Below are 113,214 nucleotides of genomic sequence, written 5' to 3' on the forward strand. Positions count from 1 at the left end.
CATTTCGCCAGCCAGCAGGACAATCGCGGCGGCAGCACGCTGGCCATGATCGACGAGCGGCTGGACGAGATCTCCCGCGCCATCGTCGCCTCGACCGTCGCGGCACAGGCCAATACGCTCGACCATGAAGCCTTCGAGCGCATCGAGAAACGGATCGATTCGCTCGCCCGGCAGATCGAGGAAGTGGCGCAGGACCACCCCGGCAACGCCGTCGTCGACCGGCTGAACACGCTGTCGAGCCGGGTCGACGAACTCGCCGGCCGCGCCGCCCTGCCCGAGCAGGCAATGGAACGGCTGGCCAAGCAGATCGCGCTCATCGCCGACAAGATCGACGAGGCGCCGGCCATGCCAGACGCCGACTATATCTTCCACGGGCTGGAGCAACGCTTCGACGTGCTGTCGTCGATGATGGAACGGCGCCAGGGCGACGCCATCGAACAGGGCAACATGCTGTTCCGCGATCTTGAGCGCCGACTGGACGAGGTTGCCGACCGGCTCGACCGGCGCATGCCGCAAGTCGACGGCGCCGGCATCATGGAAGCCATCGATGCCCGCTTCACGGCGCTCGCCAAGCGCATGGAAACACGCATTCCCGACCCCGCCGGCGAAGCCGCGATCCGTGGCCTGGAAAGCCGGCTCGAAGACATTTCGAGCCGCCTGGACTCGTCCGCCGCGCAAGTCGCCGGCATCGATCCGGCGCTGATCCGCAGCCTGGAGGCGCAAGTCGCCAGCCTGTCCGCCCACCTGTCCAGGCCCAGCGCACCGCTGCCGGAGTTCGAGGACATCAGCCCACGCCTCAATGAAATCGAGAAGGCGCTGGCGGGAACGCGCGACTCCATCCTTGGCGCGGCGCGCGAGGCGGCCGAGAACGCGGTGCGCTCGCTGGCCGGCTCGGGCGCCGACACGTCGGCGGTTTCCGGCCTTGCCCAGGACCTGAAGACGCTCGAGACGCTGACACGCCGTTCCGACGAGCGTAACTCGAGAACGTTCGAGGCCATCCACGACACGCTGCTCAAGATCGTCGACAGGCTGGGTTCGCTGGAACCAGGCGAACCGTCCGAGGCGATGAGCGAGCTCCTGGACGCACGCCCGGATGAAGCGATCGGCAAGCGCCGTGGGCGAGCCGGCAAGATGGCCGTGGACGCTCCGTCGATGGATATCGACGAGCCCATGCCGCTGACAGGGGACATGGCCGATCTCGACGGCCGCGCCGCCGCGATCATGCGCAGCCAGCCCGCTTCGCCACGCGGGCCGGGTGCGCGCTCGCCCGCGGAGGCGGCGGCCGCCGCCGCCATGGCCGCGCTTGGTTCCGATCCGATCGCCGGGAAGGGCGAGCCGGCAAGCCGCCGCAAATCGATGTTGGGCGGCCTGGCGCGCGCCTTCAAGGGCAAGAAGGAAGCAGACGTTCCGCCGCTGGCGAGCTCGATGCCGGGTCCGGAAATCCCGAGCGTCGACCTCGACGAGCCGCTCGACCCGAAAATGGCCAATCGGCCACTGGAGCCCGGCTCCGGCGCGCCCGACCTCAACGCTATCATGAAGCGCGTGCGCGACGAGCGCGGGCAACCGGCAAAGCTCAGCGACAGCGATGCCGCAAAATCGGACTTCATCGCGGCTGCCCGCCGCGCGGCGCAGGCCGCCGCCGCCGAGGCCGACGCCTTGAAGCGCCAGTCGACGATGAAGGGACCGGTGAAGGCGCTCAGGATCGGCGACCTGCTCAAGGCGCGGCGCAAGCCGATTCTGATGGCGGCCGCTGCGATCATGCTGGCGCTTGCCGGCCTGCAGCTTGGCAAGGCGTTCCTCGCCGATCCCGCCCAGGTGGCAAGCAATGATGCGCCGGCCGTTGCCTCGCAACCGCTGGAAACCGCATTCGTCGACGCCGCGAGCCCGCCCAGGCCGAAAACCCAGTTGGCGGCAGCGAACAGCGAACCGGCCCGTGAGGTCAGGCAGGCCGAGCCCTCCGCTCCGGCGGTCAAGGACGACATGGTGGCGCAGACCGCGCTCGCCATGCCGTCGGACGGCGATGGGCCGACGAACGCCGGCCCGACGGCGGAGCGGGCTCCGACGGCGATGGCTCCCGTCATGCCTGCCGGCGCGGGTGCGGCAGGCTCCGACGCGATGGCTTCGGCAGAACCCATTTCCGCCGGTCCAGCGGCTCCTTCTTCTCCGGCACCTTCCGCTGCTGCCGGCGGAACGCAAACGACGGATGCGGACAGCGGTATCCAACCGACAGTGGCTGCACCGGCCATGGCCAATGACAGCACCGGCGCCGTCGTGCCCGCCGGCGCTCCCGCGGCCCCGGCCAAATTCGACATTCCCGCCGATGCAGGCCCGGTCGCCCTGCGCGACGCCGCAGCCACCGGCGACGCCAAGGCGCTGTTCGAGATCGGCTCGCGCTATTCCGAGGCGCGCGGCGTCAAGGAAGACATGGCGGCCGCGGCCAAATGGTATGAAAAGTCCGCGGAACTCGGCTTCGCTCCGGCCGAGTATCGCATCGGCAATTTCTACGAGAAGGGCATCGGCGTCCCGCGCGACATCAAGAAGTCGAAGACCTGGTACCAGCTCGCCGCCGAGCAGGGCAACGCCAGCGCAATGCACAATCTGGCAGTGCTGTTCGCCATGGCCGCGGACGGCGTGACCGACAATGAATCGGCCGCGCACTGGTTCCAGGAGGCCGCCGATCTCGGCGTGAAGGACAGCCAGTTCAATCTCGGCATCCTCGCCGCCAAGGGCGTCGGCATGAAGCAGAACCTGGAGGAGTCCTACAAATGGTTCGCGCTCGTCGCCAAGACCGGCGACAAGGACGCTGCCGCCAAGCGCGACGAGATCGCCAACGCGCTGCGTCCCGAGCAACTCGAGCGCGCCCGCGCCGCCACCGAATTGTGGAAGGCCAAGCCGCTCGATCAGGCCGCCAATTCGGCCGACATTCCCGAATCCTGGCAAGATGGCACACCGCAGACCACGGCCAGCATCGATATGAAGAAGGCGGTCAAGAATATCCAACTTATCCTCAACAAGAACGGCTACGACGCCGGCGGCGCCGACGGCGTCATGGGCGCGAAGACCAAGAATGCGATCGTCGCGTTCCAGACTGACAACAAGCTGCCCGCGACCGGTGCGGTCGACGAAAAGCTGGTCAAGGCGTTGCTGGCGCGCAAATAGCGGCAGGAGCGTCGTATCCGCGACGCCCCTGCCACACATTTGCCTGTTAACTGCTTGAGATGTTTTTTGTTTCGGCGCGGCGGCGGGGTTTGACCCGGCCGCCGCTTCGGCGCAAGGAAAAATTGGCTTTTCGGTGCGATACTATCCGCAACGGCGGTATTCGCCGACTGGCAAACTGATCGAGACCGACGGGTGGGCATCTATCTCCCGATTGCGGAAATTTCCGTCAACGTCTTCGTGCTGCTGGCCATGGGCGCTGCGGTGGGCTTTCTGTCGGGCATGTTCGGTGTCGGCGGCGGTTTTCTCATCACGCCGCTCCTGATCTTCTACAACATCCCACCGGCAATCGCGGTGGCGACCGGCGCCAACCAGGTCATCGCCTCATCCTTCTCCGGCGCGCTGTCGCATATGAAGCGCGGCACGCTCGACTTCAAGCTCGGCGGGGTGCTGCTTGCCGGCGGCATCGTCGGTTCCACCGGCGGCATCTACGTCTTCGCTTTCCTGCGCAGGCTGGGACAGCTCGACCTGTTCATCTCGCTGCTCTATGTCGTGCTTCTGGGCACCGTCGGCGGGCTGATGCTGGTCGAAAGCATCAATGCGCTGCGCGCCACGCGCAGCGGCGCGGCACCGGTGCTGAAGAAATCCGGCCAGCACAACTGGATTCACCGCCTGCCGCTGAAGATGCGATTCAGGGCCTCGAAGCTGTTCGTCAGCGTCATCCCAGTGCTTGGGCTGGGCGCGGCCATCGGCTTCCTGTCGTCTATCATGGGTGTCGGCGGCGGCTTCATCATGGTGCCGGCTCTGATCTATCTCCTGAAAGTGCCGACCAACGTCGTCATCGGCACCTCGCTGTTCCAGATCATCTTTACCTCGGCCTACACCACTCTGGTCCACGCCACCACCAATCAGACGGTCGACGTGATGCTGGCCTTTCTTTTGATGGCCGGTGGTGTCGCCGGCGCGCAATATGGCGCCAAGGCCGGCCAGCGGCTGCGCGGCGAGCAGTTGAGAGCGCTGCTGGCGATGCTGGTGCTGGCGGTGGCGATAAGGCTTGCCATCGACCTCTTCGTCACGCCGCCCAATCTTTATTCGCTGTCCGGCGCGGGCTTCAACTGATGAATGGCCTGAAAGCGCTCGCAACCGCCGCTCTTCTGTCATTGATCGCCGCCGCACCCGCGAAGGCGCAGACGCCGCCGACCGAAAGCATCCAGATCGGCCTTTCCACCGACAAAGTCTCGATCACCGCCGGCTTTTCCGGGGCCGACCTGACCATTTTCGGCTCGCTGGAAAATCCTGATCCGCTGGTGGCGCGCCAAGGCCGCTACGACATCATCGTCGTGCTCGAAGGTCCACCCAAGCCGGTGGTGGTGCGCCGCAAGGACCGGGTGCTCGGCGTCTGGGTCAACCTGGAATCCGAGACCTTCGAAAACGTGCCGGTGTCCTATTCGGTGGCGACGACGCGGCCGTTGCAGGACATCACCGAGCCGAACAGCTACAGGCAATTGTCGCTCGGCGCCTCCAATCTCTACATGCAGCCGGCCGATGCCGGCGACAGCCCGGCCACGATCGAGGAATTCACCGCGGCGTTGCGCGAACGCAAGGCCGCGACCGGTCTCTACAGCGAGAATGTCGGCGGCGTGCAGTTCCTGTCACAGAACCTGTTCCGCGCCACGGTGCGGCTGGCGCCGAACGTTCCGGTCGGCACCCACAAGGCGCGCGCGTTCCTATTCAAGAGCGGCCTGTTCATCAAGGAGAGCTCGGCCCAGCTCGAGATCCGCAAATCCGGTTTCGAACAGTCGATCTTCCGTGTCGCCCACGACTATTCCTTCCTCTACGGCGTCTTCGCCATATCGCTGGCCATGGTGACGGGCTGGCTCGGAAGGTTGATCTTCCGCAAGGACTAAAGCGGCTACAAAGGGGTTTTCCTTTCCCGGATCATGCTATAGACCGCCACCTCCCGGTCTACCGGGCAACACGCACAATTCAATTCGGCAGAGCGGTCCGATCACCCCGGACGACAGAGAGCGCACGCTTCACAGACGGCGCCGAACCGCTGCTTTAGCAGAGATGACAGGAGGCTGCGATGCGACCAGCATTCGCCGGCATCGATTTTGGCACTTCCAACTCCACCGTGGGCGTGGTCAGGAGCGGCCAGCCGCACCTCGTCGCGCTGGAAGGCGGCGAGGTCACGCTGCCAAGCGCCGTGTTCTTCAACTTCGAGGACAACCGTACCTGTTTCGGCCGCCACGCAATCGCCAATTACACCGACAGCGTCGAAGGTCGGCTGATGCGCTCGCTGAAGAGCGTGCTCGGCAGCGCGCTCGCGCAGGAAAAGACGCGCATCAAGGCGCGATCGATCGGCTTCATGGAGATCGTCGGCCTGTTCCTCGGCCATCTGCGAAAAAGACTGGAGGACGATGCCGGCGGCGCCGTCGAGAGCGTGGTACTCGGCCGGCCGGTGCAGTTCGTCGACGACGACGCCGAGGCCGATGCCAGGGCACAAAGCGAGCTCGAAGGAGCCGCCCGCGCCCAGGGCTTCAAGCATATCGCCTTCCAGTTCGAACCGATCGCGGCGGCCCTCGACTACGAGCAGAAGGTGACGCGCGAGGAACTGGCGCTGATCATCGACATGGGTGGCGGCACGTCGGACTTCTCGATCGTAAGGGTCTCGCCGCAGCGTGCCCGCTCGCTTGACCGCAAGGACGATATCCTGGCCAGCCGCGGCATCCATATCGGCGGCACCGACTTCGACCGATTGCTCAGCATCGCGCATGTGATGCCGGAACTCGGCTACCTCAGCCCGACCAAGGACGGCAAGCGCAACCTGCCGGCCAGCTACTTCATCGATCTTGCCACATGGCAACGCATCAACCTGGTCTACACGGCCAAGGCGATGACGCATCTTCGCCAGATCCGCTACGAGGCCGAGCGCGCCGATCTCGTCGACCGCTTCATCCATATCGTCGAGCACCGGTACGGGCACGCGCTGGCCGCTCTTGTCGAAAGGGCCAAGATCGAGCTGACCGACAAGGTCTCGGCCGATGTCGAGGTGAGGCTGCCGGAAGTCCAGTTCGCCGCCGAGATCACCCGAAAGGCGCTGGACGCCACGATCGCCAGGGACATCGAGCGCGTTGCCGCCACGGTCGGCCAGACCATCGGCGACGCCGGGGTCAAGTCGTCCGACATCACCGCCGTGTTCCTGACCGGAGGATCCACCGCGATCCCGCTGGCGAGACAAAAAATCCTGTCGCTGATGCCTCAGGCTTCGGTCATCGAGGGCGATATGTTCGGCTCGGTCGGACTTGGCCTTTCGCTGGACGCGCAGCGCAAGTTCGGCTGATATCCGGACAATTCACGAACGCGCGGACGCCTTCTCGTCGGCCCCCAAATGCGCCTTGAGCGCCATCTGGGCCAGGCTTGCCTGGCGGTCGCGATGTATAATCATGGCGAAGTCGCGTTTCGGCAGTTCGAGCGGCACGGACCGCAGGCTGCCTTCAGCAACGGCGCGTCCAACGACGAGCTCCGAAATGATGGTGGCGCCGGCACCGGCCTCGACCGCCTGGCGAACCGCCTCGTTGCTCGGCAGCACCAGAAATATCTGCAGGTCGTCAAGCGAAATCCCTTCGCGGCGCGCCAGATCCTCCAGCACCTCCCGCGTGCCGGAACCGCCCTCGCGGATGATCCAGCGCAGCCCTTTTATGTCGGGGCGGCCCGGCGCGATTTCGGCGATCTCGGGATGAGAACCGGCAACCACCAGCATCAACCGGTCGATATCGACCTTGGCGCGGCGCAATATGTCAGACTCGGTGCGCCCCTCGACCAGGCCGAGATCGGCGGTTCCATCCAGCACGCTGGCTTCGACCTGCCTGGTGTTGCCGATGCTGACGCTCAGCCTGACCGCAGGATAGGCTTCGTGGAAGGACGCCAGCCGGCGCGGCAGCCAATAGCTGGCGATCGTCAGGCTGGCGGCGATGGAGAGGCTGCCGGCAACCGTCTGCGAGACATGTTCCAGCACATTGCGTGCGGCGGCGGCTCGTTCCAGTACGGCCTTGGCTTCTGGCAGGAACCGGTGACCGGTCTGGGCAAGCTCGATGTTGCGGCCGACGCGGTTGAACAGATGGACGCCATGCTGTTCCTCAAGCGCGCGGATGGCAGCCGACGCGGCCGATTGGGAGATGCCCAGCAGCTCCGCCGCCTTGGTCATGTGGCCGCGCTCGGCGACGGCGACAAATATCCGCAACTGGTCAAGTGTCATAAGGCATTAAGAACCAATATCGATCGAATTTACAAGAACAACTGATTAGACGGGTTGATAGCTTTATTCTAAGTTTTCAATCGAAGTTAGAAAAAATTCGCTACCGATTGACAGAGAATGAAATGATCGGGCGGTTCAAGTCCCTGTTCGCGCACTGGACCCGCGGCCTGCGGCGGCGGCTGGCCGGCGATCGCTATCATCCGGAAGAGCATTACATGCGCGGTCCCGGGCCGAAAACCAGGGCCAAAGCCGCGAACCGCAGAAGCGCTCGGGGATCATGACCCAAGGATCTCTGCGCGGCGCGAATTCCGCCCCGTCCCAACGCCCGCTCGCCGACACGAACGCACCCGACGAGAACGATGGCGTCGACACCTCGCCCGCCGTCTCCGACCGCATCGCCAAGACCACATGCTATATGTGCGCCTGCCGCTGCGGCATCGACGTGCACATCAAGGACGGCAAGGTCCGCTACATCAACGGCAACAAGGATCATCCGGTCAATCGCGGCGTGATCTGCGGTAAGGGCAGCTCCGGCATCATGCAGCATTACAGCCCTGCCCGGCTGAAAAAGCCGCTGCTGCGCACCGGCTCGCGCGGCTCGGGAGAATTCCGCGAGATCGAGTGGGAAGAAGCGCTGACGATCGCCGCGGAGCGGCTTTCGTCCATCCGCCGCAGCGACCCGAAGAAACTCGCCTTCTTTACCGGCCGCGACCAATCGCAATCCCTGACCGGCTGGTGGGCAAGCCAGTTCGGCACGCCGAACTTCGCCGCGCATGGCGGTTTCTGTTCGGTGAACATGGCCGCAGGCGGGCTTTATACGATCGGCGGCTCGTTCTGGGAGTTCGGCGAACCCGACTGGGACAATACCCGGTATTTCATGCTTTTCGGCGTCGCCGAGGACCATGATTCCAACCCGATCAAGATCGGCCTCGGCAAGCTGAAGGCGCGCGGCGCCAAGGTGGTGTCGATCAATCCATGCCGCACTGGCTACAACGCCATCGCCGACGACTGGATCGGCATCCGGCCGGGCACCGACGGCCTGTTCGTGTTTGCCCTCATCCACCAGCTCTTGAAGGCAGGCCGCGTGGATCTCGACTATCTCCTGCGCTACACCAACGCCCATGTGCTCGTCATCCAGGATCCGGGTGCGGCCGATGACGGGCTGTTTGTCCGCGATGGCGCCGGCAACCTGCTCGCCTGGGACAGGGTGGCGAAGGTGCCTGTCCGCGCCACCGACGCCAGCGCCAAACCGGCACTGACCGGCAGCTTCACCATCGACGGCCGTCGCTGCGTTCCGGCGTTCCAGCTGATCGCCGATCGATACCTCGATGAGAGCTATTCGCCCGATGCGGTCGCGGAGCGCTGCGGCATTGCCGCCGGCACGATCCGCAGGATCGCCGCCGAGCTCGCACATGTCGCCTTTGAGCAGACGATCGAACTGCCGGTGGCGTGGACCGACTGGGCCGGCCGCCGCCACGAGACGATTAGGGGACGGCCCGTGTCGATGCACGCGATGCGCGGCATCTCAGCCCATTCCAACGGTTTTCATTCTTGCCGAGCCATTCATCTGCTGCAGGTGCTGCTCGGAACGGTGGACGTCCCGGGCGGCTTCCGCTTCAAACCGCCTTATCCGCGTTGCGCGCCGCCAGGACCGAAGCCTGCCGGCAAGAACGTCCGGCCGATGACGCCACTGGACGGCATTCCGCTCGGCTTCGTCTGCGGGCCTGACGACCTTCTGGTCGATGAGGCAGGGGTGCCGATCCGCATAGACAAGGCCTATTCCTGGGAGGCGCCGCTCGCTGCGCACGGCTTGATGCACACCGTCATCCGTAACGCCTGGGCCGGCGATCCATACAAGATCGACACGCTGATGATGTACATGTCGAACATGGCCTGGAATTCCTCGATGAACACCGTCGAGACGATTCGTATGCTGACCGACCGCGACGAGGCGGGCAATTACAAGATCCCTTTCATCATCTATTCCGACGCCTATTATTCCGAGACCGTGCCGTTCGCTGACCTCGTGCTGCCCGACACAACCTATCTCGAACGGCACGACTGCATCAGCCTGCTCGACCGGCCGATCAGCCATGCCGACGGACCGGGCGATGCTATACGCCATCCCGTGGTCGAGCCGGACCGGGACGTGCGCCCGTTCCAATCGGTGCTGATCGAGCTCGGCGCGCGCCTCGGCCTGCCGGGTTTCGTCAGAGAAGACGGGGCGGCCAAATATGCCGACTATGCCGACTACATCGTCAATCACGAGCGCACGCCCGGTATCGGCCCGCTTGCCGGCTGGCGCGGCAAGGACGGCAATTCGACCGGCAAGGGCGAGCCAAACCCGGACCAGTTGCAGCGCTACATCGACAATGGCGGCTTCTGGCACCACGATTTCGCTGAGGACCAGCGCTACTACAAGATGGCCAACCGGTCCTATCTCGATTTCGCGGTGCAGATGGGCTTCATCCCGAAGGCCGAACCAGTCGTCTTCCAGCTCTATTCCGAACCCTTGCAGCGCTTTCGTCTTGCCGCGCGCGGCCATGGTCGGGCCGTGCCGCCCGAGAGCGAACGCCAGCGCATCGAGACCTACATGGACCCGCTACCCTTCTGGTACGTGCCGTTCGAGGAAGCGGCCGTCGACCAGCAGAAATATCCGTTGCATGCGCTGACGCAGCGGCCAATGCACATGTACCATTCCTGGGGTTCGCAGAATGCGTGGCTGAGGCAGATTACCAGCCAAAACCGGCTGTTCGTGCATGAGAGGACCGCCGCAGGTCTCGGCCTTGCCGACGACGACTGGGTCTGGATCGAAAGCATCAATGGCAAGGTCAAGGGACAGATCAAGCTGGTCGAGGGCGTGAACGAAAGCACGGTCTGGACCTGGAACGCCATCGGCAAAAGGCGCGGCAGCTGGGGGCTGAAGGACGATGCCGCCGAGAGCAATCGCGGCTTCCTGCTCAACCACATAATCGGCGACCAGACCACGGCAGACACCAACGGCAGGCGGTATTCGAATTCCGATCCGGTGACCGGCCAGGCGGCATGGTTCGATCTCAAGGTGCGCATCGTCAAATGCGTGGCGGAGGAAGCCGGTTTCACCGAGCCGCAATTCGAGCGTTTCCACCAGCCGCCGCAATTCCAGCCATCGCCGGACACACTTCGCTTTGGCGCCGAATTCCGCATGAACAGGGAAGCCGCCAAATGACCTGCGTCCCCGCCCATACGGGCAAGAAACTAGGCCTGGTCATCGACCTCGACACGTGCGTGGGCTGTCAGGCCTGCGTCACCGCATGCAAGGAATGGAACACCGGCGGCCACATGGCGCCGCTGACAGACATCGATCCCTATGGCGGCCATGTCGACGGCGTCTGGTTCAACCGCGTGCACAGCTACGAGCACACCACCGGGATGGGCGGCCGCACGGTGAACTTCCCGCGCTCCTGCCTGCATTGCGAGACGCCGGCCTGCGTCACTGTCTGCCCGACCGGCGCCTCCTACAAACGAGCCTCGGACGGCATCGTGCTGGTCGATGAGGACAAGTGCATCGGCTGCAAGCTATGCAGCTGGGCCTGCCCCTATGGCGCGCGCGAATTCGACACCGATGTCGGCGTGATGAAGAAATGCACGCTCTGCGTCGACCGCATCTACAATGACAATCTGGCCGAGGAGGACCGCGTGCCGGCCTGCGTCGCGGCCTGTCCGACCAGCGCACGGCATTTCGGCGATCTCGGCGACCCCGCCTCGGCGGTGTCGCAACTGGTTGAGGAGCGTGGCGGCGTCGACCTGATGCCGGAACTCGGCTACCGCCCGACCAACAAATACCTGCCGCCGCGCGCGCATACCGAACGCGCCGCAAAGATTTCTGCGCCAACCCTGGAGCCGGTGAGGGCCGAGGGTGGGTTCCTCGGCTGGGTCGACCGCATGCTCTCGAACTAAACCCCATGCATCCAGCCTTCTCGGTCGTCTTCTTCACCACCGCCGCCGGCGCCGGCTACGGCCTGCTGGCGCTGCTCGGCGTGCTGGCGCCACTTGGCGTCATCGCACCCGATTTCTGGCTGGGCTTCATCGGCATGGGACTGGCGCTCGGGCTGATCACCGCCGGCCTGTTGTCCTCGACCGGACATCTCGGCCGCCCCGAACGCGCCTGGCGTGCGTTCTCGCAATGGCGCAGTTCCTGGCTGTCGCGCGAAGGCGTCGCCTCGGTCGCCACCTTCGTCCCGGCCGGACTGTTCGGCATTGGCTGGGTCATTCTTGGCCGCACCGATGGCTGGGTCGCCGCCGCCGGACTTCTGGCAACGATTGGCGCCGTCATCACCGTCTGCATGACCGGCATGATCTATGCCTCGCTGAAACCCATCGCTCAGTGGCACAGCCCTTACACCTTGCCCGGCTATCTCATTTTCTCGGCGATGAGCGGCAGTGTGCTTCTGGCCGCGCTATGCCAAGGCTTTGCCGTCGGTTCCAAAATGCTTCTGGCAGCCTGCGTACTGCTGACCCTGCTCGGTTGGGCCTGGAAGCTTGCGACCTGGCGGTACAACGACCAATTGGAAATCCCCACCAACGCCAACACCGCAACCGGGCTTGCCGGGGGGACGGTTAGATCGCTGGAATGGCCGCATACCGAGGAAAATTATTTGCTCAAGGAAATGGGTTTTCGCATCGCGCGCAAGCACAGCGCAAAGCTGCGGCGGATCACCCAGCTCCTGGGTTTCGCGCTACCCGCCTTGCTGCTGATTACGGCCTTCGCCTTGCCGTCACCTTTCGCGGCGCTCGCATCGGTGTTCGCCGCGGTCGCACAGTTTGTCGGCATGCTGGTCGAACGTTGGCTGTTCTTCGCCGAAGCGAAGCACACGGTCACTCTCTACTACGGGAAATAGCGGCTTCAGCCGGGTCGCAGCATCGAGCCTGAAATCGCAAAGATGCGGTCCGTGCCGAGCATATAGGCCATCAGCGATTCCAGGCGGAACAGGCCGGCATAGGCGCGGTCGAGCACGTTGAGTGAGCCGGTATAGGCGCCGAAGGCGGGCATGATCATGCGGCCGCCATCGCCGGCGAAGCAGCGCCGCCGCACTGAACGGCCCTGCTGGACGATGCGGGCGCAGGGATGGAGATGGCCCGATATCTCGCCCTCGACGCGCAGCTTCGACGGCTCGTGCCGGAACAGCAACGAGCCGATGGCGAGTTCGCGCACCGTATCGCCCGGCAGGTCGGCCGGCGCCTCCGGGTCATGGTTGCCGGCCACCCAGAACCAGTCGCGGCCCGCCATCAGCGCCTCCAGCCGTTCGCGGAAACTTCGATGCATGCGCTCGGCGCCGCCGCCATCATGGAAGGAATCGCCCAGGCTGATGACGATTGCCGGCTGGTAGTCCGAGATGACGGCCTGCAATCGCAGCAAGGTCGCGCCGGTGTCATAGGGCGGGAGCAGCATGCCGCGCCTTGCCAGCGATGAGCCTTTTTCCAGATGCAGATCGGAAACGGCCAGAAGCTTGAGCTCGGGAAAGTAGAGCACGCCGCGCGGATCGCAGACCGCACGTTCGCCGGCGATGCCGACCAGATCGGCGTCGGCGATCAACGATGCGCGCGCCAGCGAAAAATTCATTCCTCAGCCATCTCCGGCCCCATGGCTTCCTCAACCAGCGTGGCCGCATCCATCAGCAGCGTTTCATCGGCTTCGCCGTGCACCGGCATCTTGCCGATCTCGAGCATGATCGGCACGGCGAGCGGCGATATCTGTTCGAGGTTCTTATGCATGATTCGACCTTGAATGCGCGAGAGCATGTCCGCAAGTCTGCTGACATCGAGCAGGCCCGCCGCCGCGTCCGCGCGCGTCGCCTGGAGCAATATGTGATCCGGCTCATGGCTGCGCAGGACGTCATAAATAAGGTCTGTCGAGACAGTCACCTGACGGCCACTCTTCTCCTTGCCGGGATGACGCTTTTCGATCAGCCCTGAAATCAGCGCGCAATTGCGAAAAGTGCGCTTGAGAAGCCAGCTGTCTGCCAGCCAGGCCTCGAGATCGTCGCCAAGCATGTCCTCATCGAAAAGCGCGCCGAGCGAGGGTTTTCCGGCTTTGAACATCGCCCCCATGTCGCCCAGCGACCAAATGGCCAAGGCATAGTCGGTGGCGACGAAGCCAAGCGGCCTGGCGCCCGTCCTGTCCAGACGGCGGGTAAGCAGCATGCCGAGCGTCTGGTGGGCCAGCCTGCCCTCGAAGGGGTAGGCGACCAGATAGTGGCGGTTGCCGCGCGGAAAGGTCTCGATCAGCAGGTCATCGCGTTTGGGCAGCACCGATTTGTCGGCCTGGAAGCGCAGCCAGTCGGCCACCTGCTCGGGCAGTTTCTTCCACCGCTGCGGATCGTCCAGCATGGCGCGGACCTGTTCGGCGAGATAGGTCGAAAGCGGGAACTTGCCGCCGCCATAGTAAGGCACCTTCGCATCGCTGCCGGGCGCGTTCGAGACGAAGCACTCATTCTCGCGAATGCCTTCGAAGCGAAGAACTTTGCCGGCGAACATGAAGGTGTCGCCATGCGTCAGCGTCTCGAGGAAAGCCTCCTCGATCTTGCCTAAAACCCTGCCGCCGCGCGACACGGAACCCTTGCTGCCGGCCTGGACATAACGCACGTTGAGCGCCGGCACCTCGATGATAGTGCCGACGTTCAGCCTGTATTGCTGGGCCACGCGCGGATTGGATACCCGCCACAATCCCTCCTTGTTGAGGCGGATGCGGGCGTATCGCTCATAGCTCTTCAAGGCGTAGCCACCCGTGGCGACGAAATCGACGACGCGGTCGAATGTCGGCCGATCCAGCCCGGCATACGGGGCCGCCGACCGCACCTCCTCGTAAAGATCGTCCGCGCGGAAAGGTGCGCCGCAAGCACAGCCAAGGACATGTTGCGCCAGCACGTCGAGCCCGCCATCGACCAGTGGAGGCGTATCCTGCGCGCCGAGGTAGTTGGCATCCAGCGCTGCCCGGCATTCGAGCACCTCGAAGCGGTTGGCCGGGATGAGGACGGCTTTGGATGGTTCGTCCATGCGGTGGTTGGCGCGGCCGATGCGCTGCGCCAGCCGGCTCGCTCCCTTGGGTGCGCCGACATGCACGACGAGGTCGACGTCGCCCCAGTCGATGCCGAGGTCGAGCGTCGAGGTGGCGACGATGGCGCGCAGCGCATTGTGGCCCATCGCCTTCTCGACCCGCCGCCGCTGCGCGACATCGAGCGACCCATGATGCAAGGCGATCGGCAAGGTATCTTCGTTGACGCGCCACAGTTCCTGGAACAGCAACTCCGCTTGGCTGCGCGTATTGACGAACAGCAGGGTCGTCTTGTGGCGCTTGATCTCGCGGTAGATCTCGGGCGTCGCGTAGCGGGCCGAATGTCCGGCCCAGGGCACGCGCTCCTCCGAATCCAAGATGGATATTTCGGGCTTTGCGCCGCCGGTAACGACGATCAGTTCGGCCATTTCGGGACTTGCCGTATTTTTGGGCGGATTCTGGCCGACCAGCCAGCGGCGCAATTCGTCCGGTTCGGCCACAGTGGCGGACAGTCCAATGGTCTGAAGCTCGGGCATGAACTGGCGCAGGCGCGCCAGACCAAGCGCCAGGAGATGACCCCGCTTCGAAATCACCAGCGAATGCAACTCGTCGAGCACGACATAGCGCAGGTCTTCGAAGAAACGCCTGGCATCGGGTGCCGCGATCAGCAGCGCAAGCTGCTCGGGCGTGGTGAGCAGGATGTCGGGCGGCACCAGCTTCTGCCGCTGGCGCTTGTGCGCCGGCGTGTCGCCGGTGCGGGTCTCGATGGTGAGGGAGAGCCCGATCTCTTCCACCGGTTTGCCGAGGTTGCGCTCGATGTCGACAGCCAGCGCCTTCAGCGGCGAGATGTAGAGCGTGTGGATGCCGCGGCGGGCCTGTCCCGGTTTTCGCCTGGCCCTGACGGCCAGTTCGGTCAGCGAAGGCAGGAACCCGGCCAGCGTCTTGCCGGCGCCGGTCGGTGCAATCAGCAGCACCGACTGCCCTGCTTGAGCCCTCGCCAGCAATTCGATCTGGTGGGCGCGCGGCGACCAGCCTTTCTCGCCAAACCATCTCAGGAATGGCTCGGGCAGGACAACGGCGGCATTCTGGACGGCAAGGCGCGGCTTCTCTGTCACGCGTCAGAGGTAGCGCGACGGCGTGCGAACGCCAAGAACAATCGGAACAAAAGGTGATCGAGCAGTTTTTCTCTCCCCCGGAAGAAGGGAGGATCGGCGCTATGGCCGCCGGAACTCCGTCGGCCCGCCGTAGAGATAGCCGATGCGGGCGACGGCTTCCTTCAGACCTTCGCGCGATACCAGCATGGTGTGGCCGTTGGCGTGGATCATGGTCTCGGCATCGGTCATGATGGCGACATGGCCTTTCCAGAAAACGAGATCGCCGCGGCGCAGGCCGGAATAATCGGGGCCCGGATCGAGCGGCTCGCCGATGCTCTGCGCCTGCATGTCGGAATCGCGCAGGACATCGGCGCCGGCCATGCGCATCGCCAGTTGCACGAGGCCGGAGCAATCGATGCCGAAGCCGGAGACACCGCCCCAGAGATAAGGGGTGCCAAGGAACGTCTCGGCCACCGAAACATAGTCGGCGGCCACATTACTGAGCGGCCGCAGGTGACCCGCTATGATTGCCTCACCGGAGGGCAGGACGGCATAGTGGGTGCCGCGCGTTTCGGCGGACCCGGTCACCGTGACGGTGGACCCCATCGACAGCTGTCCCGCGATCGGAAGGCGCAGATCCGGGCCGGGATAGAGGAAAGTTCGGGGCACGGAGACGATATGGGTGAGCGCATGATCCCGCCCGCCCAACATGGCGTCGGCGACATAGCCGACATAACCGTCCCGTTCGGCCTGGATCCAGGCCCAGCCCTCTCTGTCCTCGAAAACGAGCACGTCATCGCCGAATAGCGCTTGCGTGTTGACACCAGCGTCTGGACGCGGAGCCTTGCGGATATCGGCAACTGGGATCGAAATCCGCGCCGGCCGGCCGGCGACAAAGCGGTCGGCAGCGACCTCTCCTTTCAATCTCGCATCGGCAAGATCGGGCCGAAAGGCGTGGAGGCGGGCATCCCTGGCGGTCAAATCAGTCATCCATTGAAGCGGCTGGTCGTCAGATGGGCAGCTCTTGTGCCTTGGCGATGATACCATCGCCGAAGCGCTCGACAAAGAGGGCGCCCTCGACCGTGCGCTTGATCAGCACGTTGCGCTTGTCGAGCTCGTCACGATGGCGCGACACCAGTTTGAGCGCGCCCATCGTGTCGAGCGCCCTGGTGATGACCGGCTTGGTGACGTTGAGACGGGCCGCCAGCCCGCGCACCGTGTGCGGCGGCGGATCGAGATAGATGGTGAACAGGATAGCCGTCTGGCGCATGGTGAGGTCGGGCGCGTCGTCGCGCACCTGCGACAGCATCACTTGCTGCCACAATCGCAAGGCCTGGCTCGGGCGCATCGAAATCGACATCGCACGAGAATGACGGCAAATTGTTTCGGTTCCGTTTCAGTTTCGGCAATCTGCCGGCCCTGAAAGTCGCCGCCACATCAGCCAAAACGCTTCGAGATGACGTGCTCCAGTGCCCGGATGCCTTGCGCCTCGCCGCCGGCAGGTCCGTGCGGACGATCGGCGGGGTTCCAGGCGAAGATGTCGAAATGCGCCCAGCTTGCCGTCTTCTCGACAAAACGCTTGAGGAACAGCGCCGCGGTGATCGAACCGGCGAACCCATCCGTGGTGACATTGTTGATGTCGGCGATCTTCGACGACAGCTTCACGTCATAGGGCCGCCACAGCGGCATGCGCCACAGCGGATCCTCGACCGCCAGCGAGGCTGTCGTCAGTTCCGAGGCTAGTGCCTCGTCGCTGGTGTAGAAGGGCGGCAGGTCCGGACCTAGCGCGACACGAGCAGCCCCGGTGAGCGTCGCCATGTCGACAAGCAATTGCGGCTCCTCCTCGTCGGCCAGCGCCAGCGCATCACCCAGAACCAGTCTTCCCTCGGCATCGGTGTTGCCAATCTCGACTGACATGCCCTTGCGGCTCGCCAACACGTCGCCAGGCCTGAAGGCGTTGCCGGCGATCGAATTCTCGACGGCCGGGATCAGCACGCGCAGCCGCACGTTCAATCCGGAGGCCATGATCATCGAGGCCAGACCCAGCACATTGGCGGCGCCCCCCATGTCCTTCTTCATCAACAGCATGCCGGACGACGGCTTGATATCGAGGCCGCCAGTGTCGAAACAGACGCCCTTGCCGACCAGCGTCACTTTCGGCGCGCTCCTTGGCCCCCAGCCCATGCCGATAAGACGCGGTGCGCTGGACGAAGCCCGGCCGACGGCATGGATCATCGGGAAATTCTGCTTGATGAGATCGTCGCCCTTGATGACCGACACCTCGGCCTTGTGAATTTCGGCCAGGGCTCGAACCGCCTTCTCCAGTTCGTCCGGCCCCATGTCGCTGGTCGGCGTGTTGACAAGATCGCGCGTCAGGAAGACGCCTTCGACGATGCGGCGAACGCGTTTTGCCTCTACGCCGGCCGGCAATTCGAAGCGCAGCGCCTTGCCCGGTTTCTTGCCATAGCGGGTAAAGACATAGCCGCCGAGGGCCAGCGCGACCGCCGCCAGCTCCGGCTCGGCCGGCGCGGAGGTGAAATGCCAGTCGCCCTCCGCCAGGCTTTTCGCCAGCGCGCCGACGGCCAGCGCGCCCTCGCCGTCGCCAATGCCGAACAAGGCACCGCCGAGCGCGCCGTTTTCCGCAGGCACGATGAGCGTCCTGCCCGCTTCGCCGGAGAAGCCGTTGGCCCTGGCCCACGCCACGGCTGATGACGCCAGACCGGCCGTCTCCAGACCGTCCTTAGCCACTAGATGGACAGGAAGCGGGTTGTTCAGCTTGTTCTCGACCAGTTCCACTGACATTCGATGTTCTCCTGCCGACGTCCGTCGATTCGGCGCTTCTTAACTGTCCGTTAGGGTTAACAGAATATTTCTTCGAGAGGGAAGATGGCCACGCAATGGCCACGCGCACGAATGGAGGCCCAGGGTGCCGATGTCGACGAACCGCACGATGAACGCCAGCGGAAAGCGGCTCATCACCACGGCCTTCATGCTCGCCCTTTCCGCAGGCGTTGCCGGCTGCGGAACCGACAAGATCAGCACAGGCTCGATCGGACGCACCAGCGGCAAGCCGCTGGAGACGATGTCGGCGGGAGAACTGCACAATGCGACGGCAGCGCTTGGCCAGTCCTATTCCAGGAATCCCAACGATAAGCGGATAGCGACCAACTTCGCTGCGGCGCTGCAGATGGATGGCGATGCCGACCAGTCGCTTGCCGTGATGCGCAAGCTGGCGATCGCCTATCCCAAGGATCGCGACGTGCTTGCCGCCTACGGCAAGGCGCTGGCCGCCAACGGCCAGTTCGAGGCGGCGCTTGATGCCGTGCGCCGGGCGCAGACGCCGGAATATCCCGACTGGAGGCTGGTGTCGGCGGAAGCGGCCATTCTCGACCAGCTCGGCCAGAAGGACGACGCGGGCCAGCTCTACCGCAAGGCGCTGGAGCTCAAGCCGAACGAACCTTCGGTGCTTTCCAACCTTGGCATGTCCTATGTGCTGGGAGGCGACCTGCGCACCGCCGAAACCTATATGCGCTCGGCCGCAGAGCAGCCGAATGCCGACAGCCGCGTGCGCCAGAACCTGGCGCTGGTCGTCGGCCTGCAGGGCCGCTTCGACGAAGCCGAGAAGATCGCCTCGCAGGAGCTGTCACCTGAACAGGCGCAGGCCAATGTCGCTTATCTCAGGCAGATGCTGGCTCAGCAAAATGCCTGGAGCCAGCTCAAGGACCAGGACAAGGCGAAAGCCGCAACCAACTGAGCGGCACGCGGCCACCGAACCCCTGCATAAGAGAACCGCGCTGCGTCAGCCGCGCGGTTTTTCTTTGGATCGGTCAGATTCACCTACTGGCTGCTGGTTTCGTGCGCCTGGCCGAAGATGCCGCGCTGGCTGACCTGGATGCCGGCAGGGCCGAGGATGATGGCGAACAGCACCGGCAGGAAAAACAGGATCATCGGCACGGTGAGCTTGGGCGGCAAGGCGGCGGCCTTCTTCTCGGCAGCGTTCATGCGTTGGTCCCGGCTTTCACCCGCGAGCACGCGCAACGCATGCGCCACAGGGGTGCCGTAACGCTCGGCCTGGACGAGTGCCTGCGACACCGACTTGACGGATTCCAGGCCGGTGCGGCTGGCGAGATTCTCATAGGCCTGCTTGCGCTCCTGCAGATAGGAGAGCTCGGCGTTCGTCAGGATGAATTCTTCCGCAAGGGCCACGGATTGGGCGCCGATCTCGTCGGCGACCTTGCGCAATGCCGCTTCCACCGACATGCCAGATTCGACGCAGATCAGCATCAGGTCAAGCGCGTCCGGCCATGCCATCTGGATCGATTGCTTGCGCTTGGTGGCGCGGTTGTTGACATAGACGACCGGTGCGTAGAAGCCGCCATAGGCAACGAGGACGCAGACGAACAGCCGGATGAACAATGGCTGCTGCGGCAGTCCTCCGAGCACGAATATGTAGATCACGCCCAGTGCGAAGCCGACAAACGGAAGCACGAGCCGGAAGAAGAGAAACCGCGTCAGTGGGTTCTGTCCACGGAAACCGGCAACCTTGAGCTTCTGCAAGGTACCCTCGTCGGCCAGCGCGCGCCGCAGGTCGAGCCTGTCGACGATGTTGCGCATGCCGATCGACTGTTCTTCGCGCAGGCCCTTGCGGCGGCGATCCGCCTCGCTTGCAAGCCGCGCGCGCTGCTTGGCGCGCAATTCGTCGCGTTCCAGCGCGACCGACTTCATGCGCGCCTTGAGCTGGTTTCCGCCAAATGCCGGCAGCAAGGTGAAGACCGTCGCGAACACGGCAATGCCGACCAGCAGCGCGATCAGGAGGCCGGGATCCGTCAGTGATTTGACGACTTGTTCGGTCATGCCGCGGCCCTAGACTTCGAAGTTCATCATCTTGCGCATCACGAAGATGCCGATCGACATCCAGACGGCCGAAACCCCCAGGATCAGGTTACCGATGCTCGTGGTGAACAGCGGCATCAGGTAGTTGGGGCTGGAGAGATAGACGAGAAATGCGACGATGAAAGGCAGCGCGCCGATGATGGCGGCGGACGCCTTGGCTTCCATCGACAGCGCCTGGACCTTGGCCTTCATCTTCTTGCGGTCGCGAAGCACGCGCGAAAGATTGCCCAGCGCCTCGGAGAGATTGCCGCCGGCCTGCGACTGGATCTGAATGACGATGCCGAAAAAGCTCGCCTCGGTGCATGGCATGGTTTCGGGCATGCGCAAGGTGGCATCCGGGATCGACAGGCCCATCTGCTGCGAATCGACGATGCGGCGAAACTCGGCCTTGACGGGCTCGGGAGATTCATTGGCGATCAGGCGCACCGCATCGTTCAGCGGCAGGCCGGATTTGACCGCGCGCACGATGATGTCGAGCGCGTTGGGAAATTCGTTGAGGAATGCCTTGACCCGCCGCGCGCGGCGAAATGAGACGAACCAGCGCGGAAGGCCCAGCGCACCGGCCAGCAGCACACCAGGCAAAACAAAAAGCGGCGCCCCCACCACAAAGGCGATGATCGTCAGGGCTAGGCCGCAAATGGCGGAATAGATGTAGAAGCGTTCGATGGAAACCTTCAGGCCGGCTTGGCGCAGTTGGGCCTTCAGCGGCGGTTTCTTGACCGCGCTGTCCTTGGATTTCTGCTTCTCGTCGAGTTCCTTCAAGGAATCCTGGACCGACTTGCGTCTTTTGGCCGCCTCCGCCACGCGATCGCGCGAGGCCTTGACGACGGAGCGATCCGTCTCCGCGGTCTTGATCGTTTCCAGCCGCTTGCCGGCCTGCTTTTCGTTGCTGATCCGGGTGAACAGGAATGCATAGGCGACCGCGCCGGCGCTGAAGCCGGCGAGCACGACAAACGCCAATACGGTGCCGTCAATTCCAAACATCGACCAGAACCCTTACGCCTGCAGCAGCGTCAATCAGCGCGTTTCTCCATCGCCTCAAGCGCTATTGCGAGGCGCTGCTCCTCGCCATAGTAACGGGCGCGGTCCCAGAAATGCGGGCGACCGATGCCGGTCGATACATGCTCTCCCAGCAGCCGCCCATTCGCGTCCTCGCCCTTGATGTTGTAGAGGACGATGTCCTGCGTGATGATGACGTCGCCTTCCATTCCGATCACCTCGGTGATGTGAGTGATGCGGCGCGATCCGTCGCGCAGGCGTGCCGCCTGGATAATCACGTCGATGGAGCCGACGACGATTTCGCGCACGGTCTTCTGCGGCAGCGAAAAACCGCCCATTGCGATCATGGATTCGATACGATTCAGGCATTCGCGCGGGCTGTTCGAGTGGATCGTTCCCATCGAGCCGTCATGGCCGGTGTTCATCGCCTGCAGAAGGTCGAACACTTCGGGTCCGCGCACTTCGCCGACGATGATGCGCTCGGGCCGCATGCGCAGGCAGTTCTTGACCAGATCCCGCATCGTCACCTCGCCTTCCCCTTCGAGGTTGGGCGGGCGGGTTTCCAGACGGACAACATGCGGCTGCTGTAGTTGCAGTTCGGCCGAGTCCTCGCAGGTGATGACGCGTTCCTCGCGATCGATGTAGTTGGTCAGGCAGTTGAGCAGCGTCGTCTTGCCCGAGCCGGTGCCGCCGGAGATGACGATGTTGCAGCGAACACGGCCGATGATCTTGAGAACCTCGGCTCCTTGCGGCGAGATGGCGCCGAACTTCACCAACTGATCGAGCGTCAGCTTGTCCTTCTTGAATTTGCGGATGGTGAGGGCGGTGCCGTCGATGGCGAGCGGCGGCGCGATGACGTTGACGCGGGAGCCGTCGGGAAGACGCGCATCGCAGATCGGGCTGGATTCATCGACGCGGCGGCCGACCTGGCTGACGATGCGCTGGCAGATGTTGAGAAGCTGCTGGTTGTCACGAAAACGAATGCCGGTCTGTTCGACCTTGCCGTTGACTTCGATGTAGACGTTCTTGGAGCCGTTGACCATGATGTCGGCGATGTCGTCGCGGGCGAGCAATGGCTCGAGCGGCCCATAGCCAAGCACGTCGTTGCAGATATCCTCGAGCAGTTCTTCCTGTTCGGCGATCGACATCGCGAAATTCTTGATCGCGATGATGTCGTTGACGATGTCGCGGATTTCCTCGCGCGCGCTTTCGGGATCGAGCTTGGCGAGTTGCGACAGGTCGATCGTGTCGATCAGGGCGGCGAAGACCTGGCTCTTGGTGTCGTAGTAGGTTTCGCTCTTTTCGCGCGCCGCCCGCTTCGGCTCCGGAGCTATCGGCGGCGCCTCGACCGCGCGGCGGGCCGGCGGTGCAACAGGAGCGCTCGACGCAGGTGCGGCCGCCGGCCTCGCAAGAACCGGCGTATCGGCCGAATCCGCGACGGCTGGCGCGGTCGGCGCCGGTGCCGGCTGGCGGAATTCCGGCTTGAACCGGTTGCCGTCGTCGCTGCCTCTCTTACCAAACATGATCGACTACCGATTCCACTGAAGAAGCATCATTTCTTGTTGCGCGAAAGTTTGCCGAGCAGATTTCCGAGACCCGCTTTTTTCTTCACCCGGATTTCGCTGCGACCGGTCAGCACATGGGCAATTTCGTTGATCGTGGCGACAACCGGGTTCTTGGCGTCCATTTCACCAAGCATACGTCCGTTGTTGGCGGCATTGCCGAACAGCAGCGGGTCAAAGCCGATGATCGCCATCGCGGCCAGGCCGAGCGGCTCGGCGAAATCGGACGGGGAAATCTCCGGACGTTTGGGCACGCCGGCCTGATTGATGATGAGTTTGGGCGGCGAGTCGTTGGGACGAAGCCGTTTGAGCATGTCGACCAAATTCTTGGTATTGCGCAAATTGGCCAGTTCCGGCGTCGCCGTGATGACGATTTCATCGGCCTTGATCAGGGTGTTCTTGGTCCAACCCGTCCAGACATGGGGAACGTCGAGCACCAGGAGCGGCACGGTGCGCTGCGCGGTGTCGACAAGCTGCGTAAAGGCGTCGGGATCGAAATCATAGACGCGTTCGAGCGTCGAGGGCGCGGCGAGCAGCGAAAGGTGTTCGGCGCACTGGGTCAGCAGCCGGTCGAGATAGACTTCATCGATGCGCTCGGGCGAAAACACCGCTTCGGCGATGCCTTGCGCAGGATCCTGGTCGAAATTGATGTTGGCCGTGCCGAAAGCGAGGTCGAGGTCTGCGACGACCACCTCGGATTTGAACAGGGAGGACATCGCCCAAGCCACGTTGTGGGCGATGGTGGAAGAGCCGACGCCACCCTTGGCGCCGACGAAGGCGACCGAGCGGCCGAGCGGCTCGGCTTCCGGATCGACAAAGATCGACGATATGACGCTGACGATGTCGGCCATCGACACCGGCGCGATGACATATTCGGAAATGCCGGAGCGGATGAGCTCGCGATAGAGGCCGACATCGTTGTAGTGGCCGATTACCACCACTTTGGAAGACGGGTCGCAATATTCCGAGAGCTGCGCGAGCTGTTCCAGCAGCTGTTTGGGTTCGCTGCGCGACTCCAGCAGGATCAGGTTCGGCGTCGGCGCCGACTGGTAGAATTCGATGGCCGTGGGGACGCCGCCCATATGGACCTTGAGATGGGCCTTGGTCATGCGGCGGTCCTCGCCGGCGCGCTCGACCGGATTGGCGACACCCTCGGTCTCGCAGAATGCCTGGATCGAGATGCGGGGAACCGGCCGCAGCGCCTGCATCGCGGCGATGTCCTGCGGCGAGGTCTCACCGCCGTCCATGGGGGCGTCATAGGCAAGGTTGCTCATGGTCATCTTTCCGTGACTTCTCTTTTCCTTAGGGCGCGGCTCAGTACGTCACTTCAGAATTGCCGAGGAACTCGTCCGAAATACCCCTGCTGCGGTAGACATCGATCACCGCGCCACGATTTTCCGCGTCGATGGTGGTCTGCTTGCGCGGCCCGATCAGGTCGGCCGGATTGGCCATCTGGGCGGCGAGATTGTTTTGATAGGAGCAGCCGAAATCGGCATAGTGTTTGTTCTCAGACGTCTCCAGCAGGTCATCTGGCCATCGTCCGCATTTGTCGGTCTGGGCCTTCACGGCAATATAGGCGACCCGGATCGGGGCGGATGTCTCACTCGAGGCAGCCTGATAGGAGACGACCACGATCCGGTTGCGCTTGACGCCCGCGGCAATCGCGAGCCGGGCGAAATCGCGCGCTGCTGCGGCGGCGGCGACCTCGTTGGCCGAGCCGCTCGGAACCTGGATCGTCAGCGTCGGGGCAGCACTCTTGTCATAGCCGTCGAGGAAACCCAGGAGCGTGTCGCGCTGCGAGCCGGTCATGCCGCGGTCACCCGCGCCGACAGGTAGGTCTATCTTTTGGTTCTTCTCGGCGATCACGATCGGATGGTTGGTGCGGTAGTCGTCTGGAATGGCGCCGACGGTGACACTGTCGCGCTGGGCGCAGCCGGCCAGCAATGCCGCCATCGCCACCGCCAGGGCAGGAATGGCGCGCCGGAGAATTCGCGAACGGCCGGAGCGCGTGGTCATGGCGATGGTCCTTGCCTGCAATGCTGACTGAGACATGTCCGCTTCCCCGTTCACTTATAGATGAAGCCGACGACGCCGTGATAACGGCCGCTGGGCTTGTCCGTCTGCATTGTGCCGTAGACACGATTGACTCGGCCCAGGAACATACCGGCGCCATCGCTGGCGGCGTTGAAATTGTCGTCAGGCTTGGCAAGGTCGTTTCGTGCCACCGGTTTCACCAGATAGGGCGTGATGATGATCACCAGTTCGGTCTCGTTGCGCACGAAGTCTCTGCTTCGGAACAGTGTGCCGAGCACCGGGATCTTTGTCAGCCCGGGCAGGCCGGCGACAGCCTGCCTGACGTCATCGCGGACGAGGCCGGCGATCATCATAGAACCACCTGACGGCAATTCGACGGTCGTGTCGGCAAGTCGCTTGCGGATAGACAACAGCGTGGTTCCGGGCAACCTGCCTGCAGCTTCCAGCGTGGTGGCGCCTTCGGCAGTCGGCTCCGACACGGACGTCCGGACCTTGAGGCTGATCCGACCGGCCGACAGCACAACCGGCTGAAACTCCAGGCCGATGCCGTATTCGAGTTTGTCGTTGGTGTATGTGACCTGCCCTGTCTTGTTCTCGTCTGAAACATTGTTCGTACGGCTGGTGATGAGATTGAACTCGCCACCGACCCTGAATGTCGCCTTCTCACCCGACACGGCGGTGAGGGTCGGCTCCGCCAGCGTCTTCATGACACCACCTTGCTCCATTGCGTTTAGATACGCCTGAAGCGCCGAGGTGCCGATCGAAGCTCCCGAGAATTGCGACAGCGGTTTCCCAAGCCCGTATGCCGGGGTGCTCATCGCGTCATAGCTGATGCCGTTGCTACCGCCGCTGCCCACCATGTTGACGCCAAGCTGCTTCATCACGGAGCGGCTGACTTCGGCGACCGTCACCTTGAGCGTGACCTGGTCGTCGCCGATGATCTGCAAAAGATTGACGATTTTCGAGACGCGGCGTTCCTGGTCCGGATTGTTGATGTCGACACCACTCTGGGCCGAGCCGCCGGCCGCGGTCTGCGAATATTGTCCCGTCGTCGCTTCACCGCCCGAGACGAAGATCGTCGCCAGGTCGACGGCGCGTTTGGCGTCCAGCGGCGTGTCGACGGTTCCTGTCAGGACGACGTTGTCGTTCAGCAGTTCGACCTTGATGGCCGATGTCGGGATGAAGCGCTTGATATAATCCTCCAGGCCCGCGACGTCGCGTTCGACGGCCAGATCGAGGCTGACGATCTGTTCGCCATTCGGCCCGAACACAAAGATGTTGGTCTCGCCAACCGCCTTGCCGAACAGGTAGATGCGCCTCGCGGTGCGGGTCACCGCATCGGCGACGGTCGGATTGGCGACAAGAATGTCGTAGGCATCACTCGGCAGGTCGATGACCACCGACTTGTTGAGGCCGAGCTTGACGCGCTGGGTGGCCGCCGAAGCCGAAACCTGTGCACTCTTGGCCTCGACAACGCTCTGCACGTTTGTCCCAATGAGCAGCAGGCCGAAAGCCGCTGCCATGATCGCCGGCAGTTTACCGCTTAGCCTCATTTCCTTGCCCCCACTTCGGAAACTTCGCCCGACTTGATCAGCCTGACCGTTCCCTTGCGGCCATTGCCGGAAACGAGATAGTCGGCCTCATCCAAATTCTTTTCCTGGGTGTCCGTGATCGCGCGCAGCGCGAGCGTCAGGCGATCCGCCATCTGCTGGGCGACGGTGATGATCTCCGCCTGCTTGGGCGTCAGTTCCAGCGTGGCGGTCTGGCCTACCCTGGTCTTCTTGCCTTCCTCGTCCTCCTGGATGGTCTGGTCGATCGCCAGGACGCGGATGTTCTTGAGGATGGTTTCGGTGTTGAAGCCGGAGCCGCCGCTGTTGGCATCGGCCCGGCGGGTCATGATGACGTCGACGAAATCATTCGGAAGGATGAAGCCGCCGGCAGAGGTGTCGGCCGATATCGTCGTGGCGACCGCCCGCATGCCGGAAGGCAGGATCGACGACATGAAGCTTTGCCCCTCGCCGATCAGCTTGGAACGCCGCACCGGCTCGCCCGCGTACATTGGCACACGGGCTATGGACGCCTTCAGTTTCTCCAGGGCATCGGGAGCAGTGGCCTTGGTGATGAAATTGGCGTTGATGCCGTCAGCCGGCCAGGATTGCCAGGCAATGTTGTTCTCGAGCGGGCTGCCCATGGTGACATCGCCCGACAGGACAAGCACGTCCTGCAATGCCACGGCGGGAGCCGCTGGACCGGACTCGACGATCTGCGGTGGCGGCGCGGCGACCATGTTCTTCGCGACATAGCCAGCACCACCCGCCGCGGCGACCGCCACGCTCAGAATAATCAATCGGGATGCTGGCATCTGTCCGAACCCTCGCCTTGGCAAACCACCTAGCCAGGCCGGACTTTGCAGCGGCAATCGTCAAAACAAGGTTAATGTAATGCTTACGATCGTGATTAATTTAAGGTTTACATAAATTAGCTGTATTGCGCAGCCACAGACAAACAGCCAGCCCCGCTCCGCGGAGCCAGCCGCAACACAGCCAAGGAATGATCGGTAAGGTCAGGCCGCCAGCCTGGCCAGCGCCCATACCATCAGGGGCGAATCCGGGTAGGTCAGCAATCCGCCCAAACCGAGCGCGATGCCGTAGGGAACCCCGGTCGTCTCGTCCGCGAAGTGACGCAGGAACGGATTGCGGCCGGTAAAAACCGCAAGCGGCGACTTCCGGTAGACGAGAATGGCAAGCGTCAGCAAGCCGCCTATGAAGGTCGAGACCACGAGATACTCGACGAGTTGGATGTTGAGTCCCATCCACACGGCGGTCGCGGCCAGCAGCTTGGCGTCACCGCCGCCCATGCCGCCCATTGCAAAGAGGCCGAACGTTGCGGCAAGAACCAGCGCGCCGGCGGCGAAATGCCAGCCATAGGCCGCCCATTCCATGCCTGTCAGCGGCGCAACCAGTGCGAAGACGACGACGAGCAGCACCGGCACGCGATTGGCGATCGTCATCGACAGCATGTCGGAGATTGCCGCGAACAGCATGCAGAACGGGAAGACGACGAAGATCAGGGCTTCAAGCATCGGCGCTATGCCTATTATCGGATTAAGCCGCACTCAATCTAAGCATGTTCGATTAACGATTGATGAGGCCCAGGGCAAAAAGACATTGAATAGAACAAGGGCCGCCAGGTGGCGGCCCTTGTCCAGAACGCAATCCGAGCGCTCAATATACTTGACGTCGTTCAGGGCGTCGGGACTTTATTCAGAGAGGTTCCGATAGCTTCGAACTTGGCGTTGATGGCGTTGCCAAGCGCGCCGGCGCCGACGATGATGGCGAGCGCGATGAGGGCGGCGATCAGACCATATTCGATAGCGGTCGCGCCGGATTCGTCCTTTACGAAACGTGCAATGAGATTAGACATTCGAGAGCTCCTACTCCACGTGTTACAGCACTTCCGTCAACTTCTGTGATGGTTGATCGGATGCTGCCAATCTAGGGAGAAGCTCTTTCGATCGACTTAATAAACAGCCTTACCGATTCCTTTCCCGGTTGGAACATATTGCGTGGTTAACTATGGGCTAAGCGCCGGCCGAGGCGCAATTCCCAGGCAAGCAGCCGCAAAAGAAACAGCTCCGCGGCGCGTATGACGATCGCGGCATATGGCGCCCGGGCCTGCTTAACCGTTGGTTCACCAATCTCGTTCATGTTCCGTTGAACAGTCCGCCCGCCTGGAGCGCGTCAATGGCCGAGCCGAAATCGTCGATCCTGATTGCCGTGCTTCTTGCCGCCGTGAGCTTTGTCATGCCCGCCAGGGCCGACACCGGCATCGAGGTCACCATGAACCAGGCCAAGATCGTCAAACTGTCGCGCCCCGCCGACACGATCGTGGTCGGCAACCCGGCAATCGCCGACGCGTCCGTGCAGGACGCCTCGACGATCGTGCTGACTGGCAAGGGCTTCGGCGTCACCAACCTCGTCGTCCTCGACCAGGATGGCAGCCCGATCATCGATGAACAGATCACCGTCGTGCGGCAGGCGGCCTCGTCGGTGCGCATCTACCGGCGCGCTGAAGTTCAGACCATGTCCTGCACGCCCTATTGCGAAAGCTCCTACAAGAGCGAAGCCGAAAAATCCTCAGAAGCCGAGATGAGCGTCAGCCGGTAGGCACGCGGTCCAGGTTAGCGGGTGGTTAAGGCGCCCGCGGCGACTTTAACGATCATTCAAACCGGACTTCAACTGGTTTGCACTAGTACACCTGCCGAGACCGTCTGGGGATGGGCAGGATCAGAGCATGAGCATCGAATTCGTCTCGACAAGCGACCGCAAGGCAAGACGGGCACGGCTTTTCGCACGCTTCGCCGGCGACCGCCGCGGCAGTACGGCACTGGAATTCGCGCTGCTCGCATTGCCGTTCGCGGTTCTTGTCTTCGCCATCCTGGAAAGCTGCATCTCATTTGCCGGCCAGGAAGTTATGGCCAACATCACCGACGACATCGCGCGCAAATTGCGCACCGGGCAGTTGAGACCGGCCGACGTCGCCGGGGACAAGTTGAAGACCATGATCTGCGACAAACTGAAGATCATCGTCTCGCAGGATTGCCCAAATCAGATGGACGTGGACCTTCGCGCATATACCACGTTCGCCGACGCGGCCACGGCCAGCTTCAAGATCGAGAATGGCGAGATCATCTTGATGCAAGGCGCCAACTCGCAGCCCTTCGCGACCACGCCGGGCCTGGCAGAATCGAAGAACATGCTGCGGGTCTTCTACAAATGGCCCGTCATGACCGATCTTCTGGCTCAGTCGATGGGCGGTAACAAGACACTGCATTTTGCATCGGTGACCTGGCAGAACGAGCCATTCGACAACTGAGTTCGCGGCGAAAGCAAAGCCAAGAAAAAGGGACGGGCATGATGCGTGCGGGGGCACATCCAGAAATTGCAGGACGCTGGGGGAAGTGGGTCGGTTTCATACGCGATCGCCGTGGCATCGCGGCGGTCGAGTTCGCTCTCATCGTGCCAATCCTGCTGATCATGTATTTCATCACCATGGAGGCTTCGCAGGCCATCGAGACCAGCAAGAAGGTCAGCCGCATCGGCAGCATGGTCGCGGATCTGGTCACGCAGCAGCCGACCATCGTCAAGGCGGATCTGGATGCCATCATGAAGATCGGCACCTCCACCTTGCAGCCGTACAATCGCTCGAAGCCGGATATCACCATCACGGCAATACAGGTCACAACCGACACGCCGCCCAGGGTGAACGTGGTGTGGTCGCGCAAGGTGGTCAATGGTGCTTACAGTATCGGCACCGCCCTGCCCGCAACCACTACGGTTCCGGCAACGCTCAGGGTCGCAGGCACCTTTCTCATTCGTGTCGAAAGCAAACTTGGTTACAAACCGATCATCACCTGGTCCGCAGACAGCTCACAGACGGCCGGATTGACGACGGTCTTCAACAACATATCGATGGGCGAGACCTATTATCTGCGTCCGCGCAGAAGCCTGACGATCCCCTGCGGCGACTGCTGACGACCCTATCGCCGCACGCCACCGTCCGACACCAGACGCACGATGGCGTGCGCCATCTCGTAATCCTTGGGAACCACGGTGGCGAAACCGCCGGAATGCCTCGATTCCAGCAGGTCGTAGATGTCGGGCGTCGTCGATTTGAGATTGGTCAGGAAAACCGCCAACCGGCGCTTGGCTTCCGGGTCGAGATCGCTACGCACCGCGTGAGGACCGTATCTCAGCAAACCCGACGTCCATACGACTTGAAGGGCGGTCGCCGAAAGCCCGGCGGCTTCGAGCCTTGCCTGCGTGCCCGATAGTCTTGGCTCGCCGTCGGCCGCCGCCGTCGCCCAGCCGAACAAGGCATCGGCCTGGCCATCGACCAGCATTCCTTCCGCGGCCGAGGCGGAACCGGCGTGAACCAGAAACGATGCGTCCTCTGCGATCTTGACGTGCTCGGCAGCCAGTCCGGCCAATGGCAAAAGAGAACCAATGCTGTCCGCCGGCGGCATGGCGATCCGGTGGGTTTCCATCGCGGCCAGGCTGGGCACCTTGCCATCCTTCGTCAGCAGCACGGCGCGGATGCCGACCGCGCCATCGGAATCGACCGGTGCCACAAGCGGTTCGACGCACTCGCAGCGTCTTGACGCCGTTGCATAGGCGGTCGCCGAGTAGACGGCATATTCGATGCGGGCATTGGCCTGCGCATCGATCAGCGCGGCATAGTCACGGGCAACGACGAACTCCACCTTCATGCCCAGCGCGTTGGTAAAGGCCTCGGTCAACCGCGCCAGGCCTGGAACGGTGTTGGCGGCGCCGGGTTCGGCGACGATGCCGATGCGAAACGTGCCGATATCGTCACGCCAGTCGGCGTGCGCCGAGCCGGACCAGACCGCGCCTTGCGCGATCATGAGAGCGGCGCATGTCTTCAGGGCAGCTTTCATGGGAGACCCGGTCCTGCGATCCGTCAATGAATTGGTTCCGGACTATCGCGCCGAGCGGTTGCCGTTTGGTTTCCGAATTGCCAATGCCGCCGTGGAACCCTATGTCTGGGTGCTCAAACCGGCAACAATGACCTCATGGCGCGTGCTTTCCTCTTCGTCCTGGATTCCTTCGGCATAGGCGGCGCCGCCGACGCCGAACGCTACGGAGATGCCGGTGCCAACACCTTCGCCCATATCACCGAGGCCTGTGCGGAAGGCCGCGCCGATCGCGAAGGACTTCGCCAAGGGCCGTTGTTTGTTCCCAACATGGCGTCGCTCGGACTTGGCAAGGCTGCCGAGACCGCGACGGGGCTGGGCTTTGCCGCTTTCGGGACGGATCTCGTCGACAATGCCTTCCACGGTGCCGCCCAGGAGGTTTCGAGCGGCAAGGACACGCCATCCGGTCATTGGGAGATAGCCGGCCTGCCGGTGCGTTTCGACTGGGGTTATTTTCCCGACACGATCCCAGCCTTTCCCGCCGAACTGACCGAGGCGATCATCCGCGAGGGCAAGGTGCCGGGCATTCTCGGCAACTGCCATGCGCCTGGTACCGAGGTCATCGAACGGTTCGGCGAGGAGCACATCCGCACGGGCAAGCCGATCTGCTACACCTCGGTGGACTCAGTCCTGCAAGTCGCCGCGCACGAGATCCATTTCGGACTGGAGCGGCTCTACGAATTCTGCAAGGTGGTGCGTCGCCTGGTTGATCCGTTGAGGATCGGAAGGGTGATCGCGCGACCGTTCGTCGGCGAGACGGCAGCCACTTTCGAGCGGACCTACAACCGACACGACTACGCCGTGCCGCCACCCGAGCCGACATTGCTCGACCGGCTGACGGCGCGTGGCAGCCGCGTCATCGCCGTGGGCAAGATCGGCGACATCTTTGCCCATCGGGGGATTTCGGAAGTGCGCAAGGGCGCGGGCAACATGGCCATGTTCGACCAGGCGCTTGATGCAATGGATGCGGCCCGCGACGGCGATCTCGTCTTCGCCAATTTCGTCGATTTCGACACCGAGTTCGGCCATCGCCGCGATGTTGCAGGTTATGCCGCCGCGCTCGAGGCCTTCGACCGGCGACTGCCGGAAGCATTCGCGAGATTGCGACAGGGCGATCTGCTGATCCTGACGGCCGACCACGGCAACGACCCGACCTGGCGCGGCACCGACCACACACGCGAACGCATTCCGGTGATCGGCATCGGACCAGGTCTGACGGGCGGCGACATCGGGCTGAGAACGACATTCTGCGACATTGGTGAAACCGTGGCCGAACATCTCGGGTTGGCGCACGGCCGCTACGGCACTTCCTTTTACCCGGATATGGGCGGCCATGCCTGAATTGCCCGAGGTCGAGACGGTCCGGCGCGGGCTGGAGCCGGTTCTGGAGGGTGCCCGCATCATCCGCGCCGAGGCACGCCGGCCGGACCTGCGTTTTCCATTCCCCGAAAAATTCGCCGAGCGGCTGACCGGCAAGACGATCACGGCGCTCGGACGCCGAGCCAAATATCTGACGATGGATCTCGAAGGCGGTCCCGCCCTGATCTGCCATCTCGGCATGTCGGGCTCGTTTCGCATCGAGACGGCCGACGCTGCCGAAATGCCCGGCGTGTTCCATCACGAGCGGTCGAAGAGTTCGACGCACGACCATGTCATCTTCGACGTCGCCTCTCGGGACGGCACCCGCTCGCGCGTGGTTTTCAACGATCCGCGTCGCTTCGGCTTCATGCTGTTTTGCGAAGGGCCGCCGGACACCCATCCGATGCTGGCGGGGCTCGGCATCGAACCCACCGGCAATGCGCTTGACGGATTGCTGCTGGCCTCACTGCTGAAGGGCCGGAAATCGCCGCTGAAGGCCGCTCTTCTCGACCAGAGATTGATAGCCGGGCTCGGCAACATCTATGTCTCGGAGGCGCTATGGCGCGCCGGGCTGTCGCCGCTGCGCGAGGCGGGCACGATAGCCAAAGCCGGCAAGAAAGCGGGTGAGCAAAGCCGGGGGCTTGCCGTGGCGGTCCGCTCGGTCATCGCAGATGCCATTGCGGCCGGCGGATCGTCGCTGCGCGACTACATGCAGACCGACGGTTCGCTGGGCTATTTCCAGCACTCCTTCGCGGTGTATGACCGGGAGGGCGAACCCTGCTCCAAGCCTGGCTGCGGCGGCCATATCGAGCGCATCACGCAGAGCGGCCGCTCGACCTTCTATTGCCGGACCTGTCAGCGGTGAGCTAGATCGATCTTCAATTGCCTGGAAGAGGAGCCGAAGCCATGGCCTATGAAACGATCGTCGTTGAAACCAGGGGCAAGGTCGGGCTGATCACCTTGAACCGGGCGAAGGCGCTCAATGCGCTGAATTCCCAGGTCATGGCGGAATTGGTGGCCGCGGTAAACGTGTTCGGGGCAGATGACGGCATCGGCGCGATGGTCATCACTGGTTCCGAGAAGGCCTTCGCCGCAGGCGCCGACATCAAGGAAATGCAGTCGATTTCCTACGTCGATGCCTACATCAAGGACTTTTTCGTCGGCTGGGAAGAGTTGACCCGGGCGCGCAAGCCGATCATCGCGGCGGTGGCCGGCTATGCGCTGGGCGGCGGCTGCGAACTGGCGATGATGTGCGACTTCATCATCGCCGCCGACACGGCAAAATTCGGCCAGCCCGAAATCACGCTCGGCGTCATTCCCGGCATGGGCGGCTCACAACGCCTGACCCGGTTCGTCGGCAAGTCGAAGGCGATGGACATGTGCCTGACCGGGCGGATGATGGATGCCGCGGAGGCTGAGCGTTCCGGCCTGGTCTCGCGCGTCGTGCCTGCCGGCGAGCTTGTCGAGGAGGCCGTCAAGGCGGCGGCCAAGATCGCCGATTTTTCGCTGCCGTCGGTGATGATGGCAAAGGAAGCCGTCAACCGAGCCTATGAAACGACGCTCGCCGAGGGGCTGCGGTTCGAACGTCGACTGTTCCATTCGCTGTTTGCGCTCGACGACCAGAAGGAAGGCATGGCGGCCTTCGCCGAGAAGCGCAAGCCGAATTTCACCAATCGCTGACAGCGCACCTCCGGGGGCCAAGTGCTTCGGCGTGGCTGAAAAAATGCTCCGGCGCGACGACAGCCAAAAAGAACGCCAGCCAGCGTTGACGCGCCGGGAAAGCTGAACTATAAGCCGCACCAACCGAGGCGGCCCTGTGGCTGCCCGTTTGTTTTTTGTGCCCTGCGGCATGCCGCATGCGCCGACCAGATCAGAAGAGAGGCATCATGGCCAATACATCCTCGGCCAAAAAGGCAACGCGCAAGATCGTCCGCCGCGCGGCGATCAATAAAAACCGCCGCTCGCGCGTCCGCACTTATGTGCGCCAGGTCGAGGAGGCGCTCGCCTCCGGCGACAAGGCCGCCGCGCAGGCGGCGTTCAAGACCGCCGAGCCGGAATTGATGCGTGCCGCGACAAAGGGCGTGATCCACAAGAACACCGCGGCCCGCAAGGTTTCACGGCTGGCCCAGCGCCTCAAGGTGCTGTCGGCCTGACGTCCCTTTCCGGACTGATCTTCTGAGAACCCGGCCGATAGTGCCGGGTTTTTTCGTTTGCCGGCAAGCACTTAAAAAGAATACTCGGAAAAGGCGTCGAAAGCGGAGTTTGCGGTCCGAAATGCTTTGCCGGCATATGCGTGCCGGCTGATGGTCCAGATACTTGAAAAGTGTCGGCTAAAAAATTCTCCCTCCGCCGAAATAATCAATATTTCCCAGCTAGTTACAGATAGTCATCCACACGTTGTCCACAGCGCGGCGAAGCGCCAGGAGAACAACTGGCTGTCAAGCGATTTATTTCACAAAATTTCGCGCCAGCCCGGCTTTTTCATATTCGCCGGAAAAGGGTTTGAATCACAATGGCTTTGTCAAACTATAGTGCTGCCGCATGGCGCTTCGGCGCGCCGGACCTAACCAGATTCCTTAAAAATCCGTTAGACGTGGCCTTGCCCTATCCACAGCGATTTCGGTAATGTCGGTCCATCGAAAGGGATGGGCCGGGTGGCCCTGACCCAGCCTGAATGGGCCAGCTTAAATTGGCGGGGTTTGTGGCGCGGATCAAGTCCGCGGACAGGTTTGGTTTGCTCTTTTTCGATACGGTAGGGGACTGGCGTAACTATACATGGCAGGTCGACAGCGCCGGCGATTTTCGCCGGACGGTGTTGCATTGTTCTGACATACCCAACACGGACTGGCTTCCATGGGCCGGCACCGGTTCCCTGGATAATGGGCGACGTTCATCTGCCGGCGGCGGCAGCGGGCGTCGTAGCAAAGCGCAGTCGCTGGAACACGGATGCAGGAGGCGCATCCCCGGCGGAAAAACAGGTACAGAGACAAGGAACTCGATCATGCAGAGCGGCGTCGAAAGGGAGCTTACCAATGACATCCCATTTTCAGGAAATCTGATCGGAGCTGATGAGATGGCGGCTTCCAGCGACGCGGAACAGAAGTTCGACCGGGTCAAGGCCCAGTTGAAGGCGCGGTTGGGAACCGAAGTCTATTCGAGCTGGTTCGGGCGCATGAAGGTCGCGGAGGCTTCAAAGGGCATCGTTCGCATTTCGGTGCCTACTGCCTTCCTGCGCTCGTGGATCAACGGCCATTATCTCGACCTTATCTGCGAGCTTTGGAAGCACGAGGATCCCGAGATCCTCAAGATCGAGATCATCGTGCGCACAGCCACCCGCCAGGGGCGCAGCCATGCCGAACCGGAATTGGCGCCGGCGCGCAAGATGACGCGACAAACGCAGACGGCGCTGGCCGCCGGCACCGTAAGCCCCGGCAGGCTGGAGCGGGCTCCGGCGCCGCGCCCGGGCATGCCGGCCGAGAGCGAGTTCCGCCACAATGTGCTGGGATCGCCGCTCGATCCGCGTTACACGTTCGCCTCTTTCATCGAAGGGCCGTCGAACCGGGTGGCCTTCGCCGCGGCCAAGGCCGTGGCGGAATCGCAGTCGAGCGCGGTGCGCTTCAACCCGCTCTTCCTTCATGCGACGGTCGGCCTCGGCAAGACCCATTTGTTGCAGGCTATCGCCGCGGAATCGCTGAAGCAGAACCCGAAATCGCGCGTCGTCTACCTGACGGCGGAATATTTCATGTGGCGCTTCGCCACCGCGATCCGCGACAACAATGCCTTGACGCTCAAGGAACAGCTTCGCGATATCGACCTGCTCATCATCGACGACATGCAATTCCTGCAGGGCAAGTCGATCCAGCACGAATTCTGCCATCTGATCAACATGCTGCTCGACAGCGCCAAGCAGGTCGTCGTCGCCGCCGACCGGCCCCCGTCGGAACTGGAATCCCTCGAACCGCGGGTCCGCTCGCGCCTCAATGGCGGCGTCGCGCTCGAAATGTCGGCCCCCGATTTCGCCATGCGCCTGGGCATGCTCAAGCTGCGCCTCGCCACCGCCAGGCACGACGACGCTTCCCTCGACATCTCCGACGAGATCCTCAATCACGTCGCCCGCACGGTGACCGGCAGCGGCCGCGAACTGGAAGGCGCCTTCAATCAACTCCTGTTCCGCCAGTCTTTCGAGCCGCAGATCACCATCGATCGCATCGACGAGATCCTCGGCCATATCTACCGCACCGGCGAGCCGAAGCGGGTCCGTATCGAGGATATTCAGCGCATCGTCGCGCGGCACTACAATGTGTCGAAGACCGAGTTGCTGTCCAACAGGCGCACGCGCACCATCGTCAAGCCGAGGCAGGTCGCCATGTATCTGTCCAAGGTGATGACGCCGCGCTCGCTGCCCGAGATCGGGCGGCGCTTCGGCGGCCGCGACCACACAACGGTGCTGCACGCAGTGCGCAAGATCGAGGATCTTTCCGGCGGCGACAACACGCTGGCGCAGGAACTGGAACTGTTGAGACGGTTGATCAACGACCAGGCCTGAGCCGTTCGAAAACGCCTGGCGGCGTGCTTCGCCGCCTTTATCCCCAGAAAGCCCGCGTAGCCGGCCCGAACCGGTCGCGCGGGCTTGCGTTTGCTGGTTTTTTCCTGTCAGTTTACGCAGATTCTGAAGCCTGTTCAGACCTTTCGCGGGACGCCGCCAGCCGGAGACCCGCTCATTCATTCAAGCGAGCCTGGTTCGTCATGCGTGTTATCCTGGAACGGTCAAATCTCCTGAAGTCGCTCAACCACGTCCACCGCGTGGTCGAGCGGCGCAACACCATACCGATCCTGTCCAACGTGCTGCTCAGCGCCGAAGGCGCCAGCCTGGAAATGAAGGCCACCGACCTCGACCTGGAGGTGACGGAAGCGACGCCGGCCAAGGTCGAGCGGGGTGGCGCGACAACGGTTCCGGCGCATCTGCTCTACGACATCGTGCGCAAGCTTTCCGACGGTGCCGAGGTGATGCTGAAGACGGACGAGGACGGCAACGCCATGACGGTGACCTCCGGCCGCTCGAGCTTCCGACTGCAATGCCTGCCGCAATCGGACTTCCCCGAGCTTTCGGCCGGATCCTTCTCGCATATCTTCCGGCTCGACTCGGTCGCGCTCAAGGGGCTGATCGAGAAGACCCAGTTCGCCATCTCCACCGAGGAGACGCGCTATTATCTCAACGGCATCTATCTTCACACACATGAGGTCGGCGGCAAGCTGAAGCTGCGCTCGGTGGCGACCGACGGCCATCGCCTGGCGCGCGCCGAGATCGACGCGCCGGCGGGTTCCGAAGGCATGCCGGGCATCATCATACCGCGCAAGACGGTCAGCGAATTGCAGAAGCTGGTCGATGATCCCGACGTGGCGGTCACCACCGAGTTGTCGGACACCAAGATCCGCTTCACCATCGGCAGCGTCATCCTGACTTCCAAGCTGATCGACGGCACCTTCCCCGATTATCAGCGGGTCATTCCCACCGGCAACGACAAGAAGCTGATCATCGACCGCCAGAGCTTCGCGGCCGCCGTCGACCGCGTCTCGACCATCTCCTCCGAACGCGGGCGCGCGGTGAAGCTTTCGATCAGTGAGGGCCAGGTGACGCTTGCGGTCAACAATCCGGATTCGGGCAGCGCCACCGAGGAGTTGGCCGCCGACTATTCAGCCGACCCGATCGAGATCGGCTTCAACGCCAAGTACCTGCTCGACGTTGCCGCACAATTGACCGGTTCAGAGGCCCGGTTCATGTTGGCCGACGCCGGTTCGCCAACGCTGATCCACGACATGGCCGATGAAACCGCGCTTTATGTGCTGATGCCGATGCGGGTGTAGAGCAGTAGCGGTTGCCGGCACAAACCCATATAAGTAAGCTTACACTTACCAATTTCCGCAACTATGCGACGCTGTCGGTCGAGCTTGAGCCGGGCGCGGTGGTGTTTTCCGGTGACAATGGCGCTGGCAAAACCAATCTGCTGGAAGCGATTTCCCTGTTGACGCCGGGCCGCGGCCTGCGCCGCGCGCCTTACGCGGACGTCGCGCGTGAGGGCGGTGACGGCGGCTTTGCGCTGCACGCACGGCTCGACGGACCTGACGGCCAAGTCGAGATAGGGACGGGCATTTCGAGTGGCGACAGTCTTGGCGAGGGCGGCAGGCGGGTGCGTATCAACGGCGCCACGGCGCGATCGGCCGAGGACATGCTGGAATGGCTGCGCGTCGTGTGGCTGACGCCGTCCATGGACGCTCTGTTCACCGGACCGGCCGCGGACCGCCGGCGCTTTCTCGACCGGCTGGTGCTGGCGATCGATCCAGGCCACGGACAGCGCGCCCTCGACTATGAAAAGGCGATGCGCGGCCGCAACCGGCTGCTGACGGAAGGTTCGCGGAATTTGAGCTGGTTCGAGGCGATCGAGACGCAGATGGCCGAGACAGGCGTGGCGATCGCCGCGGCGCGCGCCGAAATGGTGCGCCTTCTGGCCGCCATGATCGACAGGCTGCCCGACAGCGGCCCGTTTCCGCAGGCCGATATCGGCCTGTCGGGCGATCTGGAAGCCGAGATCGCCAACACGCCGGCTGTCGACGTCGAGGAGCGGTTCCGCCGCACGCTCGCCGGGGGCCGCGACCGCGACCGCGCCGCCGGGCGCACGCTCGAGGGCCCGCACCGCTCCGATCTCGTGGTCCGGCACCGACCCAAGGCGATGCCGGCGGCGCTGTGTTCGACCGGCGAACAGAAAGCCTTGCTTGTCGGCATTGTCCTGTCGCATGCCAGATTGACCGGCGAGATGTCCGGCTTGACGCCAATCCTGCTGCTCGACGAGATCGCGGCACATCTCGATGGTGGCCGGCGTGCGGCGCTGTTCTCGATCCTGGAGGAATTGAACTGCCAGGCTTTCATGACGGGAACCGATGCTGCGCTGTTTTCCAGCCTGGCGGGCCGGGCGCAGTTCCTGATCGTGGATCACGGCACGGTCGCGCCGATGGCTGTGTGAGCACCTGACAAGGTTTTTCTCCCGCTATATGATCGAGCCATGATCGCCACCGCCCTCACCGACGAAGAACTCGAACGCTATGCCCGCCACATCGTGCTGCCCGAAATTGGCGGCGCCGGCCAGCAGCGCCTGAAGCGAGCGCGGGTGCTGGTCATCGGCGCCGGCGGATTGGGCGCACCAGTGCTTGAATATCTTGCCGCAGCCGGCGTCGGTACGCTCGGCGTGATCGACGACGACACGGTTTCGCTCTCCAACCTGCAGCGGCAGGTGATTCACGGCACGGACACTGTCGGCATGCTGAAAACCCACAGCGCCAAGGCGGCAATCGCCCGCATCAATCCCAACACCGCTGTCGAAATCCACACATTGCGCCTGACCGCGGACAATGCCCAAGCCCTCGTCGCCCGTTACGACGTGGTCGTCGACGGGTCCGACAATTTCGAGACACGCTATGTCGTGGCCGATGCCTGCGCGGCGGAGGGAAAGCCGCTGGTGCACGCCGCCGTGGGCCGTTTCGATGGCTCCGTGACCGTGCTGATACCGTTCCAAGCCGATAGGGATGGCACCTCCAACCCCGGCTACCGCGACCTCTTCCCGGAGGCCCCGCCGCCGGGTCTGGTGCCGTCCTGCGCCGAGGCCGGGGTGCTTGGCGTGCTGACTGGGGTCATCGGCACGTTGCAGGCGATGGAAGCCATCAAGCTGATCACCGGCATTGGCGAGCCGCTGATCGGACGACTGCTGCTCTATGACGCGCTGGCCGCGCGTTTCGAGACCATCCGCTACAAGAGACGAAACTGACGTTGACGCGCACTGCCGATATCGTCATCAACCGGATTCCGGCCGATTTCGACCGCTGGAACGAAGTGCTCGCCCTGATCCTGCGCGCATTCGCCTTCATGGACGGCATCATCGACCCGCCGTCCTCGGCGCACCTGCTCACCGCGGAAACCTTGCGCGACAAAGCCCGCCGCGAGACCGGCATGCTGGCGCTCAGCGGCAACAGGATCGTCGGCTGCATCTTCGCCCTGGAACGAACCGACCACCTCTATGTCGGCAAGCTCGCCGTCACGCCGGACTGTCAGGGCCAGGGCATCGGCAGGTTGTTGATGCAAGCCGTCCAGGATTTTGCCCGCAGCCGCGGCAAGGCCGCAATCGAGCTGCAGACGCGAATCGAGCTGGCTGGGAACCAGGCAGCCTTTGCCCGGCTCGGTTTTCGCGAGACCGTGAGAACGGCGCATGAAGGTTATGCGCGACCGACTTCGGTCACCATGCGCAAGACCGTTTCGTAAGTTTCCACTTACATTATGTTGCGAAGCCGCTCAGGTCCTGAGCGGCAGCACGCGATCCGGCGGGCGGTGGCCGTCGACGAAGGCGCGGATGTTGATGATCACCTTCTCGCCCATGTCGATGCGGCCCTCGAGCGTCGCCGACCCCATATGCGGCAAAAGCACGACCTTGCCCTTGGTCGCGAGCTTGAGCAGTTTTCCGTTCAATGCGGGCTCGTGCTCGTAGACGTCGAGTCCGGCGCCAGCGATCCTGCCATCCTGAATCAGCTTGACCAGCGCCTCCTCGTCGATGATGTCACCGCGCGCGGTGTTGACGATATAGGCGGTGGGCTGGAGCAGCGCCAGCCGCCGCGCCGAAAGCAGATGGAAGGTCGCCGGCGTCGAGGGGCAGTTGACCGAGATGATGTCCATGCGGGCCAGCATCTGATCGAGGCTTTCCCAATAGGTCGCCTCCAGCCCGTCCTCGACCGCCTGCAGCACGCGATGGCGGTTGTGATAGTGGATGGAGAGGCCGAAAGCCTTGGCACGCCTGGCAACGGCGGTGCCGATACGCCCCATGCCGACAATGCCGAGCCGTTTGCCCCAGATGCGCCGGCCAAGCATCCATGTCGGCGACCAGCCGGCCCATTTCTTGTCGCCGGTGAGTACATTGGCGCCCTCCGCCAGCCGGCGCGGCACCGCCAGCATCAGCGCCATCGTCATGTCGGCCGTATCCTCGGTCAGCACGTTGGGCGTGTTGGTTACGGTGATGCCTTTCTTGGCCGCGGCCGCCACGTCGATCTTGTCGACGCCATTGCCGAAATTGGCGATCAGCTTGAGGTTTTCGCCGGCCTGGGCGATCAATGCCGCGTCGATGCGGTCGGTCACCGTCGGCACCAGCACGTCGGCCTCCTTGACCGCCGCGACCAGTTCCGGTTGCGTCATCGGCCTGTCCTCGACGTTCAGCCTTGCGTCGAACAGCTCGCGCATGCGGGTCTCGACAGGGTCGGGCAGTTTTCGCGTGATGACCACGAGAGGCTTCTTTTTGCCTGCCATTGTTTCCCTCGTTGAGACCTCTTTAACCAAGACCGGCGAAACTGGAAGCCGGTCGCGGTAGCCGATTTACCCATGTACCAAGCGGTGCCGCCGAAGACAAAGAAAAAGGGGCGCCGGGGCCGGCAGGCCAGCGCCGAAAGGAACGAAAGTGTCTGGTTTCGCGTCGCTTCGCCTGACCCTCAGCGCAGCATTTCTCGGCGCTCTGCTCTATTCACCCCAACTGTGCGCGCAAGGTGCAGCAGCCCCCGCCCAGAGCGTCGTCACGCTCGGGCCGAGCGGCCTGCCGCTGCCACGATTCGTCAGCCTGAAATCCGGCCGCGTCAATTCGCGTGTCGGGCCGGGCGCCAACTACTCGGTCGACTGGATGTATCTGAAGGCAGGCCTGCCGATGGAGATCATCCAGGAATTCGACACATGGCGCCGCGTGCGCGACGCCGACGGTTCGGAAGGTTGGATCAACCAGTCGCTGCTTTCGGGCCGGCGCACGGCGATCGTGGCGCCGTGGCAGCGCGGCAAGGGCGCCCAGATCAATCTCCTCAGGAGCCCCGAAAAGGACGCCAGCGTGGTGGCGATCGTCGAGCCGGGCGTCATGGGCACGATCAAATCCTGCGACGGCCAGTGGTGCGAAATGACGCTCGATGGCCACACCGGCTGGCTCGCCCAATCCGTCGTCTGGGGCGCCTATCCCGGCGAACGGGTCAAGGACTGATTTTTGGCCTTGCCGCGACTCGTTTGAACCGCAGGCCGGACCGTTTAGCGGCCGATGCGGCCGAGATGGGTATCCTGAAAGCTGCTCGACAGCTTCAAGCCGTAACCCAGCGCGCGATCGATAGCGATGTGGGCGATCCAGATCAATGCAACCGCTAGAGCGGCTGCATTGCCGAACAGGCTGCCGGCAAGCACCAAAAACACCGGTGGGACCAAGATGTGGAAGGCATTGTAGCAGGCGGCGCCGACGCGCGGCCCGGCGAGATAGCCGAACATGGACAGATCAGGCGCCAGGATCAACAAGGCGAACAACCGCCAGGACGCACCGGCGAGTGCATAAAAGACGATAGCGGACACCGCGACAGCGGCCCATTCCAGCCGGACAGCCAGATCGAGGGGTTTCATTCCCGGCCGTTCATACGTGCCCGGCCGTGCATACGTGCCTGACCGTCGGTCATTCGGCGCGTTTGGGGCGCAGTCTCACCACGATGTCGACATTGGCGATCTCCATCCCCTCGGGTGGTTCCGGTAGGTTGGTGACGGTGACCGGACCATTGGCGATGTCGAAAATCCGGTTTTCGCCTTCGATATAGAAATGGTGATGATCGGAGGTGTTGGTGTCGAAATAGGTTTTGGCGCCCTCGACAGCCAGAATGCGCAGGAGTCCCGCCTGGGTGAATTGGTGAAGGGCGTTGTAGACGGTGGCCAGCGACACCGGCACGCCGGCGGCGACGGCCTCCTCGTGCAGTTCCTCGGCCGACAGATGGCGGTCGCCCTTGGCGAAAAGCAGGTCGGCAAGCGCAATGCGCTGCCGTGTCGGCCTCAGGCCGGCTTCACGAACCCGCTTGTCCACAGCGACATTTTCCTTCCGGCAGCCCCGGTCCATCTGGTCGTCCAAGCTCACAGTTCCGCCTCAAGACACGTCCAGAATGGCAAAAAAATGGATGTCTGCCGAAACCGGACCCCTTTCGACATATATTCTGTCGTCCGGATGCGATCAATAGCGCGCATTGACCCGGCAAGACTGGCGGGTTAAGCGCAAACGCCGGTTTCCGGCCTGAAACAGATTGTGTTAGGACACCAACGACAAGGGCGCGCCAGCGCCCGGGACATATGGGAACGAGATTGATGGCGGGTTCGAAATCCAGCTACGACTACGAAGAATTGCTGGCCTGCGCCCGCGGCGAGCTGTTCGGACCGGGCAATGCCCAGTTGCCTTACCCGCCGATGCTGATGTTTGACCGCATCACCGAGATCAGCGAAACGGGCGGGGCTTTCGACAAGGGCTTCATCCGCGCCGAATTCGACATCAAGCCGGACCTGTGGTTCTTTGCCTGCCATTTCATCGGCAATCCCATCATGCCTGGATGCCTGGGCCTCGATGCCCTGTGGCAGCTGACGGGTTTCTATCTCGGCTGGCTGGGCGAACCCGGCAAAGGCATGGCGCTGTCGACCGGCGAGGTCAAGTTCAAGGGAATGGTCACGCCCTCGGTTAAAAAGGTCGAGTATGGCGTGGAATTCAAACGTGTGATGCGTGGCCGGCTGGTGCTGGGCATCGCCGATGGTTGGCTAAAGGCGGACGGCGAACCCATATACGCGGCAACGGACCTGAAAGTCGGTCTGTCCAAGCAGTCGGCGGTCGCTTGACCGTCGCCCTGGCCGACCTCGTGGCCAGCATTCCTGGAAGGAGTTGCGAATGAGACGTGTCGTAGTCACAGGCCTCGGCATCGTGTCGTCGATCGGCAACAATGCCAACGAGGTGCAAGCCTCGCTGCATGACGCCAAATCCGGCATCAGCTTCTCCGACTCCTTCGCCGAGCACGGCTTCCGCTGCCAGGTCTGGGGCGCGCCGACGCTCGATCCCAGCGCCATGATCGATCGGCGCGCAATGCGCTTCCTGAGCCAGGGAGCGGCCTGGAACCATGTCGCCATGGACCAGGCGATCGCCGATGCCGGCCTTGGCGAGAGCGACATCACCAATGAGCGCACCGGCATCGTCATGGGCTCGGGCGGGCCTTCCACCCGCACCATCGTCGAGGCGGCCGAAACCACGCTCAAGAACGGCAGCCCCAAGCGCATCGGCCCGTTCGCGGTGCCGAAGGCGATGTCGTCGACCGCGTCGGCGACGCTGGCCACCTGGTTCAAGATCCACGGCGTCAACTATTCGATCTCGTCGGCCTGTTCGACCTCGGCGCATTGCATCGGCAATGGCTACGAACTGATCCAGTGGGGCAAGCAGGACATGGTGTTCGCCGGCGGCCACGAAGATCTCGACTGGACGATGTCGGACCTGTTCGACGCCATGGGCGCCATGTCGTCGAAGTACAATGACAGGGCATCTGCCGCTTCCCGCGCCTATGACGTCGATCGCGACGGCTTCGTCATCGCCGGCGGCGCCGGCGTGCTGGTGCTCGAGGAACTGGAGCATGCCAAGGCGCGGGGCGCCAAGATCTATGCAGAGATCGTCGGCTACGGCGCCACCTCGGACGGCTTCGACATGGTTGCGCCCTCGGGCGAAGGCGCGGTCCGCTGCATGCGGCAGGCGCTGGCGACCGTCACCACCCCGGTCGACTACATCAACACCCATGGGACCTCGACGCCGGTGGGGGATTCCCGCGAAATGGGCGCGATCCGCGAGGTGTTCGGCGAGAAGATGCCCTTCATCACCTCGACCAAATCGCTGACGGGCCATTCGCTGGGCGCGGCCGGCGTGCAGGAATCCATCTATTCGATCCTGATGATGCAAGGCGGCTTCATCGGCGAAAGCGCCCATATCGAGACTCTCGACCCCGAATTCGAGGGCATGCCGGTGGTGCGAAAGCGCATCGACAACGCCAGGATCGACACCGTTTTGTCCAATTCCTTCGGCTTTGGTGGCACCAACGCAACGCTGGTTTTCCAGCGCTATTCCGCATAAGGCCACGTTTTTTCCACGAGGATTGGCGATCATGGACGGATTGATGAAGGGCAAGCGCGGGCTTGTCATGGGCGTCGCCAACGATCATTCGATCGCCTGGGGCATCGCCCGGAAACTGTCCGAACATGGGGCCGAACTTGCCTTCACCTACCAGGGTGACGCCTTCGGCCGCCGGGTCAAGCCGCTCGCCGACAAGCTCGGCGCGGCGCTGGTAGTTCCCTGCGATGTCGAGGACAGCGCCTCGGTCCGCGCCACCTTCGAGACCTTGGGCAAGGCCTGGGGCGGGCTCGACTTCGTGGTCCATGCCATCGGCTTTTCAGACAAGAATGAGCTGAAGGGCCTCTACGCCGACACCAGCCGCGACAATTTCGTCCGCACCATGGTCATCTCCTGCTATTCCTTCACCGAGGTCGCGCGCCACGCCGCGGCCCTGATGCAGGATGGCGGATCGATGATCACCCTGACCTATGCCGGTTCGGTGCGCGTCATGCCGAACTATAACGTCATGGGCGTCGCCAAGGCCGGTCTCGAGGCCAGCGTGCGCTATCTCGCCAACGATTACGGCCCGCGCGGCATCAGGGTGAACGGCATATCGGCCGGACCGGTGCGAACGCTTGCCGGCGCCGGGATTTCCGACGCGCGCCACATGTTCTCTTACCAGCAGCGCAATTCTCCGCTGCGCCGCACCGTGACCATCGACGAGGTCGGCGGCTCGGCACTCTATCTCCTGTCCGACCTCGCTTCCGGCGTCACCGGCGAAATCCACTATGTCGATTCCGGCTATCATATCGTTTCCATGCCGACGCTCGAGGAGCTGAAGCAGACGGATCGCGCGAGCGAATAGGCCATTTCGCGAAATAGTCTTTTCTCCTGCGAAGAAATAATTCCCTTCCAATAAAATTGGATGCATTCGCGGAAACTCATTTTAAGGGCCTATCGGCTATAGAGTCCCGCAATTTGGGGACTTTCAATGCCTGCCGTCAGCAACCCGAACCGCACACCGGTGTTCCGGCTGATCACCATAGCCAGTTCGGGCATTGGCAGTTTCATTCTCGGCATCTGGGGGCTGAAGCACGCGCTTGGCGACGGCTTTGCCGGCATGCCGGCGGACGTGATGGTGGCGATCATGGCTGCCCTTTGCGCATTGGCGGCGGCGGGAGCCGCGATGTCTTTCTTCGCCGGCGTCGATGAATCGGCTGATTTCGTCTTCAACGAAACCCAGTTCGACAAGCTGACCGGATTGCTGGCGCGTCCGGCGATGGTCGGCAAGATCGCCGAGGCAGCCTGCGCGACGAGCCGCACCGGGGCCCCGATGTTCCTCATCGACATCGACATCGACCGGTTCAAGCAGATCAACGACGCGATCGGCTACAGCCAGGGCGACGAACTGATCCGCGCCTTCACCAAGCGGCTGCAGGCCTGCGTAACCGAGCGCGTGCAGATCGGGCGCATCGGCGCCGGCGAGTTCGCGGTGCTGCTTCCCGATCATCAGATTCAGGGAACGATGGAAGCTATGGTGGAGAGGCTCATCGACGAGATGATGGAGCCCTATGAGCTCAGCAGCCACCAGCAATCGGTGAGCCTGTCGGTGGGCATCGTGGCGATGCCCAAGGACGGCGTCGACCCGGTCCTCATCCTGCGCCGCTCCAACCTGGCGCTGCAAAATGCGCGCGCCAGGGGAGTCGGCAACTGGTCGGTCTTCGATACCGAGATGGGGCGGGTCGCCGATCATCGCCAATGGGTCGAATCCGAGCTGCACATCGCATTCGAGCGCGGTGATTTCGACCTTCACTATCAGCCGCAGCTGGACCTGCCGAGCGGCCGCATCGTCGGCTATGAAGCGCTGATCCGCTGGAACCATCCAGAACGCGGCATGATCCCACCTCTGGAGTTCATCCAGATCGCCGAGGAAACCGGCATGATCAATCCGATCGGCGAATGGGTTCTGCGCAAGGCATGCAGCGACGCCCGCCATTTACCCGACGACTGCTTCGTCGCCGTCAACATCTCGCCGGTCCAGTTCATGACCAAGGACTTCATCGGCCTCGTGCGCGACACGATGCGGACCACCGGCATCAAGCCGTCGCGGCTGGAGCTGGAAGTCACCGAGACGGCCATGATGCAGGACCGCGACCGCGCCGCCGCCATCCTGAAAGAGCTTGCCGATATGGGCATCTCGGTTGCCGTCGACGATTTCGGCACCGGCTATTCCAATCTCAGCTACCTGATCGATTTTTCCTTCGGCAAGCTGAAGATCGACCGCTCCTTCGTCAGCCGCATCGATACGGATTCGAGCTCCGGCGCCGTCGTATCGACCATTGTCGGCCTCTCGCGAGCACTCGGCGTCAGTATCATTGCCGAGGGTGTCGAGACAGAGGACCAGGCGACACTGCTCAGGGCAGCCGGTTGCGAGGTGGTGCAAGGTTATCTGTTCGGCCGGCCGGCGCCGCTTGCGGTCATGGCCGGCGAGGGACATGTCATCGAGGATTCGAGGCGCGTCGCCAATCTGCACTGAGTGTCACGCCGTTGCGTGTCAGCGACGCGCGGAAAGAACCTTGAACATGCCGTCACGGGCGAGCTCGGCATGGCTGGAGAAGGCGGCGGCCAGTACCGGCTCGTAGGGCAGCTGGCGGTTCGCCACCATGTACAGCCGTGCTCCCGGCTTCAGCGCCTTTGCCGCTGCCCGGATCAGGCCGGCGCCGATCTCCGGTTCGGCCGCGCGGCTGCGGTGAAAAGGCGGGTTCATGATGACCGCGTCGTAGCGACGCTCGACCGGCTCCCCCTGCAGGTCCGTCCAGAAGAAACCTTTCGCAACCGACTGGCTGGCCGTGGCAAGATTGGCTTTGGCGGCTTCGAGAGAAGCGAAATCCGCCTCATAGAGATCAAGTGCCGAGATGCCGGGCGAACGCGCTTCCATCTCCGCCGCCAGATAGCCCCAGCCGGCGCAGAAATCGGCGACATGGCCGCGCAGGTCGGCCGGAAGATGGTCCGCCAGCAACTTCGAACCGGCATCGACACGATCGAAGGAAAACATGCCGGGCGCCGTGCTGAAGCGGCCGTCGACCAGCCCGGCGGGATTGGCGGCACGCAGCGCTGTCGACGCGTCCGTCCCGGCCGGCCGGCGAAGCCAGAAGGCGATGCCGTGATATTTGGGCAGATGGCCTTCGAGCGGCACAAGCTCGTCCATGCGCTTGCGCAGGCTGGCGATGCCATCATCCTTGCCGCCGGCAATGACGATCAATCCGCCCTCGGTGACGCGCTCCAGCGCATCCGCGATGCGCAGCTCGTTCTGGCCGCGATGGCGGCCCGCGAGCACCAGCGCGGCGTCAAAGCCATCGCCCTGCGTTTGCGGGGTGACAGTGAAGCCCGCGGCTTGCAGCGCGCGAAAATGCGGCCGGAAGCCTTGCACCACGTGCAGCTCGGCGTCGAAGTCCCGCGGTGTCCGCAAGCCGGATTCGGCCCCGAGAAAAAGCGCCCGTTCGCCCTTGCCTGGCAAAGCGACCGCCTCGGCCTCGAATGGATGGAAAAGTGTCTTCAGCGGTTCGGCAGACATGCCTTTGCTCCATAAACGAAAGCGGGCGCGACATGAGCCGCGCCCGCTTCGATTTTTCGGTCAGGCCGTTCAGGCGGCGTTTTCTTCGCTCTCAGCCTTCTTGTCGCGAACGATTTCCTTGCCGGTGGCCTGGTCGACGACCTTCATCGACAGGCGGACCTTGCCGCGCTCGTCGAAGCCCATCAGCTTGACCCACACCTTGTCGCCTTCCTTGACGACGTCCGAAGTCTTGGCGACCCGGTCGTTGGCAAGCTGCGAGATGTGGACGAGGCCGTCACGCGGGCCGAAGAAGTTGACGAAAGCGCCGAAGTCGGCGGTCTTGACGACCGTGCCTTCGTAGATTTCGCCGACTTCCGGCTCGGCGACGATGGTGTGGATCCACTTCTTCGCCGCCTCGATCTCCTTGGCGTTCGCCGAAGCGATCTTGACCGTGCCGTCATCCTCGATGTTGATCTTGGCGCCGGTCTTCTCGACGATCTCGCGGATGACCTTGCCACCGGAACCGATCACGTCGCGGATCTTGTCGGTCGGGATGTGCATGACCTCGATGCGCGGCGCGAACTCGCCGAGCTCGGCGCGCGCGCCGGACAGCGCGTGGCCCATTTCGCCGAGAATATGCTGACGACCGTCCTTGGCCTGGTCGAGAGCGATCTTCATGATCTCCTCGGTGATGCCCTCGATCTTGATGTCCATCTGCAAGGAGGTGATGCCGTTGGCGGTGCCGGCGACCTTGAAATCCATGTCGCCGAGGTGATCCTCGTCGCCCAGGATGTCGGAGAGCACGGCGAAGCGCTCACCTTCCTTGATCAGGCCCATGGCGATACCGGCGACCGGCTTGGCCAGCGGCACGCCGGCGTCCATCAGCGCCAGCGAGGTGCCGCAGACGGTTGCCATCGACGACGAGCCGTTGGACTCGGTGATCTCCGAGACCACGCGCAGCGTGTAGGGGAACTGGTCTGATGTCGGCAGCATCGGGCGGATGGCGCGCCAGGCGAGCTTGCCGTGGCCGATCTCGCGGCGGCCGGGCGAGCCCATGCGGCCGGTCTCGCCGACGGAATAGGGAGGGAAGTTGTAGTGGAGGAGGAACTTCTCCTTGTACATGCCGGTCAGCGAATCGACATACTGCTCGTCCTCGCCGGTGCCCAGCGTGGCGACGACCAGCGCCTGGGTCTCGCCGCGGGTGAACAGCGCCGAACCGTGGGTGCGCGGCAGGACGCCGACCTCGGATACGATCTTGCGCACGGTCTTCAGGTCACGGCCGTCAATGCGCGAACCAGTGTCGAGAATGTTCCAGCGCACGACCTTGGCTTGGAGCTCCTTGAACACGCTGCCGATCTGCTCGGAGGAATATTTCGGCTCTTCGCCTTCGGCCGGAGCGAAGGCCGCCTTGACCTTGGCCTTGACGGCGTCCACGGCGGCATAGCGCTTCTGCTTGTCGGTGATCTTGTAGGCGTCGCGAAGCTCGTCGCCGACGATCTTCAGCATCTCGGCTTCGAGAGCGGAATAGTCCGGCGCGGTGAAGTCGCGCGGGTCCTTGGCGGCGACTTCGGCCAGCTTGATGATCGCGTCGATCACCGGCTGGAAACCGCGATGGCCGAACATGACCGCGCCGAGCATCAGGTCTTCGCCGAGCTCCTTGGCTTCGGACTCGACCATCAGCACGGCGTCGGCGGTGCCGGCGACGATCAGGTCGAGCTTGGATTCCTGCATCTCGTCGACATGCGGGTTGAGCACGTATTCGCCGTTGATGTAGCCGACGCGGGCGCCGCCGATCGGGCCCATGAAGGGCACGCCCGACAGGGTCAGGGCCGCCGAGGTGGCGACGATCGACAGGATGTCCGGATCGTTCTCGAGATCATGCTGGACGACGGTGACGACGATCTGCGTGTCGTTCTTGTAGCCGTCGGCAAAGAGTGGACGGATCGGGCGGTCGATGAGGCGCGAAACCAGCGTTTCCTTTTCGCTCGGACGACCTTCACGCTTGAAATAGCCGCCCGGGATCTTGCCGGCGGCGTAGGTCTTTTCCTGGTAGTTGACGGTCAGCGGAAAGAAGTCGAGGCCCGGCTTGGGCTCCTTCATCGAAACGACCGTGGCGAGAACCTTGGTCTCGCCGTAGGTGGCGAGCACGGCGCCGTCGGCCTGGCGCGCGATCTTGCCGGTTTCGAGGATGAGCGGGCGACCGCCCCATTCGATTTCCACTTTGTGGTGATTGAACATGTCTTGTCCTTCATATGAGGAAAGGGCCGCGCCGTTTCAGCGTGCGCGGGTGCCCTTTCCCCTGGCTTCCTTTCTCGGGCAGCCACGGGCAAGACAACGGGAAGCTCGATCCATGTCGGCCGGATGGCCGCGCGAGCGTCCTGCAATCCTGCCCCATGACCGTCCATGGGGTGGCTTCGAGGGGGCCCTCTGCACGCTCGAAACCGGATTTGGCCAATCGATCCGACTGGCCCTGCGCATGACCCCACAAGCAGCGGCTTGTGGAATGCGTCACGCGCAAACTCAACTTGTTGGAGCGTCCGTCCGGCATCCGGATGGGTGCGCGGCGCTCCAGTACCTGCATTCGAGATCGGATTGGTCCGGTGCTCAAATGCGCGACCGGCGGGCCCTTGTGAGGCCCGCCGGTCAATTCGTCAACGGCGCAGGCCGAGCTTCTCGATCAGCGTCTGGTAGCGCGTGTCGTCCTTGCGCTTGAGATAATCAAGCAGGCTTCGGCGCTGGGAGACGAGAGCGAGCAGACCACGGCGGGAATGGTTATCCTTCTTGTGGTCCTTGAAATGGTCGGTCAGGTTCTTGATGCGCTCGGAAAGGATGGCTACCTGAACTTCCGGAGACCCGGTGTCGCCCTTGGCGGTTGCGAATTCAGTCATCAATTCCTGTTTGCGCTCGGCAGTAATCGACATCGTGTTTTTCCTTATCTGTTCGAGGAAACGGGTCGCCCTCAGCCGGGATGTCGTCCAGCAGGGGCCGGTGCAAGCAGAGCGTCATAGCGCTAAGCTGCGGCGCATATAGTGCAATTCCCAAGAAAACACCAGCCCAATTCACGAAGCCGGCTTTTCACGCCAAAACGGCAAGTTATCCCTGTCAAAGCCATTTTTTCCATTTGAAGAAGGCAATCAGCCCAACCGCGACCACGGCCATGAACAGCAGCGACAAGGGATAGCCGTAATAGGCCTTCAGCTCAGGCATGTTCCAAGGCGACGTCTCCGGATCGAAATTCATGCCCCAGACGCCGACCAGAAACGTGAGCGGCATGAAGATGACCGAGACGATCGTCAGATAGGAAATGACGTCGTTGGTGCGTGCCTGGCTCAGCGACAGATGCATCTCGATCAGGCCGGTCAGCATGTCGCGCTGGTTCTCGACCAGCTCGATCAGCCGCAGCGCGTGGTCGAGCGTATCGTTCAGGAAGACCTTGGTTTCGGCCTTCACATAGGACACGTCGTTGCGGATCAGCGTCGCTAGCGCATCGCGCACCGGCCACAGCACCCCCTTCAGCACATTGGCGTCGTGCCGCAATCCATGAAGCTGCTGCATCTGATGCTTGTGCGGTGCGTGCAGCATCTGGTCCTCGATGCTGTCGACGAGTTCGCCGGCCGCCTCGATCGGCGGAAAGTAGCTATCGACGATGGCGTCGATCAGCGCATAGGCGAGATAGTCGGCGCCACGGGCGCGCAGCCGGTTCGGCGCCGAGCTTTCGATGCGCTTGCGCACCGGATCGAACGGATCGCCTTCGCGCTCCTGGAAGGTGACGACGAAATTCTTGCCAAGGAAAACGGCGATCTGCTCGTAGCGGTGCGAGGCGACGTCGTCGATCATCCGCACGACCACGAAAGCATGGTCTTCGTAGAAATCCACCTTCGGCCGCTGGCCCGTGTTGACGACGTCCTCCAGCGCCAGCGGATGCAGGCTGAAGATGCGGCCGATCTCCTTGATCAGCTCGATATTGGCCAGGCCGGTGCAGTCCAGCCAGATGACCGGCCACTTTTCGCAATTGGCATTGACGTCGTCGATGCTGGCATTGTCGATCGTTTTGGACTTTTGCGGCGAGATCAGGGTGAGCCGCAGTTCCGAGCGTCGCGCCGCGGGATCGGCGATCAGCGTTCCGGGCGATGCACCGACCGGCGGCCGCCTGGCCCTGAGCGGCGCCCGCGTCTTGATCGCCTCAACCTTTGCCATGCGGCCCCTCGGATAGATATCGCATAGAGATTAGACGAGGGCCCTCACCCGGCAAAGACCCGTTTGGGCTTGAACATGCCCTGCTCGATGGCGCCGATGGCCACCAGCTTGCCGCGCGCGGTCGCGCAGGCTTCCTCGGCCTCCACCGGCGCGTCGCGGCCGCGGATGATGACGGGATTGCCGAGGCGGATCTTCGTCGCCGCATCGTCGCTGATGGCTATCTGCGGCAGGCAGTCGAGTGCCGCCGAGGTGTCGACAAGCAGCGCGTCGATCGCGGCAAAATCGATCGGCGCTTCTATCGAATCGGGGGACGGTTGCTGCGTGCCATGACCCTGCTCGCCGAAGCGCGCCGCCTCCAGTTCGGCGACGGTGACGAAATCCTCGGCGGTGAACGGCTCGACCTCGATCCGGCGCAGTTCAGAAATATGGCCGAAGCAGCCGAGATCGCGGCCCATGTCGCGGGCCAGCGAGCGCACATAGGTACCCTTGCCGCATTCGACCTCGAAAACCGTGTGATCGGCCCCGTGCTCGACGATGTCGAGGCGGCCGATTTCGATCTCGCGCGCGGGAATGTCGACCGTCTCGCCGTCGCGGGCGAGATCATAGGCGCGTTCGCCCGCGATCTTGATGGCCGAGAATTGCGGCGGCGTCTGCATGATGACGCCGGTGTATTTCGGCAGCAGCGCCTGCACTTCGGCCTCCACGGGGCGCCGGTCGGAGTCCCTCGTCACCGGACCTTCGAGGTCGTCGGTCGAGCGCTCCTGCCCCCAGGCCACGGTGAAGCGGTAGATCTTGGCGCCGTCCTGGACGTAGGGCACGGTCTTGGTGGCTTCGCCGAGCGCGATCGGCAGCATACCGGAAGCGAGCGGATCGAGCGTGCCGGCGTGGCCGGCCTTCTCCGCCTGGAACAGCCACTTGATCTTGGAGACGGCCTCGGTCGAGCCCATGCCGACCGGCTTGTCCAGCACCACCCAGCCCGAGACCGGCCGGCCCTTCTTCTTGCCGCGGCGCGCCATTATTCGCTGTCCTTATCGTCGTCGTCCGCATCCAGATCGCGCGCCACTTCCGGCGATTTCAGGAGATCGTTGATCCTGGCGAAATTGTCGAAGGAGGTGTCGAGCCGGAAGCGAAACTCGGGCATGTACTTCATCTGCCGCAGCGCGCCGGAGACACGGCCGCGGATGAACTTGGCATGCTTGTTGAGCGCCTCGACCACCGCGCCGGCGTCCGTGGCGCCGAGCGGCGAGATGAAGGCGGTTGCGATCTTGAGGTCGGGCGACATGCGCACTTCCGACACCGAAACCACGGCATTCTCGACCAGCGGATCGATGATCTCGCCGCGCTGCAAGGTTTCGGACAGCGCATGGCGCACCTGCTCGCCGACGCGCAGCATGCGCTGGGATGGGCCTGATGTGGTCGAACGGGGCATTTTTTCTCGATCCTGAAAGCGTGGGGCGCGGGATAGGACCGTGCCTCATGTCTCAAATGTTTGCCAGGCGGCGGCCTCTCGGCCACCGCCTGGCATGACGGACGTCACACGAACTCAGAGCGTGCGGGTTACCATCTCGACGCGGAAGCACTCGATGATGTCGCCGACGCGCATGTCCTCGTAGTTCTGGAAGGCCATGCCGCATTCCTGGCCGCCCGGGACTTCCGAAACCTCGTCCTTGAAGCGCTTCAGCGTCTTCAGCGTGCCTTCGTGGATGACGACGTTGTCGCGGATCAGGCGCACGCCCGCGCCACGCTCGACCTTGCCTTCGGTGACACGGCAGCCGGCGATCTTGCCGACCTTGGTGATGTCGAATATCTCGAGGATCTGCGCATTGCCGATGAAGGTCTCGCGACGCTCCGGCGAGAGCATACCCGACAGAGCCGCCTTCACGTCATCAACGAGGTTGTAGATGATCGAGTAATAGCGGATCTCGATGCCAGCGGCCGCCGCCGCGGCGCGTGCCTGCACATTGGCGCGGACGTTGAAGCCGATGATCGCCGCACCCGACGTCTCCGCCAGCGACACGTCGCTTTCGGTGATGGCGCCGGCGCCGGCATGGACGATGCGCGCACGCACCTCGTCGGTGCCAAGCTTGTCGAGCGCTGCGTTGATCGCCTCGATCGAACCCTGCACGTCACCCTTGATGACCAGCGGGAACTCCTTCAGTCCGCTCGTCTGCAGCTGCGACATCATCTGTTCGAGCGAACCGCGCTGGCCGGCATGACGGGCAACCGCCTTCTCGCGGGCCAGACGCTGGCGGTACTCGGTGATCTCGCGGGCGCGGGCCTCGTTGTTGACCACGGCGAAGCGGTCGCCGGCCTGCGGCGTGCCCTGGAGGCCGAGCACCTCGACCGGCATAGCCGGCGGCGCTTCCTTGACGTGTTCGCCGCGATCGTCGACCAGCGCGCGCACCCGGCCCCATTCATTGCCGGCGACAAGGATGTCGCCCGGCATCAGCGTGCCGGTCTGCACCAGCACGGTGGCGACGGGGCCACGGCCCTTGTCGAGCTGCGCCTCGATGACGACGCCCTCGGCGGTGCGGTCCGGATTGGCCTTGAGGTCGAGGATTTCGGCCTGCAGCAGGATCGCTTCTAGCAGCTTGTCGAGGTTGGTGCCCTTGGTCGCCGATACTTCGACATCAAGCACTTCACCGCCCATGGATTCGACGAATACCTCATGGCGCAGAAGTTCCGAGCGCACTTTTTGCGGATCGGCGTCATGCTTGTCGATCTTGTTGATCGCCACGATGATCGGAACGCCGGCCGCCTTGGCATGGCTGATCGATTCGATCGTCTGCGGCATCACGCTGTCGTCGGCCGCCACCACCAGGATGGCAATGTCGGTGGCCTGGGCGCCGCGGGCGCGCATGGCCGTGAAGGCGGCGTGGCCGGGCGTGTCGATGAAGGTGATCTTCTGACCGTTCTTCTCGACCTGATAGGCGCCGATATGCTGGGTGATGCCGCCGGCCTCGCCGGAGACGACATTGGCGTTGCGGATCGCGTCGAGCAGCGAGGTCTTGCCGTGGTCGACATGCCCCATGATGGTCACGACAGGCGGCCGCGACACCAGGTCTTCCGGACGGTCGGCGATGTTGAACAGGCCTTCCTCGATGTCGGACTCGGCGACGCGGCGGACCGTGTGGCCGAATTCGGTGGCGACCAGTTCCGCCGTGTCGGCGTCGATGACGTCGCCCGGCTTCAGGATCTGGCCCTGCTTCATGAAGAACTTGACCACATCGACGGCGCGCTCGGACATGCGCTGCGCCAGTTCCTGGATAGTAATGGTTTCGGGCAGGATCACTTCGCGCATAACCTTCTCGCGCGGCTCATTGTGCATCGCGCGCTTGAACTTTTCCTGGCGGCGGCGCATCGACGACAGCGAACGGGCCCGCGCATCCTCGTCGGAAAGCGCGGAGTTCAAAGTCAGCTTGCCGCGACGGCGGTCTTCCTCGCCCTTGGTCGGCTTGGCCGGACGCGCCACTTCGGGCGTCACCAGACGGCGCACCGGCGCACCGGCGCCAGTCCGCTTCGGCTTGACCTCTTCTTCCTCGTCGGCGGTCGCCAGTTCGGCGGCCTGCGGCGCGCGGCGACGCGCCTCTTCCTCGGCGCGGCGGCGGGATTCGGCCTCGGCCTGCAACCGCGCTTCTTCCTCGGCCTGGCGGCGTGCGGATTCCTCGCGCTCGCGCTTGCGGCGCTCCTCATCCTCGGTGCGGCGCTTGGCTTCCTCGACGGCGCGCTGGCGGTCCTCGACCTCGCGCGCTTTGGAGCCTTCGAGCGCCCTGCGGCGCGCTTCCATTTCGCTGCGCGACAGTTCGTTCAACACCATGCCGCTGCGCTCGACCGGTGCCGGCGGAGGTGGAGGCGGCGCCTTGGGTGCCTCCTGCACGACGGGAGCCGCCGCGACCGCCGGCTTCGGGGTGAACACGGGTGCCGCCACCGCCGGCTCCGGCTTGTCGCCGGGCAGCGAGAATTTGCGCTTCTTGGTCTCGACCACGACCGACTTGGTGCGGCCGTGCGAGAAGTTCTGGCGCACGGTGCCCTGTTCCATGCCGGGGCGCTTCAGCGTCAAGGTCTTCTTCGGCGTAACACTCAACGTCTTGTCGTCGCCCGATTTCGTATCGCTCATTCCATATCCTCTGCGGCCTCATCTTCGTCAGCAACGGCCGCAAGCATTGCCAGATCGTCCGGGGTACCGCCCCGATATCGGTCGAGCGCAACCATGCGCTTCTGGACCGCCTTACCCGCGTCTCCCGCGAGGACGGCAGCATGTATCACATTTGTACCCCCCAATGCCAAGCTCAACTCGGCCTCGGAGAAAAGTTTGTAGGCAAGGATGGAGGGGCCGCCAATATGGACGGTCGCCCGCCGCGCCTGGCTGATCTTGCGCACGCCATCGTCTGAGGCTTCGGTCGCGTGGAGCACGAAAAGCGCCAATCCACCGCGCACCGCGCTCTCCACCTTGGTGGCGCCCAGCGCGATCGCCCCTGCCTTGCGAGCGAGACCCAGCATGCCAAGGGCGGATCTGGAAAGCAGCCCATCGACCATGCCGCCGAGATCGGGCGGCACGACCACCTGTGCCTTAAAGGCGCGGCTAAAAAGGTTCTTGGCCGCCGCCTTGTCGATATGTAGGCGGTCGGCGCTCACCCAGCAACCACGGCCGGGCAGATTTCTCTTGAGATCCGGAACGACGGCCGAATCCGGGCCGACGACGAACCGGATCAGTTCATCCGGTTCGGCCTGTTTGCGGGTGACGATGCAGGTGCGATCGTTCATCTCGTCCAAGGGCGGTTTCTGTGCGATGCGGTTTCACCTCACGCACCAACGGCTTCGTCAGCCGGCGCTTCTTCGGCTGCAAGCTCGTCTTCGGAAATCCAGCCGGCCTTGAGACGGGCCGCGAGCACCATCTGCTCGGCATCGGCGCGCGAAACGCCATGATCGGCCAGCACGCCCGGATACACCTTGGTCTCGCCGTCCTTGCGTTCCTTCCAGCCGGTGAGGTCGTCGGCGGCATAGCCGGCGAAATCCTCGATCGTCTTCACGCCGTCCTCGCCGAGCGTCACCATCATGGCGGTGGTGATGCCGGGGATTTCGCGCAGCTCGTCCTTGACGCCCAGCGCCTTGCGCTTTTCGTCGTGCTCGGCTTCGATCTTCTCCAGATATTCGCGGGCCCGGGTCTGGATCTCCGAGGCGGTATCCTCATCGAAGCCGTCGATCGAGGCGATTTCGCCGGCATCGACATAGGCGACTTCCTCGACGCTGGTGAAGCCTTCGGAGGCGAGCACCTGGCCGACCATCTCGTCGACGTCGAGAGCTTCCATGAACAGCGCCGAGCGCTCGACGAATTCCTTCTGGCGGCGCTCGGATTCCTCGGCCTCGGTCAGGATGTCGATATCCCAGCCGGTGAGCTGCGAAGCGAGGCGCACATTCTGGCCGCGGCGGCCGATGGCCAGCGAGAGCTGGTCGTCCGGCACCACCACTTCGATGCGCTCGGCGTCCTCGTCGAGCACGACCTTGGCGACTTCCGCCGGCTGCAGCGCATTGACGATGAAGGATGCGGCCGAGGGCGACCACGGAATGATGTCGATCTTCTCGCCCTGCAATTCGGCGACGACCGCCTGGACGCGGCTGCCGCGCATGCCGACGCAGGCGCCGACCGGATCGATCGAGCTGTCGCGCGAGATGACGGCGATCTTGGCGCGCGAACCGGGGTCGCGGGCGACCGACTTGATCTCGATGATGCCATCATAGATCTCCGGCACTTCCATGGTGAAGAGCTTGGCCATGAACTGCGGATGGGTGCGCGACAGGAAGATCTGCGGGCCGCGCTGCTCACGGCGCACGTCGTAGACATAGGCGCGGACGCGATCGCCATATTTGTAGTTTTCGCGCGGGATCAGCTCGTCGCGGCGGATGATTGCTTCGCCACGACCGAGATCGACGATGACATTGCCGTATTCGACGCGCTTGACGGTTCCGTTGACGATCTCGCCGATGCGGTCCTTGTATTCGTCATACTGGCGGTCGCGCTCGGCCTCGCGCACCTTCTGCACGATGACCTGCTTGGCCGACTGGGCGGCGATGCGGCCGAAATCCATCGGCGGCAGCTGTTCGGCGATGAAGTCGCCGAGCTGGGCATCGGGATTGCGCTCGCGCGCCGAGGAAATGGCGATCTGCGTGGCGTAGTCGTCGACCTTCTCGACCACTTCCATCAGCCGCTGCAGCTTCATCTCACCGGTGTTGGGGTTGATGTCGGCGCGGATGTTGGTCTCCTGGCCATAACGCGAGCGTGCCGCCTTCTGGATCGCATCAGCCATGGCGGCGATGACGATCGACTTGTCGATCGACTTTTCACGCGCGACCGCGTCGGCGATCTGCAGCAGTTCAAGTCTGTTGGCGCTTACAACCATGTTTTTTCTCCCGAGCCTGTTTGCCGGCCCCTGGGGCCTGGCAGCTCAATCAACTTTCCTGTTCGTGTTCTTCCGTAGCGCCCGGTTCCGTACCCTCCGGTACGTCGTCGTCCGGTTCGCCGCGGCGTTTCTTGGCTTCCTTGCGCGCCCTATTGTCCTTCGACAATGCATCACGGATGAGGTCGTCGGTCAGGATCAGCCGGGCTTCGGCAATGGCGTCGTAGGGCACGCGCACTGTCGGCTCCTCACCGTAGGCCGCCTTGTCGCGCTCGATCAGCACATCGTTCTCACCGGCTTCGGCGATCTTGCCCTTGAAGCGCTTGCGATCCGCGACAACGACCGATGTTTCCATCTTCACCAGATGACCGGTCCAGGTCGAGAAATCCGATTTGCGCACCAGCGGCCGGTCGATGCCGGGCGATGAGACTTCGAGATGATACGCCTTCTCGATGGGATCGTCGACGTCGAGCGCCGGCGACACCGCACGGCTCACCTCTTCGCAATCCTCGACCGTCATGGTGCCGTCCTCGCGCTCAGCCATGATCTGCAGCGTCAGCCCGTTCTGGCCGGACAGATGCACGCGTACAAGGCGAAAGCCGATGCCGCGCAGCACCGGCTGGACGATCAGCGCGATGCGTGCATCGATGCCGCTTTCGCGGATGATGCGATCGTCGCTCTCGCTTGCCGTTGACGTCATTCGATTCCTGTCGATCATTCTCTAGCCGTCGGCAGGTAATAAAAAAGAGCGGGACCGGGTGGACCCACTCTTCGTCATACCGACCAAGAATTTGAGGCTGATATAAACGATCCGCCCCGGTGTTTCAAGCCCGCCGTCCCAACTGCGCGAATGTCCTGGCGCATTGGGGTTGCGCCAGGTGCATGCCATCCATGCGGCAACGGCCCTTGTTGGTCCTCAAGCCGCGCTCCTATCTATGTTGCATTGCACAAAGCGACAGCGATAGCGCGTCACCGCACGCGAAAGGACATGACAATGAACAGCCGCAAGGTTTTTTCCGCCATAGGCGATCTCTTCACCACATTCGGCAGCGCCGTAGCCGCGTCGCGGGCGGTGGAAGCCGGCCGCAAGCCGCGCGCCCAGGATCTGCGCAGCCTCGGCATGGATCCGACGGCTTTCGACAAGATCGGCCGTTTCTGAACTCCGGCCAACGGGCGACATTCGATTTCTGTGTCCCCGCAACAATTGAAGATCTCTCCCTCACGAAGGGCCCAGATCCTGATGCCCAAATCCCGATGCCTGGGACCTGATGCCTAGGTCCTGATGAAGGTAAGATAGGCCGGCCGCCTGCCCTCGCGGACGGCTTTCGCCTCGTAGCGGGTGCCTGGCCAGCCATCGTAGGGGCGATGCCAGTCGACGGCCTCTGAAGCCTGCCAGGCGAAACCGCCATGCGCACGGCAATGCAGCAGGGTCCAGTTCACATAGGTGTCGATGTCGGAAGCGAAACGGAATTCGCCGCCACGCTTCACAACGCGTGCGAAACGATCGAGATTGACCGGGCTGACGAAACGGCGCTTCCAGTGCTTCTTCTTCGGCCACGGATCGGGATAGAGCAGGTCGATGCCATCGAGCGAGGCCTGCGGCAGCCAGTCGAGCAGCCGCGTGGCGTCGTCGTCGTAGACCCTGAGGTTGGCCAGCGGCTTTTCCCGCATCGCCATCATCATCTTGGCCATGCCGTTGACGAAGGGCTCGACACCGATAAAGCCGGTCATCGGCGCTTCGGTCGCGCGATGCAGGAGATGCTCGCCGCCGCCAAAGCCGATTTCGAGGCGAACGGCGGAAACATCGGCTTCGAACAGAGCCCGCAGATCCGACGGCGCCTCATTCGTCAGATCGAGCCGATAGGTGTCGAGGCCGCTTTCCAGCGCCGCCGCCTGCTGCGGGCGAACCGGCTTGCCGCGCCGACGGCCGAAGAAGGCTTCTGTCGCGCGGCTTGGCCTGTCCCCGGAACTCATCGGCTGATCAAGGTCCTGTCGCCGCCCTCAGGCAGCGACAGCATCCTTGAGCGCCTTGGCGAGATCGGTCTTTTCCCAGGAAAAAGATCCGTCGCGGCCGGCCTTGCGGCCGAAATGACCGTAGGACGAGGTCTTGGCGTAGATCGGCTTGTTAAGGTCGAGGTGGCGGCGGATGCCGGACGGCGACAGGTCCATCACAGTGCGCAGCGCCTCCTCGAGCCTTGCCTCGTCGACCTTGCCGGTGCCGTGCAGGTCGACATAGACCGACAAGGGCTGGGCGACGCCGATGGCGTAGGAAAGCTGGATGGTGCAGCGGTCGGCAAGTTTCGCCGCCACAACGTTCTTTGCCAGGTAGCGCGCCGCATAAGCGGCCGAACGGTCGACCTTGGTGGTGTCCTTGCCCGAGAAGGCGCCGCCGCCATGGGGTGCGGCGCCGCCATAGGTGTCGACGATGATCTTGCGGCCGGTCAGCCCGGCGTCGCCATCAGGCCCGCCGATGACGAACTTGCCGGTCGGATTGATGTACCACATGCAATCGTCGGCGATCTTGAGGTCACCCAATGCCTCGCGGATATAGGGCTCGACGACCTTGCGCACCTTCTTGGAATCCCAGCTCGCATCGAGGTGCTGGGTCGACAGCACGATCTGCGTCGCTTCGGCGGCCTTGCCGTCGATATAGCGGACCGTTACCTGGCTCTTGGCGTCCGGCCCGAGCTTGCCGGCATCGCCGTTGTTCTGGTGGCGGGCGGCGGCCAGGAGTTCGAGGATCTTGTGGCTGTAGTAGATCGGCGCCGGCATCAGGTCCGGCGTCTCGCGGCAGGCATAGCCAAACATGATGCCCTGGTCGCCGGCACCCTCCTCGCCCTGGCGGTCGGAGGCATTGTCGACGCCTTGGCCGATGTCGGGCGACTGGCCATGCAACAGAACGTCGATCTTGGCCTTTTTCCAGTGGAAGCCGGCCTGCTCATAGCCGATCTCGCGGATCGCCTTGCGGGCGACCGACTTGAACTTCGCCGGGTTGACGACCGGATGGCCGGCGGCATCCCTCAGGATGTTGCCTTCCTTGTCCTTCTTCAGCAGCGTCTCGGGAACGCGCACCTCGCCGGCGATGACGACGCGGTTGGTGGTCGCCAGCGTCTCGCAGGCGACGCGGACTTTCCACGGATCCATGCCCGTCTTCTTGGCCTCACGGTAGACCAGGTCGACGATCTCGTCGGATATCCGGTCACAGACTTTGTCGGGATGGCCCTCGGCAACGGATTCCGAGGTAAAGAAGTAGTTCTGCCGCGTCACGGGTGTCCCCTCTTGAAAAAACGATCGGCAGGCTGCCGATTTGGCGCGCCACGTGTTAGCGGGGCGAAGCGCCGCTCGTCAAGCGGTGCCGCCCTTCTGGCATGAATGTCGATGTCGATATTTTGTACCACCAGCGGCCGGAATGCCGCCGGTCGAGTCCTGTTGCGGATCAGTCGGAATCTTCGGACGCCAGCGACTTCACCAGGTCTATGATCCTGCGACGCACCTTGACGTCGGCGATCTTGACGAAGGCCCGGTTGAGTTGAAGGCCCTCCGGGCTGCCGCAGAATTCCACGGCGAAAGCCATCGAAGCATCCTCCGCGAAACCGCGGCCGGCCGGGCTCTCCTGGCCCGGCGCATCCTCGAAAAAGAAGGCGACAGGCACGCCGAGTATGGATGCTATCGCCTGCAGGCGGCTTGCGCCGACCCGGTTGGTGCCCTTTTCATATTTCTGTATCTGCTGAAATGTGATGCCGAGGTTCTCGCCTAGTTTTTCCTGGCTCATTCCCAACATATTGCGGCGAAGCCGGATGCGACTTCCAACATGGATGTCGATCGGATTCGGTTTCTTCTTGTTATCTTCTGTCATTTTTTCCTCGCCGAATTTTTTCGGCTTTGTGATTTTTTTCCTACCCAAACAAAGCCGGAGGCGACTGCCCCAACAGAACGATCCACCGGCTTCGAGAAATTTTCAGGCGTTACAGTATGAGTTTCTAATGTGTCGACTGTCAATTCACCCGTAGCCTTTGCCTTACATTGAACAGGACGGCAGCCAGGGCAAACAGCAACATGATCAGCATTCCGTTAATGCGCAGCTGGCCGGCGGACACGACAGCTTGCTGCGAGATTGGCACACGGACGTCGATGGCCCCGCGCGCGTCGATCGCCAGCGCATCGACGATGCGCCCCCGTGGGTCGACAACCGCCGAGATGCCGTTGTTGGCCGCACGCAACAAGGGCAACCCGTTCTCCACCGCGCGAATCTGAGCCTGCCTGAAATGCTGATAGGGACCCGGCGTATCGCCGAACCACGCATCGTTGGTAACGTTGACAATAAGCTGCGCTGACGTTGCGTCAACCGCCACCAGTTCGGGAAAGATCACTTCGTAACAGATGAAGGGCAAGGCGCGGACGCCATCCGGCAGCGTGATCGCATGCCGCTCATTGCCTGCCGTGAAGGTCACCGGGCCAGCGACCAGTTGTTCGATGCCGAAACGATCGAGCAGGTCGGCGAAAGGCAGGTATTCGCCGAACGGCACCAGATGGACCTTGTCGACGGCGTCAGCGATTTCGCCCTTGTCGTTGATCGCCACCACGGAGTTGTAGTAGCGGCTGCCGGCACCGGCCGCCGCACCGCCTTCCTCGCGCACGACGCCGGCGATCAGCATCTGGCCGGCGTCCAGCATGTCGCCCAGTGCGGTCAAAGCGTCCGGCCGCTCGGTGAGGAGGAACGGGACCGAGGTTTCGGGCCACAGGATCAGTTGCGGCTTTTCATGGCCGGGGTCCGGCGCCTTGGCCGACAGGCCTATCAAGGTGGCGAAGATACGGTCGCGCACCGAGGCGTCCCACTTTTCCGAAAGGTCGACGGCCGGCTGGACGATGCGCACATCGATCGTGCGGGCCTCAGGCGCGGCCGGAGCGTTGAGCCTGAGATAGCCGAAGCCGGCATGAGCGGCGACGAGCACGACAAGCAGCGCGACGCCAAGACGAAGATGCGTGCGCGCCGCCAGCAGCGCCGGCAGCGAGAAGACGAACACGGCGAGCACGTTCATGCCGACCATCCCGGTGACCGAGACGCTCTGCATCAGCAGGGGCACCGGCATCGCCGCGTAGCCGATCGCGTTCCAGGGAAAGCCGGTGAACAGGAAGCCGCGCAGCCACTCGGCCAGCCCGAAGGCGGCGGCCAGGGCCGCGATGCGGCCGATGTCGTTGCTCCACAGGAGCCGGGCGACCATGGCCGCAAAGCCGTAGAAGAAGGCCAATGCAAAGGGGATGCCGACCACCGCGAAGGGCAGCGCCCAGGCGAAACTGTCGGCCTCTACAAGCAGGGCCGAGCCGATCCACCACAGGCCGGCGAGGAAATAGCCGAAGCCGAACCACCAGCCGACGGCAAAGGCCGGCCGCAGCCGCGCAAACAGGCTGCCCGAGGCCTCACCGGTCGCCCCGTCGAGCAGCCAGACCAGCAGCGGAAACGAAATGAAACAAGCGGCAAAGAAATCGTACGGCGCCTGGCCGAGCACCGCCAGGGCGCCCGCGAGGAACGCCACGAGCGCACGCCGCCAACCCCAAAACAGAATTATCCGGCCGGCCAGGCGGTTCATGCATTGTTCCGAGTCGTGCGAATCACGGCAGCAGATTTATCAGGCCGCGGCCTGCGCTCCAAACTTCGGGTGGTCTGCCGTGAAACCCACTCACCACTGCTGGAGCGCATCGCGTTTGAACTGATCAGACGACGCGCCTTAGGTCTTTGTTTTTGTGCATGTCCTCCTCCCAAAACCGAAGTTACTTAGGGCGACATGGATCAGCGGTGCCACCCTTCTATGCGCACGTCGCCGAGCCGTTCGGCCTCTTCCAGCGGAACGGAGCGGATGGTCTGGGTGAAGGTCCAGACATGGCCCTCGGGATCGCGCGCCCGATACTGGCGCTCGCCGTAGAACTGGTCCGCCGGCTCCTGGATTATACCGGCACCCGCCGTCCGCGCCTGCTCGCAATGTGCATCAATGCCGTCTTTCAGCCTGACATAGACCGACTGCGTGTTCTTGCCCGAGACCGAGGCCGGGCTGGCGACGTAGTCGCTCCATTCGGAATCGACAATGATGTAGCAGTCGCCGAACCGCATCTCGGAATGGACGAGCTTGCCGTCGGCATCGCTGACCACCATGCTGCGCTCGAAGCCGAAAGCTGCCTCCAGCCAATCCAGCGCGGCCCGCGGATCCCTGTAGAACACGCCGGATCCCAAGGCGGCGTGCCTGAAGGGGTCTTCGGTCATCCGCAGGCGCTTAAGCCTGCTCGGTGCGCGCCGCGGCGCGGCGGCGACGTTCGCCCTTCTGGTTCTGCACGATGCGCACGCGCTTGACGCGGCGCGGATCGGCGTCGAGCACATGGAACTCGAAGCCAGGGATGGCCTGCACCACCTCGCCGCGCGCCGGCACCCGGCCAAGCGTGTTGAAGATCATGCCGCCGATGGTGTCGACATACTCGCCATGTTCGCCGGCGGCGAAATCCCCGCCGATCATCTTGGCAACCTCGTCGATCTCGGCCTTGCCGTCGACGACGAACACGCCTTCACCGGTCTGGGTGATCATCGGCTCGTCGTCGTCGTGCTCGTCCTCGATGTCGCCGACCACCATCTCGACGATATCCTCGAGCGAGACGAGCCCGTCGGTGCCGCCATACTCGTCGATGACCAGCGCCATCTGCGTGCGGGTCGTCTGCATGCGGCCCATCAGATCGGAGGCCAGCATGGACGGGGGCACGAACAGCACCGGCCGGATCAGGTTCAGTTCGCCTATGGTGCGCGAGAGGTCGACCTGGGTGAGGTCGAGAACCGTGGCGGCGGGTGTCTTCCTGGTCGCCCGGCCTTTCCTGACGCGCGCAATCTTGGTGATATGGGCCAGCACGTCGCGGATATGGACCATGCCGCGCGGGTCGTCGAGCGTCTCGGCATAGACCGGCATGCGGGAATGGCCGGACTGCTCGAACATGCCAAGCAGATCGCCAAGCGTGGTCGTGATCTCGACCGCCTCGATGTCGGCGCGCGGCACCATGACGTCCTCGACGCGCACCTCGCGCAGCCGCAGGATGTTGTTGAGCATGGCGCGTTCGCCCGGCGAAAAGGATTCGACATCGCTCGTCGTCTCGGCGAGCGCGCCGGCGATCTCCTCGCGCAGGCTGGTTCCGTTGCGTTGCCTGAACAGGCCCAGAACGCGGTTGAACAGGGAAGGCCCGGCAGGCGACGGCTCACTGGCAGCGCTGCCGGTGTTGGCAACGCCAGGGGTAATGGTACTCGGACTTGATCCCTCTTCCGACGTATCGGAAGCCTTGGTCGCACTGCCGGCGTCGGGGCGGACGGCAGTTTCAGGTTTGTCGTTCATCTTCGTCCGTCAATTGGTGTTTTGTAGTTACGCGTAGGGATCGGGAATGGCAAGTCTGGCGAGCGCGGCGCGCTCGACGGCCTCCATCTCCTCGGCCTCGGCATCGGTCTCGTGATCATGGCCCATGAGATGCAGCAGGCCGTGGATGACGAGATGGGAAATATGGTTCTCCAGCGGCTTGTCTTCCAGTGCCGCCTCGCGCGCCACCGTCTCCGCGGCCAGTACGATATCGCCGAGCATCGGCGGCAGCGGACCGCCCTTGGGGAAAGGAAATGCCGGAAAAGACAAGACGTTGGTCGGCTTGTCCTTGCCGCGCCAGCCGGCGTTGAGCGCCTGGACATGGGCATCGTCGGAAAAAACGACGCTGAGTTCGGAACGGCCAGCCGCACCCGTCTCGGCGAATGCCGCGGCGGCGGCGGCGCCGACCAGCCGGACAAGCTCGGCTTCGTCCGGCCAATGCCCAGCCTCGACCGTCAGATCAATGTCGACGGGCAGCGGCGGAGCCGGCCCGTTCGGCGTTTCGGGCTCAACCATGAGGTCGCTCGATCAAATCAGCCTTCGGTCCCCAGGCCGCGGGCTAGCTTGCCGTCCCGGTCGTAGGCCTTGACGATCTCGGCGACCAGCGGATGCCTGACGACGTCGCCTTCATTGAAGCGGACCGTCACCATGCCGGTCACACCGTCGAGGATCCGGAGCGCCTCGACAAGGCCGGACTTGGTGTTCTGCGGCAAATCGATCTGCGTTGGGTCGCCGGTGACGATCATGCGCGAATTCTCGCCCAGACGGGTCAGGAACATCTTCATCTGCATCGGCGTGGTGTTCTGCGCCTCGTCGAGAATGACGGCGGCATGCGCCAGCGTGCGGCCGCGCATGAAGGCGAGCGGTGCGATCTCGATCACCTCGGCGGCGATGGCGCGTTCGACCTTGTCGGCCGGCATCATGTCATAGAGCGCGTCGTAGAGCGGCCGCAGGTAGGGATCGACCTTCTCCTTCATGTCGCCCGGCAGGAAGCCCAGCCGCTCGCCGGCCTCGACGGCAGGCCGCGACAGCACGATGCGCTCGACCATGCCGCGTTCGAGCAGCATCGCCGCATGCGCCACCGCCAGGTAGGTCTTGCCGGTACCGGCCGGGCCGATGCCGAACACCAGTTCCGAGCGCTCCAGCGCCCGCATATACGCGTCCTGCGTGAGCGAGCGGGCGTAGATCGTCTTCTTGCGCGTCGATATCTGGGCGGCCGAAACCTTGCCCTTGCGCTCCAGCGTCGGCAGCGTGAGCTGGTCATCGGCGGCGACCGCCATGCGCACGGCGCCGTCGACATCGGACTGGCCGATATCCACCCCCTTCTGGAGGATGCCGTAGAGGTTGTCCAACGCGCGGCGGGCCTGCTCGGCGGCGGAAGCCGACCCCTTGATGGTCAGCTGGTTGCCGCGCGAGCGGATGTCGACGCCCAGTTTCTGCTCGAGCCGGGCGAGGTTCTCGTCGAACTGGCCGTAGAGGGCGCTGGCAAGCTTGTTGTTGTCGAAAGTCAGTACGATGTGCGCCATGTCAGAAGCCCCAGATGCCGGTACCGGGGGCAGGTTCTTCAGCTCCGCTGCGCTCAACCGTCTCTCCTCATCTGCCGAGGTCATCAGACCAATTCGGCGAACAGGCTATTGTAACCCGTCTTCGTGATTCGCACCTGGATAATGTCACCGATTTCGCCGGCCTTTTCATCAACAATAACGGGCTGAAGCCAAGGTGAGCGTCCGACCTTCTGGCCGGCCTGGCGACCTGGCTTCTCGATCAGCGTATCTATGGTGCGGCCGACGAGACTCAAGCCGAAATCCTGCTGCTGCTTCAAAAGCAGCGCCTGGAGCCGCTGCAAACGCTCGTCCTTGACCGCTTCCGGCACATGGCCGGCCATCTCGGCGCCCGGCGTGCCGGGGCGCGGCGAATATTTGAACGAAAAGGCCGAGGCGTAGTTCACCTGGCGCACCAGCTCCATCGTCGCCTCGAAATCCGTCTCGGTCTCGCCGGGGAAACCGACGATGAAATCGCCCGACAGCGCGATATCGGGCCGCACGGCGCGGATGCGGTCGAGCAGCGCCAGATAATCAACCGCCGTGTGCCTGCGGTTCATCGCCTTCAGGATGCGGTCGGACCCGGATTGCACCGGCAGATGCAGATACGGCATCAGTGCCGGCAGGTCGCGATGGGCCGCTATCAGCTCGTCGTCCATGTCGCGCGGGTGGCTCGTGGTGTAGCGCAGGCGCGCCAGCCCGGGAATTTCGGCCAGCCTGAACAGAAGGCGGCCAAGGCCCCATTCCTCGCCGTTTTCGCCTTGTCCATGCCAGGCATTGACGTTCTGGCCAAGCAGCGTCACCTCACGCACCCCGGCTTCGGCCAGGCGCTCGGCTTCGGCGACGATCTGTGCCACCGGCCGCGACACTTCGGCCCCCCTGGTGTAGGGCACGACGCAGAAGGTACAGAACTTGTCGCAGCCCTCCTGGACGGTGAGAAAGGCGGTGACGCCGCGCTTGATCACCTCGGCGCGCTTCGGCTGCGGCAAGTGCTCGAACTTGTCCTCGATGGCGTAGTCGGTCTCGACGATCTTCTCGCCGCCGCGCACCCTGGCCAGTACGTCCGGCAGCCGGTGATAGGTCTGCGGGCCGATGACCAGGTCCACGGCGGGCGAGCGGCGGATGATCTCGGCCCCTTCGGCCTGCGCCACGCAACCGGCGACGCCGATTAGCAATTCGCGGCCGGCGGCGGCGCGTTCGGCCTTCATCTCGCGAATGCGACCGAGCTCGGAATAGACCTTTTCAGCCGCTTTTTCCCTGATATGGCAGGTGTTTAGCAGCACCAGGTCGGCTTCGCCGATGGTCTGCGTCGCCGTGTAGCCGTCGGCGGCCAGCGCATCTGTCATGCGCTGTGAATCATAGACGTTCATCTGGCAGCCATAAGTCTTGACGAAGACCTTTTTCGCCGCCGCGGAAATTACTGCCTGCTCTCCAGCCGCAGTCCCGATGTCGTCGCTTTCAACCGTGTTCAAGTCCATCCGGCGGCTTCTAACGCCTTTCCGCGACAAAAAACAGACGATTCTGCCTGGGGGCCTTCGGGATTCAGCGGCTCGGGCGCGGCGCGGCCAGTGCCGCCTGCATCATTTCGCGCACGCGGCTTTCCATCAGCTTGGCCGTTTCCTTCCGGTTCGACCCCTTGGCGAAGGCAATCGGTTCGCCGAAATGCACCTCGACATCGAGCGCGCCTTCCGCCATCAGCACTTTGAGATGCGGCATCAGGTCCTCGTCGCCGATCCACGCCGCGATCGGCCGGTGCCGGCGGCCGAGCGGCACGCCATGCAACCGGGTATAGGCGATCGCTACCGGCTGGATGAAGACCTGCTCCGCCGCGCCCTCCGAAATCGCCATCGAGGCGGCACCGAACAGCGTGCTCTTGAAGGGCAGGACGACGTTGCCGTCGCCCGTCGAGCCCTCGGCAAACAGCACCATGGCATCGCCCTTGGCCATGCGGTTGGCGATCTCGCTCGCCTGGTCGCCGGACGAGCGCTTGCGCTCACGCTCGATGAAGACGGTGCGCTGCAGCTTCGACAGCATGCCGATCAGCGGCCAGCCTTCCATGTCGGCCCTGGCGATGAACTTCACATCGGCAAAAGAACCCAGCACCATGATGTCGGTCCAGGAGATGTGATTTGAGGCAATCAACAAGGGGCGGCGGTCGGACATCGTGCCGTTGACATGGATGCGCATGCCGAGCGCCCTGACGATCAGCCTGTGCCAGATCTTGAGGATGAAGGTTTCCGGCCACCAGCCGGTCTTCATCGACAGGACCTGCAAAGGCACCAGGATCAGCGAACCGGCGACGACCAGCCCTATCGCCAGGAAAACCCTGATTTTTCCGATCATCGCTCCACCCCGAAAACCTGGCTAGCGAAGATCGCGGCGCATGACAAGCGCGCCGGTCGGTCCATGCTCGGGCGACCTGTAATAGTTGGGGCGCTTGCCGACCTCGCGGAATCCGAGACGCCTGTAGAGGGCGATCGCGGCGACATTGGTCTCGTCGACCTCGAGGAAGAGCGCTTCGGCGCGTTGCGCGTGCAGTTCGCGCAGCACCGCGTCCATCAACTGCCAGCCCAGCCCCTGGCGGCGATGCGACCGCGCCACTGCAACGGTCAGGATCTCGCCTTCGCCGGCCGCCAGCCGGGCCAGCACGAAGCCGACCGGCGGCTTGGCGCCGTGCCCGGTTTCGCGCGCGGCATAGCCGAACACGGTGTCCTGTTCGAGCAAGGCCGCGAACTCGCCATCGGTCCAGGGGCGGACGAAGTCCTCGCGGTGCAGGAGCGAGACCGCCGGACTGTCGGTGGTCCTGAGCGGTTCGAGCGCGTAATCGCGGCGGCGCGACTGGAGAAAAGGTATGCGCATTATTTCCCTTGCCTGGAAAGTATGAACCCGGCCTGCGGCTTGGCGTCGGCGCCGCGCAGATAAAGAGGTTTCGGCCTCTCGCCGTCGCCCTTGGCGACCGCCAGGCGGGCGTAAGTGAGAATGTCCGCGGTCGCCGTCTCGGGTCCGATGTCGAAGGCGCGTCCGGCGGATGCCGCGATCCGCGTCGCGGCGGTTCCGGCGAGCACCGAAGACCGCTCGCTCGCCATGGCCACGGCATCCGCCAGTGTGACCACGGCCGGACCGTAAGTCAAAACCGACATCTCATCATAGAGAGCGGCATGGATCTCCTCGCGTCCGGCATCGAGCGCGGCCAGCACGGCGCGGCCGGGAAATGCCCGTGCCGCCTCGGCTGCCAGCGCCTCGAGCGTCGTCACGCCGATTGCAGGCACCTTGAGCGCCAGCGCCAGGCCGCGCGCCGTGGAAACCCCGACGCGCAGGCCGGTGAAGGAACCGGGGCCGACGGAGACGGCGATGGCGCCAAGACCGGCATAGGCGGTTGCACCGGCCTTCAGCGCCTCGGCGATGACGCCCATCAGATGCTCGGCATGGCCCTTGCCGAGATCGAGCACCGCGCGGCCGAGTTCCTGCCTCGCCCCGGCATCATAGACGCAGGCGGCGCAGAGGTTGGCGGCACAGTCGATGGCGAGCACTTTCATGAAACGACCGGTTCGAAAAACAATTCCCTGTGCCTGCCACAGCGCGCCACCGCAAGGGGATAGCGCATAATTTCTTAAGCGGCTTCGTTCCGGCACAGCGGGAACGGTGTCTATGCGGCAGGCGCTATGCGCAGCATGTGGTTGTCCCAGACATAGTCCGGTTCGGACCGTGTCGCGCCATTGCATTCGACGATTTCGCCGGCTCCGGTGGTGGCCATAAAACCCGTCCCGTCGGGCGCCACGCCACAGACCTCGACGAGCGCGCTTGACGAGACGAGCCGCCCGCTCGCCGCCTCGATCACCACAAGCGAATTGCCTTCCGGCGAAGAGACGGCGACGGTGCCGGCAGCCGGATTGGCGGCGACGGAACCGATATAGTTGCGGAAGCCGGACAGGACATCCCGCGGCATGTCGAGGAGCTGCAAATCCTTGCCGCGCGCGGCGCGGCCGACCAGCAGCGGACGGTCGGTGCCGGGCCCCCTGTACTGGCAGCCGAACCAGACGGTGCCGGTCTGGTCGGTGTCCATGTGGCGGATCGACAGCTGGTGCAGCGCCGCCGGCAATTCGTGCTTCTCGACCAGATCGCCGGTGACACGGTCGATGAGCACATAGGACGGCTTCATGGTGGCGATGTTGAGCTCGGCGCGGCCATAATCGGGATGAGTCTCGATGCCGCCATTGGCAACGGCGATCGTCCTGCCGTCGCCCAGGAGCAGAAGCTCGTGGGGTCCCATGCCATAGGTCGGGAATTCACCAAGGCGCTTGAATTTCGCCCGCGCGTCGTAGACGCCGACGACGCCGGTCGCGTTGTCGAAATCGTTCTCGGTGGCATAAAGCAAGGCGCCGTCCGGGGAGAACACGCCATGGCCGAAGAAATGCCGGCCGGTGATGCTGGCGATGGTCAGCGGTTCATCGCGCCCGGCGTGATCGAAGACCACGGCGAAGGTGCCGGGCTGGCGGGCGAACACCACTGAGCGCTTCGATATGGGATCGAAGGTGACGTCGTGGCCGCGGTCGGGCAAGTCGATCGCGTGCAGGAGCTTGCCGGCCTCGGACAGGATTGCGGCGCCATAGCTGCCGTCGCGCTTGACGAAGGCGGTGGCGAAGACGGCATCGGCGGCAAGCGTATTTGCCCAGGCCGGCGGCGCCATCGCGGCGGCAAAACCGATGCCCGCGGCTCTCAGGAAATCGCGACGGTCAATGAGGGAGGTTTTCACGCTCAGTCCCCATCCAGCGAGGAAAAACCGGCGGTCAGGCCGAATTCGGCGGTCAGCCTGGTGCCGAACAGGGTCGACAGGCTGGAGGTGATCAGCGCGAGATGCTCGAGCTTTGCGCGCAGCGCCGGGTCGGCGAGCGCCATGTCGATCGGGCCCTGGACCGACTTCGCGGTGGCGACGCCGTTGACCAGCTGGATACGGATCGATTCCGCCATCCAGCGCGCATCGGCCGGCAGCGCATCGCCGAGCTTCGAGGCCTCGAACAGCCCGTCGATGCCGGCAAGGTTTCCGGCCAGCGAATTGGTGGTGTTTTGCGAACGCCAGTAGATCGCCTGTTTCGGCTTGTCCGTCTCCGGCTTGCCGCCCAGGAAGCCTTTCAGGCGCACGTCGCGAACCATGTCCAGCTCGTTGATGAAGATGCCGACCAGTTCCGTCACCGCTTCCGTGCCGTCGCGATAGAGCGGATTCTGCGGCCCCGGATTGGCCCAGAGCGCCGCAAAGCCGTCCGGCCTGTTCCAGGCGTCGGCGACATCGCCGGCCATGGTTTCGATGTTGCCGGCAACCGCCGCGCCATAGGCGCAGCGATAGGGATCGTTCTTGCCGGCAAGCGCATCGGCGCCGTCACCGTAGAGCACGAACTCCAAGGCGCCGAGCCCCTGCATGGCGACGCTCTTGCCGGAAAGCTGTGCCGGATCGGTGGCGCTCGGGTCTTGGGCGGCCAACGCGGCCTGCACCTGTTTCAGGCCGATGCTTTTGCGATCCGGCCAAAACAGCATTCGCTCCAGCCGGTTGTTTTCCTTGATCGGGCCGAACCCGATGATCTCGGCCGACGACCAGGCATCCACCGTGCGCGAGAATTCGGCGCGTGCCGCATCGAGATCGCCCTTTGAGGGTTTTTCGCAAAGCGCGTGCATCGCCTTGTTCAAGCCCGCCGCGCGGTCGTGCAGACTGGCATAGGCCGGCCGGACAAAGCCGTCGATTGCCCGCTGGATGACGTCGGTGGCCTTCACCGCCGCCGATGCGGGGCTGACGCCCAGCAGGGCCAGAGGAAGAAGGATTACCAGCGCGGGACGCTTCAACATCACAGGGACTCCAGGAATTTGAGCAATGCCTCGCGGTCGGCGGCGCCGGCGGCGGCGAAGCGGTCGCGCGATTTCTGGCCCTCGCCGCCATGCCAAAGAATCGCCTCGACCAGGCTGCGGGCGCGGCCATCGTGCAGATAAAAATTGTTGCCGTTGACCGTTTCGGTGAGGCCTATGCCCCATAGCGGCGGCGTGCGCCATTCGTTGCCCGTCGCCTCGCCCACCGCCTGGCCGTCGGCAAGGCCGGGGCCCACGTCGTGCAGCAGGAAGTCGGAATAGGGCCAGATAAGCTGGAAGGCCTGCGCCTTGTTGGGCGCGTCGCGGCGGGTTACGAATTTCGGCGCGTGGCAGGAAACGCAGCCGATCTCGTAGAAGAGTTTCTTTCCGGCGAGCACATCAGGGGCGCCGAGGTCGCGGCGCGCCGGCACGGCCAGGTTCTGCGAATAGAAGGTGACGAGGTCCATGACCGGCGCCGGCGCCTCGGCCGGACCGAGCCGCTCCTGCACGCCGTCCGGCATGGCAAGGCAATCCTTCTCGGCGGCGGTGCAGTCGCCCCAGTGTTTGGGCTCCTCCGGCGTCGAGATGCCGATGTCGCCGGCAAAGGCATCCGCGGCCTGCTGGCGGATTGACGCGGTCTGCGCCTTCCAGCCGAAACGACCAAGGGTGAGCGCGCCGCTCATGCCGTCGCGCACGATGTTCGGCCTGCCGGAAATGCCGTCGCCGTCCCGGTCGTTCGGATCGGCATGGGCGAGTATATCAGCAGGCGCGATCTGCTCGATGAGGCCGAGCCCGATCATCGGCGGCGTCAGACGCGGCGACAGCGTGGTGCGCGGATCGAGCAGGCCGTAGGCCGGATCATCGACCGCGTAAGTGGGCTTGCGCAGTGAAACCACGGTGCCGTCGCCGAGCCCGACTTTTTCCTCGCTGTAGTCGACGCGCATCCGGCCCTCGCCGCGCAGGCCGGGGACGGCAAGATCCTGCAGCTGCGAACCGTAGACCGGATCGGGGATGTTGAGCAGCCTGTGGTCGGCAAGCCCAGCCTTCTCCTCCTCGGTGTTCGCCTCTCGCGCCAGCCGCAGGAACATCGACGTGCTGCCGGTGCCTTGCGGCGGACGGCCGCGGCCGTCCTTCAGATGACAGTTCTGGCAGGCGCGTTCGTTGAACAGCGGTCCGAGCCCGTCGGAAGCCTGCGTCGAGGACGGCGACGACACCCAATTCTTGCGGAACAGGGCGTTGCCCAGCTTGAAGGTGCCTTCTTCCTCGAAGGTGATGTTGGCCGACGATTGCGAGAAGGAATCGCGGTTGACGTCCTTCCTGGATGTGCCGGCGCCGCCTTGCATCAATTCGAACTGCTCGGGTTTCGAGAAGTCCTTGGTCGGCCTGGTAACGGCTGTGACGCGCGCCTGATCCTTCGGGCTGAGGTCGGTGCGCGTGGCGGCGAAATTGGCGGGCTGCTGCGAGCCGGACCCGCCCGTGGCGAAGGTCAAAAGAATGATGGCGGCCGAACCGGAAAGCACGACGCTTCCCGGTTTTCTGTTTGACGACAGGCCTTCGGCCCGCCGCCAGCGGCGCAGCAATGCTAGGGTGCGCCGCATTCCCGCATGCCCTTACTCCGCCTCGTCCGCCGATGCGGCATTGAGCTGGCCGTATTTTTCCTCGCCGATCGAGGCAAGCAGATCGAGCTGCGTCTCGAGCAAGTCGATGTGCCCCTCCTCGTCGGCCAAGAGTTCCTCGAACAGTTTCATGCTGACATAGTCGCCGGCTTCGTTGCAGACCTCGCGCGAGCGCTTGTAGGCGGTGCGAGCGTCATACTCGCCGGCAAGGTCGGATTCGAGCACTTCCTTCACGTTCTGTCCGATACGCAGCGGCGCCACGGACTGCAGATTGGGGTGCCCTTCCAGGAAGATGATCCGGGCCACGAGCTTGTCGGCATGGTGCATCTCCTCGATCGATTCGGCGCGTTCCTTCTTGGCGAGCTTGGCGTATCCCCAGTCCTCCAGCAGACGGAAATGGACCCAATACTGATTGACGGCACCAAGCTCCAGGAACAGAGCCTCGTTAAGCCGCTCGATGATCTGTGGTTCGCCTTTCATGGGTTCTGCTCCCGTATTGGACGCGCAGGCCTCTGACGCGATCCAGATGTGAAACGATGTCAACGCCGCTCGCCTGCGAGCGGGCGTGGTAGTTCTCGGTGACCCGAATGATCGTTTCGACCACATTTGGGAAGCAGCCGCAACAGCGACCGCGCTTGTGCATGGCGTGATAGACTTTTGCCGGCACGATGAGCTGCCAGGGATCCTGGTCCAGCAGCCCGACGATCGTCTGCTCAATCTCCTTCTCGGTGATGATGTTGCAATGGCAGATTAGCATAAACTTGCTCGGATGGCTGACGGCGCCTTCCGCGCCGTGTGGCTTGACTCTATCTTCCCCGCGCCGAAGCCTTTGTGACTTCGGCCCGGGCTTCCAGGCTTCGACGCTTACTGGAACACCTTGTCCGGCGCATCAAGGCTGTCTGAACCCTCAAAGGCTATGGCGTTGAGCTTCAGCGCGCCGACGGCGCGTTCGACCGATTTGGTCTGGTCGATCAGTGCGTCGATTGCCGCCTGCACCGTGGCGTTGCCCTCGGTGTTGCCTTCGGCGATCTGCTGGTCGTAAGCCTCGCCGCCTTCGGCGCGGGCCTTGATCGCCTCCATCTTGGCGACGGTGACATCGAGCTTGTCAGACAGTTCCTTGTCGATGGCCGGATCAGCCGCCTTGACCATGTCCGCCACCGACGGCCCTGAAATAACGGTGCCGTCCAGCCTGGTGTAGCTGGCGTGATAGGCGGCGCGGATGCCGACGGCGTCATAGAGATGGGAATTGTAGGTGTTGTCGGAGAAGCAGTCATGCTCCTCTTCCGGATCGTGCAGCAGCAGGCCGAGTTTCATGCGCTCGCCGGCGAGTTCGCCGTAGGAGAGCGAGCCCATGCCGGTAAAGATGGCCGAAATGGCGGCGTTCGGCTCGCCGTCGACCAGGTTCTTGCGCGCAGCGCCGCCTTCCTTCCAGTCGCCGACCATCTCCTGGAGGTCGGACACCAAAAGCGTGCTGGCTGACTTCAGATATTCCGCGCGGCGGTCGCAATTGCCGCCGGTGCAGTTCTTGAGATCATAGTCGGTGTAGGGGCGCTCGCCGGCGCCCGGTCCGGTGCCGTGCAGGTCCTGACCCCAGAGCAGGAACTCGATGCCATGGTAGCCGGTGGCGACATTGGCCTCCACGCCGCCGGCCTCCTGCAGCGTGCCGGAGAGGAATTCCGGCGAAAGCTTCGAGGCGTCGACCTTCTTGCCGTTGATCTCGATCTCCTTGTTGGCGATCACATTGGCCGTGTAGAGCGAATTCGCGTCGGATTCTGTGCCGTAGCTCTTGGCGACATAATCGATCAGGCCTTCGTCCAGCGGCCAGGAATTCACCTTGCCTTCCCAGTCGTCGACGATCTTGTTGCCGAAGCGGTAGACCTCGGTCTGCTGGTAGGGAACGCGCGATGCCTTCCAGGCCTCGCGGGCGGCATTGAGCGTCTCGGCCGAAGGCTTGGCCAACAAGGTATCGACCGCCTTGTCGAGCGCCTGCGCGGTGGTCAGCGAATCCTCGTATTTGGCAAGCGCGATGTCGGCATAGGTCTTGATGACCGCCTTGGGATCGCTCTCGGCCTTGGCCGGCAGCACGAACACCGCCGCCGTCAGCAGCGCCGTGGCACTGATCGCCGCAAGCCTGCTGCCATGTCGTGCCGTCATTATCACTCTCCAGTTTTTCGGGAATTTTGTGAACGGCGCGCGCGACAACCGGCGCCAGGCCATGTGCAGGCCGTCATTCGCGGGGCATGCCGCGCTGTCGCGCGGGTCGAAGAAGAAAGACACCAAAATGCCTCCAATCGAAAGGGTTCAAGGCCCAGACATCAAAGGGATGCGCCGATGCGCGAGGCCCCATAAAGCTTCAGGACCGATGGAAGTCAACGAAAATCGACAGGAAAACTCAATCGAAACAACAGTTTAGAATTATTCTAAACTGCAATAGTCAACTTTAGCCGCCTGCCCCGTGTGCCGACTTCATCGCCGAACTGTCCGATTGACAGCCGCCGTTCCGGGTGCGACCCGCAAATGCCCCCTTGCGGCGGCGCCAGACAATTGCCACGTGGCGAGACATCCTAAAATCAAGTTCGGGATCGGAATGCGATGAAGAACGGCGTGGTCATTGTCGGTGCGGGACATGCGGGCGTGCAGGCGGCGGCAAGCCTGCGCGAGGACGGTTATGACGGGCCGGTGATCCTCGTCGGCGACGAGAACGAGCTGCCCTATCACAAGCCGCCGCTGTCGAAGACCTTCATCAAGGATGCCGAGGCCAAGCCACAACCCTTGCGTGGCGAGGCATTTTACACCGGCAGCGCCGTCGACTACCGGCCGGGCGTTCGGATCGACCGCATCGATGCCGGACGTCGCCGTTTGGAGATATCAGGCGGCGGCGAACTTGCCTTCGATCATCTGATCCTCGCCACCGGCTCGCGCCCGCGCCTGCTGCCGCTGCCCGGCGCGGATCTGTCCGGTGTAGTGTCGCTGCGCTCGCTTTCCGATGCGCGGCTGATCCGGGACTTGAGCACACGGAGCGAAGACGTCGTCATCCTCGGCGGCGGCTTCATCGGGCTGGAGATCGCGGCGACGCTGCGCGCGGCCGGCCGCACCGTAACGGTCGTGGAAGCGGTCGACCGGCTGCTTGGCCGCGCCGTGGCGCCGATCGTGGCGGGCCATGTCCGCCAGCGGCTGGAAGCGACCGGCGTGCACATTCTAACCGGCACCACGATCGCAAGGCTCGAAGGCGAAAACGGCCATGTCACGGCCGCGATCACCTCGTCAGGCGAAAGGCTGCCGGCGCGCATGGTCGTCGTCGGCATCGGCGCCGTGCCCAATGTCGAACTGGCCGGGGAAGCCGGCCTCACCATCGCCAACGGCATTCGCGTCGACAACCAGATGCGTAGCTCGGTGCCGGAAATCCTCGCCATCGGCGACGCCGCCTCCTATCGGCATTGGTTCACCGGCGGCGACGTGCGGCTGGAATCGGTACAGAACGCCACCGACCAGGCGCGGCTTGCCGCGCGCACCATAACGGGCCATGCCGACGCCTATTCGGCCGTGCCCTGGTTCTGGTCCGACATCGGCGACATGAAGCTGCAGATGGTCGGCCTGACATCCGGCGGCGACAGCCATGTCGTGCTGGGCGATCTCGCCGACAACAAGTTCTCGATCTACCACTATGCCGCAGACAGGCTGCTCGGCATCGAATCGGTCAACCGCCCCGGCGACCACATGCTCGGCCGCAAGATGCTGAGCGCCGGCTTCTCGCCGGCGCCACAGACGGTGGCAGCGGGGCCGGACGGATTGAAAGCGGCGCTGGCCGCGTTCCAGAACAAAGAGTCAGCCGAGGCCAGTGCCTAAGATTGCCAATTTTTGCCATAGGCTATAAAATGCCTGAATGAGCACCATGAACATCTCCCTGCCGGAAAGCTTGAAGCATTTTGTCGATCAGCAAGTGACCGATCGCGGCTATGGCACGAGCAGCGAGTATGTGCGTGAATTGATCCGCCGCGATCAAGATCGTCAGCTTCTGCGCGGCTTGCTCCTTGAGGGCGCATCGTCCGCCCCGGGCGCTCCGGTTGACGACGATTATTTCGCCGCGCTGCGGAAACGGGCGCAGGGCCAATAGAGTAGGTGCCCATAAAGGCGATCATTCCTCGAAAACTAGCCCTGCGGGATGTCGAGGATGCTGTCGATTACTATACGCGAGAAGCTGGTTCGCGCGCGGCATTGGGCTACATCGAGGAGCTTCAAAACGCCTACAAACTGCTAGCCAGCCATCCGGCATCGGGCTCTCTGAGATATGGCTACGAAATTGGATTGCCTGGTCTGCGTAGCGTGCAAGTCAGGCGCTATCCATACCTGATTTTTTATCTTGAACAGACCGACCATATCGATGTTTGGCGGGTGCTGCACGCCAAGATGGACATTCCAGCCTGGTTACAGAATCCGAGCTCCTGACGGCACGTTCACCGGGCTCAGTGTAAGCCGTCAGGAGAAATGGGCGCCGGCCCTTCAGGCAGCGCGAACCTCGCGGATCGAGCTTTCCAGAATGTCGAGCGCCTCGTTCATGATGCCGTCCTGGATGGTGAGCGGCGCCAGGAAGCGGATGACGTTGCCGTGAACGCCGCAGGTGAGCAGGATCAGCCCCTTGTCGAGCGCCTTCAGCCTGACCGCATTGGCCATCTCCGCCGATGGCAAGCCCTTCCTGACGTCGTTGAACTCGACCGCGTTCATGAAACCGGGGCCACGGATGTCGACGATTTCGGGGACGTCGTCGCGGATCGAGCCCAGACGCTGCTTCAGCCTGGCGCCGAGCGAGTTGGCGCGGTCGCACAGTTTCTCTTCCTCGATCACGTCAAGCACCGCGTGCGCGGCGGCAACGCCGATCGGGCTGCCGCCATAAGTTCCGCCCAGCCCGCCGGGGCCAGGCGCATCCATGATCTCGGCGCGGCCGGTGACCGCCGCCAGCGGAAAGCCGCCGGCCAGGCCCTTGGCCATGGTGGTGATGTCGGCGGTCACCTCATGGTGCTCCATGGCAAACATCTTGCCGGTGCGGGCAAAGCCGGTCTGCACCTCGTCGGCAATGAGCAGGATGCCGTGCTGATCGCAGATCTTGCGCAGCGCGGTCATGAAATCGCGCGGCGCCTCGTAGAAACCGCCCTCGCCCTGCACCGGCTCGACGATGATGGCCGCGACCCTGGCCGGATCGACGTCGGCCTTGAACAGGCGATCGAGCGCTGCAAGCGAATCGGCCACCGACACGCCGTGCAGCGGCACCGGGAAAGGAGCGTGGAAAACGTCGGCCGGCATGGCGCCGAAGCCGACCTTGTAGGGCACGACCTTGCCGGTCAGCGCCATGCCCATGAAGGTGCGGCCATGGAAGCCGCCGGCAAAGGCGATGACGGCCTGGCGGCCGGTGGCATTGCGGGCGATCTTGATGACGTTCTCGACCGCCTCGGCGCCGGTGGTGACGAAGATCGTCTTCTTCTCGAACTTGCCCGGAAGTATGCCGTTCAGCCGCTCGGCCAGCCGTACATAGCTCTCATAGGGCACCACCTGGTGGCAGGTGTGGGTGAAGCGGTCGAGCTGCGCCTTGACCGCCTCGATGACCTTGGGGTGGCGATGGCCGGTGTTGACGACGGCGATGCCGGAGGAGAAATCGATGTAGCGGCGGCCCTCGACATCCCAGATCTCCGAGTTCTCGGCCCGGTCGGCGTAAATCTGCGTGGTCATACCGACACCGCGCGAGATCGACTGGCTCTTGCGTTCGGAAATGGCTGAGTTCTTCATGATGTCCCTCATAGGGCCGGCGCCCGTTCTGCTTGATAAGATGTCTTCTGGGCTTATTTCATGCTTTCCTCAAGTCGGCACCGCCGGCAGGCGATTGGGCCTGAGGTATCGCGCCTGACCAGCCGGCGATATCCGTACCAGGGCAACGGACTGCGTTAACGGGTTCGGAGCCTTCGCGGCGCGCTGTTGAGGATCATTGAACGGAAAAACCCGCCTGTGCGGCGGGTCCCTGGCGCAACTCAGCACCATATCCAAATATCTATCATAGTTGCCTTCACCTCGTCAAGGAAAAAATTCCTATCACGAAAAGCTGCCCGGCCGGGACTGGCCGTCGTCAGGCCTTTGCAAACCCGAGTCGGATGCCTGACACGGGTACGAGTCCGGTTTCCTTTTCCGGGAGATCGACTATCGTGCCGGGATCCGCGAGGCATCGCGATCGGCGAGCGGCCTGCGGCTGAGGGAACCCATGAGCAGGAACGCGACATCGTCCGTCTCGCCGCCATCGGTCAAACCTTCCAATTTTTCGACTTTTTCCATCGGCGTAGCGCTTTTCACTTGCACGGCCGTCCTGCTTTTGGCCGGCTGCCAGAAACAGGAAGCGGCCGAGAAAAAGCTGCCGATCATGGTGCGCACCGAGACCGTGGCGATGGCCGACTATGCGCCGAGAACCGCGCTGACCGGGGTGATCGCGGCGCGCACGCTGAATAATCTGTCGTTCCGGGTCGGCGGCCGCGTCGCCGAACGGCTTGCCGATGTCGGCCAGCATGTCGACAAGGGCGCGGTGCTTGCCCGCATCGACCCGCAGGAGCAGGAATCCGATTTGCGCTCGGCGCAGGCCGATCTCGACGCGGCGCAAGCGCAGTTGACCCAGTCCGCCGCCGCCTTCGAGCGGCAAAAGACGCTGCTTGCCCAGGGTTACACCACCAGGCGCGACTATGACGCCGCCGACCAGGCATTGAAGGTGGCGCAAGGCAGCCTCGACGCGGCGCAGAGCGCGCTCGCCAATGCCAAGCAGAACCTGTCCTTCACCGAACTCAAGGCTGGCGCCGCGGGCGTCATCACCGCCCGCCAAGTCGAAACCGGCCAGGTGGTGCAGGCTGCGCAGACCGTCTTCACCGTCGCCGAGGACGGCGACCGCGACGCGGTGTTCAACGTCCAGGAGACGTTGGTCGCCAGAACGCCGACCTCGCCGGCGGTGACGATCACGCTCCTGTCCGACCCGCAGATCAGGGCAACGGGCAAGGTGCGCGAAATCTCCCCGGCGGTCGATCCGGCGTCGGGCTCGATCCGGGTCAAGGTCGGCATTGCCGATACGCCCGCCGGCATGCCGCTGGGCGCGGCCGTCATCGGCTCGGTCGGCGCCAAACCGGCCAAGGCGATCCTGCTGCCCTGGCAGGCATTGACGTCCAGCGCCGGCAAGCCGGCGGTCTGGATCGTCGATCCCTCGACCGGTACGGTGACGATGGCACCGGTCGAGGTGCTGGCTTTCAATTCCGGCACCGTCGTCATCGCCAGGGGATTGGAGGAGGGCCAAAGCGTCGTCACCGCGGGCGGACAGCTGCTCAGTGCGGGTCAGAAAATCGAGATATCGGGAGCGGGCCGATGAGCCGGCTGCCGCGCCTCCTGCTTGGCGTGATCGCGCTTGGCGCGCTCGCCGCCTGCTCGAAATCGGAGGAGAAGCCGCCGGAGATCATCCGGCCGGTGCTGTCGGTGGTGGTCGAGCCGCGCACCACGCAGGTCTTCGGCTTCGCCGGATCGGTCGAGCCGCAGGTCAGCGCCGATCTTGCCTTTCGCCTGCTCGGCCGGGTCGTGTCCCGCGACGTCAATGTCGGCGACATCGTCAGCAAGGGCACGACGATCGCGGCACTGGACCCGACCGCCTTGGAGCTGTCCGTCCAGGCGGCCAAGGCCGAGCTCTCCAATGCCGAGGCACAGTTTGCCAACGCCGCCGCCAGCGAGGAGCGCCAGCGCCAATTGCTTGCCACCGCCAACACCACGCAAGCCGTGTTCGATGCCGCGCAGCAGGCGAGGAAGGCGGCCGAGGCCAGTGTCGAGCGGGCCAAGGCCTCGCTGGCCAAATCGCAGGAGCAGCTCGGCTATGCCAGGCTGTTCTCGGATTTCGACGGCGTCGTCACCGCTGTCGGCGCCGAGGTCGGCCAGACGGTCTCCCCCGGCCAGACGGTCGTCACCGTGGCGCGCTCGGACCCGCGCGAAGCGGTGGTCGATATTCCAGACCAGTTGACCGGCGATCTGACGGCCGGCACGCCGTTCCAGGTCATCCTGCAATCGCTGCCGACGATCCGGACCGAGGCCAAGCTGCGCGAGATCGCGCCGCAGGCCGAGGGCTCGACGCGCACGCGGCGCGTGCGGCTGACGCTTACCGATCCGCCGCAGGCCTTCCGGCTCGGCTCGACCGTGACCGCAACGCGCATGACCACGGTGGAGCCGACGATCGAACTGCCGCTGTCGGCGCTCTTCCAGAGGAACGGCTCCGACAGGGTGTGGATCGTCGATGCGCAGACATCGAGCGTGAGCACGCGCGAGATCAAGGTTGCCTCCAGGAACGGCGGAACCTTCACGGTGGCTCAGGGACTGGAAGCGGGAATGCGCGTCGTCACCGCCGGCGTCCACAGCCTGACCGAAGGTCAGAAGGTCAAACTGCCCGCGGGAGGGGCCTCATGAAGGGCTTCAACCTCTCCGACTGGGCGCTCAACCACCGCTCGATGGTCTGGTATTTCATGCTGGTCTTCGTTGCGGCCGGCATCTTCTCCTACCTCAACCTCGGCCGCGAGGAAGACCCCGCCTTCACCATCAAGACCATGATCATCCAGGCCAATTGGCCCGGCGCTTCGGTCAAGGAGACGGTGCAGCAGGTGACCGACCGCATCGAGAAGAAGCTCGAGGAACTCGACAGCCTCGACTACACCAAATCCGTCACCACAGCCGGCCAGACCGTCATCTTCGTCAACCTGAAGGACACCACCAAGGCGCGCGACGTCGTGCCGAACTGGATTCAGGTGCGCAACATGGTCAACGATATCAAGGCGCAGTTCCCGCAAGGCGTCCAGGGACCGTTCTTCAACGACCGTTTCGGCGACGTCTACGGCAACATCTACGCCTTTACGTCGGACGGGCTGACGCCGCGCCAGCTGCGCGACTATGTCGAGGATGTCAGGACAAAAATCCTGACCGTGCCGAATGCCGGCAAGGTGGACCTGGTCGGTGCCCAGGACGAGGCGATCTACCTTGAATTCTCGACCCGCCAGATCGCGGCCCTCGGCCTCAACCAACAGGCGATCGTGGCAAGCCTGCAAGCGCAGAACGCGATCACGCCGTCCGGCGTAATCCAGTCCGGCCCGGAACGCATCAGCGTGCGGGTCGGCGGCCAGTTTACCTCCGAAGAGAGCCTTCGCGCCATCAATCTTCGCGTCAACGACCGCTTCTTCCGGCTGAGCGACGTGGCGACGATCACGCGCGGCTATGTCGATCCGCCAACGGCACTGTTCCGCTTCAACGGCCAGGACGCGATCGGGCTCGCCATCGGCATGAAGCCCAACGCCAATCTGCTCAAATTCGGCGAGGCGCTGCATGAGGCGATGAACAAGGTGCTGGCAGACCTGCCGGTAGGCGTCGGCGTGCATCTGGTCGCCGACCAGCCGGTCATCGTCGAGGAAGCGGTCTCGGGCTTTACGCGCGCTTTGTTCGAGGCGGTGGCCATCGTGCTGGCCGTCTCCTTCATCAGCCTCGGCATGCGCGCCGGCTTCGTCGTCGCGCTGTCGATCCCGCTGGTGCTGGCCATCACCTTCACGGTCATGTCCTATCTCGGCATCTCGCTCCAGCGCATCTCGCTCGGTGCGCTGATCATCGCGCTCGGGCTTCTGGTAGACGACGCGATGATCGCGGTCGAGATGATGGTGGCGCGGCTGGAGGTCGGTGATAGCCTGCGCAAGGCGGCGACCTATGTCTACACATCGACCGCCTTTCCGATGCTGACCGGCACGCTGGTGACCGTCGCGGGCTTCATTCCGATCGGCCTCAACAACAGCGCCGCCGGCGAATACACCTTCACCCTGTTCGTGGTCATCGCCGTGTCGCTGCTGGTGTCGTGGATCGTGGCGGTGCTGTTCGCGCCGCTGCTCGGCGTCACCATCCTGCCGGCGGCGATGAAGACGAAGCATCACGACCAGCCGGGCCGCTTCACCTCGCTGTTCCGGCGTGCCCTTGTCGGCTCGGTGCGCCATCACTGGCTGACCATCATCGCCACGGTGCTGTTGTTTGCCGGGTCGATCGCCGGCTTCGGTCTGGTGCAGCAGCAGTTCTTCCCGCCATCGGACCGGCCGGAGCTGATCGTCGACTGGAATCTGCCGCAGAATTCCTCGATCGCCGACACGCGCGAGCAGATGGAGCGGTTCGAGCAGCGGGCGCTGGTCGGCAATCCCGACATCGACCATTTCTCGTCCTATATCGGCCAGGGCGCGGTGCGCTTCGTGCTCGCCTATGACGTGCAACCGGCCAACCCCTATTTCGGCCAGACGGTCATCGTCACCAAAAGCATCGAGGCTCGCAACCGGGTGAAGCCGGCGCTGGAAAAGCTGCTGCGCGAGGAATTCGTCGGCACCGACGCCTTCGTCAAGCTGCTCGAACTCGGGCCGCCTGTCGGCCGCCCCGTGCAGTACCGCGTCGGCGGGCCCGACATCCAGACGGTGCGCGCGCTGGCGCAGCAATTCGCCGGCGTCATCTCGGCCAATCCCAAGCTCGCCGCGCCGACCTTCGACTGGAACGAGCCGCAGCGCGTGCTCAGGGTCGACGTGCTGCAGGACAAGGCGCGGCAGCTCGGCATCACCTCCTCCGACATCGCCAGCGCGCTCAACAGCACCGTCGGCGGCGCCACCATCACGCAAGTGCGCGACGCCACCTACCTGATCAATGTCGTGGCGCGCTCGCGCGAGGCCGAACGCGGTTCGATCGAGACGTTGCAGAACATGCAGCTGCCGACCAGCACCGGCGAGGCCATCCCGCTCGCGGCGGTGGCCAACTTCCGCTACGAGCTCGAACAGCCGACGGTGTGGCGACGCGACCGCATCCCGACCATCACGGTGCGGGCCGGCCTGGTCGGCGACGTTCTGCCGGCAACGGTGGTCAACGAATTGAAGCCTTCGGTCGATGCCTTCATCGCCAAGCTGCCGCCGGGCTATTCGATCGAGACCGCCGGCTCCGTTGAGGAAAGCGCCAAGAGCCAGGGGCCGATCGCGGCCGTCGTGCCGCTGATGCTTTTCGTGATGGCAGCCATCCTGATGGTCCAGCTGCAGAGCTTCCAGCGCCTGTTTCTGGTCGTTGCGGTGGCGCCGCTCGGGCTGATCGGCGTGGTGGCGGCCCTGGTGCCGAGTGGCGCACCGCTCGGCTTCGTCGCCATCCTCGGCGTGCTCGCCCTGATCGGCATCCTGATCCGCAACTCGGTCATCCTGATCGTGCAGATCGAGGACCTTGTCGCGGAGGGCAAGGACCGTTGGGCCGCCGTTATCGAGGCGACCGAACACCGGATGCGGCCGATCGCGCTGACGGCCGCCGCCGCGAGCCTGGCGCTGATCCCGATCGCGCGCGAAGTGTTCTGGGGACCGATGGCCTACGCGATGATGGGCGGCATCATCGCGGGTACTGCGATCACGCTGCTGTTCCTGCCGGCGCTTTATGTGACGTGGTTCAGGATCAAGGAGCCGAAGCGAGGGCAGGAAAGCACTGCGCCGGCCGATGATGCCATCCCGGAAAGCGGCAGGGCCTGAAGACAAGGGGCGATCAGCGTCGCGTTGAAAGTTCAGCTACACCCTCACAAACCCGTCGCTGGCCCGCAAGAGATTGCGCGTGTAATCCTTCGTCACGCGCCGCTCGACCAAGTCACCCGCCGTCAAATTCTCCACCGCCTCGCCGCTTTGCATCACCATCAGGCGCTCGCACATATGGGTGATGATGGCGAGGTCGTGGCTGACCATCAGGAAGGTCAGCTTGCGCCGCCGGCGTACTTCCTCGAGCAGGTTGAGCACCTCGGCCTGCACCGAGGCATCGAGCGCCGAGGTCGGCTCGTCGAGCAGCAGGACCGACGGTTCGAGGATCAGCGCGCGCGCGATCGCCACGCGCTGGCGCTGGCCGCCCGACAATTGATGCGAGTAGCGGAAGCGGAAGCCGTTGCCGAGGCCGACCTCGTCGAGCGCCCGCTGGATGCGCTTTTCGCCGTCGGCAAAGCCATGGATGGCGAGCGGCTCCTGCAGCAGGCGGTCGATGGTCTGGCGCGGGTGCAGCGAACCGTACGGATCCTGGAACACCATCTGCACTTCGCGGTAAAAGGCCTTGTCGCGGCGCGCGCCGAGCTTCTTGCCGTTGACCGTGATGCTGCCCGAAGCGACCGGCGCAAGGCCGGCGATCGCCCTGAGCAGCGTCGATTTGCCGGAGCCGGATTCACCGACCAGGCCGAAGGATTCGCCCGGCTGCACGTCCAGGCTGACGCCCTTCAGTGCGCGAAAGCGGTCGAAGATGACCTCCAGCCCGTCGACGGCGATTGCTGATGTCATGCCGCCCACTCCGGCTTGCGGTCGAGCACCGGCAACGGGTGACGATCGGCGCCGATCTTGGGCATGCAGTTGAGCAGGCCGCGCGTGTAGGGATGCTGGGCGCGACCGAGTTCGGAGGCCTTGAGCTGCTCCACCACCTTGCCGGCATACATGACGATGACGCGGTCGCAAAAGGACGAGACCAGGCGCAGATCGTGCGAGATGAAGATCAGCCCCATGCCGCGCTCGCTGACCAGCCGGTCGAGAATGCCGAGCACGTCGAGTTGCACGGTGACGTCGAGCGCCGAGGTCGGTTCGTCGGCGATCATCATTTCCGGCCCGGCGATCAGCATCATGGCGATCATGGCGCGCTGGCCCATACCGCCGGAGACCTCGTGCGGATGCAGGTCGAAGACACGCCGGGGGTCGCGGATCTGCACCGCTTCCAGCATGGCCAGCGCGCGCTCGCGCGCCTCGGCCTTGGAGACCTTCTCATGCGTGCGCAGCGTCTCCACGATCTGGCGGCCGATGCTCATCACCGGGTCGAGCGAATATTTCGGATCCTGCAGGATCATGGCGATGCGGTTGCCCCGCAGCGCGCGGCGCTCGCGCGCCGAGACGCCGAGCAGGTCGATGCCGTCGAAGGCCAATTTATTGGCTGATATCCGCGCCTGTGGCGGCGTCAGCCCCATGATGGCACGGCCGGTCTGCGACTTGCCCGAGCCGCTCTCGCCGACAATGCCCAGCCTTTCGCGGCCAAGCGAGAAAGAGACGCCGCGCACGGCCTCGATCAGCCCGGTGCGCGTCGGGAAGGTGACGCGCAGATCGTCGACTTCGAGCAATGCGCGTTCCGGCCGTGTCCTCGTTTCGCCGTTCATTGGTCGCCGCTCCGCGGGTCGAGCGCGTCGCGCAGGCCGTCACCAAGCAGGTTGAAGCCGAGGCTGACGATCAGGATGGCGAAGCCCGGCGCGCCGGCCACCCACCATTGGTCGAGCACGAAGCGGCGGCCCGAAGCGATCATCGTGCCCCATTCGGGCAGCGGCGGCTGCGCGCCGAGCCCGAGGAAGCCGAGGCCGGCGGCGGTGAGGATGATGCCGGCCATGTCGAGCGTCACGCGGATGATCAGCGAGGAGATGCAGAGCGGCATGATGTGGCGCAGCACGATGCGGAAGGGCGAGGCGCCCATCAGTTCCACCGCCTTGATGTAATCGGAATTGCGCACAGTCAGCGTTTCGGCACGCGCGATGCGGGCATAGGGCGGCCAGGAGGTGATGGCGATGGCGAGCACCGCGTTCTCGATGCCGGGGCCGAGGGCCGCGACGAACGCCAGCGCCAGGATCAGCTTGGGGAAAGCGAGGAATATGTCGGTGATGCGCATCAGTATGGCGTCGGTCCAGCCGCCGGCATAGCCGGCGACGGTGCCGACCACGAGGCCGATGGGGGCGGCGATGATGGCGACCAGGATAACGACATAGAGCGTCCAGCGCGAACCGTAGAGAATGCGCGAGAGTATATCGCGGCCGAGATCGTCGGTGCCGAACCAGTGCTCAGCGCTTGGCGCCAGCAGGCGCGCATTCTTCAGATCGCCGAAAGTCGGCGAATAAGGCGCCAGCACCCCGGCAAGGGCGGCAATGACCAGCAGCGCGATGATGATGAGCAGGCCGAGAAAGGCCAGCCGATTGGCGGAGAAACGCCGCCACGCGACATAGGCGCGGCCGAGCCTTGCCTGCATGCGTGAGGCCGGTCGCTCCGATAGCAACCATTGGCGGCGGGAGAGGGGGGCGGCGTCGGAGGCGGTCATGACGATGCCTCTTGGCGCTGTCGACCCCCACTCCGGTCTGCTTCGCAGACCATCTCTCCCCGGTTCGACGGGGGATAGGAAAGGCGCCAGGCGTGCGACCGGCTCTTCCTCTCCCCCGGGCAAGAGGAGATGTGGCCCGAAGGGCCGGAGTGGGGGTGATTGGCGGCAGCCGAGGCCGAAAGCGGGATTCGTCTGCTCATCGAACCTTGGTCCTCGGGTCGAGCACGCGGTAAAGCAGGTCGGACAGAAGATTGATGGCTATGAACACGGAGCCGATAACGATGGTGCCGCCGAGCACCGCGTTCATGTCGGCATTCTGCAGCGAATTGGTGATGTAGAGGCCGATGCCGGGCCAGGAGAAGACCGTCTCGGTCAACACCGAACCTTCGAGCAGCCCGGCATAGGAGAGCGCGATCACTGTCACCATCGGCACGGCGGCATTGCGCAATGCATGAGCCCAGATGATGCGGGTTTCCGACAGGCCCTTGGCGCGCGCGGCGACGATGTATTCCTGGGTGAGTTCGTTGAGCATGAAGGAGCGCGTCATGCGGCTGATATAGGCGAGCGAGAAATAGCCGAGCAGCGAGGCCGGCAGGATGATGTGGCGGAACGCGTCCCAGAAGACATCCCACTGCCCCTGCATCGCCGAATCGAGAAGGTAGAAGCCAGTGATCGGCGTGAAGGTGTATTCGTAGACGACGTCGAGCCGCGCCGGGAAAGCCACCCATTGCAGCTTGGCGTAGAACAGGACGAGCCCGAGCAGGCCAAGCCAGAAGATCGGCACGGAATAGCCGATCAGGCCGATGACGCGGACGACCTGGTCGATGAGGCTGCCGCGCCTGACGGCAGCCAGCACACCCAGCGGCACGCCGAACAGCGCGCCGATCAGTGTCCCCAACGTCGCCAGTTCCGTGGTTGCCGGAAGGGCGCGGCGGATGTCGGTCATGACCGGATTGGTGGTCAGCACCGAGGTGCCGAAATCACCATTGAGGGCATTTTTGACATAAATATAGAACTGCTCGACCAGCGGCAGGTCGAGACCCATCTCGCGGCGCGTGCGTTCCACGACATTGGCCGGCGCCCGGTCGCCGAGCACGGCCAACACCGGGTCGATGGGGATGACGCGGCCAATGAAAAAGGTCACCGCGAGCAGACCGAGATAGGTCGTGATCGCGATCACCAGGAAGCGGCCGATCGATGAGAAAATGGCGACGGCGCGGGCGCTGCCGCGCCCTGCCGCCGCCTGATTTTCAGCTACGCTCATCCGCCGGCGCTATTCCTTGGAAACCGGCCCAACGAAATTGGTGTCGAAGCTCGGGCCGAGCGCGAAACCCTTGAGGTTCTTGCGCAACCCGGCGACTTCCAGCTGCTGATGGATGATGACGAAGGGACTGGTATCGAGGATCTTCTGCTGCAGATCCTTGTACATGTCGGCGCGCTTGCCCGAATCCTTCTCCAGCAAAGCGGCTTCGGTTTGCTTGGTCAGGTCCGGAATATCCCAGGCGTTGCGCCAGGCCAGCGTCTTGGACTTGCCCTCATCCGAATTGTCCGGGTTCGAGGCAAAGGTCTGGGCATTGGAGTTCGGATCGAAATAGTCCTGGCCCCACTGACCGATATAGATGTCGTGGTTGCGGGCGCGGTACTTGGTCAACGTCTGCTTGCCGTCGCCGGGAATGATCTCAAGCTTGATGCCGGCCTGGCCGAGCGTCTGCTGGATCGATTCCGCCATGCCGGTTGTCGGCTGGCCGGTGCGCACATCCATGGTCACGCTGAAGCCGTCGGGCAGGCCTGCCTTGGCCAGCAGTTCCTTGGCCTTGGCGACGTCGAGCTTGAACGGGTTCTTGTCCAGTTCTCCGAGCACGCCCTTGGGCAGGAAAGTCTGGTGGATTTCACCGATGCCCTTGAGGATGGTCGAGCTCAGCGCGTCATAGTCGACCAGATATTTGAAGGCCTGGCGGACTTCGGGCTTGGCGAGGTTCTGGTTCTTCTGGTTGAGGCTGATGTAGTAGACAGTTCCCTTCGGCGCACTGGTTGTGGTGAGGTCGGCGTTCTTGGCAATGGCGTCGAGGTCGTTCGGCTCGAGATTGCGGGCGACGTCGATGTCGCCGGCCTCAAGCGCCAGGCGCTGTGCTGAGCTTTCCTTCATGTTGCGGTAGATGACGCGGGCAAGCTTTGCCTTTTCGCCGTAGTAATTGTCGTTCCGTTCGAGCACGACGGCCTCGTTGGCGCGCCACTCACGCAGCTTGTAGACGCCCGAGCCGGCATAGCCGGTCTTCAGCCAGGCATTGCCGAAATCATTGTCCCATTTGTAGTCGGCGCTCGGCGTGACCGCCGCGACATGTTCCTTGACCAGCTTGGCGTCGACGACCGAGGCGACGGTGGCCGACAGGCAGTTCAACACGAAGCTCGGCGCATAGGCCTTGTCGACGATGAACTGGAAGGTGGTGTCATCGACCGCCTTGGCCTTTTCGGCGACATTGTCGCCGCTGATCCCGAACTGGTCGATGATGAAGGCCGGGCTCTTGTCCAGCTTGACGGCGCGTTCGAACGAATAGGCGACGTCGGCCGCGGTGATCGGGTTGCCCGAGGCGAATTTCAGGCCGGGCTTGAGCTTGAACGTGTAGGTCAGGCCATCGTCCGAGACGGTCCAGCTTTCGGCGAGGTCGCCCTTGACCTTGGAGGTGTCGCTGAGGTCGAGCCGGACCAGCAGGTCATAGGTGTTGCCGGTGACCTCGGCGGTCGACAGCTCGAACGCCTCGCCCGGATCCATGGAGATGATGTCGTCGATGGCAAAGCCTTCGACCAGCGTGTCGGCTGGCGTGACCGCGCCAGCCGGCGCTCCCGCGAGAAGCAGCGCCGACATTGCGGCACCCGCAAGCAGAATGCGGGATCGTAGAGCAAGCTTTTCCATCATCATGGTGATTGTTCCCTGTTTTGTTGACCTGAGTTCCCGGCTCAGGGTTGCGGTGTTTTTCCAGGCCGACAAGGGCCCCCTTTGACCACTTACCGTCGTGGTTTTTGTCCAGTTGGTCAACAGCATATCCGGCGGCCTCGCGGCGGGCAACGAGCATTTATGCGTCGGCTCACTGGATCATAGTGGCAGGCGGGCGAGCGGGAGCATGCGAAGGCCAACAGAGGCCAGCAGTCGAGAAAAAACCCTGACTTGAGAGTTACTTCAGAGCAGCGACCAGGCCGGCATCGGGAAAGCAGGTGGCGGGCTTGCCGTTCTTTTCCTGCCAGGCGCCGATCGAGCGGCGGGTCTTGAAGCCGGGCAGCCCGTCGGCGCTGCCGACATCATAGCCCTTGGCCTCCAGCGCCCGCTGCAGGGCGGCGATATCGGAGCGGTGGAGGTCACCGACCGCGCCCCAGTTGCCGGAAAAATTGGCATCGCCATGGGCGATGCGATCGGCGCCATGGCCTATGAACAGGGCATAGAGGTCGCTGGTGTTGTATTGCTTCAGCACGTAGAAATTGGGCGTGGCGATGAAGCCCGGGCCGCTGCGGCCGGCCGGCATCAGCAGGAAGCCCTCGGCCTTCAGCTCGCTCGCCGGGAATGCCTTGCCGCCGACACGCTTGATGCCCATTGCGGCCCATTGCGAGATTGTCTTGCCCTGGTCGGGGCCTTCGAGCGAACAGGAGACGCTCTCGGGAACGGTCACTTCGAATCCCCAGCCACGTCCCCTCACCCAGCCATAATGGACGAGATAGTTAGCGATGGAGGCGAGCACGTCAGGCGTCGAGCTCCAGATGTCGACGCGCCCGTCGCCATCGAAATCGACGGCATGCTTGAGGAACGACGTCGGCATGAATTGCGGCTGGCCGAGCGCGCCGGCCCAGGACGATTTCATCGCATCCACCGGGGCCAATCCGCGCTGGACGATCTCGAGCGCCGCCAGCAGCTCGGTGCGGAAGAAGTCCTTCCTCGTCGACATGAACGCCTTGGTGCCGAGCACCTCGAAGGCGTCGTAAGGCATCTTCGCCGCGCCGAACCCTGTTTCGCGGCCCCAGATCGCCAAAAGGACCTCGCCCGGCACGCCATAGCGCTTTTCGATCGCGGCGAGCGTCCTGGCGTTGGCCGCCTCGCGCGTCCGCCCGCCCGATGTGACCGCGCGGATGGTCTTCTCGGCGAAATAGGCGCCGGGCGAGCCGAACTCGGCCTGATGCTGCTTCTGCGGCGTCTTCGGCTTCTCGCCGGGCATGACAAGATCGGGCAGCTTGAGATTGGGTTTGACGCCGTCGAAAGCGGCATCGAAGGTCTGCTTGGAAATGCGCTTGGCCTTGGCGTCAGGCCACAGATCGCTCCGGAGCCAGGCGCGGAACTGGTCGTCGATCTTGGCGGCCGAGGCGGGAGGGGTGAGGAACAGTGCAGCCAGTATCGCCAGGAAAAACGCAAAGCAGAACTTGCGGAGGCCGCGTTCCTTGGCGCCCCCCTCTGGCCTGCCGGCCATCTCCCCCTCAAGGGGGGAGATCGACTGTTGTCTCTGCCTTCGCCAAACACCGCCGTTGAAAAGGAGATGCCGGCTGCGAAATTGCCAATCTCCCCCCTTGAGGGGGAGATGTCCGGCAGGACAGAGGGGGGCGCCACGGAACGCCAACTTTTGAGGATGCGGGAGCATCGTGACAAGCATCCTTCCCCGCAATCGCGTCAAAACGCCGTCCTGGAGCGCAGCGCTGCCGCCAGCGTGCCTTCGTCGAGATAGTCGAGTTCGCCCCCGACCGGCACGCCATGCGCCAGCCGCGTTATCTTCACCTCGAAACCGTGCAATTGATCGGTCAGGTAGTGGGCCGTGGTCTGGCCCTCCACCGTGGCATTGACGGCCAGGATGATCTCCTTGACCTCGCCGCCGGCGACGCGGTCGACCAATGAGCGGATGTTGAGCTGATCGGGGCCGATGCCGTCGAGCGGCGACAGCGTGCCGCCCAGCACGTGGTAGCGCACGTTCATCGCCGCCGCCCGCTCCAGCGCCCACAGATCAGAGACGTCCTCGACGACGATCAGCGTGCCGGCGTCACGGCGCGGATCGGTGCAGATCATGCAGGGGTCGGACGTGTCGACATTGCCGCAGGTGGAGCAAATGCGCACCTTGTCGGCCGCCTCGCCCATGGCGGCGGCGAGCGGCGACAGCAGCTGTTCCTTCTTCTTGATCAAATGCAGCGCGGCGCGCCTGGCCGAACGAGGACCAAGCCCCGGCACTTTGGCCAGGAGTTGGATCAGGCGTTCGATCTCGGGACCCGCGATTCGCTTGGACATTGCCCTGATCTAGAGCAATTCCGCGAAAAGTGCGAAGCGGTTTTGCGTCCGGACCGCGTCTCCAACCAGCACCGGCAGGCCGTCAAGTGCGGCCCGCCTCAGTTGGTTTCGAGCGGACGGCTCTGGCTGACGATCATTGCGCCGATGGCATCCGTGTTCTCAGGCGTCGACTGGAACCCCATCGCCGCTTCCTGCGGCGCGCCCTGCACCGAGGAAATGACCTTCGTGTTCAAGGTCCCGCCAAAACGAGCGGCGTCCGGTTCCTCCATCGGCTCCTGCATCGCCACCATCGTCGGCTTCTCCTGGACGCGCGCGGATTTTGCGGCCGGCGCAGCCGATGCCGTCACGTAGGTCTGCTGGGCCGCCTTGCCGGAGCGCACCGGCTCCGCCGCGGCAGTCACGTACGCCGCAGCGGTGCGATCGGATGTCTTGGCCGTCGGCTCGGCGGAAGCGACACGAGTCGCGGCTACTCCGGGCAAGGCTGCTGGCTGCTCGGCCGAGGCGACCGCGACCGTCGGCTCGTCCGGCAGCGGCTGCCAGTTGCGGCCGCGCTTCTCGTAGAACGCATTGCCGCCGGCGACCATGGTGTAATGCATATTCTTGTAGGGGAAGCGCAGGCCCGCGGTGTGGAAATACATCGTGTTCTTGAGCTTGGCCTTGCGCTCGCCCTTGAGCACGGCGTCGGCGGCTTCCTCGACATCGGGCATGGCACGCGAATTCATCGGCCTGGTCATGACGCCGGGCGCGAACTGGCCGCGCTCGCCCACCACCGCGCAGATGGTGTCACCATGTTTGCCGGAGCGCAGCCGGTTCATCACGACAGTGCCGACGGCGATCATGCCATCGCGGCTCGACCGGTTGGATTCGAAGAACATCACCCTTTCCAGGCATTCCCTGTCCTTCGGCGTGTGGTAGCCGCGGGAGCTCAGGAAACTCGGCGTGATGGCGTCGGTCAGGCTGGACATGCCGTGTGACGCGGTCTGGCTGCAAGCGGCCAGGAACAGGGGAGACGTGACGACGCCGAGCAACAGCGGCGTCTTCCATCGCGTGGCAATCAACAGGTAACCCTCTCACTTCGATGCCCGCCCCCAGGCTGCGGCAAGAATGAGACACTTTCGGGCAAAATGATGGCTAAAACGTTATTGGTGAGATGCTGTTGCCAAACTGGCACAGTTACGTGGCAAGATCCGGACTTCAAGCCTTTGTTTTATGCACGCCCTTGTCCAGGCCGAGACCGCTTTTGGACGACATGCATTATCGCCCGGCTGAAATCGCTGCCGGCCGTCCTGGCTCAATTTCTTCGAATTTCTCCGAGAACAGCCCGCGCTTCAGGAACAATGCTCGCGCATTGCGGGCGACCGGCGCGATCTTTCCCGGCCAGTCGCTGTCGATGAACTCGGACCTGGTGAAATCGGGATTGGCCTCTCCGGCAGCCTCCAGGAAATCCGCGATCTCCAGCACGATGGCGCGTTCTTCCTTCGAGAGCGCCGAAGTGCCCGCTTCGATCGAGGGGCGATGCACGAAATCCTCGAACAGGTTGAAATAGCCCTTGATGCCGACGAGATCGACGCCGGCATCAGAATCGGCCAGGATTTCCAGGATCTCGTAGATCCTGTTGCGGATACGCTGCTCGATCAGCCTTTCGGACGGCTCTTCGGCCATGGCCAACTAGTCTTTGGCTTTATGCATGTCGTTATCCCCAAAACCGTCGCACACTCTTGGGCGACATGCATCTAGAACGGCAGTTTCATTCCCGGCGGAATCGGCAGGCCGGCGGTCAGCGCCTTGGTCTTTTCCTGCATGATCTGCTCGACCTTGGCCTTGGCGTCATTGTGAGCGGCCAGAAGCAGGTCTTCGAGGATCTCGACCTCATCCTCCTTGAACAGAGACGGGTCGATCTTCAGCGACTTCATCTCAAACTTGCCGGTCAACGTGACAATGACCAGGCCGCCGCCGGCCTGGCCGACGGCTTCGACCGTGGCGATCTCGTCCTGCATAGCCTGGAACTTGGCTTGCATTTCCTTCGCCTTGCCCATGAGGCCGAGAAGATCTTTCATGGTCCGATCCTTTGCAGAGTCGTGGTTTCGTCAGGGTTCGTCGTCGTCCGCCGGCGGCTCGACCGGCACTTCGGCTTCGACCGCGTCGGCTTCCGGCGCGTCGGGGATGCGCACGTCGATGATCCTGGCGCCGGGAAAACGCGCCAGGATGGCGGCGACCGTCGGATCGCTCTTGGCGTCGAGCAAAGCGTTCTCGCGCCTGGTCGATTCCATTTCGGCCAGCGTCTGGCCGCCCTCTTCCTTCGACAGCGACACCAGCCAGTTGCGACCGGTCCAAGCGCGCAGCTTGGTCGTCAAATCGTTGAGCAGCATTTTGGGCGCATCGTCGGTCAGGCTGACGTCGATGCGGCCGGGCTCGATGCGCACGAGGCGGATGCAGCGCTTGACCAGCACCTTGAAGGCGATGTCGCGCTGCGCGTCGGCAAGGGCGACAATATCGGCCAGCGATTTCAGCGGTATTGGCTGCGCCTCCGGCGCCGGCTGCACAGGCGCAATGAAGGCGGCCGGAGCGGGCGCGGCTTCCACCAGCCGCATGGTCTGCGCGCCGCCCGACCCGCCGGGCATGCGCGCCTGCGCCACTGCGCTGGCGCCGTTGCCACCAGGAGCGCCGCCATTACCGGGGCTCGCCGGCGCGCCGTTCGAACGCGGCGCGGCGCCCGGCGCCGGCAGGCCGTTCTCCAGCGATCTCAATGCTTCGTCCAGCGTCGGCAGGTCGGCCGCATGCGCCAGCCGGATCAGCACCATCTCGGCGGCACTTACAGGGCGGTTGGACGACTGCACCTCCGGGATGCCCTTGAGCAGCATCTGCCACGTCCGCGACAGCACCTTGATCGAGAGCGTCCGCGCGAAATCGGCGCCGCGCTCGCGCTCGTCCTGCGACAGCGCCGCGTCGTCGGCGGCGGCCGGAACGAAACGCAGCCGGGTGACGAGATGGTTGAATTCGGCAAGGTCTGTCAGCACGGCGGCCGGATCGGCGCCGGTGTCGTATTGCGCGCGCAATTCCGCCAGTGCCGCGGCAACGTCACCCTTCATGACATGTTCGAACAAATCGACGACGCGGGCGCGATCGGCGAGACCCAGCATCGCGCGCACGGCTTCGGCGCTGACCGCACCACCGCCATGCGCGATGGCCTGGTCGAAAATCGATTGAGCATCGCGCATCGACCCCTCGGCCGCGCGCGCGATCATCGCCAGCGCGTCGTCTTCCGCCTCGATGCCTTCCAGGCCCGCTATCCGGGCGAGATCAGCCTTCACCACAGCCGCATCGATGCGCCTCAGGTCAAAGCGCTGGCAGCGCGACAGCACGGTGATCGGCACCTTGCGGATTTCGGTGGTGGCGAAGATGAACTTGATGTGCGGCGGCGGCTCTTCCAGCGTCTTCAACAGGCCGTTGAAGGCCTGCGTCGACAGCATGTGCACTTCGTCGATGATGTAGACCTTGTAGCGGGCCGAGACCGGCGCGTAGCGCACCCGTTCGATGATGTCCCTGATGTCGTCGATGCCGGTGTGCGAGGCGGCATCCATCTCGATGACGTCGACATGGCGGCCTTCCATGATCGCCTGGCAGTGCTCGCCGAGCACGGCAAGGTCGACGGAAGGCTGGTCGATTGTTGCCGTTTTATAATTCAGGGCCCGCGCGAGAATGCGCGCGGTCGTGGTCTTGCCGACGCCGCGCACGCCGGTCAACATCCAGGCCTGGGCGATGCGGCCGGTGGCGAAAGCGTTGGTGAGCGTGCGCACCATCGGCTCCTGGCCGACCAGTTCGGAGAAATTCGCCGGACGGTACTTGCGCGCCAGCACGCGATAGGCGCCAGCCTTGCCTATCTCCAGGCTTTTTGGTCCCGAATTTCCGGCTTCGCTCATTCGCCCGCAAAACTCCAAATGGCCGCGCCAAAAGGCGGCCGATTCCTGCGCATAGTTTCGCCCGCGCTGCAATGCGTCGTCAACGTCGCGAGAAGGGCCGATGAGGTGGGAGGCTGGAACAATGACCCGTTCCGGGCTCGTTAGGGCTGCTTCCTTCCGGACCTGACCCGGTTGGCGAGTGGATCGTCCACCACCAACCTCCCTCCGTCCATATCGGCAATTCGGCGACGAAATGCAAGGGCGCAGGCAAATCGGCTGCATCAGCCACGAGATTCGCTTGCAGCCTCGATGCAGCCGCTCTAGCGTTCATGACTCTGAGGAAAACACCAAAGCAAGGGAAACGCCGATGCTGCCGGGCCTGAAGGCCGGATTCACGCTGGATACCCGGCTGGAGGCGGACAGCGAGCAGTTGATGTGGCTTGGGCTGTGTGAACTGCGCGTGATGAACGACCGCCGCTGGCCATGGCTGCTTCTGGTGCCGCAGCGGCCGGGCGTGGAGGAAATCCACGACATGACGCCGCTCGACCAGACAATGCTGACCTTCGAGACCAATATGGTGGCGCAGGCGCTGAAGAAGGTGACCGGCTGCACCAAGATCAACACCGGCGCGCTCGGCAACATGGTGCGCCAGCTGCACATCCACGTCATCGCCCGTTCGGAAGGCGATCCCGGCTGGCCCGGCCCGGTGTGGGGGCACGGCCTGCGCGAGCCCTATCAGCGCTCCGAGCTGCGCCAGTTTGCCGAAACGATAAGGGCGGCGCTATAAGCCTTCCCGTGTCCATCCCGAACGTGTCCATCCCGAACGCCCAGAGTCCGCATGAGCTTTAGCCTGTTTGACGCGCCCTTGCGCGAGCCGAGCCAATTCGTCGGCTTCGCCGGCAACAGTATCGACCGACAATCCGAGAACCGCGCCGACGATTCGGTCGACAAAGCGCTCGCCGATCCTGGAACCAGGCTGCTTTTGATGCAGGGCGGCCGGCTCTACCTGAAGGTTCGTGACGGCAGCTTCGACCCCTGGTTCGGCGTCGCCGAAAGCCTGCCCTTCCAGACCTTGCCCGGCAGCGGCGTGCTGCTTGGATTCTCCGACCAGGGCCCGGTGCTGGCGGTGACCGCCGGCCTCGAGCCGGAACAGCTTCCCGAAACGGTCAAGGCCATCGACTACCGCTCGGTCTATATGCAAGGCCTGATCGACGAAGCGGCCGCCGGAGCGATGGCGCAGGGCGCCGCGCTGCTCGCCTGGCACGCCAGCCATCGTTTCTGCAGCAAATGCGGGACCGAGTCACAAATGCGGGCCGGCGGCTACAAGCGCCATTGCCCGAATTGCGGCACCGAGCATTTTCCGCGCACGGATCCGGTGGCGATCATGCTGACGGCGACGCGCGAGAAATGCCTGCTCGGGCGCGGCCGGCATTTCGCGCCGGGCATGTACTCCGCCCTTGCCGGCTTCATCGAGCCGGGCGAAACGATCGAGGCGGCGGTGCGCCGCGAGACGCTGGAGGAGGCGGGCATCCGGCTCGGCCGCGTCGTCTACCACGCCAGCCAGCCTTGGCCATTCCCCTATTCGCTGATGATCGGCTGCTTCGGCGAGCCGCTCAATGAAGACATCCAGGCCGACCTCAACGAGCTGGAAGACTGCCGCTGGTTCTTGCGCGACGAGGTCCGCCTGATGCTGGCCAGGGAGCATCCGGGCAATCTGATCACGCCGCCGAAGGGAGCCATAGCGCATCACCTGATCCGCGCCTGGGTCGACAGCGAATAAGGGAAATCAGGAGAGGGAAATGATCCGCCATACCGTCGTGTTCACGCTGAAGCATCCGCCGCACTCGCTGGAGGAAAAAAGGTTCCTGGTCGACGCCAAAAAATTCCTCTCGGCGATCAGGGGCGTCACCCATTTCGAACAATTGCGCCAGGTCAGTCCCAAGAACGACTACCAGTTCGGCTTCTCCATGGAATTCGCCGACCAGGCCGCCTATACCAGGTACAACGACCATCCCGACCACGTCGCCTTCGTGCGCGACCGCTGGATTCCTGAAGTCGAGACCTTCATGGAGATCGACTATGTGCCGCTTGGCGCAGTGATTTAGAAGCGCACGGCATCCAGTCCCGGTCGTGTTCCATAGCTTATCGCGGGCGCGAAACACAGCCAGTGCCGTGGCACTCCTATCAAGGCAGCGCAACCCCAATCCTGGACTTGCGATGAGTTGCCAATCGCGGTCGAATCTTGCAATTCTGCTTAAGTAGATTAAATGTAGCTACGTGACTACATTTTGCGAGGCTGATATGATCGTCACCACGCTTTCGGGCCGCGAGCTCAATCAGGACCTTGGCCGTGCAAAACGCGCCGCCAAGGACGGACCCGTGATCATCACCGACAGGGGGCGGCCGGTGCATGTCCTCTTATCATTCGATGAGTACAAACGGCTCACCGACAAAACGCGGTCGCTCGGCGAGATGCTGGCTGCGCCGGAAGCTGGAGAGCTTGATTTGCCGCTCCCGCCCCGCACGGAACATGCCAAGCCAATAGACTTGTCCTGATGCTGTTGCTCGATACCAATGTGGTGTCCGAACTGCGAAAGGTAGCGAGCGGCAGGGCGCATCCTAATGTCGTGCTATGGAACGAGACCGTCGATCCCGCCGAAACCTTTATCTCGTCCGTGGTCCTGCACGAACTGGAGATTGGCGTGCGACTAGTGGAACATCATGATGCCATTGCGGGCAAGGTGCTGCGCAATTGGTTGGAAAATGCGGTTCTTACGACATTTTCCGGTCGAATCCTGTCTCTGGACGAGGCGGCGGCCGTTCAGGCGGCCCAATGGCATGTACCCAATCCCAAACCGATCAACGACGCCTACATCGCAGCCACGGCCTTCACCCGGCGTATGACGCTGGTGACGCGCAACATCGGGGATTTCGAGGGAACCGGAGTAGCACTCGTAAACCCGTGGGACTTCCCGAACTAGGTACTTTCATGCATGTCGTTGTCCCAAAACCGCTGCGCAGTTTGGGCGACAGGCACTAATCCGCTACCTTCCACTGCTCGCGTGACTCACTCGCCGGATAGACGCCGAGGATCCGCACCTCGCGCGAGAAGAAGCGAAGCTCGTCCAGCGCCAGCTTGACCAGCGGATCGTCGGGGTGGCCCTCGATGTCGGCGTAGAACAGTGTCGCCGTGAAGGCGCCGAGTTGGTAGCTCTCGAGCTTGGTCATGTTGATGCCGTTGGTGGCGAAACCGCCCATCGCCTTGTAGAGCGCGGCCGGCACGTTGCGGACGCGGAAGATGAAGGTCGTCATCATCTTGGCGTCAGGCGACGGGCGTTCGGCCCACTGCTTGTTCTTGGTCAGGACGACGAAGCGCGTGACGTTGGAATCGGTGTCCTCGACATTCTCCTCGATGATGTCGAGCTCATAGAGCGTGGCGGCCAATGCCGGGGACAGGGCGGCCATGGTGCGGTCCTTGACCTCGGAGACCATCTTGGCCGCGCCCGCCGTGTCGCCGGCGACAACCGCCTTCCAGCCATTTTTGCGGACGTATTTGCGGCACTGGCCGAGCGCATGGATGTGGCTGTGGACGGTTTTGATCTCGTCACGCCTCACACCTGGCAGCACCATCAGCTGGAAATGGATGGGCAGGAAATATTCGCCGACGATGTGCAGCCTCGATTCCGGCAGCAGATGGTGAATGTCGGCGACGCGCCCGGCGATGGTGTTCTCGATCGGGATCATGGCGAGATCGGCCTTGCCGGTCTCGACCGCGTTGAACGCGTCCTCGAAGGTCGGGCACGGCAGCGGCTGCATCGAGGGATAGACGTTACGGCACGCGGTGTCGGAATTGGCGCCGGGCTCGCCCTGGAAGGATATTCTGTTGGTCTTTTCAGGCATGGCCAATTCTCGTTGAAGGGGTGTCGGTTCGGCGCTCAGTTTGAAAGGATCGTTCTGGCCCGTTCCAGGTCTTGCGGCGTGTCGACGCCGAGCGGCAGCGACCGCACGATCTCGGCGTCGATGCGCATGCCGGCTTCCAGCGCCCGCAACTGCTCCAGCCGCTCGCGGCGTTCAAGCGGCGACGGCTTGAGCGCCACGAAGCGCTCGAGCGCCGAGCGGCGATAGGCATAGAGACCGACATGGTGATAGAGCGCGCCCTCGCCCCAGGGCGCGGTGGCCCGGGTGAAATAAAGCGCCCTCAGCCTGGTGGCCGACAATGGCGAGCCAACGATCTTGACGACGTTGGGATTGGTCTTTTCCTCGTCGCGCTCGATCTCGACGCCGAGCGTGGCGATGTCCACCGCCTTGTCCTCGAACGGCCTGAGCGAGGCCACGATGATCGCGGGATCGATGGTCGGCAGGTCACCCTGCACATTGACGATGGTTTCGACCTTGTTTGCCGGATCCAGCACCGTCAGGGCCTCGAATATCCGGTCCGAACCCGATTCGTGGTCCGAGCGCGTCATCACCGCCTCGAAACCATGCGCGCGCACCGCTTCCGCCACGCCTTGCGTGTCGGTCGCCACCACCACACGGCCAAGCCCGGCCTCGGCGGCGCGGCGCGCGACATGGACGATCATCGGGGCGCCGGCAATGTCGGCCAGCGGCTTGCCCGGGAGCCGGGTCGAGGCCATGCGGGCGGGGATCAGGATCAAGGTGGACATCGGTTTGGCGGGCGTTCGAAACGAGGAGGGGAAAGTGGCAAAAGGTCTCACTGGAAGCGCCCTTATAGGTGTTGCAACGCCGGAGCAAAAGACCTAGTTTCCGCGCGATTTGACCGGCTCTGGAGGGCAGGTCTCGATACCGACGGACGGAGTGGACGGATCGGTCCGCCGGAAAAGGGAGCAAGGGGCGTATGGATTCCAACGAAGTCAACAAGCTGCTCGCCGGATTGCTCGGAACCGTTTTCGTGGTGTTCTCGGTCGGCATCGTGTCGGACGCGCTGTTTGCCTCGCCCGCTCCGGAAAAGCCCGGCTTCGCCATCGAGGCCGCCGAGCCCGCCGAGGGCGGCCCCGCCGCTCCGGCAGCCGCCGAAAAGCCGATCGCGGATCTTCTGGCCAACGCAAGTGCCGAACAGGGCGCTGTCATCTTCAAGAAATGCCAGGCCTGCCACTCCGGCGAGAAGGGCGGCCCCAACAAGGTCGGCCCGGATTTGTGGGATCTCATCGACCGCCCGGTCGCCGAGCATGAGGGCTTCGCCTATTCGGCCGGCATGAAGGAGTTTTCCAAGGGCGGCACAGAGAAGTGGACCTACGACAACATCAACCACTTCATCACCTCGCCGAAAAAATTCGTGAAAGGCACGGCGATGGGCTTTGCCGGCCTGCCGAAGGAAGAAGACCGCGCCAACGTCATCGCCTATCTGCGCACGCTGTCGGACAATCCCAAGCCGCTGCCCGCGCCGGGCGCTGCCGCCGATGCATCCGCCCCCGCCAAGCCCGCCGAAGGGGCCGCACCGGCCAAGCCGGCCGAAGGCGCAGCTCCCGCCAAGCCGGCGGCGCCTGCGGCTCCCGCCGCACCAGCTCCGGCCGCCCCGGCACCGGCGCCTGCTCAATAAACCGGATATAGTCTCGACGACCTTGAAAAAGCCGGGTTCAGCCCGGCTTTTTCGTTAGGAAAACCGCCTCTACGGCGACAAAGCCGCGCATGGCGGTTTTCACGCGCGGCAAATCATCTAGATTGCCTTTCTGGATGATGGCACGCATCGCGAAGAGGACAGTGGATGACGCTTGGCCGAGTGCTTCTCAAATCGTTGCTGGCGGCGGCCCTGCTGGCCGCGGGGTTGCAGGCGGCCCTGGCCGATGAGTGGCGCACCACCTCATCGCTGATCGGCGAATCCAAATATGGCGACAATTTCCAGCACTACGACTACGTGAACCCCAACGCACCCAAAGGCGGCACGCTGAATTCGGTGGTACTGGGCACTTTCGACAGCTTCAATCCCTATATCGTGCAGGGTTCACCGGCCGCCGGCCTGGTCGGGTTCGGCGGCGGCCTGCTCTACGACACGCTGATGGAGCAGGCGACCGACGAAGGCAGTGTCAGCCATCCGCTGATCGCCGACGCCTACAAATACCCGGCCGACTTTTCCTCGGCGACTTACCGGCTCGACCCCCGCGCGAAATGGCATGACGGCCAGCCTATCACCGTCGACGACGTGATCTGGTCATTCCAGGTGCTGAAGGCGAACAGCCCGATGTACAGCCGCTATTTCGAGAATGTCACGGATGCCGTGGCCGTCTCGGATCGCGAAGTCGAGTTTCATTTCAGCCAGAAGGGCAACCGCGAGCTGCCTAAAATCCTGGGTGACCTCGCCGTGCTGCCGAAACATTGGTGGGAAGGCACGGATGCCAACGGCAAGAAGCGCGACGTCACCAGGCCGACGCTGGAGCCGCCGCTCGGCTCCGCCGCCTACAAGATCGCCAGCTTCAAGCCGGGCTCGGAAATCGTCTGGCAGCGCGTGCCGGACTATTGGGGTGCCAAGCTGCCGGTGAAGGTCGGCCGCGAGAATTTCGACAGGCAGCGTTTCACCTACATCCTTGATGACAATGCCGCCTGGCAGGCCTTCACCAAGGGCGGACTTGACGACATCAAACCGGAAAACAGTTCGAAGCGCTGGAGGACATTCTATGATTTCCCGGCGGTCAAGGCCGGCGATGTCATCAAGCAGGAATTCAAGACCACCTCGCCAGAGCCGATGCAGGCTTTCATGCTCAACCAGAGGCGCCCGCTGTTCCAGGACCGCCTGGTGCGGGCCGCGCTGACCTATCCTTTCGACTTCGAGACGATGAACCGTACGCTGTTCTACGGGTTCAACACCCGCACCAGCAGCTATTTCCAGGGAACTGAACTGGCCTCCAGCGGCTTGCCGCAAGGCAAGGAGCTGGAAATTCTTGAACACTATCGCGACAAGCTGCCGCCCGAGCTGTTCACGCAGGAATTCAAGCTGCCGGTCTACGATTCACCGCAGGCCGAGCGGAAATACCTGAAGCAGGCAGTCGACCTCTTCGCCAAGGCTGGATGGGTGATCAAGGGCGGCAAGATGGTCAATGCCAAGACCGGCGAGCCGTTCAAGTTCGAGATACTCGGCTGGAACGACACCGACCAGGTCATCTCCAGCCCCTATATCGCCAATCTGCGCAAGATCGGCGTCGACGCTACGTTGCGCATCATCGACCAGACCCAGTACGTCAACCGCGTCAACAATTTCGACTACGATGTCATTATCGGGCAACTCGGCCAGTCGGAATCGCCTGGCAATGAGCAGCGCGACTTCTGGAGTTCCAGGGCAGCCGACCGGCCGGGGTCGCGCAACTACGCCGGCATCAAGAACCCGGTCGTCGATGCCCTGGTCGACCGCATCATCTTCGCCACCGACCGCGACGATCTGGTTGCCGCCACCCATGCGCTCGACCGCGTGCTGCTGTGGAACTACTACGTCGTGCCGCAGTACTATCGAGCCGTGGTCTGGCTGGCTTACTGGAACAAATTCGGCATTCCCGCCAAACAGCCGAGCTATATCGGCGCCGACCAGAATTCCTGGTGGATCGATCCGGAGAAGGAAAAGGCGCTGGCGGCCAAATACAAGGGCAACAATTGATGGCGGTGCTGCCCCGTCGCGATTTCCTGGGCCTGGGCAGTGCCGCCGCTGTCGCCGCCCTGTTGCCCGGAAAAGCCTTTGCCAATATTGCGACCGGCACCAAACTGCACGGCCTGTCCGCCTACGGCGACCTCAAATACAAACCGGATTTCACGCATTTCGACTACGTCAATCCGGATGCACCCAAGGGCGGCCAGATGAATTTCGCGCCGCCGAACGCCACGCTCAACCAAAGCTTCCTGACCTTCAACACGTTGAATTCCCTGGTATTGAAAGGAGATGCGCCGCCGCGCACCGAACTCTGTTTCGATTCCTTGATGGCAAGCGCGCTCGACGAGCCGGATGCGGTCTACGGCCTGCTTGCCGAGTCCGTCACCTTGTCGCAAGACCGCAACGGCTTCCGCTTCGCGCTGCGACCGCAAGCGCGTTTCCACGACGGCTCGCCGCTAACCGCCGAAGACGTCGTCTTCGCGTTGAAGCTTTACAAAGAGCAAGGGCATCCGAACCTTTCCCAGGCGTTGCGGTATATGACCGACGCGGTCGCCGAGGATCCGCTCACCCTCAACCTTACCTTCAACGGCGAACAGTCCGCGCAAAACATCCTCAGGATCGTGGCGATGCCGATCGTGTCCAAGGCCTTTTATGCAGTCAATGATTTCAATGCCTCGACGATGACGCCGCCGCTCGGCTCGGGACCATACAAAATGGGGCGGGTGGCCGCGGGACAGACAGTCGAATATGAGCGCGTGCCCGACTATTGGGGCCGCGACCTCCCGGTGAATCGCGGCCAGTATAATTTCGACCGTATCCGCATCGACTTCTATCTCGACCGGCAGGCGGCGTTCGAAGCCTTCAAGAAGGGTGACACGCATTTTCGCGAGGAGTTTACCGCGCGGGTCTGGGCGACCGGCTACGATTTTCCGGCGCTCAAGGACGGCAAGGTCGTCAAACGGGAATTTCCCGGCGAGAAGACGCCAGACATGCAGGGCGTCGCACTGAACCAGCGTCGTGCGCAATTCCGCGATGAGCGGGTGCGACGGGCGATCGCCCGGTGTTTCGATTTCGAATGGATGAAGCGGGCGTTGTTTTATGGCTCTTACGAGCGCTCTCAATCGAACTTCGAACGGTCGGATTACAAGGCCGAAGGCTTGCCCTCGCCTGAGGAACTGGTCCTGCTGGAGCCATTCCGGGCCGAGTTGCCACCGGAGGTTTTTGGCGAAGCCGTGACGCAGCCTCTGTCCGACGGGTCAGGCCATGACCGCAAGCTGCTGGGCGAGGCTTCGAGATTGCTCGCGCAAGCCGGCTGGAAGCGGGCGGGCAATTTCGTCGTCAACGACAAGGGCGAGCGGCTGCGGGTGGAAATGCTGACGGAGGATGACGGCATCGTTCGCATCTACACCCCATGGTCCGAGAATATGAAGGCGATCGGGATCGACGCTTCGATCCGGCAGGTCGATTCGGCGCAATATGAACAGCGGCAGAGCGATTTCGACTTCGATCTTACCGTGCTGCATTGGTCGATCGGGGCGACGCCGACTGACGACAGCCTGGAGATGCTCTATGATTCTCGAATGGCGAAAATCCCGGGGCAGCGCAACTACCCCGGAACAGAAAGCAAGGCCATCGACGCGTTGATCGTGGCAGCCGGCAAGGCGCAAAGCCGGTCCGAACTCGTCACCGCGCTCAGAGCGCTCGATCGGGTCTTGCGCGCGCGGCTGGACTGGATTCCAACATACTATCTGGCGAATCACCGCGTCGCCTATTGGGACATGTTCGGCTTCGTCGAGCAAAAGCCCGATTTCGGCTTTCCGGTCGAGACGCTGTGGTGGTTCGACAAGGGCAAGGCGGCAAAAATTGGCAAAGGCTGAATTTCTTGCGGGCGTAAGCACCGCCCCTCACCTGCCTGCCGGCATCCTCTGCCCGTATAGTGACGGGGAAAGAGGCGCGTTCATCGACGGTTTCGCCAATCACATGCGTCGGGAGGGCACCATCTGATGGGCGCCTATATCCTGCGCCGCATCCTTTTGATGATTCCGACCCTGTTCGGCATCATGGCGATCTCGTTCGCCGTCATCCAGTTTGCGCCCGGCGGCCCGGTCGAGCAGGTCATCGCCAAGCTGACGAACCAGGGCGGCAGCGACCGTCTGGGCGGTGGCGGCGGCGATGCGGGCGGCGGTAATTTCGATGCCGCCGGTGACGTCGGTTCAAAATATCGCGGCGCGCAGGGGCTCGATCCGGAATTCATCAAGAAGCTGGAGAAGCAGTTCGGCTTCGACAAGCCACCGCTCGAGCGCTTCGGCCTGATGCTGTGGAATTATATCCGGTTCGATTTCGGCGACAGTTATTTCCGCGACATTTCGGTACTCAACCTGATCCTGGAAAAAATGCCGGTGTCGATCTCGATCGGGCTGTGGATCACGCTCCTGTCCTACCTGATCTCGATCCCGCTCGGCATCCGCAAGGCGGTGAAGGACGGCAGCCCCTTCGACATCTGGACCAGCGGCGTCGTCATCGTCGGCTATGCCATTCCGGGTTTCCTGTTCGGCATCATGCTGATGGTGCTGTTTGCCGGTGGTTCGTTCTGGGACTGGTTCCCGCTGCGCGGCATCGTCTCGGACAATTGGGACCAGTTGTCATGGCCGGCCAAGATCGGGGACTATCTCTGGCACATGACCTTGCCGCTGACGGCGCTGGTGCTGTCGGCCTTCGCCACGACGACGCTGCTGACCAAGAATTCCTTCCTGGAGGAAATCCGCAAGCAGTATGTTGTGACCGCCCGCGCCAAGGGCCTCTCGGAACGGCAGGTGCTCTATGGCCATGTCTTCCGCAACGCCATGCTGATTGTCATCGCCGGTTTTCCCGGCGCCTTCATCTCGGCCTTCTTCACCGGTTCGCTGCTGATCGAAAACATCTTCTCGCTCGATGGGCTCGGCCTGCTCGGCTTCCGGTCGGTGGTCGAACGCGACTATCCCGTGGTGTTCGCCAACCTCTATATCTTCTCGCTTCTCGGCCTGTTCGTCGGATTGCTGTCCGACCTCATGTACACCTGGGTCGATCCGCGCATCGATTTCGAGCGGAGAGACGTTTGATGTCGGAGGCAAGTGTTACCGCCGGGGCCGTGCCGGAGCGGATGCCGCGGCCGTTTCTGTCGCCGCTCAACAAGCGCCGCCTGGAGAACTTCAAGGCCAACCGGCGCGGCTACTGGTCGCTGTGGATCTTCCTTGTCCTGTTCGTGCTGTCGCTGTTCGCCGAATTCATCGCCAACGACAAGCCGATCATCGCCTCCTACAAGGGCGAGATCCTGTTTCCGGTGCTGGTCGCCTATCCCGAAGAGAAGTTCGGCGGCTTCTATGCCGTCACCGACTATCGCGACCCGGTGATCCAGGACGAGATCAACGCCAATGGCTGGATGATCTGGCCGCCGATCCGCTATTCCTACCAGACCGTCAACAATGCCATTCCCGAAGCAGCCCCGGCCAAGCCGTCCTGGCAGTATGACGCCAAGACGCGCTGCAACCAGTACCCGCAAGGGGCTGATGATCCGGCCTGCACCATCGGCAACTGGAACTGGCTGGGCACCGACGACCAGGCGCGCGATGTGCTGGCGCGGGTCATCTACGGTTTCCGTATCTCGGTGCTGTTCGGACTGATCCTGACCGCCGGCTCGGCTCTGATCGGCGTCGCGGCCGGCGCCCTACAGGGCTATTTCGGTGGCTGGACGGACCTGCTGTTCCAGCGCTTCATCGAGATATGGTCGGCGATTCCCGTGCTCTATCTCCTGCTCATCGTCGCCGCCATACTGCCGCCGGGCTTCTTCATCCTGCTCGGGCTGATGCTGCTGTTTTCCTGGGTGGCGTTGGTCGGCGTGGTGCGGGCCGAATTCCTGCGCGCGCGCAATTTCGAGTACGTCAACGCGGCGCGCGCGCTCGGCGTGCGCAACCGCACCATCATGTTCCGGCACCTGTTGCCCAACGCCATGGTGGCGACACTGACCTTCCTGCCGTTCCTGCTCTCAGGCTCGATCTCGACGCTGACCTCGCTAGACTATCTCGGTTTCGGCCTGCCGCCGGGCTCGGCCTCGCTCGGCGAATTGCTCAAGCAGGCGCAGCGCAATCTCAACGCGCCATGGCTCGGCATTTCCGGTTTCGTGGTCATCTCGCTGATGCTGTCGCTGCTGGTCTTCGTCGGCGAGGCGACACGCGACGCCTTCGATCCGCGCAAGACGTTCCGATGAGCGAGCCTCCCCTGCTCTCGGTCCGGGACCTCAGCGTCGCCTTTGCGCAAGGCGGACAGCAGTCGCTGGCCGTCGATCACATCTCCTTCGACATCGCCAAGGGCGAGACGGTGGCGCTGGTTGGCGAATCCGGCTCCGGCAAATCGGTCTCGGCGCTGTCGGTGCTGAAGCTCTTGCCCTACCCCAGCGCAAGCCACCCCTCGGGCAGGATCCTGTTCCAGGGCGCCGACCTGCTCGCCATGAACGAGAAGCAACTGCGGCAGGTGCGCGGCAACAAGATCACCATGATCTTCCAGGAGCCGATGACCTCGCTCAATCCGCTGCACACGATCGAGCAGCAGATCGTCGAGATCCTGAAGCTGCATCAGGGCATGGCCGACCGCCCGGCCAAGGCGCGCACGCTGGCCCTGCTCAACGAGGTCGGCATCCGTGATCCGCAGAAGCGGCTCGACGCCTACCCGCACCAGCTCTCCGGCGGCCAGCGCCAGCGCGTCATGATCGCCATGGCGCTGGCCAACGAACCGGAACTCCTGATCGCCGACGAGCCGACGACGGCGCTCGACGTCACCGTACAGGCGCAGATCCTCGAATTGCTGGCCGGCCTGAAGAGCCGCAAGGGCATGTCGATGCTGTTCATCACCCACGACCTCGGCATCGTGCGCAAGATCGCCGACCGGGTGTGCGTGATGACCAAGGGCAAGATCGTCGAGATGGGGCCTACCAAGGACATCTTCGCCAATCCGCAGCACGCCTATACGCGCCATCTTCTGGCGGCCGAGCCCAAGGGCAAGCCACCCGCGGCCAACAGCGCCGCGGCACCCGTGATGACCGGCAAGGACATCCAAGTCTGGTTTCCGATCAAGCAGGGCTTCTTCCGGCGCACCGTCGACCATGTGAAGGCGGTCGACGGCATCGATGTCACCGTGCGGGCCGGCCAGACGCTGGGCGTGGTTGGAGAGTCCGGGTCGGGCAAGACCACGCTCGGCCTGGCGCTGGCGCGGATGATCTCGTCGAGCGGAACCATCCAGTTCAACGGGCGCGACATCAACCAGCTCTCGTTCAACGCCATGCGCCCGCTCAGGCGCGAATTGCAGATCGTCTTCCAGGATCCTTTCGGCTCGCTCAGTCCCCGCATGTCCATCGCCGAGATCATCGAAGAAGGCTTGAAGATCCACGAGCCGAAGCTGTCGCTCGACGAGCGCGACGACAAGGTGGTCGACGTGCTGAAGGAAGTCGGGCTCGATCCAGCCACGCGCAACCGCTATCCGCACGAATTCTCCGGCGGCCAGCGCCAGCGCGTCGCCATTGCTCGCGCCATGGTGCTCAACCCGCGTTTCGTCATGCTGGACGAGCCGACCTCGGCGCTCGACATGAGCGTGCAGGCGCAGGTGGTCGACCTCCTGCGCAGCCTGCAGGCCAAGCATGACCTCGCCTATCTCTTCATCAGCCACGACCTCAAGGTCATCCGGGCCCTGGCCAACGATGTCATCGTCATGCGCAATGGCCAGATCGTCGAAGCCGGTCCTTCCGAACAGATTTTTGAAAAGCCGCAAACCGACTATACTCGGGCGCTGATCTCGGCCGCCTTCAAGATAGAAACCGCCCCGACGGGGGTCGTCAGCGAGTGACTCCTTCCTTCGCAATTCCGGACGGAAAGCCGCCTTGCGCCTTTCCCGCAATTGCTCCAAACCGAACAACAGGACAAAATCCATAAATGGAAAAAGGCAAAATCCTGCTTGCCGTCACCGGCTTTCACCCGCAGCGCTGGCGT

Annotated in this window: 105 protein-coding genes and 1 other RNA gene (2 of these 106 cut by a window edge); 44 read left to right on the forward strand and 62 right to left on the reverse strand. The window is 63.6% G+C overall.

Annotated elements, in window-relative coordinates:
• From FJ443_RS10685 to FJ443_RS10700, 4 genes are all read left to right on the forward strand, one after another.
• Positions 1-3,159 carry the 3' portion of a peptidoglycan-binding protein gene (locus FJ443_RS10685; RefSeq protein WP_140663925.1) on the forward strand. The gene continues 852 nt to the left of window position 1, outside the view, so the window shows 3,159 of its 4,011 coding nt (coding positions 853-4,011); its start codon lies beyond the left edge, outside the window; the stop codon is at positions 3,157-3,159.
• A gap of 192 nt (positions 3,160-3,351) precedes the next feature.
• Positions 3,352-4,275: a sulfite exporter TauE/SafE family protein gene (locus FJ443_RS10690; protein ID WP_140496679.1), complete on the forward strand. Its 924-nt coding sequence runs from the start codon at positions 3,352-3,354 to the stop codon at positions 4,273-4,275.
• On the forward strand, positions 4,275-5,063 hold the full coding sequence (locus tag FJ443_RS10695; protein ID WP_140496681.1) for a TIGR02186 family protein: 789 nt from the start codon (positions 4,275-4,277) through the stop codon (positions 5,061-5,063). The genes FJ443_RS10690 and FJ443_RS10695 overlap by 1 nt, the downstream gene beginning before the upstream one ends.
• Positions 5,064-5,242: 179 nt before the next feature.
• Entirely contained in the window at positions 5,243-6,499 is a 1,257-nt protein-coding gene (locus tag FJ443_RS10700) for an Hsp70 family protein (protein WP_140513226.1), read from the forward strand.
• A gap of 12 nt (positions 6,500-6,511) precedes the next feature.
• Here the strand turns inward: FJ443_RS10700 and FJ443_RS10705 are convergent, their stop codons facing one another.
• Positions 6,512-7,414, reverse strand: coding sequence for a LysR substrate-binding domain-containing protein (locus tag FJ443_RS10705; protein WP_140663928.1), 903 nt, complete (start codon positions 7,412-7,414; stop codon positions 6,512-6,514).
• Between the two features lie 277 nt (positions 7,415-7,691).
• On the opposite strand from FJ443_RS10705, the gene FJ443_RS10710 reads away from it, so the two are divergent.
• From FJ443_RS10710 to FJ443_RS10720, 3 genes are read left to right on the forward strand one after another with little or no spacing between them, the layout of a single operon-like run.
• Positions 7,692-10,622: a molybdopterin oxidoreductase family protein gene (locus FJ443_RS10710; protein WP_140496687.1), complete on the forward strand. Its 2,931-nt coding sequence runs from the start codon at positions 7,692-7,694 to the stop codon at positions 10,620-10,622.
• Positions 10,619-11,353 carry a 4Fe-4S dicluster domain-containing protein gene (locus FJ443_RS10715; protein WP_140557615.1) on the forward strand — a complete coding sequence of 245 codons (735 nt, stop codon included), beginning with the start codon at positions 10,619-10,621 and terminating at the stop codon, positions 11,351-11,353. The genes FJ443_RS10710 and FJ443_RS10715 overlap by 4 nt, the downstream gene beginning before the upstream one ends.
• 5 nt (positions 11,354-11,358) lie before the next feature.
• On the forward strand, positions 11,359-12,294 hold the full coding sequence (locus tag FJ443_RS10720; protein WP_140523919.1) for a DmsC/YnfH family molybdoenzyme membrane anchor subunit: 936 nt from the start codon (positions 11,359-11,361) through the stop codon (positions 12,292-12,294).
• 5 nt (positions 12,295-12,299) lie between these two features.
• Here the strand turns inward: FJ443_RS10720 and pdeM are convergent, their stop codons facing one another.
• From pdeM to FJ443_RS10745, 5 genes are all read right to left on the reverse strand, one after another.
• Complete coding sequence (gene pdeM, locus FJ443_RS10725) at positions 12,300-13,016, reverse strand: ligase-associated DNA damage response endonuclease PdeM (RefSeq protein ID WP_140496693.1); 717 nt, start codon at positions 13,014-13,016, stop codon at positions 12,300-12,302.
• Positions 13,013-15,562 carry a ligase-associated DNA damage response DEXH box helicase gene (locus FJ443_RS10730; RefSeq protein ID WP_140663929.1) on the reverse strand — a complete coding sequence of 850 codons (2,550 nt, stop codon included), beginning with the start codon at positions 15,560-15,562 and terminating at the stop codon, positions 13,013-13,015. Before FJ443_RS10730 ends, pdeM begins: the two co-directional genes overlap by 4 nt.
• Positions 15,563-15,661: 99 nt before the next feature.
• Positions 15,662-16,531, reverse strand: a complete 870-nt coding sequence (locus tag FJ443_RS10735) for an NlpC/P60 family protein (protein ID WP_140663932.1) — start codon at positions 16,529-16,531, stop codon at positions 15,662-15,664.
• 19 nt (positions 16,532-16,550) lie between these two features.
• Positions 16,551-16,901: a MarR family winged helix-turn-helix transcriptional regulator gene (locus FJ443_RS10740; RefSeq protein WP_140513216.1), complete on the reverse strand. Its 351-nt coding sequence runs from the start codon at positions 16,899-16,901 to the stop codon at positions 16,551-16,553.
• 77 nt (positions 16,902-16,978) lie between these two features.
• Positions 16,979-18,343, reverse strand: a complete 1,365-nt coding sequence (locus FJ443_RS10745) for a leucyl aminopeptidase family protein (RefSeq protein ID WP_140663934.1) — start codon at positions 18,341-18,343, stop codon at positions 16,979-16,981.
• Positions 18,344-18,473: 130 nt separating this feature from the next.
• On the opposite strand from FJ443_RS10745, the gene FJ443_RS10750 reads away from it, so the two are divergent.
• Positions 18,474-19,295 (forward strand): tetratricopeptide repeat protein, encoded by an 822-nt coding sequence (locus FJ443_RS10750; RefSeq protein WP_140663937.1) that lies wholly within the window; start codon positions 18,474-18,476, stop codon positions 19,293-19,295.
• Between the two features lie 83 nt (positions 19,296-19,378).
• Here the strand turns inward: FJ443_RS10750 and FJ443_RS10755 are convergent, their stop codons facing one another.
• The 9 genes from FJ443_RS10755 to FJ443_RS10795 form a co-directional block, all read right to left on the reverse strand.
• Complete coding sequence (locus FJ443_RS10755; RefSeq protein ID WP_140496706.1) at positions 19,379-20,395, reverse strand: type II secretion system F family protein; 1,017 nt, start codon at positions 20,393-20,395, stop codon at positions 19,379-19,381.
• Between the two features lie 9 nt (positions 20,396-20,404).
• Positions 20,405-21,418: a type II secretion system F family protein gene (locus tag FJ443_RS10760; RefSeq protein WP_140496708.1), complete on the reverse strand. Its 1,014-nt coding sequence runs from the start codon at positions 21,416-21,418 to the stop codon at positions 20,405-20,407.
• Between the two features lie 29 nt (positions 21,419-21,447).
• Positions 21,448-22,956, reverse strand: a complete 1,509-nt coding sequence (locus FJ443_RS10765; protein WP_140663940.1) for a CpaF family protein — start codon at positions 22,954-22,956, stop codon at positions 21,448-21,450.
• A 29-nt stretch (positions 22,957-22,985) separates the two neighbouring features.
• A complete protein-coding gene (locus tag FJ443_RS10770; protein WP_140663943.1) occupies positions 22,986-24,275 on the reverse strand; it encodes a CpaE family protein in 1,290 nt (429 codons plus the stop codon).
• 34 nt (positions 24,276-24,309) lie between these two features.
• Positions 24,310-25,047 (reverse strand): CpaD family pilus assembly protein, encoded by a 738-nt coding sequence (locus FJ443_RS10775; protein WP_140496714.1) that lies wholly within the window; start codon positions 25,045-25,047, stop codon positions 24,310-24,312.
• Between the two features lie 14 nt (positions 25,048-25,061).
• Positions 25,062-26,582: a type II and III secretion system protein family protein gene (locus FJ443_RS10780; protein WP_140663946.1), complete on the reverse strand. Its 1,521-nt coding sequence runs from the start codon at positions 26,580-26,582 to the stop codon at positions 25,062-25,064.
• Complete coding sequence (gene cpaB / locus FJ443_RS10785) at positions 26,579-27,391, reverse strand: Flp pilus assembly protein CpaB (protein ID WP_140624818.1); 813 nt, start codon at positions 27,389-27,391, stop codon at positions 26,579-26,581. Before cpaB ends, FJ443_RS10780 begins: the two co-directional genes overlap by 4 nt.
• Before the next feature lie 201 nt (positions 27,392-27,592).
• A complete protein-coding gene (locus FJ443_RS10790; protein WP_140513204.1) occupies positions 27,593-28,111 on the reverse strand; it encodes a prepilin peptidase in 519 nt (172 codons plus the stop codon).
• Between the two features lie 161 nt (positions 28,112-28,272).
• Positions 28,273-28,452, reverse strand: coding sequence for a Flp family type IVb pilin (locus FJ443_RS10795; protein WP_140557607.1), 180 nt, complete (start codon positions 28,450-28,452; stop codon positions 28,273-28,275).
• Between the two features lie 320 nt (positions 28,453-28,772).
• Between FJ443_RS10795 and FJ443_RS10800 the strand changes: the two genes are divergently transcribed.
• The 3 genes from FJ443_RS10800 (at position 28,773) to FJ443_RS10810 (ending at position 30,563) form a co-directional block, all read left to right on the forward strand.
• Positions 28,773-29,195, forward strand: a complete 423-nt coding sequence (locus tag FJ443_RS10800; RefSeq protein ID WP_140496732.1) for a pilus assembly protein N-terminal domain-containing protein — start codon at positions 28,773-28,775, stop codon at positions 29,193-29,195.
• 127 nt (positions 29,196-29,322) lie between these two features.
• On the forward strand, positions 29,323-29,904 hold the full coding sequence (locus FJ443_RS10805) for a TadE/TadG family type IV pilus assembly protein (RefSeq protein ID WP_140663948.1): 582 nt from the start codon (positions 29,323-29,325) through the stop codon (positions 29,902-29,904).
• Positions 29,905-29,942: 38 nt separating this feature from the next.
• Positions 29,943-30,563 carry a TadE/TadG family type IV pilus assembly protein gene (locus FJ443_RS10810; RefSeq protein WP_140523898.1) on the forward strand — a complete coding sequence of 207 codons (621 nt, stop codon included), beginning with the start codon at positions 29,943-29,945 and terminating at the stop codon, positions 30,561-30,563.
• Positions 30,564-30,568: 5 nt separating this feature from the next.
• Here FJ443_RS10810 and FJ443_RS10815 read toward each other — a convergent pair whose 3' ends face one another.
• The gene (locus tag FJ443_RS10815; RefSeq protein ID WP_140557605.1) at positions 30,569-31,486 is read right to left on the reverse strand and encodes a PhnD/SsuA/transferrin family substrate-binding protein; all 918 of its coding nucleotides are present in this window, start codon (positions 31,484-31,486) and stop codon (positions 30,569-30,571) included.
• 135 nt (positions 31,487-31,621) lie between these two features.
• On the opposite strand from FJ443_RS10815, the gene FJ443_RS10820 reads away from it, so the two are divergent.
• The 9 genes from FJ443_RS10820 to FJ443_RS10860 all read left to right on the forward strand — a co-directional run bounded on the left by FJ443_RS10820 (position 31,622) and on the right by FJ443_RS10860 (position 41,189).
• The gene (locus FJ443_RS10820; protein WP_140663951.1) at positions 31,622-32,863 is read left to right on the forward strand and encodes a phosphopentomutase; all 1,242 of its coding nucleotides are present in this window, start codon (positions 31,622-31,624) and stop codon (positions 32,861-32,863) included.
• The gene (gene mutM / locus FJ443_RS10825; RefSeq protein ID WP_140663954.1) at positions 32,856-33,746 is read left to right on the forward strand and encodes a bifunctional DNA-formamidopyrimidine glycosylase/DNA-(apurinic or apyrimidinic site) lyase; all 891 of its coding nucleotides are present in this window, start codon (positions 32,856-32,858) and stop codon (positions 33,744-33,746) included. The genes FJ443_RS10820 and mutM overlap by 8 nt, the downstream gene beginning before the upstream one ends.
• Before the next feature lie 41 nt (positions 33,747-33,787).
• Positions 33,788-34,561, forward strand: a complete 774-nt coding sequence (locus FJ443_RS10830) for an enoyl-CoA hydratase (protein WP_140663957.1) — start codon at positions 33,788-33,790, stop codon at positions 34,559-34,561.
• A 206-nt stretch (positions 34,562-34,767) separates the two neighbouring features.
• Positions 34,768-35,034 carry a 30S ribosomal protein S20 gene (gene rpsT / locus FJ443_RS10835; protein WP_140663961.1) on the forward strand — a complete coding sequence of 89 codons (267 nt, stop codon included), beginning with the start codon at positions 34,768-34,770 and terminating at the stop codon, positions 35,032-35,034.
• Positions 35,035-35,882: 848 nt separating this feature from the next.
• Entirely contained in the window at positions 35,883-37,427 is a 1,545-nt protein-coding gene (dnaA, locus tag FJ443_RS10840) for a chromosomal replication initiator protein DnaA (RefSeq protein ID WP_140496749.1), read from the forward strand.
• Positions 37,428-37,627: 200 nt separating this feature from the next.
• Positions 37,628-38,746 carry a DNA polymerase III subunit beta gene (gene dnaN / locus FJ443_RS10845; protein ID WP_140496751.1) on the forward strand — a complete coding sequence of 373 codons (1,119 nt, stop codon included), beginning with the start codon at positions 37,628-37,630 and terminating at the stop codon, positions 38,744-38,746.
• Between the two features lie 11 nt (positions 38,747-38,757).
• On the forward strand, positions 38,758-39,900 hold the full coding sequence (recF, locus tag FJ443_RS10850; protein WP_140649395.1) for a DNA replication/repair protein RecF: 1,143 nt from the start codon (positions 38,758-38,760) through the stop codon (positions 39,898-39,900).
• Between the two features lie 39 nt (positions 39,901-39,939).
• Positions 39,940-40,698 (forward strand): molybdopterin-synthase adenylyltransferase MoeB, encoded by a 759-nt coding sequence (locus FJ443_RS10855; RefSeq protein WP_140663965.1) that lies wholly within the window; start codon positions 39,940-39,942, stop codon positions 40,696-40,698.
• Between the two features lie 2 nt (positions 40,699-40,700).
• Positions 40,701-41,189 carry a GNAT family N-acetyltransferase gene (locus FJ443_RS10860; protein WP_140663968.1) on the forward strand — a complete coding sequence of 163 codons (489 nt, stop codon included), beginning with the start codon at positions 40,701-40,703 and terminating at the stop codon, positions 41,187-41,189.
• Positions 41,190-41,219: 30 nt separating this feature from the next.
• On the opposite strand, the gene FJ443_RS10865 is transcribed toward FJ443_RS10860, so the two are convergent.
• A complete protein-coding gene (locus FJ443_RS10865; RefSeq protein ID WP_140496760.1) occupies positions 41,220-42,221 on the reverse strand; it encodes a D-glycerate dehydrogenase in 1,002 nt (333 codons plus the stop codon).
• 148 nt (positions 42,222-42,369) lie between these two features.
• On the opposite strand from FJ443_RS10865, the gene FJ443_RS10870 reads away from it, so the two are divergent.
• Positions 42,370-42,930, forward strand: coding sequence for an SH3 domain-containing protein (locus tag FJ443_RS10870; protein WP_140496762.1), 561 nt, complete (start codon positions 42,370-42,372; stop codon positions 42,928-42,930).
• Positions 42,931-42,974: 44 nt separating this feature from the next.
• Here FJ443_RS10870 and FJ443_RS10875 read toward each other — a convergent pair whose 3' ends face one another.
• Both FJ443_RS10875 and irrA read right to left on the reverse strand, forming a co-directional pair.
• On the reverse strand, positions 42,975-43,334 hold the full coding sequence (locus FJ443_RS10875) for a DUF4260 domain-containing protein (RefSeq protein WP_140496764.1): 360 nt from the start codon (positions 43,332-43,334) through the stop codon (positions 42,975-42,977).
• Between the two features lie 49 nt (positions 43,335-43,383).
• Positions 43,384-43,815 (reverse strand): iron response transcriptional regulator IrrA, encoded by a 432-nt coding sequence (gene irrA / locus FJ443_RS10880; RefSeq protein ID WP_181165297.1) that lies wholly within the window; start codon positions 43,813-43,815, stop codon positions 43,384-43,386.
• Positions 43,816-44,057: 242 nt separating this feature from the next.
• On the opposite strand from irrA, the gene fabA reads away from it, so the two are divergent.
• From fabA to FJ443_RS10900, 4 genes are all read left to right on the forward strand, one after another.
• Positions 44,058-44,576, forward strand: a complete 519-nt coding sequence (gene fabA / locus FJ443_RS10885) for a 3-hydroxyacyl-[acyl-carrier-protein] dehydratase FabA (protein WP_140496768.1) — start codon at positions 44,058-44,060, stop codon at positions 44,574-44,576.
• 49 nt (positions 44,577-44,625) lie between these two features.
• Positions 44,626-45,846 carry a beta-ketoacyl-ACP synthase I gene (gene fabB / locus FJ443_RS10890; protein ID WP_140496770.1) on the forward strand — a complete coding sequence of 407 codons (1,221 nt, stop codon included), beginning with the start codon at positions 44,626-44,628 and terminating at the stop codon, positions 45,844-45,846.
• 31 nt (positions 45,847-45,877) lie between these two features.
• Positions 45,878-46,690, forward strand: coding sequence for an enoyl-ACP reductase FabI (gene fabI, locus FJ443_RS10895; protein ID WP_140624823.1), 813 nt, complete (start codon positions 45,878-45,880; stop codon positions 46,688-46,690).
• Between the two features lie 126 nt (positions 46,691-46,816).
• Positions 46,817-48,361, forward strand: coding sequence for a bifunctional diguanylate cyclase/phosphodiesterase (locus tag FJ443_RS10900; RefSeq protein ID WP_140523885.1), 1,545 nt, complete (start codon positions 46,817-46,819; stop codon positions 48,359-48,361).
• Positions 48,362-48,379: 18 nt separating this feature from the next.
• Here FJ443_RS10900 and FJ443_RS10905 read toward each other — a convergent pair whose 3' ends face one another.
• From FJ443_RS10905 to rimP, 10 genes are all read right to left on the reverse strand, one after another.
• A complete protein-coding gene (locus FJ443_RS10905) occupies positions 48,380-49,399 on the reverse strand; it encodes a class I SAM-dependent methyltransferase (protein ID WP_140663971.1) in 1,020 nt (339 codons plus the stop codon).
• Between the two features lie 69 nt (positions 49,400-49,468).
• The gene (gene pnp, locus FJ443_RS10910; RefSeq protein WP_140513176.1) at positions 49,469-51,616 is read right to left on the reverse strand and encodes a polyribonucleotide nucleotidyltransferase; all 2,148 of its coding nucleotides are present in this window, start codon (positions 51,614-51,616) and stop codon (positions 49,469-49,471) included.
• Between the two features lie 413 nt (positions 51,617-52,029).
• Positions 52,030-52,341, reverse strand: a complete 312-nt coding sequence (gene rpsO / locus FJ443_RS10915; RefSeq protein ID WP_281405124.1) for a 30S ribosomal protein S15 — start codon at positions 52,339-52,341, stop codon at positions 52,030-52,032.
• 139 nt (positions 52,342-52,480) lie between these two features.
• Entirely contained in the window at positions 52,481-53,575 is a 1,095-nt protein-coding gene (gene corA, locus FJ443_RS10920) for a magnesium/cobalt transporter CorA (protein WP_140513174.1), read from the reverse strand.
• Between the two features lie 44 nt (positions 53,576-53,619).
• On the reverse strand, positions 53,620-54,591 hold the full coding sequence (gene truB, locus FJ443_RS10925; RefSeq protein WP_140523878.1) for a tRNA pseudouridine(55) synthase TruB: 972 nt from the start codon (positions 54,589-54,591) through the stop codon (positions 53,620-53,622).
• Complete coding sequence (gene rbfA, locus FJ443_RS10930) at positions 54,591-55,004, reverse strand: 30S ribosome-binding factor RbfA (protein ID WP_140496786.1); 414 nt, start codon at positions 55,002-55,004, stop codon at positions 54,591-54,593. Before rbfA ends, truB begins: the two co-directional genes overlap by 1 nt.
• Positions 55,005-55,118: 114 nt before the next feature.
• Positions 55,119-57,692 carry a translation initiation factor IF-2 gene (gene infB, locus FJ443_RS10935; RefSeq protein ID WP_140496788.1) on the reverse strand — a complete coding sequence of 858 codons (2,574 nt, stop codon included), beginning with the start codon at positions 57,690-57,692 and terminating at the stop codon, positions 55,119-55,121.
• Complete coding sequence (locus tag FJ443_RS10940) at positions 57,689-58,339, reverse strand: RNA-binding protein (RefSeq protein ID WP_140497289.1); 651 nt, start codon at positions 58,337-58,339, stop codon at positions 57,689-57,691. Before FJ443_RS10940 ends, infB begins: the two co-directional genes overlap by 4 nt.
• Before the next feature lie 38 nt (positions 58,340-58,377).
• Positions 58,378-59,973: a transcription termination factor NusA gene (gene nusA, locus FJ443_RS10945; RefSeq protein WP_140496790.1), complete on the reverse strand. Its 1,596-nt coding sequence runs from the start codon at positions 59,971-59,973 to the stop codon at positions 58,378-58,380.
• 49 nt (positions 59,974-60,022) lie between these two features.
• Positions 60,023-60,670 (reverse strand): ribosome maturation factor RimP, encoded by a 648-nt coding sequence (gene rimP, locus FJ443_RS10950; RefSeq protein ID WP_140557592.1) that lies wholly within the window; start codon positions 60,668-60,670, stop codon positions 60,023-60,025.
• A 294-nt stretch (positions 60,671-60,964) separates the two neighbouring features.
• Here rimP and FJ443_RS10955 point away from each other — a divergent pair, with 294 nt between their 5' ends.
• On the forward strand, positions 60,965-61,129 hold the full coding sequence (locus FJ443_RS10955) for a hypothetical protein (RefSeq protein WP_140496794.1): 165 nt from the start codon (positions 60,965-60,967) through the stop codon (positions 61,127-61,129).
• Positions 61,130-61,242: 113 nt separating this feature from the next.
• On the opposite strand, the gene FJ443_RS10960 is transcribed toward FJ443_RS10955, so the two are convergent.
• The 18 genes from FJ443_RS10960 to FJ443_RS11045 all read right to left on the reverse strand — a co-directional run bounded on the left by FJ443_RS10960 (position 61,243) and on the right by FJ443_RS11045 (position 78,492).
• Entirely contained in the window at positions 61,243-61,944 is a 702-nt protein-coding gene (locus tag FJ443_RS10960; protein ID WP_140496796.1) for a tRNA (guanosine(46)-N(7))-methyltransferase TrmB, read from the reverse strand.
• 27 nt (positions 61,945-61,971) lie between these two features.
• On the reverse strand, positions 61,972-63,237 hold the full coding sequence (gene metK, locus FJ443_RS10965) for a methionine adenosyltransferase (RefSeq protein ID WP_140496798.1): 1,266 nt from the start codon (positions 63,235-63,237) through the stop codon (positions 61,972-61,974).
• Between the two features lie 169 nt (positions 63,238-63,406).
• Entirely contained in the window at positions 63,407-63,826 is a 420-nt protein-coding gene (locus tag FJ443_RS10970) for a helix-turn-helix transcriptional regulator (protein ID WP_140496800.1), read from the reverse strand.
• 139 nt (positions 63,827-63,965) lie between these two features.
• Positions 63,966-65,558 carry an apolipoprotein N-acyltransferase gene (gene lnt / locus FJ443_RS10975; protein WP_140559673.1) on the reverse strand — a complete coding sequence of 531 codons (1,593 nt, stop codon included), beginning with the start codon at positions 65,556-65,558 and terminating at the stop codon, positions 63,966-63,968.
• A gap of 200 nt (positions 65,559-65,758) precedes the next feature.
• Entirely contained in the window at positions 65,759-66,226 is a 468-nt protein-coding gene (locus FJ443_RS10980) for a VOC family protein (protein ID WP_140559674.1), read from the reverse strand.
• Between the two features lie 10 nt (positions 66,227-66,236).
• On the reverse strand, positions 66,237-67,331 hold the full coding sequence (locus FJ443_RS10985; RefSeq protein WP_140496806.1) for a hemolysin family protein: 1,095 nt from the start codon (positions 67,329-67,331) through the stop codon (positions 66,237-66,239).
• Positions 67,332-67,358: 27 nt separating this feature from the next.
• Positions 67,359-67,865, reverse strand: a complete 507-nt coding sequence (gene ybeY / locus FJ443_RS10990; protein ID WP_140559675.1) for an rRNA maturation RNase YbeY — start codon at positions 67,863-67,865, stop codon at positions 67,359-67,361.
• A 17-nt stretch (positions 67,866-67,882) separates the two neighbouring features.
• Positions 67,883-68,875 (reverse strand): PhoH family protein, encoded by a 993-nt coding sequence (locus FJ443_RS10995; RefSeq protein WP_224518987.1) that lies wholly within the window; start codon positions 68,873-68,875, stop codon positions 67,883-67,885.
• An 83-nt stretch (positions 68,876-68,958) separates the two neighbouring features.
• Positions 68,959-70,368, reverse strand: a complete 1,410-nt coding sequence (miaB, locus tag FJ443_RS11000) for a tRNA (N6-isopentenyl adenosine(37)-C2)-methylthiotransferase MiaB (RefSeq protein ID WP_140559676.1) — start codon at positions 70,366-70,368, stop codon at positions 68,959-68,961.
• A 64-nt stretch (positions 70,369-70,432) separates the two neighbouring features.
• Positions 70,433-71,233 (reverse strand): lysophospholipid acyltransferase family protein, encoded by an 801-nt coding sequence (locus FJ443_RS11005; protein WP_140559677.1) that lies wholly within the window; start codon positions 71,231-71,233, stop codon positions 70,433-70,435.
• Between the two features lie 21 nt (positions 71,234-71,254).
• Complete coding sequence (gene rimI / locus FJ443_RS11010) at positions 71,255-71,749, reverse strand: ribosomal protein S18-alanine N-acetyltransferase (RefSeq protein ID WP_140559678.1); 495 nt, start codon at positions 71,747-71,749, stop codon at positions 71,255-71,257.
• On the reverse strand, positions 71,749-72,426 hold the full coding sequence (gene tsaB, locus FJ443_RS11015; protein ID WP_140559679.1) for a tRNA (adenosine(37)-N6)-threonylcarbamoyltransferase complex dimerization subunit type 1 TsaB: 678 nt from the start codon (positions 72,424-72,426) through the stop codon (positions 71,749-71,751). The genes rimI and tsaB overlap by 1 nt, the downstream gene beginning before the upstream one ends.
• Before the next feature lie 110 nt (positions 72,427-72,536).
• Positions 72,537-73,643, reverse strand: a complete 1,107-nt coding sequence (locus tag FJ443_RS11020; RefSeq protein WP_140663975.1) for a DUF1513 domain-containing protein — start codon at positions 73,641-73,643, stop codon at positions 72,537-72,539.
• Between the two features lie 2 nt (positions 73,644-73,645).
• Positions 73,646-74,725, reverse strand: coding sequence for an imelysin family protein (locus FJ443_RS11025; protein WP_140663978.1), 1,080 nt, complete (start codon positions 74,723-74,725; stop codon positions 73,646-73,648).
• Positions 74,725-76,320 (reverse strand): di-heme oxidoredictase family protein, encoded by a 1,596-nt coding sequence (locus tag FJ443_RS11030; RefSeq protein ID WP_140663981.1) that lies wholly within the window; start codon positions 76,318-76,320, stop codon positions 74,725-74,727. Before FJ443_RS11030 ends, FJ443_RS11025 begins: the two co-directional genes overlap by 1 nt.
• 12 nt (positions 76,321-76,332) lie before the next feature.
• Positions 76,333-76,818 (reverse strand): bacterioferritin, encoded by a 486-nt coding sequence (bfr, locus tag FJ443_RS11035; RefSeq protein WP_140663984.1) that lies wholly within the window; start codon positions 76,816-76,818, stop codon positions 76,333-76,335.
• Positions 76,784-77,095: a (2Fe-2S)-binding protein gene (locus FJ443_RS11040; protein ID WP_140523850.1), complete on the reverse strand. Its 312-nt coding sequence runs from the start codon at positions 77,093-77,095 to the stop codon at positions 76,784-76,786. The genes bfr and FJ443_RS11040 overlap by 35 nt, the downstream gene beginning before the upstream one ends.
• Before the next feature lie 107 nt (positions 77,096-77,202).
• The gene (locus tag FJ443_RS11045; protein ID WP_140663987.1) at positions 77,203-78,492 is read right to left on the reverse strand and encodes an imelysin family protein; all 1,290 of its coding nucleotides are present in this window, start codon (positions 78,490-78,492) and stop codon (positions 77,203-77,205) included.
• Between the two features lie 438 nt (positions 78,493-78,930).
• Between FJ443_RS11045 and FJ443_RS11050 the strand changes: the two genes are divergently transcribed.
• The 3 genes from FJ443_RS11050 to FJ443_RS11060 are packed head-to-tail and all read left to right on the forward strand — an operon-like array spanning position 78,931 to position 80,784.
• A complete protein-coding gene (locus FJ443_RS11050) occupies positions 78,931-80,184 on the forward strand; it encodes an FAD-dependent oxidoreductase (RefSeq protein WP_140663989.1) in 1,254 nt (417 codons plus the stop codon).
• A gap of 37 nt (positions 80,185-80,221) precedes the next feature.
• A complete protein-coding gene (locus FJ443_RS11055; protein WP_140496834.1) occupies positions 80,222-80,452 on the forward strand; it encodes a type II toxin-antitoxin system ParD family antitoxin in 231 nt (76 codons plus the stop codon).
• Positions 80,453-80,463: 11 nt separating this feature from the next.
• Positions 80,464-80,784, forward strand: coding sequence for a type II toxin-antitoxin system RelE/ParE family toxin (locus tag FJ443_RS11060; protein WP_181167355.1), 321 nt, complete (start codon positions 80,464-80,466; stop codon positions 80,782-80,784).
• 54 nt (positions 80,785-80,838) lie between these two features.
• Here FJ443_RS11060 and FJ443_RS11065 read toward each other — a convergent pair whose 3' ends face one another.
• A complete protein-coding gene (locus FJ443_RS11065; protein ID WP_140496838.1) occupies positions 80,839-82,116 on the reverse strand; it encodes a 4-aminobutyrate--2-oxoglutarate transaminase in 1,278 nt (425 codons plus the stop codon).
• 466 nt (positions 82,117-82,582) lie between these two features.
• Here FJ443_RS11065 and FJ443_RS11070 point away from each other — a divergent pair, with 466 nt between their 5' ends.
• From FJ443_RS11070 to FJ443_RS11080, 3 genes are read left to right on the forward strand one after another with little or no spacing between them, the layout of a single operon-like run.
• Complete coding sequence (locus tag FJ443_RS11070; protein ID WP_140663992.1) at positions 82,583-83,722, forward strand: efflux RND transporter periplasmic adaptor subunit; 1,140 nt, start codon at positions 82,583-82,585, stop codon at positions 83,720-83,722.
• Positions 83,719-84,798, forward strand: coding sequence for an efflux RND transporter periplasmic adaptor subunit (locus FJ443_RS11075; protein ID WP_140523837.1), 1,080 nt, complete (start codon positions 83,719-83,721; stop codon positions 84,796-84,798). The genes FJ443_RS11070 and FJ443_RS11075 overlap by 4 nt, the downstream gene beginning before the upstream one ends.
• Entirely contained in the window at positions 84,795-87,896 is a 3,102-nt protein-coding gene (locus FJ443_RS11080) for an efflux RND transporter permease subunit (RefSeq protein WP_140663995.1), read from the forward strand. Before FJ443_RS11075 ends, FJ443_RS11080 begins: the two co-directional genes overlap by 4 nt.
• 36 nt (positions 87,897-87,932) lie before the next feature.
• On the opposite strand, the gene FJ443_RS11085 is transcribed toward FJ443_RS11080, so the two are convergent.
• The 12 genes from FJ443_RS11085 to ffs form a co-directional block, all read right to left on the reverse strand.
• Positions 87,933-88,679: an ABC transporter ATP-binding protein gene (locus FJ443_RS11085; protein ID WP_140663997.1), complete on the reverse strand. Its 747-nt coding sequence runs from the start codon at positions 88,677-88,679 to the stop codon at positions 87,933-87,935.
• Entirely contained in the window at positions 88,676-89,536 is an 861-nt protein-coding gene (locus FJ443_RS11090; protein ID WP_140663999.1) for an ABC transporter ATP-binding protein, read from the reverse strand. The genes FJ443_RS11085 and FJ443_RS11090 overlap by 4 nt, the downstream gene beginning before the upstream one ends.
• Complete coding sequence (gene nikC, locus FJ443_RS11095; protein WP_140664002.1) at positions 89,533-90,459, reverse strand: nickel transporter permease; 927 nt, start codon at positions 90,457-90,459, stop codon at positions 89,533-89,535. Before nikC ends, FJ443_RS11090 begins: the two co-directional genes overlap by 4 nt.
• A gap of 196 nt (positions 90,460-90,655) precedes the next feature.
• Entirely contained in the window at positions 90,656-91,723 is a 1,068-nt protein-coding gene (locus tag FJ443_RS11100) for an ABC transporter permease (protein ID WP_140496853.1), read from the reverse strand.
• Between the two features lie 9 nt (positions 91,724-91,732).
• Entirely contained in the window at positions 91,733-93,376 is a 1,644-nt protein-coding gene (locus FJ443_RS11105; protein WP_140496855.1) for an ABC transporter substrate-binding protein, read from the reverse strand.
• Positions 93,377-93,629: 253 nt separating this feature from the next.
• Complete coding sequence (locus FJ443_RS11110; RefSeq protein WP_140564877.1) at positions 93,630-94,907, reverse strand: lytic murein transglycosylase; 1,278 nt, start codon at positions 94,905-94,907, stop codon at positions 93,630-93,632.
• Between the two features lie 197 nt (positions 94,908-95,104).
• Positions 95,105-95,710: a recombination mediator RecR gene (gene recR / locus FJ443_RS11120; RefSeq protein WP_140496859.1), complete on the reverse strand. Its 606-nt coding sequence runs from the start codon at positions 95,708-95,710 to the stop codon at positions 95,105-95,107.
• A gap of 98 nt (positions 95,711-95,808) precedes the next feature.
• Positions 95,809-96,768 carry a cell wall hydrolase gene (locus tag FJ443_RS11125; protein WP_140559690.1) on the reverse strand — a complete coding sequence of 320 codons (960 nt, stop codon included), beginning with the start codon at positions 96,766-96,768 and terminating at the stop codon, positions 95,809-95,811.
• A gap of 196 nt (positions 96,769-96,964) precedes the next feature.
• Positions 96,965-97,372, reverse strand: coding sequence for a hypothetical protein (locus FJ443_RS11130; protein WP_140496863.1), 408 nt, complete (start codon positions 97,370-97,372; stop codon positions 96,965-96,967).
• A gap of 71 nt (positions 97,373-97,443) precedes the next feature.
• Positions 97,444-97,767, reverse strand: a complete 324-nt coding sequence (locus tag FJ443_RS11135) for a YbaB/EbfC family nucleoid-associated protein (RefSeq protein ID WP_140496865.1) — start codon at positions 97,765-97,767, stop codon at positions 97,444-97,446.
• A 30-nt stretch (positions 97,768-97,797) separates the two neighbouring features.
• Positions 97,798-99,630: a DNA polymerase III subunit gamma/tau gene (locus FJ443_RS11140; protein WP_140664004.1), complete on the reverse strand. Its 1,833-nt coding sequence runs from the start codon at positions 99,628-99,630 to the stop codon at positions 97,798-97,800.
• A 105-nt stretch (positions 99,631-99,735) separates the two neighbouring features.
• Positions 99,736-99,832, reverse strand: an RNA gene (gene ffs / locus FJ443_RS11145) — signal recognition particle sRNA small type.
• 144 nt (positions 99,833-99,976) lie between these two features.
• On the opposite strand from ffs, the gene FJ443_RS11150 reads away from it, so the two are divergent.
• The 5 genes from FJ443_RS11150 to FJ443_RS11170 all read left to right on the forward strand — a co-directional run bounded on the left by FJ443_RS11150 (position 99,977) and on the right by FJ443_RS11170 (position 102,590).
• Positions 99,977-100,396, forward strand: a complete 420-nt coding sequence (locus FJ443_RS11150; protein ID WP_140664007.1) for an HIT family protein — start codon at positions 99,977-99,979, stop codon at positions 100,394-100,396.
• Positions 100,397-100,447: 51 nt separating this feature from the next.
• A complete protein-coding gene (gene nudC, locus FJ443_RS11155) occupies positions 100,448-101,389 on the forward strand; it encodes an NAD(+) diphosphatase (protein ID WP_140496871.1) in 942 nt (313 codons plus the stop codon).
• 19 nt (positions 101,390-101,408) lie between these two features.
• On the forward strand, positions 101,409-101,714 hold the full coding sequence (locus FJ443_RS11160) for a Dabb family protein (protein WP_140658016.1): 306 nt from the start codon (positions 101,409-101,411) through the stop codon (positions 101,712-101,714).
• A 196-nt stretch (positions 101,715-101,910) separates the two neighbouring features.
• Positions 101,911-102,165, forward strand: coding sequence for a type II toxin-antitoxin system Phd/YefM family antitoxin (locus FJ443_RS11165; protein WP_140513114.1), 255 nt, complete (start codon positions 101,911-101,913; stop codon positions 102,163-102,165).
• On the forward strand, positions 102,165-102,590 hold the full coding sequence (locus FJ443_RS11170) for a type II toxin-antitoxin system VapC family toxin (RefSeq protein WP_140513112.1): 426 nt from the start codon (positions 102,165-102,167) through the stop codon (positions 102,588-102,590). The genes FJ443_RS11165 and FJ443_RS11170 overlap by 1 nt, the downstream gene beginning before the upstream one ends.
• A gap of 55 nt (positions 102,591-102,645) precedes the next feature.
• On the opposite strand, the gene FJ443_RS11175 is transcribed toward FJ443_RS11170, so the two are convergent.
• Positions 102,646-103,509, reverse strand: a complete 864-nt coding sequence (locus FJ443_RS11175) for a prephenate dehydratase (protein ID WP_140664010.1) — start codon at positions 103,507-103,509, stop codon at positions 102,646-102,648.
• A 35-nt stretch (positions 103,510-103,544) separates the two neighbouring features.
• Positions 103,545-104,273 (reverse strand): 3-deoxy-manno-octulosonate cytidylyltransferase, encoded by a 729-nt coding sequence (locus tag FJ443_RS11180; RefSeq protein ID WP_140556751.1) that lies wholly within the window; start codon positions 104,271-104,273, stop codon positions 103,545-103,547.
• Between the two features lie 191 nt (positions 104,274-104,464).
• Here FJ443_RS11180 and FJ443_RS11185 point away from each other — a divergent pair, with 191 nt between their 5' ends.
• The 7 genes from FJ443_RS11185 to FJ443_RS11215 all read left to right on the forward strand — a co-directional run.
• Complete coding sequence (locus FJ443_RS11185; protein ID WP_140664012.1) at positions 104,465-105,166, forward strand: cytochrome c family protein; 702 nt, start codon at positions 104,465-104,467, stop codon at positions 105,164-105,166.
• A gap of 165 nt (positions 105,167-105,331) precedes the next feature.
• Positions 105,332-107,209 carry an extracellular solute-binding protein gene (locus FJ443_RS11190; RefSeq protein ID WP_140664015.1) on the forward strand — a complete coding sequence of 626 codons (1,878 nt, stop codon included), beginning with the start codon at positions 105,332-105,334 and terminating at the stop codon, positions 107,207-107,209.
• Positions 107,209-109,077: an extracellular solute-binding protein gene (locus tag FJ443_RS11195; protein ID WP_140496884.1), complete on the forward strand. Its 1,869-nt coding sequence runs from the start codon at positions 107,209-107,211 to the stop codon at positions 109,075-109,077. The genes FJ443_RS11190 and FJ443_RS11195 overlap by 1 nt, the downstream gene beginning before the upstream one ends.
• Positions 109,078-109,203: 126 nt before the next feature.
• Positions 109,204-110,298 (forward strand): microcin C ABC transporter permease YejB, encoded by a 1,095-nt coding sequence (locus tag FJ443_RS11200; protein ID WP_140513104.1) that lies wholly within the window; start codon positions 109,204-109,206, stop codon positions 110,296-110,298.
• Positions 110,298-111,443 (forward strand): ABC transporter permease, encoded by a 1,146-nt coding sequence (locus tag FJ443_RS11205; RefSeq protein WP_140664018.1) that lies wholly within the window; start codon positions 110,298-110,300, stop codon positions 111,441-111,443. The genes FJ443_RS11200 and FJ443_RS11205 overlap by 1 nt, the downstream gene beginning before the upstream one ends.
• Entirely contained in the window at positions 111,440-113,071 is a 1,632-nt protein-coding gene (locus FJ443_RS11210) for an ABC transporter ATP-binding protein (protein ID WP_140664021.1), read from the forward strand. Before FJ443_RS11205 ends, FJ443_RS11210 begins: the two co-directional genes overlap by 4 nt.
• Positions 113,072-113,157: 86 nt before the next feature.
• Positions 113,158-113,214, forward strand: partial view of a glyoxylate/hydroxypyruvate reductase A gene (locus FJ443_RS11215; protein ID WP_140496893.1) — the 5' portion only. The gene runs 885 nt beyond the window's last position; 57 of the gene's 942 nt are visible here — the first part of the coding sequence; the start codon lies at positions 113,158-113,160; the stop codon falls past the right edge of the window.

The organism is Mesorhizobium sp. B2-6-1 (assembly GCF_006440475.1).
Classification (GTDB): Bacteria; Pseudomonadota; Alphaproteobacteria; order Rhizobiales; family Rhizobiaceae; genus Mesorhizobium.

Coding starts and splice junctions, on each gene's coding strand:
- dnaA (WP_140496749.1), top strand. CDS start 35,883: ATGCAGAGCGGCGTCGAAAGGGAGCTTACCAATGACATCCCATTTTCA.
- FJ443_RS11080 (WP_140663995.1), top strand. CDS start 84,795: ATGAAGGGCTTCAACCTCTCCGACTGGGCGCTCAACCACCGCTCGATG.
- FJ443_RS10705 (WP_140663928.1), bottom strand. CDS start 7,414: ATGACACTTGACCAGTTGCGGATATTTGTCGCCGTCGCCGAGCGCGGC.
- FJ443_RS10790 (WP_140513204.1), bottom strand. CDS start 28,111: ATGCTTGAAGCCCTGATCTTCGTCGTCTTCCCGTTCTGCATGCTGTTC.
- FJ443_RS11075 (WP_140523837.1), top strand. CDS start 83,719: ATGAGCCGGCTGCCGCGCCTCCTGCTTGGCGTGATCGCGCTTGGCGCG.
- FJ443_RS10865 (WP_140496760.1), bottom strand. CDS start 42,221: ATGGCAGGCAAAAAGAAGCCTCTCGTGGTCATCACGCGAAAACTGCCC.
- lnt (WP_140559673.1), bottom strand. CDS start 65,558: ATGAACCGCCTGGCCGGCCGGATAATTCTGTTTTGGGGTTGGCGGCGT.
- FJ443_RS10710 (WP_140496687.1), top strand. CDS start 7,692: ATGACCCAAGGATCTCTGCGCGGCGCGAATTCCGCCCCGTCCCAACGC.
- FJ443_RS11185 (WP_140664012.1), top strand. CDS start 104,465: ATGGATTCCAACGAAGTCAACAAGCTGCTCGCCGGATTGCTCGGAACC.
- FJ443_RS11050 (WP_140663989.1), top strand. CDS start 78,931: ATGAAGAACGGCGTGGTCATTGTCGGTGCGGGACATGCGGGCGTGCAG.
- FJ443_RS10830 (WP_140663957.1), top strand. CDS start 33,788: ATGGCCTATGAAACGATCGTCGTTGAAACCAGGGGCAAGGTCGGGCTG.
- fabI (WP_140624823.1), top strand. CDS start 45,878: ATGGACGGATTGATGAAGGGCAAGCGCGGGCTTGTCATGGGCGTCGCC.
- FJ443_RS11005 (WP_140559677.1), bottom strand. CDS start 71,233: ATGATCGGAAAAATCAGGGTTTTCCTGGCGATAGGGCTGGTCGTCGCC.
- FJ443_RS11090 (WP_140663999.1), bottom strand. CDS start 89,536: ATGAACGGCGAAACGAGGACACGGCCGGAACGCGCATTGCTCGAAGTC.
- rpsT (WP_140663961.1), top strand. CDS start 34,768: ATGGCCAATACATCCTCGGCCAAAAAGGCAACGCGCAAGATCGTCCGC.
- FJ443_RS11160 (WP_140658016.1), top strand. CDS start 101,409: ATGATCCGCCATACCGTCGTGTTCACGCTGAAGCATCCGCCGCACTCG.
- FJ443_RS11200 (WP_140513104.1), top strand. CDS start 109,204: ATGGGCGCCTATATCCTGCGCCGCATCCTTTTGATGATTCCGACCCTG.
- FJ443_RS10755 (WP_140496706.1), bottom strand. CDS start 20,395: ATGACCGAACAAGTCGTCAAATCACTGACGGATCCCGGCCTCCTGATC.
- FJ443_RS11025 (WP_140663978.1), bottom strand. CDS start 74,725: ATGTTGAAGCGTCCCGCGCTGGTAATCCTTCTTCCTCTGGCCCTGCTG.
- FJ443_RS11085 (WP_140663997.1), bottom strand. CDS start 88,679: ATGACATCAGCAATCGCCGTCGACGGGCTGGAGGTCATCTTCGACCGC.
- rbfA (WP_140496786.1), bottom strand. CDS start 55,004: ATGCCCCGTTCGACCACATCAGGCCCATCCCAGCGCATGCTGCGCGTC.
- fabA (WP_140496768.1), top strand. CDS start 44,058: ATGGCGGGTTCGAAATCCAGCTACGACTACGAAGAATTGCTGGCCTGC.
- FJ443_RS10985 (WP_140496806.1), bottom strand. CDS start 67,331: ATGAACGACAAACCTGAAACTGCCGTCCGCCCCGACGCCGGCAGTGCG.
- FJ443_RS11110 (WP_140564877.1), bottom strand. CDS start 94,907: ATGGCCGGCAGGCCAGAGGGGGGCGCCAAGGAACGCGGCCTCCGCAAG.
- FJ443_RS10900 (WP_140523885.1), top strand. CDS start 46,817: ATGCCTGCCGTCAGCAACCCGAACCGCACACCGGTGTTCCGGCTGATC.
- FJ443_RS10810 (WP_140523898.1), top strand. CDS start 29,943: ATGATGCGTGCGGGGGCACATCCAGAAATTGCAGGACGCTGGGGGAAG.
- miaB (WP_140559676.1), bottom strand. CDS start 70,368: ATGGACTTGAACACGGTTGAAAGCGACGACATCGGGACTGCGGCTGGA.
- FJ443_RS10780 (WP_140663946.1), bottom strand. CDS start 26,582: ATGAGGCTAAGCGGTAAACTGCCGGCGATCATGGCAGCGGCTTTCGGC.
- FJ443_RS11040 (WP_140523850.1), bottom strand. CDS start 77,095: ATGCTAATCTGCCATTGCAACATCATCACCGAGAAGGAGATTGAGCAG.
- FJ443_RS10715 (WP_140557615.1), top strand. CDS start 10,619: ATGACCTGCGTCCCCGCCCATACGGGCAAGAAACTAGGCCTGGTCATC.
- truB (WP_140523878.1), bottom strand. CDS start 54,591: ATGGCGCGCCGCGGCAAGAAGAAGGGCCGGCCGGTCTCGGGCTGGGTG.
- FJ443_RS10800 (WP_140496732.1), top strand. CDS start 28,773: ATGGCCGAGCCGAAATCGTCGATCCTGATTGCCGTGCTTCTTGCCGCC.
- FJ443_RS10960 (WP_140496796.1), bottom strand. CDS start 61,944: ATGAGTTCCGGGGACAGGCCAAGCCGCGCGACAGAAGCCTTCTTCGGC.
- FJ443_RS11165 (WP_140513114.1), top strand. CDS start 101,911: ATGATCGTCACCACGCTTTCGGGCCGCGAGCTCAATCAGGACCTTGGC.
- ybeY (WP_140559675.1), bottom strand. CDS start 67,865: ATGGTTGAGCCCGAAACGCCGAACGGGCCGGCTCCGCCGCTGCCCGTC.
- FJ443_RS11190 (WP_140664015.1), top strand. CDS start 105,332: ATGACGCTTGGCCGAGTGCTTCTCAAATCGTTGCTGGCGGCGGCCCTG.
- FJ443_RS11175 (WP_140664010.1), bottom strand. CDS start 103,509: ATGCCTGAAAAGACCAACAGAATATCCTTCCAGGGCGAGCCCGGCGCC.
- FJ443_RS10875 (WP_140496764.1), bottom strand. CDS start 43,334: ATGAAACCCCTCGATCTGGCTGTCCGGCTGGAATGGGCCGCTGTCGCG.
- FJ443_RS10720 (WP_140523919.1), top strand. CDS start 11,359: ATGCATCCAGCCTTCTCGGTCGTCTTCTTCACCACCGCCGCCGGCGCC.
- corA (WP_140513174.1), bottom strand. CDS start 53,575: ATGGCAAAGGTTGAGGCGATCAAGACGCGGGCGCCGCTCAGGGCCAGG.
- FJ443_RS11100 (WP_140496853.1), bottom strand. CDS start 91,723: ATGAGCGTAGCTGAAAATCAGGCGGCGGCAGGGCGCGGCAGCGCCCGC.
- FJ443_RS10765 (WP_140663940.1), bottom strand. CDS start 22,956: ATGTTTGGTAAGAGAGGCAGCGACGACGGCAACCGGTTCAAGCCGGAA.
- FJ443_RS11070 (WP_140663992.1), top strand. CDS start 82,583: ATGAGCAGGAACGCGACATCGTCCGTCTCGCCGCCATCGGTCAAACCT.
- FJ443_RS11065 (WP_140496838.1), bottom strand. CDS start 82,116: ATGAAGAACTCAGCCATTTCCGAACGCAAGAGCCAGTCGATCTCGCGC.
- FJ443_RS10805 (WP_140663948.1), top strand. CDS start 29,323: ATGAGCATCGAATTCGTCTCGACAAGCGACCGCAAGGCAAGACGGGCA.
- FJ443_RS10820 (WP_140663951.1), top strand. CDS start 31,622: ATGGCGCGTGCTTTCCTCTTCGTCCTGGATTCCTTCGGCATAGGCGGC.
- FJ443_RS11180 (WP_140556751.1), bottom strand. CDS start 104,273: ATGTCCACCTTGATCCTGATCCCCGCCCGCATGGCCTCGACCCGGCTC.
- FJ443_RS10775 (WP_140496714.1), bottom strand. CDS start 25,047: ATGTCTCAGTCAGCATTGCAGGCAAGGACCATCGCCATGACCACGCGC.
- FJ443_RS11130 (WP_140496863.1), bottom strand. CDS start 97,372: ATGGCCGAAGAGCCGTCCGAAAGGCTGATCGAGCAGCGTATCCGCAAC.
- FJ443_RS11150 (WP_140664007.1), top strand. CDS start 99,977: ATGCTGCCGGGCCTGAAGGCCGGATTCACGCTGGATACCCGGCTGGAG.
- dnaN (WP_140496751.1), top strand. CDS start 37,628: ATGCGTGTTATCCTGGAACGGTCAAATCTCCTGAAGTCGCTCAACCAC.
- bfr (WP_140663984.1), bottom strand. CDS start 76,818: ATGAAAGGCGAACCACAGATCATCGAGCGGCTTAACGAGGCTCTGTTC.
- FJ443_RS11170 (WP_140513112.1), top strand. CDS start 102,165: ATGCTGTTGCTCGATACCAATGTGGTGTCCGAACTGCGAAAGGTAGCG.
- mutM (WP_140663954.1), top strand. CDS start 32,856: ATGCCTGAATTGCCCGAGGTCGAGACGGTCCGGCGCGGGCTGGAGCCG.
- infB (WP_140496788.1), bottom strand. CDS start 57,692: ATGAGCGATACGAAATCGGGCGACGACAAGACGTTGAGTGTTACGCCG.
- FJ443_RS10940 (WP_140497289.1), bottom strand. CDS start 58,339: ATGAACGATCGCACCTGCATCGTCACCCGCAAACAGGCCGAACCGGAT.
- FJ443_RS11205 (WP_140664018.1), top strand. CDS start 110,298: ATGTCGGAGGCAAGTGTTACCGCCGGGGCCGTGCCGGAGCGGATGCCG.
- FJ443_RS10770 (WP_140663943.1), bottom strand. CDS start 24,275: ATGACCATGAGCAACCTTGCCTATGACGCCCCCATGGACGGCGGTGAG.
- FJ443_RS11135 (WP_140496865.1), bottom strand. CDS start 97,767: ATGAAAGATCTTCTCGGCCTCATGGGCAAGGCGAAGGAAATGCAAGCC.
- rimI (WP_140559678.1), bottom strand. CDS start 71,749: ATGCGCATACCTTTTCTCCAGTCGCGCCGCCGCGATTACGCGCTCGAA.
- nudC (WP_140496871.1), top strand. CDS start 100,448: ATGAGCTTTAGCCTGTTTGACGCGCCCTTGCGCGAGCCGAGCCAATTC.
- FJ443_RS10760 (WP_140496708.1), bottom strand. CDS start 21,418: ATGTTTGGAATTGACGGCACCGTATTGGCGTTTGTCGTGCTCGCCGGC.
- FJ443_RS10905 (WP_140663971.1), bottom strand. CDS start 49,399: ATGTCTGCCGAACCGCTGAAGACACTTTTCCATCCATTCGAGGCCGAG.
- FJ443_RS11045 (WP_140663987.1), bottom strand. CDS start 78,492: ATGACGGCACGACATGGCAGCAGGCTTGCGGCGATCAGTGCCACGGCG.
- FJ443_RS10815 (WP_140557605.1), bottom strand. CDS start 31,486: ATGAAAGCTGCCCTGAAGACATGCGCCGCTCTCATGATCGCGCAAGGC.
- rimP (WP_140557592.1), bottom strand. CDS start 60,670: ATGACGTCAACGGCAAGCGAGAGCGACGATCGCATCATCCGCGAAAGC.
- FJ443_RS10970 (WP_140496800.1), bottom strand. CDS start 63,826: ATGACAGAAGATAACAAGAAGAAACCGAATCCGATCGACATCCATGTT.
- FJ443_RS10695 (WP_140496681.1), top strand. CDS start 4,275: ATGAATGGCCTGAAAGCGCTCGCAACCGCCGCTCTTCTGTCATTGATC.
- FJ443_RS10740 (WP_140513216.1), bottom strand. CDS start 16,901: ATGTCGATTTCGATGCGCCCGAGCCAGGCCTTGCGATTGTGGCAGCAA.
- FJ443_RS10980 (WP_140559674.1), bottom strand. CDS start 66,226: ATGACCGAAGACCCCTTCAGGCACGCCGCCTTGGGATCCGGCGTGTTC.
- nusA (WP_140496790.1), bottom strand. CDS start 59,973: ATGGTTGTAAGCGCCAACAGACTTGAACTGCTGCAGATCGCCGACGCG.
- FJ443_RS10795 (WP_140557607.1), bottom strand. CDS start 28,452: ATGTCTAATCTCATTGCACGTTTCGTAAAGGACGAATCCGGCGCGACC.
- FJ443_RS10700 (WP_140513226.1), top strand. CDS start 5,243: ATGCGACCAGCATTCGCCGGCATCGATTTTGGCACTTCCAACTCCACC.
- FJ443_RS11140 (WP_140664004.1), bottom strand. CDS start 99,630: ATGAGCGAAGCCGGAAATTCGGGACCAAAAAGCCTGGAGATAGGCAAG.
- tsaB (WP_140559679.1), bottom strand. CDS start 72,426: ATGAAAGTGCTCGCCATCGACTGTGCCGCCAACCTCTGCGCCGCCTGC.
- FJ443_RS10750 (WP_140663937.1), top strand. CDS start 18,474: ATGTCGACGAACCGCACGATGAACGCCAGCGGAAAGCGGCTCATCACC.
- fabB (WP_140496770.1), top strand. CDS start 44,626: ATGAGACGTGTCGTAGTCACAGGCCTCGGCATCGTGTCGTCGATCGGC.
- irrA (WP_181165297.1), bottom strand. CDS start 43,815: ATGGACCGGGGCTGCCGGAAGGAAAATGTCGCTGTGGACAAGCGGGTT.
- nikC (WP_140664002.1), bottom strand. CDS start 90,459: ATGACCGCCTCCGACGCCGCCCCCCTCTCCCGCCGCCAATGGTTGCTA.
- FJ443_RS10855 (WP_140663965.1), top strand. CDS start 39,940: ATGATCGCCACCGCCCTCACCGACGAAGAACTCGAACGCTATGCCCGC.
- recR (WP_140496859.1), bottom strand. CDS start 95,710: ATGTCCAAGCGAATCGCGGGTCCCGAGATCGAACGCCTGATCCAACTC.
- cpaB (WP_140624818.1), bottom strand. CDS start 27,391: ATGCCAGCATCCCGATTGATTATTCTGAGCGTGGCGGTCGCCGCGGCG.
- FJ443_RS11105 (WP_140496855.1), bottom strand. CDS start 93,376: ATGATGATGGAAAAGCTTGCTCTACGATCCCGCATTCTGCTTGCGGGT.
- pnp (WP_140513176.1), bottom strand. CDS start 51,616: ATGTTCAATCACCACAAAGTGGAAATCGAATGGGGCGGTCGCCCGCTC.
- FJ443_RS11210 (WP_140664021.1), top strand. CDS start 111,440: ATGAGCGAGCCTCCCCTGCTCTCGGTCCGGGACCTCAGCGTCGCCTTT.
- FJ443_RS11055 (WP_140496834.1), top strand. CDS start 80,222: ATGAGCACCATGAACATCTCCCTGCCGGAAAGCTTGAAGCATTTTGTC.
- FJ443_RS11030 (WP_140663981.1), bottom strand. CDS start 76,320: ATGCGGCGCACCCTAGCATTGCTGCGCCGCTGGCGGCGGGCCGAAGGC.
- FJ443_RS10735 (WP_140663932.1), bottom strand. CDS start 16,531: ATGACTGATTTGACCGCCAGGGATGCCCGCCTCCACGCCTTTCGGCCC.
- pdeM (WP_140496693.1), bottom strand. CDS start 13,016: ATGAATTTTTCGCTGGCGCGCGCATCGTTGATCGCCGACGCCGATCTG.
- FJ443_RS10745 (WP_140663934.1), bottom strand. CDS start 18,343: ATGTCAGTGGAACTGGTCGAGAACAAGCTGAACAACCCGCTTCCTGTC.
- FJ443_RS11195 (WP_140496884.1), top strand. CDS start 107,209: ATGGCGGTGCTGCCCCGTCGCGATTTCCTGGGCCTGGGCAGTGCCGCC.
- FJ443_RS10955 (WP_140496794.1), top strand. CDS start 60,965: ATGAACAGCCGCAAGGTTTTTTCCGCCATAGGCGATCTCTTCACCACA.
- FJ443_RS10995 (WP_224518987.1), bottom strand. CDS start 68,875: ATGGCGCACATCGTACTGACTTTCGACAACAACAAGCTTGCCAGCGCC.